Origin of the sequence: Sediminibacillus sp. JSM 1682029 (genome assembly GCF_041366435.1) — a bacterium.
GTDB classification, from domain to species: domain Bacteria; phylum Bacillota; class Bacilli; order Bacillales; family Amphibacillaceae; genus Sediminibacillus; species Sediminibacillus terrae.
The window spans coordinates 115343-230685 of the sequence record NZ_JBEWYY010000001.1 but is presented as its reverse complement, the minus strand read 5'-3'; the positions used below and the strand labels follow the sequence as shown (position 1 = coordinate 230685).

Genomic DNA, 115343 nt, shown 5'->3' with positions numbered 1-115343 from the left:
TCTTCTTCGGTCTGAGCAAAATGGCTTTTTTTAGAATGGGCCTTTCGATAAAGAGAGGGTGGAAGAAAAATCACACCACCCCAATCGACAGAGAACTTTATTATCATTCCCCTTTGTATCTGCAATGACTAACACAGGTTTTCAAAAATCAATCTTCACCATACAAAATGCCTGCCATCAAAACATGTGATCAATGTCCCGGTTTCCTTCAAGAATGGTTGGATTCCTATAATTAGCAATCGATTAAAAATTTTAAAAAAATTGAGTCAAATGGGTGGAAAAATATTTCGTTACCCGATATATTTATATTTACGTGAAAAAATCATCAGGAGGAGGGATAGTCTTGGACACTTTTAAAAAATTGAAAAACTATTATTGGCCATTTAAAAAATTGTTTTTTGCATCCTTGTTTTTTGTCATGCTTGTAACAGCAATAACAGTCATTTACCCGGTGGTTCTGCAATTGACCATCGACAATGTCGTGTTGAAAGGCCAGTACTCGTGGGTGCCGTATTTATCAGTGGGATTTATTCTCATCATGGCCGTGAAAGGAGTCGCAAACTTTTCCCAGCAATACTTGGGGGAATTGTTCGGTGTCAAATCAGTCTATACATTAAGGGACAGTCTATACAAAAAATTGCAAAGGCTTTCGTTCACTTATTATGACAACGCTAGAACAGGGGATTTGATGTCCCGTCTGACAATGGACGTGGAAGGTTTCAAATTTTTCCTTGCTGCTGGCTGTAAAGAATTAATCAAAGTCGTTTTGTTGATGGTTCTAAGTCTGAGTGTCATGTTTTATTATTCCGTACCTTTGGCGCTTGTGACAATGGCCGCCATGCCTTTTTTGGCAGTCGTAGTCTATAAGTTCGACCGGCGTGTCCATCCCTCTTTCCGGAAGATAAGGAAATCGATGGGAAGGCTCAATACACGAATTCAGGAAAATGTCAGCGGAATGAATACGGTAAAGTCGCTTTCAAAAGAAGATTTTGAAATCTACCGTTTTACCGATAAGAATGATAATTACAAAGATAATTATATTGCCACCTCTCATATTTGGGCACGTTACTTTCCGCTCATGGAGTTCATCGGCAATATCTGCATGGTCGCTTTGCTCGCCTACGGTGGTTATTTGGTCATCAGCGGGAATCTAAGCATGGGTGCACTAGTGGCCTTTTTCAGCCTTGTCAATTATATACTGGGACCTTTGATGCAGCTTGGATTCATCGTTAACATGTTCTCCCAGGCGAAGGCATCCGGGGAACGGTTATTGGAAATTCTGGAAGCGGAAGAAGACATCCAGAACACCGAGGATCCTGTAGAAGTTCAACGGTTGCAAGGTCATGTGACTTTCAATAACGTTACGCTTACGTATTCGGAAGATGATGATTCTGCTCTGAAAAATATATCCTTCGACGCACCTCCTGGAACCGTGGTCGGATTAATCGGAGCGACAGGAGCAGGTAAAACGAGTATTACCCAATTGATCACGCGTTTCTATGAACCTGAGGCGGGTGAAGTGTTGGTAGATGGAAGAAAAGTGGAGGAATACGATTTAAAGTCATTACGGCGAAACATCGGATTTGTGTTACAGGAGTCTTTTTTATTTTCCACCTCGATAAAAGAGAACATTGCATACGGTAATCCTAATGCCAGCATGGAAGAGATTGTGGATGCAGCCAAGCGGGCACAGGCACATGATTTTATCATGGAAATGCCTGCCGGTTATGAAACCATGCTTGGTGAAAGAGGAATGGGACTCTCTGGTGGCCAGAAGCAGCGGATTGCGATTGCCAGAGCTATCTTGATTGATCCGAGCATTCTTGTTTTAGATGATGCCACCTCGGCAGTCGACATGGAAACAGAATTTAAAATCCAGAAGGCGTTGAAAGAAGTGATGAAAGATAGGACCACTTTTATCATCGCCCATCGGATTTCTTCTTTGAAACATGCAGACGAGGTATTGGTCTTGGAGGATGGCGAAATCGTCGAAAGAGGCAGACATGAAGAACTGTTGACGAACGGCGGACCGTATCAGCGGATTTACGATATTCAGTATCAGGATAAACAAGAAATCATGAGTGCTGCAAAATAAGGGGGGAGTATTATGGCAAAAACAATAGCTAATCAGCCCAAACGGAGCAGGCACCTTAACCGTTTTTATTACCCGTTGGACCAGGCGGTGGAAAAACCCTTTAATTGGAAACAAATGCTGCGTCTGCTGACATTTGTCAAACCATACACAGGGAAGCTGGTGCCGGGTGCCATCGTTGCCATGCTTATTTCCACACTGATCAGGATGGCTGTGCCTGTTTTGATTGGTAAAGTGGCAATTGACATAGCGATAAAAGATAAGGATGTCGGTTTTCTGACATACCTTGTCATCGGTATTTCGTTATTGTATTTAGTGAGTTATCTTGCGAATACTTTTCGGATAAAATGGGTGAACATACTTGGGCAGAATGTGATTTATGATCTTAGAAGGAACCTTTTTTCCCATGTTCAGCATTTATCCCATAACTTTTTCGATAAACGTTCTGCCGGTTCGATTCTTGTCCGGATTTTGAACGATGTAAATTCTTTACAGGAATTATTCACCAATGGAATCATCAACCTGTTGATGGATGTCGTCATGCTTATCGGTATTGTAGTCATCTTATTTGTGCTTAGTCCTCCGCTTGCATTAGCGGTGATGATTGTACTGCCGATCATGTTCTATATTTCAACAAAGCTGCGTCGAAACATTCGCCGGGCATGGCAGGATGTGCGGATTCAGAAATCAAGGCTGAATTCCCATCTGAATGAAAGCATGCAGGGAATCCGTATCACGCAGTCTTTCTCACAGGAAAAGGAAAACACCGAGTTTTTTGATGGCGTGAACACAGATAACTACGAAAGTGAACGCCTGGCTACCAAAAAAAGTGCATATTTCGGGCCTTTCGTAGAGATGAGTAACGCCATCGGCACAGTTATCCTGATTGCTTATGGATCACATTTATTGTTGCTGGGAGAAGCGAATGGCGGGATTGAAATCGGTACGTTTGTTTCATTCGCTTTTTTCCTCGGTATGTTCTGGGAACCGATTTCGAGGCTGGGGCAGATTTATAATCAGTTGCTTGTTGCAATGGCTTCTTCGGAAAGGATTTTTGAATTCCTCGACGAACAACCGAATGTAGAAGAGAAACCTGATGCGAAGACGATTGAAAAAATGAAAGGGCATATCGAATTTGATAAAGTTCAGTTCTCTTACGACGAAGACAGGATCGCTTTACACGAAATTTCATTGGAAATGAAACCCGGCCAGACCGTGGCACTGGTAGGGCATACTGGATCCGGAAAATCGACGATTGCAAACCTGATCAGCCGATTTTATGATCCTACCAAGGGTGCCGTGAAAATCGACGGAATGGATTTGCGGGATTTAAAGCTTGATAGTCTGCGAAAAAATATCAGTGTCGTGCTCCAGGATACGTTTATTTTTTCAGGTACCATCATGGAGAACATCCGATTTGGAAGACCTGATGCCACAGACGAAGAGGTCTATGATGCAGCAAAAGTCGTCGGTGCGGATGAGTTCATCAGCCGACTGGCCGATGGCTACCAAACGGAGGTCGAAGAAAGAGGGAACATTTTATCAGCAGGTGAGCGACAATTATTGTCTTTTGCTCGGGCATTGTTGGCAGATCCGCGAATACTGATTTTGGATGAGGCAACAGCCAGCATTGATACAGAAACAGAAATGAAGATCCAGCAGGCTTTGCGCAAGCTGTTGAAGGGGCGTACGGCCATCATGATTGCGCACCGTCTCTCCACGATAAGGGAAGCGGACCAGATCATTGTACTGCAACACGGTAAAATCCTGGAAAAAGGCAACCATCAGGAACTGATGCAGCGACGTGGGGAATATTTCGATTTGGTCAAATCACAATTCCAGATGTTGAATGCACTATAAGATAATGTAGTTGAAAAAAGCTTGAACCACAACGCAGAAACCGAACGATATTCGAAATGCTAAGCATTCGAAAGCGTTCGGTTTTTTCTTTCTATAGGACTCTATAAAGTAAGCCATTGAGACATTTTTCTTTTATACAGATTGTTTGATGAATGATTGTCATAGTTTTTTTAGATATCCTCTACTCCGTTGGCTATCTCTTTTATTCACGCATGTAGGCAAGGAAGAAAAATCATGTTAAGGATTGCGCCGCATATATTGGGAGTGGCGATTCCCGAATTGTACAGAAACAGGTGCAATTTTTCCGTTTATCCTTGTTCTGTAAAGGAAAATAAAATGGAATAGGGTGATTTCTTCCAGAAGTTAAGGAGGAAACAGAAAGGGAGGATGCAATATGTTTGCTGACAGTGTAGCGATGAGCAGAGCGTTGACGTCGTTGACGCTAGGCTTTCATATTATATTTGCCACCATCGGGGTGGGCGTACCGCTGATGATTTCGATTGCGGAGTTTATCGGGATAAAAAAGGGAGACGCACATTACATTTTGTTGGCCAGGAGATGGACACGCGGTTTTGTTATTACCGTTGCTATAGGTGTAGTGACTGGTACCGCGATTGGGCTTCAGTTGTCTTTATTATGGCCGAGCTTTATGCAAATTGCCGGTAACGTCATCAGTCTGCCGTTATTCATGGAGACATTTGCTTTCTTCTTCGAAGCCATATTTCTCGGAGCATATTTATATACATGGGACAGGTTTAAAAATCCGATTTATCATTGGATAATATCCATCCCGGTGATCATTGGCTCTACCATGTCTGCGGTTTTCATCACGACGGTCAATGCATTTATGAATGCACCGCAGGGTTTTGAATTGAATGGCCGAACCATTACATCCATTGATCCCATAGCGGCTATATTGAATCCGGCGACACCCGCAAAAGTTTTTCACGTAGTAACATCCGCTTATTTGGCATCTGCCGCTATACTGGCTGCCATCACTGCATTTAACATTTTGAAGAAAAAAACCAACCCGTACTATAAAAAAGCGTTGAAGCTTACGATGACATCGACTTTGATTTTTGCACTCGCTACAGCCATTGCGGGAGATGTATCAGCCAAATACTTAGCAGAACACCAGCCGGAAAAATTAGCCTCATATGAATGGCATTTTGATACGGAAAGAGGTGCAGATTTAATACTGTTTGGCACGTTGAATGAAGATAATCAAGTAGAACATGCCATCCGGCTGCCGAACTTTTTAAGCTTTTTGTCTTTCGGAGATTTCAATAGTGAAGTCACAGGACTGGAAGAATTCGACGAAGAGTTAGTGCCCCCATTATGGATCCACTATTTGTTTGACGGGATGGTGACACTCGGCATGTTTGCTCTGGGAATTGCCATGCTCTATTTGATTTCGCTTAGGATCCGACGCTGGAATGAAGAACACCCGCTGCTTTTATGGCTGATAATTATCAATGGCCCGCTTGCCATGCTCGCGATCGAATTTGGCTGGATTCTTGCTGAGGTGGGACGTCAGCCATGGATTTTGAGAGGGTATATGAAGGTAGCGGAGGCGGCTACGACTTCACCGCATGTAGGTTGGATGTTTTTGCTGTTTTTAGGATTATATATTGTTCTGGGGGTCATGGGGGTCCGAGTATTGAGAAAGCTGTTTAAAAACAATCCGGCTGAATTAGAGCTTGAGCAACGATTTCCACATATTGCGAAAAAGGATGATGGCCAATGAGTTATGAAGTGATAGGAATTATCGTCCTGTGGCTGTTTCTTTATGGTTATTTAATTGTCGCTTCGGTCGATTTTGGTGCTGGTTTTTTTGCATTTTATGCCAAGCTAACCAATAAAGATCATATCATCAATCAATTGATATCCAGGTACCTTTCCCCTGTCTGGGAAGTGACCAACGTTTTCTTTGTTTTTTTCTTCGTCGGCCTTGTCGGTTTTTTTCCCGATACGGCGTATTATTATGGCCAGACCTTGCTGATACCCGGCAGCATTGCCATCGTATTGCTGGCTGTACGAGGCTCATTTTATGCTTTTGAGAACTATGGATCGAAGAAAAGCAACTTCTATATGTTTTTGTATGGAGCCACCGGCCTTTTGATTCCTGCCTCTTTGTCGACGGCAATGACTATTTCGGAAGGCGGGTTCATTCAGGAAACGGAAGACGGAGTAATCTTGCTCACAGGGGAATTGATGACAAGTCCTTACTCTTGGAGTGTCGTGTTTTTAGCGATTGTTTCCGTTCTGTATATCAGTTCTGCATTTCTCAGTTTTTATGCAAATCGAGCCAATGATTGGAAGGCTTTGGAACTTGTCAGAAAATATACATTGTTTTGGAGCTTCCCGACCATCATTGCTTCTTTAACAACCTTCATTGCGCTCAGCCAGCATAATATTGAGCACTACCAAAATATGATTGATTTGTGGTGGATGTTTGGATTGTCGCTCGTTTGTTTTTCTGCGGCTATGTGGTTGATATATCGGGGGATATACTATGGATTGGCATTTATTTGTGTCATGCTTCAATTCTTTTTTGCTTTTTTTGGCTATGGAGCAGGGCACCTTCCATACTTGCTGTACCCATATGTGACCCTTGAGCAGGGTGCTACCCATGAGGCGATGGGGCTTGCCTTGGTCATTGCTTTTATTCTGGGCCTGCTGTTGCTGATTCCTTCGCTCTATATGCTGATGCGCATGTTTTTGTTTGACGCTGATTATGTAAAAGGGAAAAAATAACTTTCCCCTGCCTCTTATTCAGAAAATATGGTAGAATGATGGAAGCATCGATAAGATATGGAGGAAGAGGCATGGGTAGAGAATTTGCAGTCATCGGACTAGGACGTTTTGGAGGCAGTATTTGTCGCGAACTTAGTAAAGAAGGGATGCATGTATTAGCGATTGATTTGGCTGAGGATAAAGTCAATGAATTCAAAAATATTGCATCCCATGCCGTTATTGCTGATACGACAGATGAAAAGGTGTTAAAAGAACTGGGAATCAGGAATTTTGATCATGTTATTGTTGCAATCGGTGACAATATTCAATCCAGTATTTTGACGACCCTGATGCTGAAAGAGTTGGGCATCAATAAAATAACGGTAAAAGCACAAAATGATTATCATGAAAAAGTACTAAACAAGATTGGTGCCGACCATGTTGTCCACCCGGAGAGGGATATGGGGAAAAGAATTGCCCATAGTATGATATCCAACAATATCCTCGATCACTTGGAGCTTTCAGATGAATATAGTATTGCTGAAGTGAAAGCAGGCAGGAAGATGAGCGGGAAAACGTTGATCGATTTAGATATCCGTGCAAATTATGGCTGCAACGTAGTGGCGATCAAACAGGCGAAGAATATTAATGTTTCCCCAATGCCAGATGAAGTGATTGACCATGATGATGTATTGATTGTCATTGGAGCTGACAAAGATATAAGCAGATTCGAAAAACATTTGGTTGTAGATGAGGACTAGCCGGAAACACAACAGGACAGGACAATAGAATTCCAAGTAAAAAAGACGATGATTCGAAGTCAAGGCTATCGAATTCGTCCTTTTTTATTTAGATGCGGTTGTTTTTGTTCCTGTTTTCATTCCGCACTTTTGGAAGGGTCCGTTCCATCCCTTTACTCGTTTGTTTTCTCCATACAAATTGGTTCTCAGTCAAATGTGGTGTGTTTATTCACTCCACCATCTCTTTATCGAAAGGCTCACTCCAAGAAATGGCTATTCTCCTCAGGCCGCAGTGGAAATAAACTCGCATTCCGCGGACGAATGCCCGAACCGCCTCGCGAAGCCCGCCCAATCCCCGATAATTCTATGATAAGATGACGTTGCATTCATATCCCACTCTATTTCCTTTGGTGTCAGCTACTTAGGGTAACAAGGAGAGAGGAAATACGTGTATTTTTTGTCTCTGTACGGATCCGCATCACGACTAGAGTCAACACCACATCAGTATAGAGCCTGCAAAACACAAAACGGAGACGGATTGGCAGTCGTTATAACTGCAATCAGTCTCCGTTTTTTATTATACTTCCATAATGATTGGCAAGACCATAGGCTTCCGCTTCGTTTTCTCGTAAAGGAAAGGCGCGATTGTATCGGTAATCTCATTCTTGATCTCCGACCATTGTGTCGTCCGTCTCTCCATCACTTTGTTCAAATGTGCCGAAACGAGCTTCTGAGCCTCTTTTATAAGATCTTCAGATTCCCTCATGTACACGAAACCACGGGAAATGATGTCAGGACCTGAGGCAATTTTGAATTCTTTCATATTGATACTTACGACTACCATGACCAAGCCTTCTTCTGAAAGAATACGGCGGTCACGAAGGACAATGTTTCCGATATCCCCGATACCGCTGCCGTCCACATAGACAGATCCGGAAGGGATTTTGCCGGCTACTGCAGCATTATCTTTGCCCAGCGCTAGCACATCACCGTTATCCATCACAAAGCAATTACCTGGATCAATATCACATGCGTTGGCCAGCTTTGTATGTTCTTTCAGCATTCGGTATTCACCGTGTATCGCCATAAAATACTTAGGCCTGATAAGGCGAAGCATCAGCATTTGTTCCTGTTGGCTGCCGTGACCCGAAGTGTGAATGTCATTTAATGGTCCGTGGATGACATCCGCACCGGCCCGATATAGCATGTTGATGGTTCTGCTGACGCTTACGGTATTTCCAGGGATTGGAGAGGAAGAAAATACAACCGTATCGCCAGGGATGATTTGTATTTGCCGGTGCGTACCATTGGCAACTCGGGAAAGGGCGGCCATGGGTTCGCCTTGGGATCCTGTGCAAAGAATCGTCACTTCATTTGCCGGAAGTCTGTTAAGCTGATGAGCATCGATAAAGGTATCCTTTGGAGCTTTGATATATCCCAGCTCCTGACCAATATTGATGGATGCTTCCATGCTCCTGCCGAAAACTGCCACTTTGCGGTTGTGCCGCACAGCGGATTCGACTACCTGCTGGAGTCGGTGGATATTAGAAGCAAAGGTTGCGAAAATCAATCTGCCGTTAGTCCTTGCAAAAATGTCGCTGATACTTTCCCCTACTACGCGCTCGGACTTGGTAAAACCAGGTACCTCGCTGTTTGTACTGTCTGATAATAAACAAAGAACACCTTCTTTGCCGATTTCGGCCATTTTCGCCAGGTTGGCTGGTTCTCCTACCGGTGTAAAGTCAAATTTGAAATCCCCGGTATGAACGATGTTTCCTGGTGGTGTTTTGATGACGATTCCATAGGAATCAGGGATGCTATGAGTGGTTCTGAAAAAGGTAACTGATGTTTTCCGAAATTTGATGACATCGTCTTCTTGGAATGTATTTAATTTTGCATTCCGCAAAAGACCATGCTCGTCCAGTTTGTTTTTGATTAATCCAATCGCAAGTTTTCCAGCATAAATTGGGACATTGATTTGCTTCAGCAGATAAGGAATCCCGCCGATATGATCCTCGTGTCCGTGGGTAATGAATACCCCTTTGATTTTATCTTGGTTTTGCACCAGGTAGGTATAGTCGGGAATGACATAATCGATGCCCAGCAATTCATCTTCGGGGAACTTTATACCCGAATCCACGATGATAATTTCATCCTGGAATTGAATTCCATACATGTTTTTGCCGATTTCCCCAAGCCCTCCGAGTGCAAATACGGCTGTCTGATCATTTTTTACAAATTTCATTGACTAAACAGACTCCACTTTAAAATCAGGGGATTGTTTTTCATATTCCAAATGCGTTTCATCAAGTTGCTGGATAAACTCGATATTGATTTTGCGACTGGCCAGTTCTTTTCTAACTTGTCGTTCTGATTCAGCTTCAAAGTATAAGCTTTTCGTGCGCTCCCGCACGGGTATTTCTTCCGGTAACTCCTGGTAAAGTACTTTATATACCATAAAAAAAATCTCTCCTTAACTTGTATTACCAGTTATATCCTTTTTCATAGCATGTTTATTTTCAGTAAAATACAGTAATCAAACGCAGCAGGGTTTTCACTTAACGGCAGTCATTTTCAAATGTACTAGGTACGCCTTTGCGACCGCGACCTAACAGACCTTTCCATTGTTTTTTCAACTTTTCCCTCAAACGTTTTAACATTATTACTTACAGCTCCTTTCCTTATACACAAAGAAAAGCAACAGAAAAACGTTTACCGATCCAATCCCTATTAATTTATAGTATAGTATGAAATGGCAAATATTGAAATAGAAACGCGCCTCTAAATTTATTTTTTTCTGTTTCAGCCGTATTTTCTTGAGTTTTTTGCTGCCTCGTGTGATGATATTTTTTACTGAAAGAGTCAACTTATACTAGCTTGAAGTAGAAATACCTGCTGTATTTTGTTGAAGTCAACGATAAGTGAAGCACCGACGCAATCGGAAACTGTGCAAAAATGGATATAGGGGGAAGGAAAATGGTGGATAAAATTGTGTTTCTCGATATAGATGGAACCATCGTAGACCATGAAAAAAAGATACCAGCCGAAACCAAGCAAGCGGTAAAGCGTTTGAAGGAAAACGGCGCTCATGTTGCAATTGCGACAGGGAGAGCTCCTTTCATGATTGAAGATATCCGTAGAGAATTGAATATAGATTCCTACGTTTGCTTTAACGGTCAATATGTCGTTCTCGAGGGAAAGACTGTATATGAGCATCCTCTGACGGTAGAGCAGTTGTCTGCTCTCACTAAAAAGGCAGAGCAATCCGGTCATCCGATGGTGTTTTTGAACCATGAAGAGATGCGGGCATCCGTTAAGGAGGACCCATTCATTACAGATAGTTTATCCAGTTTGAAGGTTGCTTACCCGGAAGTGGATCCTGACTACTTCTATAAAAAGCAAATTTACCAGGCGTTGTTGTTTTGTGAAGACCAAGAAGAGAAGGTTTATCAGGACCAAGATGATTCTTTTACACTCATCCGATGGCATGATTACTCCTGTGATGTGTTGCCAGGAGGAGGATCAAAGGCCGTCGGGGTGGAAAAGCTTATCGAGGCTAGCGGACTTAGCAGTGCAGATGCCTATGCATTTGGCGACGGTCTTAATGATATCGAAATGATCAAGCATGTAGGCACTGGCGTTGCCATGGGAAATGCTGTACCAGAACTGAAAGCGGTGGCTGACCATATCATCGGGAACGTGGATGAAGCGGGTCTCGCTAAGGGAATGGTCCAAATCGGTTTGTTGTAACGGATACTAGTGCTGTTTATCCTGGTAGAAGGCTGGTCGGAATCGAACTCAAAAGAGGGCAGGGTCACATCCGGTGTACTGGAAAGGAACTTCTGTTACCAGGATGGAAGTTATTCAATGCCGGTTGGGTGTTTCGGTTTCCGCGGAGTCGGATACCGCTAATTTGCTGAAGAAAAGATCTGTGTCTGGCAATAACAATGGCCCAGGCATTCACTTGACAAGCGTAAAAAGAAGCCTGCTTTAGGCTCATTGTACTGAAAATCAAAAAACCGAACGAATTCGATTACTTGGCAATATCGAATATCGTTCGGTTTTGCTTTGACCACATGTTTTTCAAACGCTTATTCTATTGGTTTGGAATTTTCCGGTGCTTCGAACGGATTCACGGGGTTAATGTAATCGTAAAACATGACGCCATTCAAATGGTCGATTTCGTGTTGGAAAACGATGGCGGCATAACCCTTCAGCCGCAGTTTAACCGGGTTTCCCTCCAAGTCAGTTGCCTTTACAGTAATCCTGGCATATCGGGGGACATAACCCGGGACTTCTCGGTCGACAGACAAACACCCTTCCCCTGTGGAAAGGTAAGCTTTTTCAACAGAATGACTGATGATCCGGGGATTGAATAGGCCGTGGCTGTATTGTTTACCATCGAAATCCTCAAAATGGACGGCGATCATTCGTTTTGAAATCCCTATTTGGGGAGCGGCAAGCCCTACACCAGGACGTAAATTATATTGTTCGGCGGTTTCTTCGTCCTGGCTATTTTTTAGGAACTGCAACATTTCCTCAAGTGTCTCTTTTTCCTCTTCTGTTGGCGGCAGAGAAACTTCTTCGGCAGTTTCGGTTAAAATCGGGTTGCCTTCCCGTACAATATCATCCATTGTTATCATATCTTTCACTCCTAGCTGCAAACTATGCTGGTTTTTAGTTTAACACAATCGGAAGATAGCGGGAATCGAAATACTTTTTTATACAACAAGAATGTTTAGAGTTTGTCTTCATAAACTAAAACTAGGAAAATCACGGAAGAGAAAATCGCTTTATAAACCATTGGATTTATTATATGATTAAACACGTAATCGAAACTACATAAAAGTCATTCATCTAGAAGATAGGAGGGGAATCATTGCAAAGGATCCGTATTATCATCCTTTTAGGGATACTTTCGGTGGTGCTTGCTGCCTGCAATAATCAATCCACGGAAGAAAAAATGTACGAGCATCTGGAGGAGGCTGTTTCACTGGAAGAAGGCTTTGCGGAACAACAGCAACCCTTGGTTGAACTCGAACAGCAGGAAAAAGAGCTATATAATGAAATCATTTCCCTGGGCATGGAAGAGTTCGATAAAGTGAAAGATTTGTCTGAGGAGGCTTTAGGGCTGATCGACAAACGGGAAGAGCGACTGGATGCTGAAAAAGAGAGTATAGAATCGGCAAAATCGGAATTCGATGAAATTGAATCATTGGTCGAAGAATTGGAAGATGAAAAAGTTCAATCCACTGCCAAAGAAATGATCAGTGTCATGGATGAAAGGGAGCAGGCATATCAAGGATTGAACGAGGCCTATCACGCAGCCTTGGAGCAGGATCGGAAGTTGTATAAAATGTTACAGCAGGAAGACTTGGAAGAGGATCAACTAAGAGAGCAAATCGATGTCATCAATGAACAGTATGACAAAGTGATTTCTGCCAATGAAACCTTCAATGACAAGACGGAAGCCTATAATCAATTGAAGCAAGATTTTTATGAACAGGCTGAGTTGAATGTCGAATATGAGAATCAATCGGAAAGTGAATCAAATAAACAAAAATCGGAAGGCAATGATTCACAAGACGAACAGGATGAACAGGATAAAGAAAGTACAAAGGATGAATAAGGCCTGGACTTAAAGCTTGTCCACTGAAGCCAAACCGAGCGGATTCTTAATCAAATTCGTTCGGTTTTTGTTTGTCTGTTCTCTGTACAACGTGTTGTTCGATGCTTGGTTCGCATTGCTACGGCAAGATACTGCGGCATTGGCACGGCTTCCACTTCCTTGGAAAGCACCAACCGCTTTCTTGCGGGATTTTCAGCTCGTGCTGTTCCCGCCGGAGTCTTCATATTTTGCCTGCTAAGTTTTCAGGAACTGATTTCCACATGATCAAAACAAGGTGATCCGTATTCGTCTATTGGCTGATAGGTACCTACACAGGACGAAGATGAAAAATCAGCATGGGGGTTCCTTTATTCCTTGGAGCTTGAACAACAGCATAAAAAGGATAAAGAAAAAGTGCTGGTTACCAAGAGGCTTTGCATTTTACACATAACGGAATTAGACTGCACGGAAATTACACCACAACAAAAACGGGTGCAGCGTCAAACAAAAATGCTCCCCTTATCCGGTTCCGCTTGATAGGGAAATCCTAAAAGCCATTGATACAGTAATCTAAAAAACTTGAAACAGCTGTGAATATTAATGGAAGGCTGGAGTCTGGGCCATTATTCCGCCAGGAACAGAGTCTTAGAAAAAAATACAATCTACAAAGGTAAAGTGTTTGACCATCCCATATGAATGAGCTAAAATTAAACCAGAGTGAAAATTGTACCAGTCAATTTAAAGATAAACTATGTAACAGTTTGTTGGTTGCTTTATCAAACGATTAAGTGATTGAAATAAAGGGTATTGTATTTTTATCATAATTGGTACAGATTTTTTTAACTTTGGGGAAGGCTAGACTCATAAAGCAATATTGCCTTTGTGCGTGCTTTCCGATCAAGTTGCCGAAAAGTTGTTTCGGCCCACTCTGTATTACTTACCCCGTTTAATCGGGGACAAATCTAAAGGATAAGAGAAAGGAAGAGGTGAGTCGATTTGAAACGTACTCTTGAAAACATCGAAAACCAATTTGAAACGTTTCGAATTCTGAATGAAGACGGCGAAATCATCAATGAAGATGCCATGCCCGAGCTTTCGGATGATGAATTGAAAGAACTTATGCACAGAATGGTGTATACCCGTATTTTGGATCAACGCTCGATTGCGTTGAATAGACAAGGACGTTTAGGATTCTATGCTCCGACTGCAGGACAGGAAGCTTCTCAATTGGGAACTCATTATGCATTGGAGAAAGAAGACTTTATTCTTCCAGCTTACCGTGATGTGCCTCAGTTGATTTGGCACGGCCTGCCGTTGTATCAAGCATTCTTGTTCTCCCGTGGACATTTCCATGGCAACCAGATGCCTGAAGGCGTGAATGCACTTAGCCCGCAAATCATCATCGGTGCTCAATATACTCAAGCTGCCGGGGTAGCACTTGGTATGAAACGCCGCGGTAAAAAATCTGTTGCAATCACTTACACTGGTGACGGCGGTACTTCTCAAGGCGACTTCTATGAAGGAATCAACTTTGCGGGTGCATATCAGGCTCCGGCAATTTTTGTGGTGCAAAACAACCAGTTTGCAATCTCTGTCCCTGTGGAACAACAAACAGCTGCTACAACGCTGGCACAAAAAGCTGTGGCTGCAGGAATCGAAGGCATCCAGGTAGACGGCATGGACGTATTGGCTGTGTATGCAGCGACGAAAGAAGCGCGTGAACGTGCCATTAACGGAGAAGGCCCTACTTTGATTGAAACATTGACTTACCGTTATGGACCTCATACGATGGCTGGTGACGACCCGACTCGTTACCGTACTGAAAACATGGATAACGAGTGGGAAAAACGCGATCCGCTTGTACGATTCCGCAGCTTCCTTGAAAAGAAAGGCCTATGGTCTGAAGAGGAAGAAAACAAAGTGATCGAGCAAGCAAAAGAGGAAATCAAAGCGGCAATCAAAAAAGCTGACGAGCAGCCAAAACAAAAGGTGACAGACCTTATCAAAAATATGTACGAAGAACTTCCATCACACTTGGAAGAACAGTTGGAAGAATACACAGAAAAGGAGTCGAAGTAAATCATGGCTCAAATGACAATGATCCAAGCAATTACAGATGCCTTGCGCACTGAATTGAAAAATGATGAAAATGTGCTGGTTTACGGGGAAGACGTCGGTAAAAACGGCGGTGTTTTCCGTGCTACTGAAGGGCTGCAAGATGAATTCGGAGAAGATCGCGTATTTGACACACCGCTTGCTGAATCAGGCATCGGCGGTATTTCCATCGGTCTTGCTTTGCAAGGATTCCGTCCAGTACCTGAAATTCAATTCTTTGGCTTCGTTTATGAAGCAATGGATGCCATCAACGGACAAATGGCTCGTATGCGTTACCGTTCCGGTGGTACGAAGGCACAGCCTATAACAATCCGTTCACCATTCGGCGGTGGTGTTCATACACCAGAATTGCACGCTGATTCACTGGAAGGATTGATTGCGCAACAACCGGGCATGAAAGTTGTCATTCCTTCTTCTCCTTACGATGCAAAAGGATTGTTGATTTCATCCATTCGCGATAACGATCCGGTTGTGTTCCTTGAACACATGAAGCTTTATCGTTCTTTCCGGGAGGAAGTTCCGGAAGAAGAATATACAATCGATCTTGGAAAAGCCGAAGTGAAACGCGAAGGTGCGGATGTGACACTCGTTGCTTATGGTGCGATGGTCCATTCTTCATTGAAAGCAGCCGAAGAACTTGAAAAGAACGGCGTAAGTGCGGAAGTTATCGATTTAAGAACCGTAATGCCGATCGATATGGATACAATCTTGGAATCTGTGAAGAAAACAAATCGGGTAGTAGTGGTCCAGGAAGCACAGCGCCAGGCTGGTGTTGCTGCGCATATCATTGCCGAGATTCAAGAGCGGGCGATTCTTCACCTGGAAGCTCCTGTACTGCGGGTAACTGCTCCTGATACGGTATATGCGTTCTCTCAAGCAGAAGAAGTTTGGCTTCCAAACTATAACGATATAATTGAAAGAGTCAACCAAGTAGTTAATTTCTAAAGAGAACCTGAGATAGGAGGCAATATAAATGGCTTTTGAATTCAAGCTTCCGGATATCGGTGAAGGTATCCATGAAGGCGAAATAGTAAAATGGTTCGTAAAAGAAGGCGACCAGGTCAATGAAGATGACGTGCTTTGCGAAGTGCAAAACGACAAGGCCGTTGTTGAAATTCCGTCTCCAGTAGAGGGAACTGTCAAAGATGTGAAAGTAGAAGAAGGAACGGTTGCCGTTGTAGGCGACGTCATCATTACGCTTGACGCAGAAGGTTATGAATCAGAAGACGGTGGAGAAGAAGAAGCTCCTGCAGAGGAAGAAGCTCCTGCGTCCGAAGACAAGACTGCTGCAGATCAAGAACAGCCTGCCGCAAGTGCGGATGACAGTGATGAAGATTCTGATAAACGTGTCATTGCAATGCCTTCTGTACGTAAATATGCTCGTGACAACAACGTGAAAATCTCTAAGGTACAGGGTACAGGTAAGAATGGCCGAGTTACCAAAGAAGATGTAGACAGTTACTTGAACGGAGGACAGCAGCCTGCCGCTGAACAAACAGAACAACAACAGCCGGCTGACGACCAATCTGCTGCTCCTGCTGCTGCTCAAACTGTTCCGGAGGGTGAATTCCCTGAAACCCGCGAGAAAATGAGCGGCATCCGTAAATCTATCGCTAAAGCAATGGTTAATTCGAAAACAAAAGCTCCACACGTTACACTTCATGATGATGTGGATGTTACTGAGCTGGTAGCTCATAGAAAGAAATTCAAAGCTGTTGCTGCTGAACAGGAAATCAAGCTTACGTATCTTCCTTATGTCGTAAAAGCATTGGTTTCTGCTCTGCGAAAGTATCCGATCTTAAATGCATCCATTGATGAGAATACGGATGAAATTGTTCAAAAACATTACTACAATATCGGTATTGCTGCTGATACGGATAAAGGATTGCTCGTACCGGTTGTCAAAAATGCCGATGCTAAATCCATCTTTGCGATTTCTCAAGAAATCAATGAATTGGCAGTCAAAGCAAGAGATGGTAAACTTAGTCCGAATGAAATGAAAGGTGCTTCAAGCACTATTTCCAATATCGGTTCTGCAGGCGGACAATGGTTCACCCCTGTGCTTAACTACCCAGAAGCAGCCATCTTAGGAATTGGACGTATCGCTGAGAAACCTGTCGTACGTGACGGTGAAATTGTAGTGGCTCCAGTACTGAGTCTGTCTCTAAGCTTTGATCACCGTATCGTAGACGGCGCTACAGCCCAAATGGCACTAAATCAAATCAAGCGTCTGTTGAACGATCCACAATTAATTATGATGGAGGCGTAAATTATGGTAGTAGGAGATTTCCCGATCGAATTAGACACACTAGTAGTCGGCGCCGGACCAGGCGGTTATGTAGCCGCGATCCGGGCTGCCCAAACCGGCCAGAAGGTCACTATTGTCGATAAAGGCAATTTGGGCGGTGTTTGCTTAAATGTCGGCTGTATTCCTTCCAAAGCTTTGATTCAAGCAGGGCATCGTGTCGAACAGGCACATGGCGAAGATGAGCTTGGAATTAAAACGGAAAACGTCAGTGTGGACTTTTCAAAAGTTCAAGAATGGAAAGGTTCCGTTGTCAATAAACTGACTAGCGGAGTGGAAGGACTTCTTAAAGCAAACAAAGTGGACATTGTAAAAGGGGAAGTTTACTTTGTCGATAAAAATACAGTAAAAGTAATGGACGAGAAAAATTCTCAAACTTATACGTTTAATAACTGTATAATCGCTACAGGTTCCAGCCCGATCGAACTTCCGACTTTCAAATTCTCCGACCGTGTGCTTGATTCTACCGGAGCACTCAACCTAAATGAAATTCCGGAAAAATTGGTAGTGATCGGCGGAGGTTATGTCGGTACAGAGTTGGGTACTGCTTATGCCAACTTCGGTACGCAAGTGACGATCCTGGAAGGTACGAAAGATATCCTGGGCGGCTTTGAAAAGCAGATGACGTCTCTGGTGAAGCGCCGTCTGAAATCCAAAGGTGTTGAAATTGTCACCAATGCAATGGCCAAAGGGGTAGAAGAAACCGACAAAGGTGTTAAAGTGACCTACGAAGTAAAAGATAATCAAGAGGTTATCGAAGCCGATTACGTACTTGTCACAGTCGGCCGTCGTCCGAACACTGCTGAAATCGGCCTCGAACAAGTCGGCATCGATTTGGACGACAGAGGATTGATTAAGATTGACAAGCAGTGTCGCACAAACGTAGATAACATCTTTGCGATTGGTGATATTGTTGCTGGTCCTCCACTAGCGCATAAGGCGTCTTATGAAGGTAAAGTGGCAGCCGAAGTAATCGGTGGAGAAAAATCAGAAATCGACTATAACGGTATCCCTGCTGTTGTATTTTCTGAGCCTGAACTGGCCACAGTTGGATACGATGAGCAAAGCGCCAAGGATGATGGATATGAAGTGAAAGCATCTAAATTCCCATTTGCTGCAAATGGCCGTGCTTTGTCTCTTAATGAAAGTGATGGATTTGTAAAACTTATCACTAGAAAAGAGGACGGTTTGGTTATTGGAGCTCAAGTTGCCGGACCAAATGCCAGTGATATGATTGCCGAACTTGGCTTGGCTATTGAAGCGGGAATGACAGCGGAAGACCTTGCGCTTACCATTCATGCGCATCCAACGCTTGGTGAAATCACCATGGAAGCAGCAGAAGTTGCTCTTGGTACACCGGTTCATATTGCTAAATAATTTTAAATGTAAAAACCTCCAGAAGTTCTATCTACTTCTGGAGGTTTTTTAGTTTGGCTCCATGCCGAATGTGGTGGTGTGATTTTACTTCCACCCTCTCTTTATTGAAAGGCTCATTCTAAAAAAGGCTATTTTACTCAGACCGCAGAGGAAATAAACTCGCTTTCCGCGGACGAACGCCCGAGCCTCCTCACAAAGCCCGCTGTGGGGTCTCGGCCGCCCGTTTTTCCGCAGGATCCTCGCTTATTTCCTCTGCTACGCTATTTCGCTCTATAGAGCCTTTTAAACCGATTGCTGCCATAAAATTTCTTTTAGAAATCAAAGAAAATCACTTCTTTTTCGTGTACCCTCTGTTGATTCCACGATGAGCGTTCGGTGGTGACGCCTGCGGGAACAGCGCGAGCCGAAGATCCACTTGGTCAAGTGTTTTTCTTGACCAAGTTAGCTGAGGCCGTACCCGCGGCAAGCATCCATCCAAAAGCGATTGGTGAGCATCAACAACAATCTTTAAAATCTCTTCTAGATTAGAAAGGAATTTTTCAGTGGCCTCGAGGGAATGAGTGTGTTTTTTGCACAATGCAGGAATACCCATCACGACAGAAGGCACCACCACATTCAGTATAGAGCCTAAGATTCAGGGACACTCCTCTTTAAATTGAAAGAAAAGCGGCCTGGGGTGGAAATTGCATTCCCCTCAGGCCGCTTAAAATGCTGCTTATCCTAGTATTTCAGTTCTTCAGTGTCCCAACCCTCCTAATGGTGGGTTTAACCAGTCGGTGGTGCGGTAACATGCTCTGAAGCTTTCTCAATTGACTGTTTTCAGCAGCTGCTGTAACACTTCTGATTTTTTTGTATCACCGCTTAAAGTCGAAATTGTCTCTCCATCTTTCACAATAACAAGTGATGGATATTCACCAATTTCTTTCCTTTTCGCTGCTTCTTTTGTCGTTTTTTTACGCTCTATACTATCCAGTTGTTCAGGATAATCTTGTTTTAAGTCCCAAATGGCGGTTAAATATTCGTTTTCTATTTTGGGATTTGAATTGGTTGAATAATAAAAGACCTGATAATCACTCGGTGCGAAGCTTACTTCTTCGATTGGATGCTTCGCATTGCAACTAGTGGAAAACAAAACTAAGCCCACAAAAATCAAGGTAAGCCATCTTTGCTTAGTGATATGCCGCACCTTCCTTTTGTTTGATGTCGTATAGCTACATCATAACAAAAAAAACGCCCAAAACAGCTTTTATAACCTAATTGTTAACAAAATGAAACAGGAGCGCGAATCGTGTAACAAAATGAAATGAAAGCAACAACGGTGTGACGGAGTCAGTTTCAATTTGGACAAAAGGATGCCCGTACCTGCGTGAAGAAATATCCAATAGCATTCGATTTATCTAACAATGGGATGACGGTAAAACAGACTTTCATTCCGGATGCTTCTCGAACTTCCGTCCAAGGACGGAACCGCTTCCTTCAGGGTTGGATGAAATGCAATCAAAACCACCAGTGTGAACTGGTGGTTTGCTCTGCGGCTGAAAGCCTCTGTTACCGGCCTCGGCCTGAAAGGCCCACCGAAAGGGTTTCCCGCCTGCACCACATTCACTCACTAATTCTAAAGAATTTCGTTATTTCTTCCGATTTTTTTCTCCTGTAAATGGATCATGTTCTTCGAACAAGGTTAACTGATCAGCCATATAATCTTCTTTTAGCTGATTTCTTATATATTCTTGGATTTGTTTCTTATTTCTGCCCACTGTATCAACGTAGAAACCTCGACACCAGAATTTCCGATTCCCATATCGATATTTCAAATTAGCGTGTCGATCAAATATCATCAGGCTGCTTTTTCCTTTTAAGTACCCCATAAATTGAGATACACTTAACTTGGGCGGGATACTGACTAACATATGGATATGATCCGGGCAGGCATTTGCTTCATGGATAATTACGCCTTTCCGTTCACATAAATCTCTTATAATTTGACCAATACTCTTTTTATACTTTCCATAAATGACTTGTCTTCTGTATTTGGGAGCAAAGACTACGTGATACTTACAATTCCATGTGGTATGTGCTAAACTGTTCATGTCCTTCACAGGGCATACCTCCTTCTTTGGTGAGATGAAGTGGTCGGGAAACCAACTTTATCCTACCATGAAGTGAGGTTTTTTTATTACCACGCTGTAAGCTCTCCGGAACCCCTGGCATTGCCAGGGGTTTTCTAATTCATTAAAAAAACACCGAACGGGTCGAATCCCGTTCGGTGTTTGCTCTGGCGGAAACCTTTTATCCCAGCCATTGTTATCTGTTTTCTTTCTTAGGCCGGCGTAAGTCCACTGTGGCCGCTTCCTCCCGAAATGATTTGACCAGTGAGAATACGACCAAAATCATAATAATAGCAAATGGAAAAGCAGCAATGATGGAAGCTGTTTGCAACGTTTCCAGCCCCCCTTGCCACAGCAGGATAGCTGCAGCAGCCGACTGGATGATACCCCAAACAAACTTCACGCGGTTTTGTGGATTCAAACCGCCGCCTGTGGTCTGCATTCCTAGTACAAATGTTGCAGAGTCCGCAGATGTGATAAAGAAAGTACTAATCAGCAATACAGCTAAAATCGACATGATCAAGCCGAGAGGATAGGACTCCAATACTGCGAATAAAGCGATTTCTGTTCCCATGTCATTAACGTAATGAATGATGTCCTGTCCACCATAAAATTCAAGATTTATTGCAGACCCTCCGAATACAGAGAACCACAGTGCGCCGAATATAGTAGGCACCAGAAGGACGCCTAATACGAATTCCCTGATAGTCCTTCCTTTTGAAACTCTGGCAATGAAGGTACCGACAAATGGTGCCCATGCAATCCACCATGCCCAGTAGAATATCGTCCAGCCTTGAATCCAAGTGTTGTCCTGATCAAAAGGCGTTAGACGGAAACTCATGTTGACTATGTTGGCAGCATAATTACCAAGAGAAGTGGTGAATAAATCCATGATGAAATTAGTAGGTCCGGCAAATAATAGAAACAGCATTAACAGAATCGCCAATACAATATTCGTGTTACTCAGGTACTTTATTCCTTTGTTAAGCCCTGTCATGGCTGAGAGCAAATAAAGCACGGTCACGATGGCGATTATGACTAACTGTACAGTCATCGTCCGGTCTATACCCGGAAAGATGAAGGCAAGACCGCCACTGATCTGGATAGCCCCGAGACCTAGAGAAGTGGCGACACCGAAGATGGTCGCAAACACTACGATAAAATCGACAAGGGTGCCCCAGCCGCCTTTCACTTTTTCGCCGAATAATGGCTCGAGAATGGAACTTACCAGACCGGGAGCGCCTTTCCTGAATTTGAAATAGGCAAGAGCCAGGGCAATGACAGCATAGATTCCCCAAGGGTGCAGTCCCCAGTGGAAGAAGCTGTAACGCATTGCTGTGCGGGCAGCTTCGGCAGAACCCTCGCTAATATTTCCGTCTGGTGGAGTGTGAAAATGGGAAAGTGGCTCGGCAGCTCCCCAGAAGACTAATCCTATGCCCATTCCGGCACTGAAGAGCATGGCAAACCAGGTTAAGTAATTATACTCTGGGCGATCTTCGGGTTTACCAAGCCGTATGTTTCCGTACTTGGAAAAAATAAGGAAAATGGCAAACACCAGGAATCCAGTAGCTGATAATAAATAGAACCAGCCGAACTTTTCGACGATAAACCCTTGGATGGAACTAGTCACATTATCTAAATTGCCATTAGGCAAGACACTATCCGGAACCAAGCCCCAGACGATAAAAATGATAGCTACAGCAAGGGAAATATAAAAAACTCTGGTAATTTTATTCATTTTTTCTCGTTCCTTTCCTTTATTATTTTTTTAATGAACTCTTTGCTGTTTATAAAACCACAATTATTTATTAAAACATAATTTGTCCATCTTTCAAAATGGTTTGCTGTTTCTTGGTGTCAAGGAATGGTCTTAATATGTCCATCTTTTTGTAGGTGATTCTTTGGTATGGGGGGAAGAGAAGAGAGTCCGCTTCGTCAAAACTCGACAAAAAATCGTGCATAAAATAAGAGTACCCCTGTCAGCTTTGCTTTAAACACCTTTAAAAATCCTTCTTTTTCACTAGAAAATTCTTGTTTGGAGTGGTTCCCAACTTTTAGTCGATTATTTATAATAAAGAGACAGGATATGACAAACAGCAGGAGGTTTAACGGTGAAAAAACGCATATTCATTTGGATGGGAATAATCAGTCTGCTTATTGTTGCCGGCTGCAGTCAATTGTCTACTTCGGCAGGAGATGACAAAGACAAACAACATACGGAAAAAAAAGAAGATGTCGAGGAACAGTCAAAGGAGACAGATGTGCAAGAAAATCAGGCGAAAACCGATACGGATAAAAGCAAGAAATCAGAACAAGCAACGGCACAACATGAAAAGGAATCGGATGACAGGACCGAAAAGCCTCAATATGAACTGACAGATAACTGGTCGATTCAACCTATCGATGATCAAGCTAAAGAAAACGTAGTGCTGTTGACCATTGACGATGCACCAGACAAGCATGCACTTGAAATGGCTAACACGTTGAAAGAATTAGATGCCAAAGCAATATTCTTCGTCAACGGGCACTTTTTGGAGAGAGAAGAACAAAAGCAAATATTAAAGAAAATACATGATATGGGATTTTTAATTGGCAACCATACATACCATCATCAGGCTTTGGTCGATGCGACGAAGGAGGAGCAAAAAAAAGAAATTGTCAGTTTGAATGATTTAATTGAAGAGATCATTGGAGAAAGACCGAAATTTTTCAGGGCGCCTAATGGCCAGAATACTGATTATTCAAAGCAGATCGCCAAAGAGGAAGGGATGCTTCTTATGAATTGGTCTTATGGCTATGACTGGAATGAGGAGTATATGGATGAAGATGCGCTTGCTGATATAATGGTGAATACCGAACTATTGGGTAACGGGTCAAATCTGCTGATGCATGACCGTGAATGGACCGCCAAGGCTCTGGAAGAGATCGTGTCAGGTTTGCGGGGAAAAGGATATGAAATTGTCGATCCAGGATTAATAAAAACCGCGGACGAATAGAGTTTCTGCTCTTTAAAAAACAAGAGCCTGGGACAAAAGCATCGTGACCAAAATGAAAACCGAACGATCATTCGTTCGGTTTTTTTGATGAGCTAAAAGCAAATGCTATGAAAAGTGCAACGTTCCACTCCGGCAAGGTACTTCGCTTTCCGCGGGCACGGCTTCAGCTAACTTGGCAAAGAATATCGCTTTGCCAAGTGGATCTTCAGCTCACGCTCATCCCGCTGGAGTCTGCGTACCTTGCCTCCGTTGAAGGAGAGACCTTCTCTTCAGATGTGTTTTCTGTTGCCCTATTTCTGTTACAGATAGAAAGCTGAGCTGCGTGGAAACCGCTTATTTATGCTATTATCAGATTGTAAAGAATAAAGGAACCCCCATGCTGATGTCACTGTTTAGATACCTATCAGCCAATAGAAGAATACGGTTTATCTTGTCTTGAACATGTGGAAAATCAGAGCACAAAAACATAGCGATTCGAAGCACGTATCAAACAACAGGATAATAAGAAAATATACAAATAAAACCGAACGAATTTGATTGGCATTTGGAATTCGCTCGGTTTTTGCTTTGTTGGTCATATTTTGTCCCGGCCACTTGTATTTAGCGATTACCTGAAGGCTTTATGTTCTTTTATCACACGGATGGAATGTAAGGTTTCGTCTTCAAGTCCTTGAACAGGCAGCCCTGTTTTCAAATTTTCCTGGATATATCGGATGTTTTCTGCGGTAATGATTTCTCCAGGTATGAAAATCGGAATGCCCGGTGGATATACCATGATGGATTCAGCACTGATGCGGCCGGACGCTTCCAGGAACGGAATGACTTCAGTATCAGCATAAAAAGCGTCGCGTGGCGACATGGATAAAAGCGGTATTTCAGGTATTTTAACAGGAACACTTTTCTGAATGGCGTAACCGCTGCGTTCCCATGCCAGTTTATCCAAGGCTTCGACAAGAGCTTCTGTTTCTTTTTTCTTGTCCCCAGGAGTAATGATACAGAGAATGTTATACATATCCGACAATTCCACTTCAATCCGATAATGCTTTCTAAGCCACCCTTCTACATCATATCCGGTAAGACCTAAGTTTTTAACAGAGATGATCAGTTTGGTCGGATCGTAATCAAATGTGGCCTCGCTGCCAAGTATTTCACTGCCCACACAGTAAAGGTTCGGGATCCGATTAATAGCGTCTCTTGTCATGTTTGCCAAATGAATGGTCTCGTCGATGAGTGCTTGTCCATTTACTGCAAGATGCTTTCGGGCAGCGTCAATCGAAGCAAGAAGCAGATAAGAAGTAGACGTGGTGGTGAGCATCGAGAGGATACTCTGGACCCTTTCATGGGAGACCAAGCCTTCTCTAAGGTTAAGTACAGAACTTTGGGTGAGCGATCCTCCCAGTTTATGAACACTCGTGGCGGCCAAGTCTGCGCCTGCATCCATTGCAGACAAGGGAAGGTCGTTGTGAAAATGAATGTGGACGCCGTGTGCTTCATCGACCAAGACTGGTACCTCGAAGGAGTGGGCTATCCCGACAATTCTTTTTAAATCGGCAGCAATACCAAAATAGGTTGGATTGATCACCAACACTCCTTTGGCATCAGGATTGGCGCTTAACGCCTTTTCTACAGCTTCAGGTGTGATGCCGTGGGAAATTCCGAGTTCTTTATCCACTTCCGGATGGATGAAAACTGGAGTGGCACCAGAAAAGATAATGGCAGTCGTTACCGATTTGTGAATATTTCGCGGAACGATAATTTTGTCGCCAGGTCCACAAACGCTTAAAACCATTGTCATAATAGCGCCGCTGGTTCCTTGGACGGAGAAAAAAGTATAATCAGCAGAAAAAGCTTCGGCAGCAAGCTCTTGGGCTTTTTTGATCATTCCTTGTGGGTGATGGAGATCATCAAGTGGTTCTATATTGATCAAATCAATACCGAGAGCATTATCCCCAATGAATGCCCGGAAATCTGGATTCATTCCAACGCCTTTTTTGTGGCCGGGGATGTGGAATTGTATGGGATTCCGGTTCATATGATTCACTAATCCAGTAAATAATGGAGTTTGTTCCTGTGATGTCATAACTCAAAACACACCTCTTTATAACGCTTTATAAATAGCTCTATTTTAATCAAATCTTTCCGCTCACTCCACAGAGTGCGCAGTGTATGAGAAATTATAGCAAAACAATGGAAGAATCGCTACTTTTAGAAAAACGGGGAACGACATGATAGGATAAAGGGAAAGGAGGAGGGATAGCATGAATTGGGATACCCGGGTGACGGAGTTATTGGGAATAGAATATCCAATCATTCAGGGAGGGCTTGCTTATTTAGCTTATGCGGACTTGGCCGCGGCTGTTTCTGAAGCAGGTGGACTAGGACAAATAACGGCCATGAGCCTTGCAGATAAGACTCGTTTGCAGCAGGAAATAAGAAAAGTGAGGAAAAAAACCGGGAGACCGTTTGGTGTCAATTTTTCCATAGGGCAGCAGCGCCGTCCGTTTGAGGGGATGGTACAAACGGCAGTTGATGAAAAGGTGCCCGTTATAACGGTGACAGGAGGAAATCCAGAACCAGTATTGAGGATGACGAAAGGGACAGGGATCAAAACAATGGTGCTCGTAGCAGCCAAACGACAGGCACAAAAAGCGGAGCAATTGGGAGCAGACGCGGTAATGGTTGTCGGCCAGGAAGGTGGCGGACATATCGGAAGGCAAGACACAGGAACATTCGTTTTGATTCCGGAAGTAGTGGAAGCAGTATCCATTCCTGTAATCGCCTCTGGAGGGATAGGAGACGGAAAAGGACTGATGGCGGCCTTGGCTTTAGGTGCAGAAGGGGTGGAAATGGGGACAAGATTTATCGCCACCCAAGAATGTATTCATGCACATCCGGCATATAAAAAAGCGTTATTAGAGGCAGGAGATCGTGATACTGTGGTCATCAAGCGATCGCTTGGCGCTCCCGCAAGAGCACTACGCAATAAATGGACGGAAAAGATATTGGAATTGGAGCAAGAGGCTCCTGGATATGAAGTTTTGCAGCCTTATATAAGTGGTGAAGCGAACAAGCGATTCATATACGAAGGAGAGGACTCAGTCGGATTTGGATGGGGTGGTCAAATTTCGGCAAGAATAAACGATATCCCCAGCGTGAAAAATTTAATCATGAGAATGATCGGCGAGGCGTCCGACATTCGAAGATCATGGAGTGTAGGGAAGGAGAATGATCTGTGAATTACAGTTATCCAATTGAAGAAACATGGACTAAAGAGGAAATCATCGATGTAGTGAATTTTTATTCCTTGGTGGAGCAGGCGTATGAGAGTGGTGTGAAACGGGAAGATTTGATGCTCGCATATACCCGATTTAAACAGATTGTTCCTTCAAAAAGTGAAGAAAAACAGCTTTGTGGAAAGTTCGAAAAAGATTCCGGTTACTCTTGTTACCGAACAATAAAAAGTGCAAAGGAAGCAGCGAATGGAGAAAATATAAAAATGTAAAGTACATAGGCTGGATCGTGGAAATAGGCCATACAGGCTTGCCCCTGATGCCTCTACATAAAATTTGTTGTGGTTTTCGGTCACCCGTCAGATGGAATTTGTCAATTCCTCATGAAAGGTTATTCCGGTCACGGTCTAAACAGCTTTTTTTAAACCACTTAAAAAAACGTTCTCTGTCAAATGTGGTGGTGTGATTTTTCACTCCACCCTCTCTTTATCGAAAGGCTCACTCCAAAAAATAGCTATTTCCCCAATAAACTCGCTTTAGCCTCCTCGCAAAGCCCGCTGTGGGGTCCCGGTCGTCCGTATTTCCGCGGTAGTCTCGCTTAGTTCCTCTGCTGCGCTATCCCTTTCTTTTTTCCGTTGGTGTCGCAACTTTCAGGTAACAAAGAGAGAGGGAATGAGTGTGATTTTTTGCCTTGTTCGATTCCGCATACCGGTAGGGGACACCATCCCATTCAGTATAGAGCCAAAAAACCGGACGGTTTCGAAGTTTAGAATTTCGATACCGTCCGGTTCTTGCTTTCGGTCAAGATAGATTTGTCCCGACCGTTTTTTCACTGTTTATTATACGGGACGAGCAGAATCTCAGATCAGGTCGTCAGTTGTCGCCCCGACTTTCCACAGCAAGCTTATAAAACGGCAACAAGGTGTCACAAGTCCGCTTTACTTCCTTGATGAATTTGTTTCCATCTTTTGCAATGGGACTGTCTGGAGCTATATGTTTACCTACTAGAAACTCTGCCTTTTTCACATCTCTGAATCTGATCAGGTTTTCTTCGCTTAAATCGGAAATGGGCAGTGCCGCCTTTTTTGTATGATCAAGTGAGACGACAAAATCTTCCGGTAGCTGTTTTAAAGCATCATATTCATCCAGGAATGTTTTTGCAATGGTTTGTTTTTCCGGAAGTTCATAAATCAATGCCAGCCATATAAATACATGATCATCAAACAACCCGACCTGAAAATGGGGGTGTTTCTTGTACCCTCTTTTGTTGGCGGCTACCGCCAGCCAGGTATCTGCAGGTGGATTGACAGATCTTCGCGCGTGTTGTGCTATATGTAAGAACATTTCGTTCCCAAGTTGAGCCGATAGGTGTTCTGTCAATTCATCGCCTATCAGTTGAAACTTCGGCTGGATACGTTCTCTGATTGCTTCCATACGGGCATCCAATCCTTCGATATCAAATGTGGCGAAATCTTCTCTCGTAAAACCATTAAAGTCCATGTTACGCTCTTCCTTCCATTCTTTTGCTGTTTTTATTTTACCATAGTAATCAGACAGAACAAACGGAACAGCCTGTGTTTAAAGGGGTGGACAGAGGGGTAATAAAAAATTAACAAAATGATAAAGCTAACTTAGCAGGAAAATAAACGACCATAAACCAAAGGGAAGGGGATAAAATGAAATACGTAATGGAAGCAATTAAAAAACGAGAAGCAGAAGAAAAACTTCCGGCAATCAAATTGGAAATCGATTATGAACTAATTACATTGTACGATGCCATGAAAAGTGAAGATGAGAAAGCAATGGATAATTCCAAACAACGATTGAATGAATTGCGCCGGGAAATGCTTGCATTGTATTAAAAGGAATGAGCTTATGCTCGTTCTTTTTTATGCTTTTTTCAGGGAAGCTGTATTTGAAAGGGTCGGAAATTAATGGGAATAACAGGTGCTGATTGCTTTTCCTTTGCTTCGTTTCCGGTCGGGTAGGCAGCTGCCAAAAGACAGTATGGACGGTTTATTTCTTGGAAGGCAAAACTGCGTGGAAAAGAGAGAATTCTATTGAGTATCTCCGAACCTTTTCTTGTCCGAAGATGGAGAATGGCAGAATACCAGCCTGGAAATCTGACGTATTTTTCTTTAGAATAAAGAAAGATATAGGCCGGATGGGCATTCACCATCATGATGCTGTGTTAGGCAAATACGAAAAAAGGTGTGTTAGGTATGAAACGAGACGATAGACAAAAGCTGTTTGATACAGCGAAACAGTGGGTCATGGAAGCAGGAGAGAATATACGGGCAGCGATAGATGAGCCGTTGAGAATTGACACCAAATCCAACGCAAATGATTTGGTGACACATATGGACCAACAGACGGAGCAGTTTTTCACGGAGAAAATCAGAAGGGAATTCCCTGAACATTCTATACTTAGTGAAGAAGGATATGGAGATGACTTAAATAGTGATAAAGGGGTCATCTGGATTATCGATCCTATTGACGGAACAATGAATTTCGTCCATCAAAAACGGAACTTTGCCATTTCCGTTGGAATTTACCAAGACGGAGTCGGGGAAATTGGATTGATTTACAATGTGATGGATGATGTCCTTTATGCTGCCATGCGAGGCGGGGGGGCATACCGGAACGAAAAAAAACTTCCTCGATTAAAGCAAGAGCTTCCATTGGAGGAAGCGATTCTAATCCTTAACAATTTTTGGACATGTCCGAACCATAAAATAGAAGAAACCAAAATGCAGTCTCTGGTTAAAAAAGTCAGAGGCACAAGATCATATGGTTCTGCTGCATTGGAACTCGCTTATGTAGCCGAAGGAATCGCTGACTGTTACTTGACGATGAAGCTGGCACCATGGGATATTGCCGGTGGTATGGTTTTGGTCAACGAAGTTGGCGGTTTGACGACGAAAGCTGATGGAAGACCGATCAATATACTGGAACAAAACACTCTTTTATCCTGTAATGCTGAAATTCAACAGGAGTTAGTGGGAGAGTATATCAAGCTAAAATAAAATAGGCTCTCTGAAAATGCGGTGGTGGGATTTTCATTTCCACCGCTTGCTTTATCTTTAGATTCAATCCGGGGACATACGATTTCCCTCCAGTCGCAGAGAAAATAAATCCACCTCCTGCGGACGGATGTTCGAGTCTTCTGGTATAAGCCGTTGCGGGGTCTCGCCGCCCGTTTCTCTAAAGAAATAGAGGCGAACTTTTTCCACGACAAGTAAAAATCATCAGCAATTTAGTCTTATGCTGATGATTCCCCTTCATCCTGTCCTATGGAATTGTTCCTCATTGAGTATGGTTGGCATGAGTCAGGAAAACGACTGCCTTCTCCGTTTTCTTGCCAGTCCGAATCCCATCAATAGAAAGCCTGCCAGAATAAACAAAACCATAAGCAAATAGTTCCGGAATCCAATGGCAATACCTGCCGCTACGAAACTTGCTATAACTAGGACTGCCAACAGCAGCATCGGCAACTGAATTTTTTTCATGACTCTCACCCCTAATCTTCTAAAATTAAGTATAACGGAATTTCCTGTAAATGAAAATGGTCTTTTCTAATGCTAGCACAGAGAATGATGTTCTAGTATGATAGATAAGGGAGTGATTCGGAAAGAAGGAGTGAAAAAGGTGGAGGAAACAAATGAAGCAATCGATATAGGCAACAATTTGCCTATTGTCGATTTTCTGTTTAATACGGCGGCAAACGGCGACCTCCTGATTGGTTTTCTTTTGTTGTATTTGACAATTGGCATCCTGCTGGCTGTTAGTTATAAATTGGGTTTTGCAAGAAAATTGCCGCTGCTTAAATCTATAATTGTCTATGTGTTTTTATTTATCGGAGCTTTTATCATTGCGATGCTCGGTCTTAAACTTCCGATGGCAGAGTGTCTGGTCATTATAGCGCTGGTGCTTGGGATTTATCGTTTCCGGCTGGCTCAAGACCGAAAACGGCGGAAGAACCAGACTGAAAGCAATTAAAAAAAAAGGAACGTACCTGCTGCCTGTAGAGCGGTCCGTTCCTTCTTTTTGTATTAAATCAGGCTGTTTTTTTTCTTCTTTTCTTTGTATAACTTGAAATTTCCCGTGGCGTGCCGCTTGTTTGTGTTTTTTTCTACTCTTTCATAGCAACTTTGACAAATATACATATGAATTCGGCGGTTTCTTAACCTTTTCGCCTGCAAGCAGTTGCTGTCTATATTTTCAATGATGTCACATAAGACACATTTTACTCTCATAACATTATCACCTCACGGTAACTCTTTCTATCATTGTAACATAGGTGATGGACAGACTTCTAATCCTTTTTCAAATAAACTGGCTAAACAGAAAGGGGCGGTCCGGAAATACGGGGTTCCTCCTCTGTCCAAAAAGGAAAGACCCCGTATTGAACCTTCACTGATTTAATTGTTGATTGGACTGATCATTCTCGATATCGTCTAATTCCTGTTGATCCTTTTTAGGTATTACTTCTTTATTTTGATCGGGTTCTTCAGGCTGATCATCATTGATGGGTATTTCCGGCATATATCTGCCGACCACTGCTGAAAGCTCGTCGACAAACCCCTGGACAGGATGACCCTGTTGGATTTTGTCAGCCATGTGCCTGATTCGTTCCATCCCGTCGGCGTCTGCGATGACAACTGCTGTTTTTCCGTATGGATCATGATGGAGCGCTTCCGCAACAGAGTATTTAATGGTACTGACACGTGAACGATCCAAATCTTTATCCACATCTATTCCCACTACCGCATAGGGACCGGCAACCACTGAAGATGCATCATTTACGTTCGGGACATCTGCAGCCAGGCTTGCCAAATGATCCGCTATCTCTTGGTTGGTATAGTTTTTTTGCTGGCCATCTCCTGGGTCAGAGTTTTCCACTTGGATGGTCGGATCCTGGTTCTCCTGATCAGGCAAGCTTTCTTCCTGCTGACAGCCAATCAATACGAGACCTAGCGACAAAATACTTGCACATAGGAAAATAAACCGTGAAAACATAAGGGCACTCCTCCTTTTACTCCTATCTTCTCAATTCCTGCACAGTTTATGCATGGTAAGAGAAATGCGAGGTGTATGGGATATCCTGATTGACAACTGGATGGAAAGAGGAGGGGCGGGAAAAAACGAGCGATAACTGGACACCATGTTTTTGTTCCAGCTGCAACTTTGTTGATGGTTTTTCGGAAGGTTGTGAGAAGAGGTGGGAAAAAACATGGCTGACTTGATAAATGAGGGGGGGAGAAACAAAAGAAGGATACAAGTGGAATCCTCAATGGGAAGAAGGAGGTGAGTCATTCAGAGCGATCTGCTGATGCCCACCTGTCTTCCGAGGATTTAGTGCCCGCATCCAGGTTGTTACAGTCAACGTTTATCGATCGAGCAATAAAAAGCAAGTATTCAATATATGCATTGCCTTTCGTTCCGTTTGTTTATTCAATGATTATTTTGGTTACACCTTTAATCGGTTCTTGCCGATTAGAACCATCTGCAAAATAAACATGGACAGGTCCATTGTCTTTAATCGGTTTTCCATTTTCGGCAAACAAGAATAATGAATCTTTTAAAAGGGATAAAGAGATGACTTCTTCCTGGTTGTTTAAAACAAGTCTTGCCTGGTTCGCATCTGATTCTATTTCTGCTGTTTCGAGAAAGTCTTTGATGGGCATGAGATAGGTTCCCTTCAGGATTTGTTCTTTCTCGAACCGATTGATGCTTCTATTCACCGGTGGTTTACTGCTTTGCTGGTTGATTTCACGCTCCCAGCGGGTCGAAGCCTGCTTCAATACTTCCTCTGAATCTTCTTCAGGGTTGTCATTCGAAGCGGTGAATGCACTTTCCATTTCTATTTTTCGGTCATCAAAAATCCACACAGTGGGATCCAATGTGATTTGATAATTTACTTTTCCCGTAAGCTGGACAATCATCTGTACCAGTCCCTTTCTGTCTCTTTTATAGTATTCGTTTACAAGAATAGCAGACTTGATGTTGAATTTCATCTTTTCAGTAAATTGTATCCGTTAGATAAATTAATTCGGCAAAGAGAAGATATTTCTGTTCTTACCTTGCATTTTTTTCGGACAACAGCTAATATAAATAGAAGAGAGTCTGGTAAATGGAGGGGATTTTGTGATACCTGAAGTGGCTGTTAGCAATCGTGATAAAGCCTATGCCCTTCTAGAGGCTGATGCAAATAAAATATTGAAATTGATTAAAGTACAAATGGATAATCTGACGATGCCTCAGTGTCCTTTATATGAAGAGGTTTTAGATACGCAAATGTTTGGCTTGTCGCGTGAAATTGATTTTGCTGTCCGCTTGAACCTGGTCAGCGAGGAAGATGGCAAAGCATTGCTGGAAAATCTCGAAAGACAATTGAACGTGTTGCATGAAGCAGCCCAAAAATCGTAGAGAAGGACGGCCGAATACTGTCCTCATAAGAGGAAAACCTTTGCCAAAACCGGCGGGGTTTTTTTGTTACTTGTACAAAACTATGCAGCTGTACCTATATATAATCATTCTTCCCTGTGATATATTTTATATAACTGTGAAGTTAGTATAAAAGGGTTTTGGTTATCAATACATAGTTAGGAGTCATCACATTGAAACAGAAATGGAAAGATTTAGATTTCACGCTCTTTATAACCCCGTTGCTATTGACTGCATTCGGTATTGTGATGATTTACAGTGCCAGTATGGTAATTGCAGTTGTTAAGAATGAAGTACCCAGCAATTATTTCATGATCCGGCAGCTAATGTGGTTCGGCCTTGGCCTGATTTTTTATTTGTTTTGCAGCATGTTTGCATACCGTCATTACCAAAAGCTCATCAAGCCAATGATTATTGTTATAGTTCTATTGTTGATTGCTGTTCTCCTTTTCGGAAGAGAGACGAACTATGCGAAATCCTGGCTGGATATTGGCCCCTTTGGATTCCAACCGTCTGAACTGGCTAAGTTGGGATTGATCATATACCTGGCGTCGGCTTATTCCAAAAAGCAGCAGTATATCGACGATTTTTTTAAAGCGGTACTGCCGCCCTTAGTCATGACTGGAATTATCCTGGCATTGATCATCAAACAACCGGATATTGGTACAGCCGGAGTGATTCTTTTGATAGCTGCCACAGTCATATTCAGTTCGGGGATAAAATTCCGTCATCTTTTCCTTTTGGGGGGGACAGTCATTGTCATTATTGGATTGGCAGCTACCCAAATGGTTACTCCTGAACGGATTTCACGATTTACTGGCGCCTATCAGCCGTTTGACGATCCTGACCTGAACGGCTTCCATCTCATTCAGTCCTATTTGGCCATTGGTACAGGTGGGATAACGGGACAAGGGCTTGGACAAGGTATCCAAAAGCTCGGCTATCTCCCAGAACCGCACACGGATTTCATCATGGCTGTAATTGCAGAGGAGTTAGGGTTTCTCGGCGTCATCGTTGTTCTTGGGATGCTTGCGGCGATTGTACTTCGTGGGTTATACATCGCGAATCAATGCAGAGACAGTTTTGGCTCTCTGTTGGCAATCGGTATTTCTTCGATGATCGGCATTCAGGCATTTATTAATCTCGGTGCTATTAGCGGGCTATTGCCGATAACCGGAGTGACTTTGCCATTTGTCAGTTATGGAGGCTCCTCTTTGCTGATTCTGTTGATTTCCACAGGAATACTCAACAATATTGCCAAATCTGTCCGGGCAAATGAGCAAAGGATGACCAAAGAAACCATACCAGATGAAAAAGAGTACGAAAAAAACAGAAGAACAGTGAGACAACGCAGGACCTGGTCGCAATCGCAGTAATAAGAATGTACTGGGAGAGAATACAAAACTACTTGAAAAAGCACCCTTTCCAACTCGGGAAAGGGTGCTTTTCTTGGTGTCCGGAAAGGATATTGATAAGTGTCTATGGATATTAAATCGCAGGAACAGCCTCATCCAGCTCAAGCGCTATCCATTCTATACTCCGTTCAACCTTCGAACTTGGCGCTCCGGGAAGAAAGTAAGACAAAATAGCTTAGAACACCAAAGTAAACAGAAATGATTAAAGCGTGAAATAAGGCAGCTGTCAAATTAACCATGCTGAAAATCACTATTGCGCCCAATGCAACTTGGATGATCATCAGGAGGGATGCCGCCGTCCATCCCCAGAGCATTACGCGATTATGTTTATAACGCCGGTAAATCTTGACCAATAAGTATAATGTCCAAATAAATGCCAAGCCTGCGGCCAATCTATGTCCCATTTGAATCCATTGTGTAAAATGAAACTCGAGGGCAAAAGGTGTTCGATTATCGCAAAACGGCCAACTTTTGCATGCCAGGCTGGCATGAGCGTGACGGACCAGTGCTCCTGTATAGACAACGAGCAATATATAAATAAACAACCCGTAAAAGTGGCGGCGGATTCCTTTTTCGATGATCAGGGAACGTGCATCGAACTTCTGATCAATTTCGAAAATAAGCAAGGTAAGTAAAAACACTGCCGCAAAAGAAATCAGCGAAATGCCGAAGTGCATGGCAAGAACGAAATCTGACTGGGACCACAATACAGCAGCAGCACCGATCAAGCCTTGTAGTACTAAAAAGAAAATGGAAACAAATGATAGAAACTTCACTTCTCTGATATGACCGACATATTTCCATGACAGAACCGACAACAGCAGCACAATGATCCCTGCCGCCCCTGAAACAAGTCGATGACTCAGTTCAATAATCAATTCTGCAGAAAGCTCGCCTTCGCAAACAGGCCAGTTTGCTCCACAACCCATTCCAGAACCGGTTTTGGTTACCAGTGCTCCTCCGAGCAGGACGAGTATCATGGTAATCGTGGCAATGATAGATAAACTTTTAAGGAACTTAACCAAGGTTCCACCTCACAATCTTAGTGGAAGAGTATTTTAGGCTGTCAATCAGCCATCCAGATAACACGTCCAAACATACAAGGGTTATACTACCACGTTTGACAGCGATTTTCACTATAAAAAAATCAAAAAAAGCCTTGCATTGTTGATATTTGTTTGCTAGAAATAAATATGAGGATTTGATCGTCTTATTTATCGACACTGTAAGGGTTGATTCGACCGCAGTTTTGGCTCTTTCCTAATTGATTAAAGGCTTTTGTGCCTTTAATTTTATTTTGCCCTTGCGTTCACAAAATTGTCATCTTTTATTCAAGCTAAAAGCCGGTTTTACAGTGTTTAGTTAAATAGATTGAATTTCAAATCCGTGATACAATATGGATATAACCTGCGTAGTTGTTAAAAATAGGTTATACTAACAACGTTGACGATCAACCAATTTTGAAGAGATGAAATCAACTGAACGTTTTCATCCAGGCGTTTGATTGTAAAGGGAGCTGGAAGGAGGGTTGTAGGCTAGAATGAATAAAGTAGAAGCAACTTCTTCTCATGTAATAGGGAAGACAGACAGCGAAGACAAGTCTGCTCTCTGGGCGGATATAATGGCTCTCATTAAAGTAGGTATCATAAATTCCAATTTGATCACTGCTTTTGCCGGATTCTGGCTGGCGCTGTATTTTACTGGAGGCACTCTGTCGGATTATTGGGGCAGGTTGATCCTGATGGTGGCTGGTACGGCTTTATTGATTGCCGGCGGCTGCATACTCAATAATTATTACGATCGAGACATCGATCCAATCATGAAGCGGACGAAAAATCGTCCCACTGTTACCGGAAGCATCCCGCTAAAAGTGATTCTGTGGATGGGGATTTTTGCTTCATTGACAGGGGTTGTGCTCTTGTCGTTCACGACTTGGGAAGCAGCTTTGATAGGTGCTTTTGGATGGTTTGCCTATGTCGTTCTTTATACGATGTGGACGAAAAGAAGGTATACAATCAACACCGCTATCGGCAGTTTGTCAGGTGCAGTACCACCGGTGATCGGGTGGGCGGCAGTTGACCCAAGCCCGCATGCTGCGGCTTTTATTTTGTTTTTGATTATGTTTCTATGGCAGACGCCGCATTTTCTGGCGCTGGCCATTAAAAAATGTAAAGAATATAAAGCGGCGGGCATACCGATGCTTCCGGCCGTGCACGGTTTTGCCATCACGAGAAGACAAATGGTCATCTACGTCGCATGCTTATTGCCGTTGCCTTTTTACTTATTTTCACTGGGAAAGGTATTCTTGATCATTGCCGGACTATTGAATGCAGGCTGGCTGATTATGGGCATAAGCGGATTTTTCATGAAGAATAATAGGAAATGGGCAAACATCATGTTTGTTTATTCTTTGAATTATTTGATGATACTATTTGTAACCATGGTATTAGTAACGCTCCCGGGTGTTGTTAATTAATTTAGAATACGTTTGAAAAGTTCCATGATAATCAGCAGGTTGATACGGCTTGTTCGTGCCTTGGCTTCAAATGTGTTACGGTGGATTTAACAAGCCGTCCTGCTTACATACTGACGGACTTACACCTGTGTATTCTAATTATTTAAATAAAAGGACACAAGAGAAAGAGAGGTATCATTTGAATGAAAGGTTGGATGGGAAAGTTCCGGGCACTCGGTATATTCGGTTTCTTGATGCTTGTATTGTCAGGCTGTGGAAAAGAAAATCTAAGTGCCTTAACACCTAAAGGTTATGGATCCAAAGCTGCCTTGAACCTTATCAATATTTCTTTGGGCGTCATGATATTTGTGTTTATCGTCGTCATGGTGATTTATGCAATCGTCATTGTTCGTTTCAGAAAGAAAAAAGGTCGCGAGGATTACATTCCACCGCAAACAGAGGGGAACAAAGCGTTGGAAGTGATTTGGACCGTTATCCCTATTATTTTACTTGTCATCATTGCGATTCCTACTGTCGCTATTACGTTTGATCTTGCAGACGAAAGCGCTGCAGATGAATCATTGAACGTGAATGTAACTGGTAACCAGTTCTGGTGGCACTTTAATTATGAAGGGGAAGAAATTCAAACAAGCCAGGACTTATATATCCCTACTGGTGAAAAAGTATATTTGAACATGAAAACCAGTGATGTACTTCACTCTTTCTGGGTGCCTGCGCTCTCCGGTAAAATGGATTTGCATCCAGAAAACGAAAATACCATGTATATTCAAGCCGATGAAGAAGGGGTTTACGATGGGAAATGTGCTGAATTTTGTGGTACATCTCATTCGTTGATGGACTTTAAAGTAATTGCTGTAAGTCCTGAAGAGTTCGACCAATGGGTGGAAGATATGCAAAATGTGGATCCGGAAGCACAACCGGAAACAGCTGACGCCCAGGAAGGACAACAATTATTCCAGGACAACAGTTGTATCGGCTGTCATGCGATTGGCGCATCTCCGGCTGCCACCGGTCCTAACCTGACAAACTTCGGTGACCGGACAACTTTGGCTGGCGTGAAAGAACATACCAAAGATAACATTGTTGATTGGATCATGGACCCTGAAAGCATGAAACCAGGAAACAAAATGGCGGATGCCAATTATGATGTCAGCCGTGAGGAAGCAGAAAAAATCGCTGACTATTTACTACAATTACAACCATCGGATATTACTCCTGAAAGTGCAGAGACAAACGAGTAAAAAAGGGATGGAAGAGGTTAAGGGAGGTTTAAAAGCGTGAGTACAGCAGTTGCGCAAAAAAAAGGCTTCGGCGCATTTATCTGGGATTACTTAACCACTGTCGATCATAAAAAGATTGCCCATTTATATTTAGTGGCTGGTGGTTTGTTTTTCCTGGTAGGTGGACTAGAAGCATTATTGATCCGTATTCAGCTAATAAAACCAGATAATGATTTTGTTAGCGCCGGTTTTTATAATGAGTTATTGACTATGCACGGAACGACCATGATTTTTTTGGCTGCAATGCCATTAATATTCGCTATCATGAATGCTGTCGTTCCATTACAAATAGGGGCTAGGGACGTAGCGTTCCCGTTTTTGAATTCGCTGGGTTTTTGGCTGTTCCTGTTTGGCGGTCTTATTCTTAACTGTGGCTGGTTCCTTGGAGGGGCTCCCGATGCAGGATGGACTGCCTATGCACCGTTATCAACGGTATCGCCGGGCCATGGTGTGGATTTCTATGTACTGGGTCTGCAAATATCCGGTGCAGGTACATTGATTGGGGGCATCAACTTCCTCGTCACCATTATCAATATGCGGGCGCCTGGAATGACTTACATGCGTATGCCGCTATTCACTTGGACGGCGCTTGTGACAAGCACACTGATTCTGTTTGCGTTTCCAGCACTGACAGTCGGCTTGTTTCTGTTAATGTTCGATCGTTTGTTCGGATCCGGATTCTTCAATGCCTCGATGGGCGGTAACTCGGTCATTTGGGAGCATTTGTTCTGGATATTCGGACACCCTGAAGTTTATATTCTGATTCTCCCTGCATTCGGGGTATTCAGTGATGTACTATCGACGTTCTCGAAGAAAAGACTGTTCGGTTACACAGCAATGGTATTTGCGACAACATTGATCGGTTTCCTGGGATTCATGGTCTGGGCGCATCACATGTTTGCAACCGGACTTGGACCGGCAGCCAACTCTATTTTTGCAATTGCAACAATGGCTATTGCGGTTCCGACAGGTATCAAAATCTTTAACTGGCTGTTCACCTTGTGGGGTGGTACCATCACCATCAACTCTGCTATGTTATGGGCGTTAGGGTTTATTCCTTCGTTTACGATTGGCGGAACGACAGGTGTTATGTTGGCAGCCGCAGCAGCAGACTATCAGTACCATGATACGTACTTTGTTGTCGCTCACTTCCACTATGTCATTGTCGGAGGGGTAGTGTTCGGCCTGTTCGCCGCCATGCATTACTGGTGGCCGAAAATGTTCGGCAAAGTTCTTAATGAAACATTGGGGCAAATTACATTCTGGACATTCTTTACCGGATTCCATTTGACATTCTTTATTCAGCACTTCCTAGGCTTGATGGGAATGCCTCGTCGTTACTGGACGTTCTTGCCGGGGCAGCATCTAGAAACAGGAAACCTGGTGAGCAGTATCGGCGCGTTTTTGATGGCAATTGGCGCTATTGTATTTGTCATCAATGTCATTTATACGTCGGTAAAGGCACCGAAAGTGAGCGGGGACCCGTGGGACGGCCGGACACTGGAATGGTCGATACCTTCGCCGCCGCCACATTACAACTTTAAACAAACGCCATTGGTGCGTGGACTTGATCCTTTATGGATTGAAAAAATGGAAGGACGGAAGGGCATCACTCCTGCAGAACCGCTGGATGACATCCATATGCCGAATCCATCCATTCTGCCATTTATCATGTCGCTCGGCCTGTTTATCGCAGGATTCGGTTTTATTTATCAGGTCGACAATTTGTCATACCTGTGGTTAGTGATTCTTGGCATGGGTATTACACTTGGTTGTATGTTGACCAGATCGATGAAAGATGATCTTGGACATCACATCCATAAAGAAGATTTAGAAAAAGAGGGGGCTGAACAATAATGAGCGATCAAACATTGAATCCGGAAACAATGCCGGAACAGCCCGAAAGAGCTACATTGGAAGGTAAAAACAAATTTTTAGGATTCTGGTTTTTCCTAGGCGGGGAAACGGTTTTATTCGCAAGTTTGTTTGGTACTTACCTTGCATTGAGAAATTCGACTAATGATGGACCAGGTGCAGAAGAGTTATTCGGTCTGAAATTGGTATTTGTTATGACCATGCTGCTATTGACCAGCTCACTTACTAGTGTATATGCGATGTACCATATGAAAAACAATAGTTTCGGCAAAATGCAATTATGGCTGGGGATCACTGTCCTTCTGGGTCTTGGTTTCCTTGGTTGTGAGCTATATGAGTTTTATCATTACATCCATGGGGAAGGCTTCACACTTCGTTCCTCTGCGTTTGGGTCGGCCTTTTATACACTTGTCGGCTTCCATGGGGGCCACGTGACATTTGGTTTACTATGGATTATAGCCTTGATGGTGCGAAATGCAAAAAGAGGATTGAACTTATACAATGCACCCAAGTTCTATATCGCCAGTTTGTATTGGCACTTTATCGATGTTGTATGGGTATTTATCTTTACGGTTGTATATCTGATGGGGGTGATCTAAGCCATGGCCGAGAACACCAATATTCATGAAAATTACAAACGAAAGAAAAACAAGGAAGAAATGAAACAACAGGTTATCACCTTTGCATTGATGATTGTATTTACACTCATTGCATTCGGCATGGTGATGGCTGATCTGAGCAAGTTGTTTGTCATACCGGTTTTATTGGTACTGGCTGCAGTTCAAGTAGGATTTCAACTTTACTATTTCATGCATATGAGCCATAAGGGACATGAAATGCCAGCCCTGATGATTTATTCCGGAGCATTTGTTGCATTTATGACTGTCTTGACTCTATCTGTATTGATTTGGTGGTAAAACCTATAGGGCCCGGGAGCAAATTCCCGGCCCTTTTTTTGTTGTATAGGAATTTATCCAATTAATTGTCTGTGGAATTATTGGCTGAAACAGCCAAGACCAGCTCCAGCGTCTACCCCTCGAGTCTTAAGCATGTCGGAGGCCCAAAGGAAGTGGGACATGCAGGCGTTGCCACAGGATGTGGCGGCTATAGCCTGCGCTCCTTTAAACAGACGGTTGCACTTTTGTCCGTTTGTTCGTAACGATATGACCAACGTAGTGGATAGAAACTGCGACATCGTTGAATTTGTCTTCCTGACTTCTTCCATTCGTCGAATGGGGTTCGGCGCTGCGGAAATACCCTGCGCTTTCCGCGGGTGGCTGGTGAGCTTCCTCGAGCTGACGCTCTGCGGGATCTCACCGAGGCCTTTCCTCCCGCTGGAGTCTCCGGGTATTCCTCCGCTAGGAACGGCTTCCTGTTTAAATACACGTGTAGAATACTTTTTTTATTCATGGGACTCCACGCACTGTTTTATCAAAAGCCCTAGCTAGGAAAACAAGCAGCGAGACCAAGGACAGGTGAAAAGATGGAACTCTAACTGGCTTTTTATGAAAAGAATACACATTTCCTTTTAAGATGGCTTGTTGCTTCTTAAAGAAAAAGTCTATAGGGGATAGTCAGCATGCCTCTTAGCGCAGGTAGCATACGCAGACTCCAGCAGGAACAGCGCGAGCTGAAGATCCACTTGGTAAAGGGCTTTTCTTTGCCAAGTTAGCTGAAGCCGTGCACGCGGAAAGCGAAGTATGCCACCGAAGCGGTGGGTAACACGCTTTTTGAATAGGCAGTCCAACTTCCCATTACAGTTACTGCGCGGTTTATATCCAATGGGAACTTATCGCTACATTAGACGATGGTTATAGATTTTAAAAAACAGTGTAAACGCGATATAATGTAGGAGTGTACAGGAAAGATGTCAATCTGTTTTTAAATTGTCACAATACACGCTCAATAAGTTTACAGGATGCGTTATAATGGAAGAAGTAATTTTTTAGATGGAGTGAGGTTGCTATGTGGCTGGAATTACAAATTTTTGGTTTTCGTGCATTATGGAGTCCCTATTATTTGCTGTTCGTCATCGCCCTGGGCTTGATATATTATTTGATCACATTCACTTTCAGAGAGAAGTTCACTGATAAGGGTCGGCCAAGTCGAAAACAGCTGATCTATTTTTACACGGGATTAGTAATACTTTACCTTATCAAAGGATCACCAATCGATTTACTGTCCCATATCATGTTTACTTCCCACATGATACAAATGTCGCTGTATTATTTAGTTTTTCCGATTTTGATTATCAAAGGAATTCCAGAATGGATATGGAGAAACGTTTTTTCGGTGCCAGGGTTAAAGCAAGTTTTGAACCTTCTGACAAAACCGTTGATCGCATTGCTGTTGTTCAATGGGTTATTTTCCATGTACCATATGCCGGTTATTTTCGATTTCGCCAAAGCGAATGTAGTAGCTCATGCCGTCATCACGACGGTAATATTGTTAGCGGCGTTTCTGGTATGGTGGCCGATATTTACTCCTATCAAAGAAATGGACAAACTTTCCCCTTTGATGAAAATCGGTTATATATTTGCCAACGGGGTGTTGATTACACCGGCTTGCGGTTTAATCATTTTTTCTGGGCATTCGCTATATGCCACTTATAGTGAAACAAGTGGTTGGATTCAAGCAATGTCGCTTTGCGTTCCTCAATCCGTTTTAAATGGACTGCCTTTGACAGGACCGCAAATGTTTTCTCCGATACCCGTTTTGGAGGATCAGCAGCTAGGCGGGATTTTGATGAAAATCATGCAGGAAATTGTTTATGGGTTCGTCTTAGCGCGGATTTTCTTTGGCTGGTTCAATAAGAGTGTGGACAAAGTTGATCCGTTGCCATCCACTAATACAACTACAGAAGCATAAATCGTTTTCTATTCAGAACAGGGAGAGGTTAAAGTCTTATGCCGATATTGCCAACGATCAGCACGTTTTTTATTGTATTGAGTGCGGTACTTATTGCCATTGGCTGGTATCTTATTGCAAAAAACAGGTTCGCCGCTCATAAACGTACGATGATAGCAGCTGCAATTAGCGCTTTGCTATTTTTTATCATCTATATGTCCCGGACCATTTTTATAGGAAATACCAGCTTCGGCGGTCCTGATGACATCAAGCTATACTACACGGTATTCTTGATTTTTCATATTATCCTTGCAACAGTGGGAGCTGTTTTTGGAATAGTGACACTGACTTTGGCTTTTAAAAGAAAAATCAGGAAACACCGCAAAATAGGACCGGTTACGAGTATTATCTGGTTTTTTACTGCCATAACCGGTGTAGCAGTATATCTGCTTTTGTATATCTTTTTTGATGGCGGAGAAACTACAAGTATGATAAAAGCCATCCTCGGTTTATAAAATTTGTGGTGAATATCTGGAAAGGGGCTGTCCCGATTGTCATAAACATGATGGGGCAGCCCCTCCTTTTATAAAAATATGGAGAAGGATGAATCTGCAGGGTTATTTTGGCGGACAAATTTCATTCATTTCGTTCTTAAAGGCTGCTCTCACGTTTATTTCTTGGAATCCGATGGTATATAGGCTATATAAACATGTACGAAAGGATCGGTTCATGATGGATATAGAAAGTGCGCGGTTGCTAATAGAACCTATAACATTAGAAGAAGGCCAAATGCTTATTAAAAACCCAATGGAGTACTATTATGACAAACATATTCCCTATGATGTCGAATGGCCTCATTATTCATTGAAGGCTTTGCTTCCTTATTACTTGGAAGACTTGGAAAATGGAAAAGTGTCACTTGGCATGGGCCCGTGGATTATTCGCGACAAACGAAAGGGGCGGATTATCGGCGAGGCTGGATTTAGAGCTTTTGACGAACAAAAAAAGACGGCTGAACTCGGTTATAGGATTTTGCGAAAGAAACAAAATCAAGGATATGCGACAGAAGCTGTAAGTTCCCTGTGTCAATGGGCTTTCTATCAGCAAATCAAAAAAATCAGAGCTTGCTGTGACAAAGAGAACCTAGCTTCTCAGCGAGTACTTAAAAAGAATGGCTTCAAAAAGGTTGCCAATGAAAAAGGCATTTTAATATATGAAAAAAGAAGAGCTGTTCAAAAGAAGAGCATTCAAGGAACCAATTCCTTGTAAAAAATCGGCCTATCCAGAGTAAAAGGATAGGCCTTTTCAAATGCTTTTCCGTTAAATTTTAAAGTTCCATTTAATAATTCCGGCTTCTTTCGCTGAATTAAAAGCTATAACCAGTAAAGGTCCCAGGATAAAGCCGATGATTCCTATCAACTGGAGACCGAGGTACATGGCAATCAGTGTGGCTAAAGGGGAAAGTCCAATATGACGTCCCATTACTTTCGGTTCTACGGTCCTTCTGATTGCCAGCAGGATAATCGCCAATACTGCAAGCTGAATGCCCATGACCGTATCACCAGCCAAAAGCATATACAAGGCCCACGGACCAAGTATCACAATCGATCCGATGATCGGGATGAAATCGACCAGCCAAATGATAATAGACATGATTATAGCGACTTCCGGTGTTATATACAGAAGGCCGATTAGCGATACGACAAAAATGATGATGCTTACGAGAAATTGTGCTTTTAAAAATCCGAGGACGACATACGATAAACGAGCATTCATAAACTTGACTTTTTCTGCCGTTTCCTCTGTAAGGTGATTGTAAGACATAGCTTTTAGGCGCGGCAATTCAAGCATGAACAAAAATAATGCGATTAAGTAGACAAGCAGGCTGACGAGGTATTCCGGTACTTTCGCCGCTGCCGAAGCGATTTTGTCAAGTTCGAAATATTGTTTGACTTTTGTGCTCAGTAACTCAATGTTTCGTTTAAAACCATCCTTCACCTCTACTACAAAATCGGAAGGGAGATTTTCGGTGAAACGATCCATATCTGTTTCCCATTCTGTAAACTTGGTATTTAACTGGTTGACATAAGAAGGTGCATTTTCGGCAAAATTGACTACATGAGTAACAGCCCGTGTCACAAAATAAGTACCGACCAGACTAATGACAAGCAGAAAGATAAGAAATATGATCGTTACAGAAAATTTACGGTTCATTTTAAAGCGGTATTGGAGCCATCTGATGGCAGGGTTCAAAAACATGGCGGTTAGAAGAGCCAGAATCAAGGGAACGGATACCGGTAAAATGAAATACCCGGCAATGAGAATAAGTATTGCTGCTATAATTAATATCCATTGGCGTTTTGACAAGTAACGGAACAATTGGTTATGTATCTCCTTTCCAGCACGTGAACTATATGAATGCAGTTGCGACAAGCAGTTTTGTGAAGTAATAATGTATACAAAGAAAACTGCCCCCGGGCAGCATTACTGATTAAGGTTGGTAAGCAAGTGAACAAGAATGCTCTCTAAAGTTAATCATAACATGTTTTTTTGTAAGTTTGTTGAAAAAACAATTAACTTCTTGTGAACAAGAATAAGACTATTCAGCTGGGCTGAAAGGGGAGAAAAAACTGCCGGCAGCCAGCCGGCAGTTTCATCACATTATTTTGCAAAACTGTCCAATTCGTTTTTGGCTTTCGCCAGTAAACTTTTTGTGCGGTCGATGACACTCTCCGGAAAATCTTCTCCTTCGCCATATTCGACTCCATGAGGATAATAATGTTTTCCCAACAGAGGCGTCGAAAGTTTGATGACAGCATCTCCGCGGTCAACTTCTCCCTCGACAGCGTAGCCTTGGATTCTTATGTAATAAGTGATATTTTTCTCGGCAGACCCAATTTTATAATCGTATGTAACCCTTTCATAATCCCACTGACCGGCACGGACAAAAGCGATTTCGTCCATAAGATGGTCCAACGGTTTTAAATCCATGATCATTCCTTCGATTCCTGTTCCTTCTATTCTCATTACTTCCACCTCGCAAAAATTGTATATCTAACTTAATAATAGTATTTATTGCAGGAAGTTGCAATTATTATCGTATCGAGAATTCCAGTTCGACCATCTTTTGATAAAACTTTAATGGAGGTGAAGTTTTGTAATGGAAGTGCGATTTATATAAAAGGTTTAGGGGAAGAATAGCTACAGAGTGGGGAGTACCATTCATAACACAACTAGGAGGTACTGCAATGAAAAAACTTAAAGAGGTTATGACAACCGATCTTTCTGTTTGTTCAGCAGATGATACGTTGACAGAGGCTGCCAAAATCATGACCGACCATAACGTCGGTGCTGTTCCCGTATGCGGGACCGATCGGGAATTACTTGGAATGATTACGGATAGAGACTTGGTTGTACGCGGATTGGCGAAGGAGAAAAGCCCTTCGTCCAAAGTAAGTGATGTAATGAGTGGGAAACTTTACTCTGTAGCTCCTGATGCTTCTGTTCAAGAAGCAAGCAGCTTAATGGCGGAAAAGCAAATTCGTCGTCTGCCGGTTGTTGAAAACGGTAAGCTGGCAGGAATGGTCTCGCTTGGAGATTTGGCCTTGGAGGAAAAATCCAATTTAGCGGCCGGCCATGCTTTGGAGGAAATTTCCGAGCGGCCGGAACTTCACTGACTTTTCACGTATGATGGAACAGACTGTCCCCAGAAAGGAAACGGGGACGGTCTGTTTTAGATTGTACGGTACGAAGTGATAAAAGATGGAGGGGATTCGTTCAACTATCCAAGGAGAAAATGGATTTCCTCAATTTCTTTTCATAAAGTAAGATTTCGATTATTATAATTACTTAACAGGCAAAAAAGGAGTTTAAAGGGCTATGAGAGGAATCGGAAGGTTGATTGTGCTGGTACTGATCGCGGCGGGGGTTTTTTATTTAGTCAAAATAGGGGACTTTAACCCTGATGAAGCGGTACAGAAAGTAGAACAAAAATTAAAGACGAAAGAAACGGAGATGGAAAGCAAAACCACTCCGGATCATTTCACATCGAACATTAACTTAGAGGGTGATTTGTACAGCAGAATCGGGGAGTCAACGGATGCATTGCAGAAAAAGCTGGGAAAACCTGTTCGTAAAGATAAAAGCTCCTATGGATACGACTGGTGGGTCTATACAAACAAAGAAAATCAATATATGCAATTTGGTGTGGAAGATGGACATGTTGTCACTATCTTCGCCACAGGGGATGACTTATCGATCGATCCGGTCAGCATCGGACAAACCTATGAGGAAGCAGCAGCACATTTCGAATTTGCCAAAGAAGTATCTATATCCGAAGGAGTCACTTCCTATAGATTCCAGTTGACAGAAGATGAATTAGCAGTTCGTCCACTCGTAAAACTGGACAAGCAAACTTATATGCAGTTATATTTTGATACATTCACGGAAAAACTATCCTCTGTCAGGGTGGTTACCAAAGATATCTTATTGAAACAGCGACCATATGAAATTTACTACCGCGGTAAGCTGCCAGAGAAACCGGAGTTGACTGATACAGAATGGGAAGAAGTACAAAAAGGAATGGAACAACAAATATTCGATATCACCAATGTCATCAGGAAACGCCACGATAAAGGAGCGCTCAATTGGGATGATCCTATTGCGGAGGTCGCCTTTTCGCACAGTAAGGACATGTCGGACAATAACTATTTCTCCCACTATTCCCAAAACGGAGAAGGGTTGAAGGAGCGGCTTAGCGAACATGACATCTATTATCTGTCAGCTGGTGAGAACATAGCTGCCCAATACACTGACGGACCTGCTGCTGTCGAAGGTTGGCTGAATAGTGAAGGTCATCGTGAGGCTCTGTTGAAGGAGGGTTATACCCACTTAGGTGTCGGTGTCTATCGGTATTATTATACGCAAAATTTCATGCAGAAGCCTTAATATAGAGATAAGGGGAAGCAGCAAAACGATTGTTTTCCAAAGTGAAAAACCGGACGATAATTCGAATTCAAGCAATCGATGTCGTCCGGTATTTCTAGTTTTGTAACAACTGTGCACATATACGTACACAATGCAGGTTGCTTTCTTTCCACACAGAGGATGGATGTAATTCCAGCTGACAGACACTTGTCCTCCATGGGTATTTCACACGTTTTTTCAGCTTTCATATAATGGAGGAAAAGGATATGGGGAGCAGGTGATTGTCAATGAGTGATTTGCATCCTTCTATACGAGAATTTAAGACGTTCGTTAAAAAGCATCCGGGGCTAATAAAGGAAGTCAATCAAAACGGAAAGTCATGGCAGGATTTTTATGAAATGTGGATTCTGCTCGGGGAAGAAGATGAAAAGTGGAAGGAATTCCAACCGGGAAATCTGAAAGGGGCTCAGAAAAAAGGGGAGTCTGAAACAGATGATTCTCAAGGTAAGCAGCAACAGCTTGCTAGTCAGTTTATGCAAATGATCGAGAAGGTAGATTTAAACAAAGTGCAGGGCCATATGCATCAATTAAATGGTGCGATAAACAATATCCAGACATTGATCGGCCAGTTTCAAGAGTTTAAAAAACAATCTCCTGCAAAAAACTCTATGCTGCATCAGACACCTTGGAGTAAAGATTAGGAGGGGTAGCATTGCAGCCAGCCATTTATCAGCAGCTTACGAACCGGCCAGACTTGAAGCATTTTATCAGAATGAATCCTGAATGGTACCGGAAATTGACTCGAAACCCGGAAGAAGTTACCGAACTGGAAAAAGCAGCAAAAGCTTTTTACGGGAAAACAATTCCGCAGCGGATCGAACGGTTGAGTGGACAAATGCAAATGATTTCGATGCTTATCCAGATGGCCGGATCCATGAAGGATTGAAAAAGGCTCTTTTCGCATACATTGTTGCTTATTAATCAGCACATTTGACAGAAACTGCGACATCGTTTGAATTTTTCTTCCTAACTTCTTGCATTCGTTGAGTGGGAGTTCGACGCTGCGGAAATACCCTGCGCTTTCCGCGGGCGGCTGGTGAGCTTCCTCGAGCTGACGCTCTGCGGGATCTCACCGAGGCCTTTCCTCCCGCAGGACAGGTGTTTTCGGTGGGACGAGTAATCGCAGTCCCAAGGAAGGCTGCGGCAGCGATGCATCGCACGAAGAAAATTGTTTTGTATTTTCGAGGAGTCTCCGGGTATTCCTCCGCTAGGAACAGCTTTCTGTTTAAAAAAGCGTGTACTAGGCATTTCATTTTTCCAGGCGCTGTATCAACAAAGACATAGCTAGGAAAACAGACAAAAAGTCCAAGAACAGGAGAAAAGGCGGGAATTACAACTGTCTTTTATGAAAAGAAGTACACATTTCCTGACAAACGTTTTTAAGATGGCTTGTTGGTTCTCAAGGAAAAAGTCTACGTTTCCGTTAATCAGCATGCTCCTTAGCGCAGGGAGCATACGCAGACTCCTGCGGGAACAGCACGAGCTGAAGATCCACTTGGTAAAGCGGTTTTCTTTACCAAGTTAGCTGAAGCCGTGCCCGCGGAAAGCGAAGTATGCTACCGAAGTGTTGGTTAGCACGCTTTTCCTCCCATTACGGCTACTGCGCAGGTACTTTTATGTGCAAGAGCAAAAATTTATAAGAATCCGCCTTGTAACACATTATACGTTTGAGACAAGCCATAATTTGTTGGTCCTTTATCCTTGCAAGTCATATGAATGGTCCATAATCCGGTTCTACATTACTAAAACGACTGATTCCGCTTTTCATTTCAGTCCATTGTTGATATTATATAGGATATGGAGGTGGATACAGTGTTTGCCACTTTAGAGTTAGTAGATATTATAGATAAGTCTGAAGCACTTGGCCAAATGATTCTTCAATCCGATGTCATGGAAAAGTACCATCAGCAAAAAAGACAGCTGGAAGAGGATGATGAAGCACAAAAACTGATTGCTTCCTTCAATCGTATGAAAGAACAGTACGAAGATGTTCAGCGATTCGGAAGGTATCATCCGGATTATAATCAAATTATGAAGGATGTCCGTGCTTCTAAAAGGGAAATGGACATGAACGAAAAAGTTGCTTCGTTTAAAATAGCTGAACGCAATTTACAGCAATTTCTCGATGAAATAAGTGATTTGGTTGCCCATAGCGCCAGCCAGCAGGTGAAAGTTCCCAAGGACGGCGCAGCACTACAGGACAGTGGATGCGGCTGTGGAAGTGGCGGAAGTTGTGGCTGTCAAGCTTCATAATTATAAATGAGTGGCTGGACCTCTTTGCCGAAGGATAGGTCCAGCCTTTCTATTTCAGGGGATATTGCTGGGTGCGAAATATTCTGATAAAATGGACATAAATCAGTAATAAGCGAGGATCCTATATGAGAACAAAAAGACAAGGATTGATTGTTTGGTTCCAACATATGAAAAACATCAAACAAATCAAACGATTCGGTCATTTAATATACGTATCAAAGCAGCGAAAATACGCTGTGGTTTATGTGGACCAACTGGAAGCAGAGGAAACGGTGGATAGACTGAATAAATTGCCGTTCATATCCAAAGTGGATTTTTCATATAAACCTTACGTCAATACCGAATTCGAAAATGCCAAAATGGACAAAGCGAAAGAATACGATTATAAAATGGGTATTTAAAAAACATCCTGGCCGGACTCTCGGCAGGATGTTTTTTTGCGATGATAACAGCTTTGACTTGCGAGCTTACTGTTCAATAAGCAGGATATGGACACCCTGTTGTTAGTGGATTTTCAGCAGACGGTTCATATGAAATATTCCGATCAGATACTGAAAATATAACGATTTTTCATGAAATTCGGCAGATGATTTGACCACTAAGGATTTAATTTCATGCCCCTGTTCGGAAGCTGCCTTTTTGAATAATTCATATCTTTTGCTCAGAGTCGTTTCCGGATCGGGGACGCCTTCCATGCAAATATAAATGGGCTGGAATTCGCCTTGTTTGGAAGGTTGCATGATGAGAGCCGGCGAAGTTACCTTCCTGCCACTTTTTTCTGTCCTGAGGGAAACGAAGTGTGTAATCCTGTCAGTCATGTTTTCCGCTAGTTCACAAAGTTCATATATATCGGCGTAACCCTCTCCAAGTTCAATTAATCGTTGAATCATTTGTTCACCTCTCTTCCCTAATACTTTAGCATGGGAGAAAGCCATTGCAAATACCATCCTATAAGGAGAGGTCATAAAAAAAGCCTGCAGATTAATCTGCAGGCCCTTTTTGTTCTCTGAATAGAAAACAAAAAGGCAAAGGGAGAGGAGAAACCGGAAGAAGAACTTATGGGGAAACGTAAGCCTTCTCCGTGTTCTGAAGCAGCCGTCAGGATAGCCAGCTGCTTCACTACGTTAGTATGGACGGATTGAAAAAATATATACACTCTCACCGAACAATATTTTAAAGTAAGGAATATTTCCGCAGAATCCTGTTTTATGGTAGGATGGAGGTCGAATATAAAGCGAAGAGGTGGACACGGATGAGAGTAATTTCCGGCAAATATAAAGGAAGGCAATTAGATCCAGTGCCAAACCGGCTGACCAGGCCAACCACGGATAAAGTGAAGGAAGCTTTGTTTCAAATTATCGGGCCGTTCTTCCAGGGAGGGAATTGTTTAGATTTGTTTGCTGGTTCGGGCGGACTCGGGATTGAAGCATTGAGCCGGGGAATGGAAAAAGCGGTATTTGTCGATAAGCAGCCAAAAGCTATCCGGACTATTCACGACAACCTTCGCACCCTGGCACTCGAGGACGCTGCGGAAGTATTTCGTACTGATGCTTTCATGGCCATGAAAGCGGCGGGCAGGCGCGGACTTCAATTTGATGTCATCTTTTTGGATCCACCCTACGGTAAGGTTTCCTATGAGAAATTATTGGAAGCTGTAGATACATATCACCTGGCGACGCAAAAAGGCTTGATTGTCTGCGAACATGAAAACAGAGAAAAACTGCCCGATCAATATGCAGGTTTTTCACGAAGGCAGACGGAAGTTTACGGAAGTACTACCAGCATTACTATCTATCAGCGGAAGGAGCAATAGGTATGGAACGACTTGCTATATGTCCGGGAAGCTTTGATCCCGTCACCTATGGACATCTGGATATAATTCAGCGGGGAGCAAAGGTATTTGATAAAATCATCGTGACCGTTTTTAACAATCAATCGAAATCTCCGCTATTCTCTGTAGAAGAAAGAATCGAATTATTAAAGGAAGTTACCCGTGACATAAAAAATGTAGAAGTGGATTCCAGCAGTCAGCTGTTAATGGAATATGCCAAACAGAAGAGAGCTTCGGCGATAATTAGAGGGCTGCGCGCAGTCAGCGACTTCGAGTATGAAATGCAAATAACATCCATGAATCGCAAGTTGAATGATGACATTGAAACGTTTTTTATGATGACGAACAATGAATATTCTTTTTTAAGTTCAAGCATGGTAAAGGAAGTTGCCAAATATCAGGCTAATGTATCTGATTTGGTTCCAAATGCCGTGGAACTTGCCCTCCGGCAAAAATTCAAATAAGTGAAAGTGGCTGTGCCATCGCCGAACAGGCAAAAAGATATGTGACACAGCCTTTCCGATACATTTCACTTTGTCAACGAATTAGCCGTCTAAGCAGGATCAGTGCTCCGCATGCCAGGGACAACAGGGTGATCAACGGTCCGTATTGTTGAAGCGGTTCAAAGGCAAGGAGCCAGTCCTGGCCGTTTGAGGCTGCGAAAACAGGAATGCCGGATCCTGAAGAGGAAGCCAATTGGTCTAGGTACAGAGGCTTGAATAAAAAGATGGCCAGCGTGCTGGCAAAAATACCATGCAGGATTCTGGCAAAGAAATATGGTGTGAAGCGAATGTCACTTTCGGCAAGTATGCTTGCGACTTGCGCCTGAACCGAAAATCCATTGAATGCCAGGATAAAACTCACTACAATGACCGCTGGCAGCATGTTTGGCAAATTCGTACCCGAAATCATTTGGGCACCGAGGGTGATTTCGAACAGTCCTGAAAAAAACGGAAGTGCCAGTTCTCCTGGAATGCCAACCATTGTGAAACCCAGGGAAATACTGGCTGCAAGGATTTTAGAGATGCCGATCAAGAATATCAGTTTATTGAACACGGAAAACATGATGATGAATCCACCTATCATCAATAATGTTTGAATGGATTGGATGACGGCATCACCGAATATTTTCCCGAATGGACGAGAGTCCTGCAGTCTTGTACGGTGAAGTGCCTGCAAAGCATAGAATATGGATACACGTTGTTTTTCTTCTCCCCGCTCTTGCTTGTCACGGCCGTAAAAACGCATGCAGAGCCCGACAAGTGTATTCCCCCCGTAATGGCATACTGCCAGTAAAATCCCCAATTGGGCATCATGAAAAAAACCGACAGAAACGGCTCCAAAGATGAATAAAGGGTTTGAAGCATTCGTAAAGGAGACGAGTCGCTCTGCTTCTGTCTTTGTCAATTGTTCTTCCTGCCGGAGTCGCGTGGTAAGTTTAGCTCCGGATGGATAACCGCTGGCCATCCCCATTGCCCAGACGAAACTTCCGGACCCTGGTACATTGAAAAGTGGACGCATGATGGGTTCACACAGAACACCGATGAAACGGACAACCCCAAACCCGATTAATAGCTCTGCAGTGATAAAGAAAGGAAGCAGAGAAGGAAACACAATTTCCCACCACATGTTCAGTCCCCGTATACTTGCTTCCAGTGTCTGATCTGGAAAAGTAATTAGTGCAGCTGCGAGGAACAAAGCTGTTCCGGCAAACAAAATCGATTTTATTTTAGATTTCAATACCCCGGCCTCCCAGTTGGTGAGCTTACCACATTTCTGTACTTCTATTAGGGGAAATAGTAGAATATGAATAGCTCCTATAGTACAAGCAATCCTTTAACAATATACGCTCATAGTTCTTGGTTTTATGCCATAATATAGGTAAAAACATTCAGGTTAAAGGGGCGTTGCAGGGTGGATCCGTCTATAGGATTGGCGTTGGGTTCTGGAGGGGCGAGAGGATTCGCCCACTTGGGTGTTTTAAAAGCATTGACTGACAAAGGGATTGCGATTGATTGTATAGCAGGAAGCAGTATGGGCGCACTGGTAGGTGCATTGTATGCATCTGGTCAGAGACTGGAAAGCTTGTATCAGCTTGCCCGGACTTTTAAAAGAAAGTACTTTTTGGATTTCACGCTTCCGAATATGGGTTTTTTGCAAGGGGACCGAATCAAGGAATATATCCGTTTGTTTACCTTTGATAAAAATCTGGAACAATTCGATATACCGATCGGTATAACCGCGACAAATTTATTCGATGGAAGTAAAAAAGTGTTTACAAAAGGAAATGCAGCAGATGCTGTCAGGGCGAGTATATCGATACCAGGCATATTCGTTCCGGTAAAAATAAACGGGCAGTTATTTGTTGACGGGGGAGTGGTTGATCGTGTGCCGGTCTCGGTTGCCAAACAGCTGGGAGCGGATGTCGTGATCGGCGTCGATTGTGCTCATTTTACGGTTAATACCGAGGTGGAATCCATTTATGATGTCATTATTCAAAGTATCGATATAATGCAGGATGAGCTGGTCAACGCAACGGGTGCTCAAGCAGATATTCTGTTGAAACCGGACGTATCTGCCTATAGCTCCCGTGCATTCAAAGATATTGAAGCGATAGTCGATGAAGGAGAGCGGGAGACACTGCGCAAAATGCCGGAGATTGTCCGCAGCATCGAAGATTGGAAGGAGAAAAAGGGATGAAATTCAATAAAAAAACTCTGATTCCCGCAATCATTGTAATAATCATTGCGGCTTTTTTGGTTAGCTACCGGTTACCGTATTATATATATAAACCGGGCGGAGCCGATGCATTGAACCCAATTGTAGAAGTAGCCGGCGGGTTCGAAAGTGAAGGCGATATGCATTTGGTGACTATCAGGGGAGGACAAGCAACCCCGTTACAATACTTATGGGCTTCCATACGTCCCCACCAGGATATTGAACCGATTGACGAAGTGTTTCCTGAAGGAATTTCACAGGATGAGTACTTTCAGGCCCAGCTGCAGATGATGGAAAGCTCACAGGAAGCTTCCACGGTTGTTGCTTATCAAGCGGCCGGCAAACAAATAGATATTGAATACGAAGGTGTCTATGTAGTGGCGGTGATTGAAGGGATGCCTGCAGAAGGTAAGCTTAAAGCAGGAGACAAAATTGTTGAAATGGACGGCCGCAGACTTGAATCATCGGAAGAATTGATCGATTATGTATCAAGTAAAAAAGCCGGTGACCAAATAGAAGTCACAGTGGAAAGAGAAGAAGAAACCGTCAAAAAAACGATTGAATTGGAAGAATTTCCAGGACAGGAAAAGATAGGAGTCGGTATTCAATTAGTTACCAACCGCAATGTAGAAGTAGAGCCGGAGCTTAAGTTTGCGAGCGGTAATATTGGCGGCCCGAGTGCTGGTTTGATGTTCAGTTTGGAAATTTACGACCAACTGACGGAAGACGATTTGACGAAAGGCCATCAAATCGCGGGTACAGGAGAAATTAATTATGAAGGGAAAGTAGGCCGTATTGGCGGTATAGACAAAAAAGTAATAGCTGCAGACAAGGAAGGCTGTGAAGTATTTTTCGCTCCAAATGAAGAGGGGGCGGAAGACTCCAATTATAAGGTTGCTGCAAAAACAGCAGAGGAGATTGGAACGGATATGGAGATTGTGCCTGTCGATACGTTTGAGGATGCATTGAACTATCTCGAGGAAATGGATGGCTAAACGGCTGTCACGATTAAAAGAGCCGGAAAAAACATGAAAGTAAAGCAAAAACCGAACGATGTTCGAAATGTAATCATTCGAACCCGTTCGGTTTTTTGATTTAGCCTCTCCAGTTCGTTGCTTATAAAGGAAAGAATGTATCAATGTCAGTAGATGTCCGGCTCCAGCGCCTACCACCTTGAGGTCTCAAGCAAAGCCTTTTTGTGGAAAAGAAATTTCGATGCGATGCTCGCCTTAAGTCTGCGGACGCCCGCACGATGTGTTTCATGCAGGCGTTTCCCCAGGAAGGACGTGGCGAATGCAGCCTGTACTCTTTTAAAGACGTTTGCGCTTTTCTAAAGCGAGTCTACGTTCTGCCATTAGAGTTTTCAAGATGGTACTAAATCGGACTTTTATTCATTGGCTGCTATGTAAGGAGAGACCAATTCCTGTCGGCGCAGCTTACTTCTTGTATCGTTACTGGAGACACTGTAATAGGCGTTTGAAGCTTTTTCATCTATCGCGGCAAGCTGGGTCTTCTGCTTCTTTAACTGAGAAACCAGCGGAACGCCGATTTCTTTTCGTTTATGGTTCAAGTAAGCCCGTCCCGTTTCATTCATTGCCAATATCCGAAGATGCGGGACGTGGTCCGTGTTTAACAAAGGCTGAATCGTTTGTTTTTGATTATTAAGCAACAAGTGAACGAAGATCCGTTGCAATCTTGTCCAAGTGTATCGTTTTGTTTTTAGTGCTCTCATCCACTCGACAAAGCTATCTGCTTTGGCGGCAGTTTCTTTCAACCGATATTCCAAGCCCTCCTCGACACCGTGGATTTGTCGTATTTCTTCAGCCTGCATGGTAAGGATGCGGTATTGAAGGAGATCGAAGTAATCTTGCCAATTATGCCACAAACCGGCTTCCTGCTTGTAGTCCAGCAGGATTTGCCGCACTGGCTCGGGCAGCGTTTTTTTGACTGTTTCCGTAATCGCCTGATGCTGATGCAGCTCGTTTCTTATGCTGGTTGCGCTTGCGATGGAATGGTTGATTTCCGGATCGTGATAATCGTTGTGCACACGTTTGATCGTTAATGCATCCATGGATAAATCATATTCTTTGATTGCTTTCACATAGCTGTAACCAAGGATATTGTTCGGCCGGGACAAGTCGATCGTTCCCGAATGCAATCCGATTGCCTGGTAAGCAGACCTGCTTGCCTCGGGAAAAGAGAGCCCCTCTGTTAACGACCGCTTTAGTTGCTGGTCATATTTCTTCCTGTTTTGGCTGAAACGGTCATACGCCTGGATAAAAGGGTCGATTTCACCATGTTCGCTTCCGAAACAAACAGATTCGACCTTCAATTCCTCCAAAGTAAGCAAAGCTCCTTTTGCAAATAAATCGCTGTTTTGCACAGCGAATACTGCTGGTAACTCGATGACAAGATCGACACCGCACTGAACTGCTGCTTTTGCACGGTGAAACTTGTCGATTATTGCCGGCTCGCCCCGCTGCAAAAAATTACCACTCATAACAGCCACTATGCAGTCGGCTGCGGTTTTTTCCCGCGACTTTTGCAAATGATAGAGATGTCCAAAGTGAAACGGATTGTATTCCACTATCAGTCCACAAGCGTTCATGCGATCCAACTCCCTGTTAATGGTTTGTTTTCATTTTACCAAATCAATTGTCCCTCTGCAGTTTAATTTGGTTGTCAAAGGAGAATATGTTAGTATACTAGAATATGATTTTCTTGCATGTGTTTGATTTGGAATAAAATAAGCTCTGTAAAGAAAAAATATTGACAAATGCCAGAATACCTTTTAAAATATTTTTTGTTGCCTTGAGGTGATATCAATGAAATTTTCTCTTCAAAAGTTGAAGATGGCCGGGACGGAAGGCTATTCATTTGAAGACCATGTAGATATTTCTGAAATAGAAGAAATGAACAATGATATTCGGAAAATTGATCCTGTATTGGTCAAGGGTCGAGCAACCACACAGGGGAACGAAATTACCTTTCATTTTTCGATTGACGGAGAAATGATTCTTCCTTGCGCCAGAACTTTAGTGGATGTTCCTTATCCATTTCACATTGATGCTTTGGAAGTTTTTTCTGCATCACCATATTACCAAGAAGAGGATGAATCAGAAATTCATCCTGTTGATGGAGAAATGCTTGACTTAAACCCTTATATAAAGGAAAATGTTTTATTGGAAGTACCATTCCGTGTATTTTCCGATGATCCGAAGGTGCAGGAAAATGCTCTGACGGAAGGGGAAGGCTGGGAATTGCAAACCGAGGGTAAATCGGAAGAAAAAGTCGACCCGCGTCTGGAAAAACTGCAATCATTGCTGAACAAAAATGATCAAGAAGAAAATCGCTGAAGATAGCTTTTCAGCTTCATCTTTGCCTTATTACGATGAGCGGAAAAATAGTGTTTCTATTTTTTCTTCCAGATAAGGAATGATTTTCGTTACTAGTTGAAGGAGGTGTAAGACATGGCAGTACCAAAAAGAAGAACTTCTAAAAAAGTCAAAAACCAACGCCGTACGCATAAAAAACTGCATGTACCGGGTATGATTGAGTGCTCTAACTGTGGTGAATACACAAAACCGCACCATGTTTGCAAAAATTGCGGACATTATGACGGAAAACAAGTGGTTGAGCAATAATATCATCAATAGGCGCCATTATAAGGGAATCACCTTTTGAACTAGCTATACGGCAGTTTGAAAGGTGATTTTTTTTTGGGTATTAATCGTGAACCATTGTGTGGCAAAAGACCGTCACTTCGAGGCTTTTCTTCAAAGGGGTTTCCGTAATCACGGGCAAAAGTGTTTCTATAGGGGATGCCTTTGAGCATACAGCGTAGGTAGTGGCCTTTTGTCATCAAAGAAAAATAGAACGGACAATTTTATTCTATCATTCCTATCTATTGCATACATTGATAGCAAACCGTATACAGGAGGGATGATATGAACAATACGAGACAGGACGCTTGGAGTCAGGATGAAGATGTCCTGCTTGCCGAGACTGTTCTTCGTTATATTAGGGAAGGGAAGACTCAACTCGAAGCTTTCAAGGAAGTTGCCAATCGTTTATCCAGAACCCCGGCTGCTTGCGGCTTCCGTTGGAATGCATCGGTAAGAAAACAGTATCAGCAGGCCATCCAGCTTGCAAAACAAGAGAGAAAGCAGGCGGATCATTTTCCTGTCTATCAACCGGAATTAAAAAACACTGGCAAGGATTCCGGCTTCGAAGCCGCCATTTCCATGCTGGAAAAGCTCCGGCACAATTATGAATCAGCCAACAAGCAATCAATTGATACAGAAATTCAGCAGCTTAAATCAGAAAATGATCAATTGAAAGAACGACTGAAAAAATATCAGGATGCTTGGAATGAAATTGGTGATATATGGAAAAGGGTGGAAAACCCGGAGGGGAAACGACAGGTTAATTAGAAGTTCAAAGAAGTTTAAAAGAGCCGTCTTCAAGAGTCTGCCACAGGCAGTACTCAATCAGGACGGCTTTATCATTGTGCTTCATGAAACACTTTGCTCGGATACACCTTCAGGAGTCCAAATTAATGGATTTTCTCCCAGGTCTCTTTCCATATTATATTTTGCTTTCTGAAAGCCCATCTTCTCCCAGAAACCATGAGAATTGATTCTGGGGTTCGTTTTAATCGGCAGTTGATATTCTTTTGCGAAATCGACCAGTCGTCTCCCGTATCCTCGTCCCTGGTAATCGGGCAATACTTCCAGCTTCCACAATTCAAGATAATCCTGCGGGGGAGTAAAGTACTGATCATATTTTGCATTTACTTTATACAGGCTCATCCTGGCAACTAAAGCGTTTCCATAATAAATGCCGAAAAAAGGAGATTCGCTGTCATTTTCAATAATGTTGCTTTCTAAATCCTCGAGCATGGAAAGTTCCTGGTTTCCATACTCTTTAAAACGCTTGAACTTTTCGAGCGTCTTGTAATTGACCAAGAGTCTTTCTACCTTGACTTGATGCATTCCCATTTCCCCTTTCCTGCTATTGAACTGGCTGCACCCAATTCCCTTTAAGAAGCTTACCGTTACAGTTGGAAAGCCTTCTTGATATCTTATCGCTTCCACCTTTATTATAGTATAAAAGTTTTCAGAATGAAACGAATTGTATTAATTTACTGGTAAGCGGAAAAGTATTGCAGATATTTTGCGCATTCTCTGCTACAATCCTATTAGTTGGATTTATTGGAGGTAACCAAATGAAAGTCGGATTAATTGGCGGAGGGGCTGTCGGTCTTGTTACTGCTGCCCGTTTGACAAGTGGGGGGCATCAAGTAACGGTATATGTGAGAAGGGAAGAGCAAAAACACGCTATCAATGAGTATGGAATCCTTCTGTTGCCGGATACCAAGAAATTCGAAGTCTCCGCATTGCTGTTAAAAGAGTTGAGAGAAGAAGATGTACTAATGATTGCGGTGAAACAATATCAGCTACCGGAAATCCTCCCCATTCTGCAATCCCATCCACACGTTCCGATGATTTTTTTGCAAAATGGAATGGGGCATCTGGAACTGCTCAAGCCGTTGGAGGATAGTCATTCTGTGTTCCTTGCCGTGGTTGAATATGGCGCTATGAAGCATGACGATCATACCGTCGAACACACCGGAGAAGGGTTATGTAGAATGGCTTCGATTAGTGAACCCTCTTCAACAAGCAGCCGGATTGCAGACAGGCTGGCGACACCCTCCTACCCGATAATTGTGGAAGAGGACTGGCACGATATGTTGGCGCAAAAACTGATAGTAAATGCAGTCATCAATCCGCTAACTGCATTGTTTCGGATTAAGAATGGAGACCTGCTTGAGAATGGGCATCTTTTGTGGCTAGCTGAAAAATTGTGCGGGGAAACGTGCGGAGTACTCGGGTTGAGCAAGGAAGATTCGTGGTTAAGAATTAAGAGGATAGCTTATCAAACAAAGGAGAATCATTCATCCATGTGCAAGGATATAGAAGCTGGTAGAAGGACGGAAATAGATGCGATTTCTGGTTACATACTAAAAAAGGATAAGTGCGGACTTGATTATACGTCTTTTATCTATCACAGCATAAAAGCTTTGGAGATGGACACAGGGGGATGGAAGGATGATTGATTTGATGGTCTGGTTGTTCGCCTTTAGTGTGACGCTTCCTGTGGTCATTTCCTGGCTGTTGTATACCATTGTAAGAAAACTAAGCAACAATCGCTTGAAAGCACTTCATGTTTCGGTTAATTACACAACGCTATTATATATTCTATCAGTAGGAGTCATTTTTTATCATTTATACGGCACAACTTTTTATGGATACATTTTTATCTTTCTCGTTGTGCTCCTCGGCTTTTTTATCGTCATGCAATACAAAGCCAAGGGAGAAGTGCTGTTTCTGATCGCTTGGAGACGGTTTTGGAGGCTTAGCTTCCTTCTCTTCACACTGCTTTACTTTCTGCTAGTCATATACGGTATAACTGCAGGGATTCTTTCCGTGTAAACATAATAAGTGAATTTGCCTATTCTTTTATGTAAAATACGAATAGGCAAATTCAAATAAAGGAGCAGGTAATAGTGCGGATTGATCCAATTGAAATAAATACACAAACAAAACTGATTTCTGGATACAGATCTGGAGACAAAGCGATTCAGGATAAATTCGATTATCGGCCTTTTCATCAGGAAACTTATGTGCAAAGGGCCAAGGATATCAGCGGAAAGCAATACGACCGTGAGGGACTGTCCGCTGTCTTATCTGAGTTAAATGCAAACTGGGGCGGAGTTCAGGCGACAATGCATAATATAGAACGATTGAAAGACGAAAACAGTATGGTTGTTGTCGGCGGACAGCAAGCTGGACTATTGACCGGTCCTCTCTTTACGATACATAAAATCATTTCCATCATTAATTTTTCCAAGGAACAGGAAAGTCGGTTGGGAAGGCCGGTGATACCTGTTTTTTGGATTGCCGGTGAGGATCATGACTTCGAAGAAATCAATCATGTCATGATGCCGCAGGCTGACCGCATGAAAAAAAACAAAGTCGGACAGCGTCCAGAGCAAAAAAGATCCGTCTCCGACCTGGAAATAGATCAAGATCAAGCGGGAAAGTGGCTGGAAAAAGTTTTTTCGCAGCTTCAGGAAACGGACAATACAAGAAGCTTATATTCTTGCTGTCAGGATATACTGAAAAGTTCTGGCACGTATGTGGATTTTTTTTCCAAAATAATTTTGCGTTTGTTTGGAGAAGATGGGCTGGTGTTGGTGGATTCAGGAAGTCCGTCAGTGAGAAAGCTGGAGAGTGACAACTTTCTGGCCATGATAAACAACCAGTCTGAGATCAGCCGGGGTGTATATCAGGCGATTCAAAAAAACAGAAATGAAGGATATCCGGTAGAACTAGATGCCGAGCCGGATAGCGGACACCTTTTTTATCATCTTGAAGGGGAAAGAATTTTACTGTTCAAGGAGGAAGGGGACAGGTGGGCCGGAAAGCAAAATGAATGCAGTTTTACAACAGCGGAGCTTCGTCAAATTGCAATGGAGCACCCTGAAAGGTTAAGCAATAACGTGGTCACTCGTCCATTGATGCAGGAATTGCTATTTCCTACTCTTGCTTTCTTTGGCGGGCCCGGTGAAGTTGGCTATTGGTCGGTGTTGAAACCTGCTTTCCATGCCCTGGATGTCAAGATGCCGCCAGTCCTTCCGCGACTGTCCTTTACATTGGTTGATAAGAACACAGAAAAAGTCGCCCGCAATCTTTCTTTAGCCATCGATAGGGTGGTGGGGAGGGGAGTGCATGCTGAAAAAACAAACTGGATTGCTTCCCAAACCAATCCACCGATAAAGGCGCTGACCGAACAGGTGAAGAAGTCTATAGAGGAAGCGCACCGGCCGTTGCGGAAAGCCGCCGAAGAAATACGGGCAGACTTGAAACATATTGCTGATAAAAACCTGGAGTATTTATACGGAGATATCGATTTTATCGAAGACAGGATCAACAAAACCTTGCAGGATATGCACCGTAAGACATTGGAAGATTATGATTCGGTGAATCTTTGCTTATATCCGGAAGGGGGATTGCAGGAGAGGTCCTGGAATGCCCTGCCTTGGATCAATCATCATGGTAAAGATTTTATCAAACATCTCACGGCATCGCCCTTTGATTATCGTATAGCGCACTATATTGTTTATTTGTAAGCGTGACAGAAACACCTCCACTTTCCACCACTTTATATTTGGATGAACCAGGATAATTTGGAATGACAGAAACGCGCCGCATTTGCGGGGCGTTTTTTTGTGTTGGGTAAAAAGAAGCCGGGTGCATGAGAAATGAAATTGACTTGGCGGTGAAAGGCTTGTAACCAAAGTTTTTTTCAGTGTGGAAAAGCGTTTATTACAGGTCTTTTACTTGTAAATAAGTTTTAATAAAAAATAAGTGGTGAATAGTGGGGGAATGTGGTACGATTAATTTAGAAAGTGGGGGCGGTCTCTATGTTCATGGGGGAGTTTCAACATAATATTGATACAAAAGGCCGGATAATCGTCCCTGCAAAATTCAGGGAAGGGCTTGGGGAAACCTTTGTCCTTACTCGCGGTTTGGATCAATGTTTATTTGCTTATCCTATGGACGAATGGGCGCTTTTGGAAGAAAAGCTGAAAAAGCTGCCGCTCACCAAAAAAGATGCCAGAGCGTTTACCAGGTTTTTCTTTTCTGGTGCCGTGGAATGTGAAGTGGACAAGCAGGGGAGAATAAATATACCAGCACCTTTGCGGAAATACGCCGGGCTGGAAAAAGGTTGCGTGGTTATCGGTGTCTCGAACAGGATTGAATTCTGGTCTGACAGCGAATGGGAAACCTATTTTGAAGCATCTGAAGACTCCTTTGCAGAAATCGCGGAAAACATGATGGATTTTGATATTTGATTTAACAATAGACAAAGCGTTAGCGGGTGATGGTATGTTTGAGCATTTTAGTGTGCTGAAGCAAGAAGCAGTAGAAGGTTTGAATGTAAAACCGAATGGTACGTACATAGATTGTACCCTCGGCGGGGGCGGGCATTCCGAAATGATAGCCAGCAAACTCGGGGCGGATGGGATGCTGATTGCTTTCGATCAGGACGATCGGGCGCTTCAAGCCGCCAAGGAACGACTTGCGCCATATCAAGGGAAAGTGCTATACATACATTCGAATTTTCGGAACTTGAAATTGGAATTAGAAAAAAACGGAGTAGATGAAGTTGACGGGGTGTTGTTTGATTTAGGCGTTTCTTCTCCACAGCTTGACGATGCGGAGAGAGGATTCAGCTATCAACATAATGCAAGTCTGGATATGCGGATGGACCGCTCGCAGGATTTCACCGCTTATCAGGTTATTAATGAATGGCCGTATGAGCAACTCGTCAGAATATTTTTCCGTTATGGAGAAGAGAAATTTTCAAAACAAATAGCGCGAAAAATTGAAGAACGTAGAAAAGAAAGGCCTATCGATACTACATTTGAATTAGTCGATATTATTAAGGAAGCGATCCCTGCCCCGGCCAGAAGAAAGGGCGGGCATCCGGCAAAAAGAATCTTTCAGGCTGTCAGGATAGCGGTGAATGATGAACTCAATGCTTTTGATGAGGCACTCCATCAAGCTGCAGAAATCCTTTCTGTAAATGGGCGGCTATCTGTCATCACTTTTCACTCATTGGAGGACCGGCTCTGCAAGCAGGCTTTCAAGAAGTGGAGCACTACACCGCCACTGCCTAGGAATATTCCGGTGATTCCCGAAGAAAGCAAGCCGCCGTTCAAACAAGTCAATCGTAAACCGATTCTTCCGGAAGATGAAGAACTGGATGCCAACCGGCGATCCCGCTCCGCAAAACTGAGAATATTAGAGAAAGTAAAACCTTGGAACGATGAATTCAGTTATCAAGAAGGGTGGAATAAGAGATGAGCACATCACCATTGAAGAATTGGCAGGGGTCCTGGCAAGAAACAGGCCGGCAAACCTTGCCAGATCAAAAGAAACAGGTCAAAGTAAAAGTCCAGAAGAAAAAATGGATTACAACCGGAGAGAAATTCATTTATACTATATGCAGTGCTGTGCTAGTGGGGGCATTGTATTTTTCCGTCTCATTGAGCAACTCTACTGATGCACTTAATAGAGATGTGCAACAACTGGAGCAGCAAGTGAAAAGCCAGCAGGAACAAAATCAGAATTTGGAGTATAAAGCCAAAGAATTGAGCAACCCGGACCGGATCCTGGAAATCGCCAAGAAAAACGGCTTGAAAATCCAAAATTCGGAAGTGAAGCAGGCAACACAAATATCTGAATAAGTAAGGATGGAGATATGGCGTGCGAAAAAATAAAACGACCCATGTCATGTCATCGGTGTTTATGTTGTTGTTCGTCGTCGTATTCCTTGTTTTATCGGGACGCTTTTTATACATACAAGGAACTGGAGAAGTAGACGGGGTATCCTTGCAGGAGTGGGCCGATGAAAAACGGACAAACTCGTATGTGATTGAAGCGGAGAGAGGCCAAATATTGGATCGCAACGGGATGTCTCTTGCATACGACCGGGCAGTTTACCAGATTTCCGCCATAGTCGATGAAAGCTATTCGGAAGGATTGGAAGAAACGAAACACGTAGAGGATATCGATAAAGCGGCTGAACAGTTGGCACCGCTGCTGAATATGGATGCTGCAAAAATAGCCGATATCATGGAAAAGGGACAGGAACAGGGTAAATTCCAGGTGGAGTTCGGCGTTCACGGAAAAAATATCACCCAGGAAACAAAGGAAAAAATAGAAGAATTGGAGATTCCGGGACTCAACTTCGAAAAAGATTCCATCCGCTATTATCCGAATGGCACTTTTGCTTCCCAGGTGATAGGCATAGCTCAACAGCAAGAGGACAAGCTGATAGGAAGAAACGGGATAGAAGCCGAAATGGATGATGTGCTAAGTGGAAAGAATGGGTCTATTTCCTATAAACGGGACAATTTTAACACAAAACTGCTTGATCCTGACGAAGTGATCAAACAGGCCGATGACGGTGAAGATGTCTACCTGACTCTCGATCAAAAAATCCAGACATTGTTGGAGGATGCGATGAGCCAGGTCGACAAGGAGTACAGCCCTGAAAAAATGACGGCGGTGGTAATGGATCCGAAAACAGGGGAAATACTGGCAATGAGCAATCGGCCCAGTTATAACCCGAATAACCTGGGGAAAGTGAGCAACTGGTATAACGACGTTGTCTCCAATCCCTTCGAACCTGGTTCCACTATGAAAATTTTCACCCTTGCTGCAGCGATAGAAGAAGGGGTTTTCAATCCGGATGAAACCTTTGAATCCGGTTCTTATCAAAATGATCAAATGAACAGTCCGATACATGACTGGCGCAGGAACTGGGGAACCATCACTTATAAAGAGGGGATACAGCGATCCTCCAACGTTGCCGCTGCCAAACTTGTATGGGAAAAGCTGGGACCCGATAAGTTCCTCGATTATTTGAAGGCTTTCCATTTTGATCAGGCAACCGGTATCGATTTACCGAATGAACAACCGGGACATATTCTATATGACTGGCCAATTGAAAAAGTGACAACAGCGTATGGTCAGGGTACGACTGTCACGCCGATACAATTGATGATGGCGGCTTCTGCCATAGCCAATGACGGGAAAATGATGAAGCCTTATGTTATTTCCAAAATTGTCAATTCAGAAACTGGCCAGGTGATGAAAGAGAATGAACCTGAGCAATCGGGGCAGCCGGTTTCGGGTCAGACAGCAAATGAAGTGAAGGACATTTTAGAGACGGTTATCACTTCTGAACATGGTACCGGTCATAATATCTATAACTTAAGTGATTATTCCGTCGCAGGTAAAACCGGTACGGCACAGATTCCGGACTCAGAGACTGGGCGATATATGACGGGAGAGGAGAACTATTTATTCTCATTTCTTGGAATGGCGCCAAAGGAAGATCCCGAATTGATGATGTACGTATCGGTAAAACAACCGGATCTGGCAGAAAATGAATCCGGCTCGGCTCCAGTATCCTATATATTTAAAAATGTAATGGAAAACAGTCTGCATTATTTAAATATTGAGCCGGACCAGGAGAGCGAGCAAAAAGTGGAAACGGTCAGCATGCCGGATATAGACGGCATGTCCGTTAATAAAGCAAAAGAAAAAGTCGAATCAAAAGGTCTGAAGGCCGCAGTTATCGGAAGCGGTGAAAAAGTCGAAGCTTTCAGCAGCCGGCCTGGCGAACAATTACTGACAAATGAAAAAATCTTTATTTTAACCGATAAACCAGAAATGCCGGACATAACCGGATGGTCGATGCGTGATGTGCTCAAATTCGGAGATGTATCGGATATCGAGATAGAAACCATGGGTAACGGTTTTGCGGTTAAGCAAAGCATAAAAAAAGGAACGTCACTGAAAAAAGATGATTACTTAGTGGCTGAATTCTCCCCGCCGCGCCATGAAGAGGATAATAAGGATAAAGAGGAAGAAAACCTACAGGCTTCCGAAGAGAGCGCCGGGGAACAATGAAAACAGCAGTGTTCTATTCGTTTTCACTCATTCATATATTGGATACAAGCATACCTTCGTAAGGAGATGTCCTATGAAACGAGTATCCAATGTTACAATGAGAAAACGTTTAGTCACTGTTTTTCTTTTGGGGATTATAGTTTTTGGAATCATCGATATCCGGCTTGGTTACGTGCAATTTGTCCTTGGTGACTGGCTCACAGGGGAAGCGAAAGAACTCTGGAGCCGGGACATCATTTTTGAACCGGAACGTGGCGATATTTTGGACAAGAATGGCGAGGTGTTGGCAGAAAATGTTTCTGCCCCTACTGTCATGCTGGTTCCTCGCCAAATCAAAGATCCGGAAAACACTGCAGCATCCCTGGCGAAAATCCTTAACATGGACAAGGAAAAGGCTTATCAAGAGGTAACAAAAAATGAAAATATTGTGAGGCTCCATCCGGAAGGGCGGAAAATTTCGGAAGAAAAGGCTGATGCCATCCGGGCATTGGGGCTGGAAGGGGTTTATATAGCGGAAGACTCCAAACGTCACTACCCAAAAGGGTCTTATTTAGCTCATGTGCTTGGTTTTAGTGGAATCGACAACCAGGGGCTCATGGGATTGGAACAGTATTATGATGAACAGTTGAGCGGCGAGAAGGGCAGTCTCTCCTATTTTTCAGATGCCAAAGGACAACGGATGGCAGATTTGGCAGATGTGTACAATCCGCCAGTGGACGGAGATTCCTTGAAACTGTCCATTGATTCAAGGGTGCAGACCATAATGGAGCGTGAGTTGGACCTTGCTGTCTCGAAATATAATCCTGATGGAGCGATTGCGATTGCTGTAGATCCGAAAACGGGCGGGGTCCTTGGAATGTCTTCCAGACCGGACTTCGATCCTGAGCATTACCAGGATTATGATGCAAGTGTATATAATAAAAACCTTCCGATTTGGAGTACGTATGAACCAGGCTCAACCTTCAAAATCATTACGCTTGCAGCGGCATTGGAGGAAGACGCAGTAGACTTATATGAAGAAGAATTCTATGATGATGGATCGATCGAGGTTGGCGGGTCCACTTTGCATTGTTGGAAAAGTGGCGGACATGGCCACCAGACTTTTCTGGAAGTCGTTCAGAATTCTTGCAACCCAGGTTTTGTCACGCTAGGCGAACGGTTGGGGAAAGAGAAGTTGTTCTCCTATATTGATGATTTCGGTTTTGGAAAAAAGACCGGCATCGATTTACAGGGAGAAGGAACGGGGATTTTATTCAAACCGGAGAATATCGGGCCGGTCGAATTGGCGACAACTGCTTTTGGCCAAGGTGTTTCGGTAACGCCGATTCAACAAGTAATGGCTGTGGCTGCTGCTGTAAACGGGGGATATTTATATGAACCATATATTGCAGAAGAATGGCTTGACCCAAAAACAAACAAAGTCGTTGAAAAAACAGAGCCGACCCTTCGAAAGCAAGTGATATCCAACGAAACTTCTAAAGAAATCAGGGAAGCGTTGGAAAGCGTCGTTGCCAAGGGTACTGGAAGAAGCGCTTATGTAGAAGGGTACCGTGTAGGCGGAAAAACGGGAACTGCCCAAAAAGTAGGGGAAGACGGCAAATATATGAGCAATAACCATATTGTTTCCTTCATCGGCTTCGCTCCAGCCGACGACCCGGAGATTGTCGTGTATGTCGCCATCGACAACCCGAAAGATACGGTCCAATTCGGAGGTGTCGTGGCAGCTCCGATAGTCGGGAGGGTTATCGGAGACAGCTTGAGAGCTCTTGGTGTTGAAAAGCGCACAGATGGATTGGAAAAGGAATATCAATGGCCTGATCAACCTTTGGTGGAGGTCCCGGATTTAATTGGATTAACAAAAAGCGAATTGATGGAATACATGGTGAATTTATCCATAGAAACAAACGGCAAGGGCGAGTATATCATTGACCAGGCGCCTGAACCCGGGACCAAATTAGAACAGGGGAAAGAAGTAAGAATATATCTTTCTGAAAAAAAACCGGATGAAAATTAGCAGCCCATCCGGTCAAGAGGAAAAACTTCTGTTATAATAAAGTGATGTTAATGAATGTTACTGAAATCGTTCAATCGTCCAGGGAAGTCTTTCTCTTATGGCGATTGGGCGATTAACAGTGAGCAAAAAAGGGAAATCAGGATGAATGTGCACGGAAATTGACGATGAAATTGGTTATAGAATGTTAGGATGTGTAATGATATGAAACTTACTGAGATTGTCGGTGCTTTGCAGTTTTATCGACAGACGAAAGATATCGAAAACATAACAATAAAAGGCTTGGAGATAGATTCGAGAAACGTCGCACAAGGCGATTTGTTCATTTGCATCGAGGGTTTCACTGTCGATGGCCACCAGTATGCCCACCAGGCTGAGAAGCAAGGCGCTGCAGCACTGATCGCTGAGAAACCGGTGGATGCTTCCATCCCCGTCATTTATGTGAATGATACAACGAAAGCAGTAGCCCTTCTGGCCAACAAATTTTATGATTATCCGACAGAGAAGCTCAACGTAATCGGGATTACCGGAACGAATGGCAAGACATCTGTTACATATTTGCTTGAAGCAATATACAAAGAGCAACAGAAAAAGACCGGTTTAATCGGAACGATACAAATGAAAATGGAAGATGACTGTTTCGATGTCAAGAACACAACCCCGGATTCGCTGTTTTTGCAAAGAAGTTTTCATCAAATGGTGAACAGGAAAATCGACACCGTTTTTATGGAGGTCTCATCCCATGCGCTGGACTTAGGCCGGGTTTATGGCTGTGATTTTGATATCGCCGTTTTTACCAACCTATCTCAAGACCATTTGGATTATCATGCAAGCATGGAAGATTATTTGCATGCCAAAAGCTTGTTGTTTTCCCAATTGGGGAACAGGTATGATCAGAAAAAACCGAAGTTCGCCGTAGTCAATAATGATGACCCCCATTCCGCGTTGCTGGCGAAGAGCACTTCGCAACCTGTTGTCACTTACGGAATCGAGCAGCAGGCAGATATTCAAGCTGTCGATGTCAAGCTTGACGCCAATGGGTCCAGTTTCTTGCTGAAATCATTCGATGAAGAAGTGCACATCACTAGTAAGTTGATGGGGAAATTCAGTATATATAATATGCTTGCGGCAGCTTCTGCCGCTCTTTGTGCCGGGGTTCCGTTACATACGATAAAACGCGCCCTGGAAACCACCACCGGCGTTAGTGGACGATTCGAGCCTGTCAATCTCGGTCAATCGTTCGGAGTGATTGTAGACTACGCACATACACCCGATTCCCTGGAAAATGTGTTGGAAACAATACGCTCATTCGTGAAAGGAAAAGTATATGTCGTGGTTGGTTGCGGAGGAGACAGGGATAAAACGAAACGGCCATTGATGGCTGGTGCAGCTGTGAAATATGCTGATTTGGCTATCTTCACTTCCGATAACCCTCGGACAGAAGAACCGCAGTCTATCTTGAACGATATGGTCGCTGGTATCAAAGGGAATAACTTTCAAGTCATTGAAAATCGCAAGCAGGCAATTGATGAAGCAATACGGATTGCAAAGGAAGATGACATTGTACTGATTGCCGGAAAAGGCCATGAAACCTATCAGCTTGTTAATGGAGAGGTTCATGATTTCGATGATAGACTGGTAGCAGCTAATGCAATCAAGTTTAACAGGAATAAGGAGAATTGAGTCATGTTGTTTACCACCGAATTTTTGGCGGAAGTGTTTGACGATCACAAAGGTGCTGTCCAGGATGGCATCGAAATAAATGAAGTGATCACAGACAGCCGCAGACAAAGCCATAAATCGTTATTCATTCCCCTTGTCGGAGAGTCCTTCGATGGGCATGATTTTTTAAAGGGAGCCTTCGATAACGGGGCAGTTGCAGTTTTATGGGAAAAAGACAGGGAACTTCCTGAATTCCTCCCAGCCGGTTTCCCGGTATTCTATGTGGATGATACATTGGAAGGATTGCAACTGTTGGCACGCGAGTATCGAAAACAAATCAATCCGACCGTTATCGGGATCACCGGCTCTAACGGAAAAACGACCACCAAGGATTTAATTGGAACAGTTACTGCTTCCTACTTTCGCACCCATCGGACAAAGGGCAACCTCAACAACCATATCGGGGTTCCATTGACGATCTTGTCAATGCCTCCACAAACTGAAGTGCTCGTTTTGGAAATGGGGATGAGCGGGTTTGGCGAAATTGAATTGCTCTCCAGAATAGCGCAACCGGATTATGCGGTGATTACGAATATCGGTGAATCGCATATTGAATATTTAGGATCCAGGGAAGGAATAGCACAGGCTAAATCAGAGATTTTAGCTGGATTGAAATCAGACGGTCTTCTATTTATCGACGGAGACGAAGAGCTGCTATCCGCTCTGAAGCAAAGGAAGGACACCGTCGGTTGTGGATTTCATCCTGACAATCAGATAACAGCCGATCATATACGAATGCACACAGATAAGACCACTTTTCGATTTAATGGGCATACCGTATATGAATTAAATATGCTTGGAGAACATAATGTTAAGAATGCATTATTTGCGATAGCTATTGCTGATCGATTAGCAATCCCGGAGCAATATACAAAATCTGCGTTATCGAATCTGGAATTAACCGGAATGCGGTTCGAGTTTGTGAGCGGAAGGAATCACTCCACAATCATAAACGATGCATACAATGCTTCGCCGACCTCGATGAAAGCCTCGATCAATGTCGTTCAGCAATTGTCTGGATATCAAAGGAAAGTTCTCGTTCTAGGGGATATATTTGAACTGGGCGAGCAGGCATCCACTCTCCATCGACAGGTCGCTGAAGCCATTAATCAGGATATCGATGTGCTTTTCACAGTCGGCAGCAATGCACAAGAAATATCAGATGCGAAAAAAAATGAACTTCGGCTTGTAAAGCACTTCGAGGCGCTGGGTGATTTAACAACGGCTCTTCTGCCATTATTGGAGGAAGGAACACTTGTCCTTTTAAAGGCATCCAGGGGCATGAAACTGGAACAGATGCTCGAAGACATCGCCGATCAATAAATGGCTAGAAAAACAAAATGGGCGGGTTTTTGCAATAAAGGAGGAAATAAATGTGAATGAATATGTTTTACTAATGACCATGGCAATATCTTTTCTGATTACCGTCCTGATATCTCCAGTATTTATCCCATTCTTACGTAGATTGAAGTTTGGACAAAGTATTAGAGAAGAAGGTCCCAAATCCCACATGAAAAAGACAGGAACCCCTACAATGGGCGGAATCATGATCCTCGTCAGTGTGGCTATCACGACCCTCGTGATGATCGGTAAATTCAATCCGCACCCATACGGCTTCCAAATTGTATTATTGCTTATCGTTTTACTTGGTTTCGGCTTGCTGGGTTTTCTGGATGATTTTATCAAGGTAGCAATGAAGCGGAATCTTGGGTTGACCTCCAAGCAGAAGATGGCTGGACAAATTGTCATTTCCCTGATATTTTACTTTATTTTGAAAGCGAACGATTTCCCTACCTATATCCAAATCCCTGGTACGAATATTCAATGGGAACTCGGTTGGGCTTATGCAATCCTGATCATTGTCATCCTGGTTGGCTCTTCCAACGCTGTGAATTTAACTGACGGTCTTGACGGTCTGCTGGCAGGAACGGCAGCTATAGCTTTTGGAGCTTTCGGTATTCTTGCATGGTACGGGTTTACACAATTCGAAGTAACCATTTTTTCTTTGGCAGTGGTCGGTGCTTTGTTGGGTTTTCTGGTATTCAATGCGCATCCTGCAAAAGTGTTCATGGGGGATACCGGTTCACTGGCCCTTGGAGGAGCAATTGGAGCGATAGCCATCCTTACAAAGATGGAAATATTGCTGATAGTCATCGGCGGTGTTTTTGTCATCGAAACACTTTCTGTCATTATTCAAGTTATATCATTTAAAACAACAGGCAAACGGGTGTTCAAAATGAGCCCTTTACACCATCATTATGAGTTGATGGGATGGTCTGAATGGCGGGTTGTAACGACATTTTGGCTAGTGGGACTTGTGTTTGCGGCACTCGGGATTTATATCGAGGTGTGGTCGTTTTGAAAACATTGATTAATTTCCCATATGAAAAAATTCTTGTACTCGGGCTTGCGAAAAGCGGGACGGCTGCAGCGAAATTGCTTCATGATAGTGGGAAGGAAGTACGCGTGAATGATTTAAAAGCTGATCAAGACAGTGATCAGGTCCAAGAATTGACCGGTTTAGGAATCGAAGTAGTAACAGGTGGACATCCGCTTTCTGTATTGGATGAAGTAGAGTTGTTAGTAAAAAACCCCGGAATACCATATGAAAATCCAATAGTCAGAGAAGCTGAAAACAGAAAGATTCCGATTATCACGGAAGTGGAGTTGGCAGGGAGACTTGTAAATGATTCTATCATTGGAATCACCGGCTCAAATGGAAAAACAACCACGACAACCCTGATTTATGAAATGCTCAATCAAAGTGGCTGCAAAACCCAACTCGCCGGGAATATCGGCAATGTCTCTTGCGAAGTCGCCCGGCACATGACCGAGGAAGAATGGATGGTTATTGAGTTATCATCATTCCAGTTGCTTGGTATCGATCAATTCAAACCGAAAATTTCGGTCTTACTCAATCTGTTTGAAGCTCATTTGGATTATCATAAGTCATTCGAGAATTATAAACAGGCGAAAGCTGGCATTATGAAAAACCAAACGGAAGATGATTTTATCGTGTTTAATGCGGATGATAGGGAGATTGCAGATATTGCAGCTCGATCTGCTGCAGTGAAAATCCCCTTTTCCAAAACAGAAAGAATGCCGGAGGGCGCCTGGTGTGATGATCAATATTTATATTTTAGACAGGAAAAGGTCATTTCATTGAAGGAGATCGTGCTTGTCGGCAGCCATAACCTGGAAAATATCCTGGCGGCTGTCAGTGCGGCAAAATTGAGCGGGGCTGACAATGATGGAATCAGACAAGTACTGAATACCTTCACTGGGGTAAAACACAGGCTTCAGTTTGTCAGTAATGTAAATGGCCGGTTGTTTTACAATGATTCAAAAGCCACCAATATACTGGCGACCAGCAAAGCGTTGTCGTCATTCAGTCAGCCGACGATTTTGCTGGCAGGCGGACTGGACCGTGGCGGCTCCTTTACGGATTTAATCCCTTCATTGGAAGGAGTCAAGGCGGTCATCGTTTTCGGAGAGACCGCAAAAAAATTGGCTGGAACAGCGAGAGATGCAGGAATCAAGACAATTGAATATGCTAATGACGTAGAAGAGGCTGCCCGAAAAGCTTATCAGCTTTCCGTGGAGGAAGATGTGATTTTGCTATCACCGGCATGTGCAAGCTGGGATCAATACCGCACTTTCGAGGAAAGAGGAGACATGTTTGTAAAAGCTGTGCATACATTAGAGTAGGGGGCTTGTACTACTCACCCCCATTACCGTTAAAGAAAGGGAATTGGGGGTGTTTTTTTGGCTGAAGATCGGGTGAATAATGCAAAAAATTCTCCGGACTATCTGCTTGCGGTAACGATTTTCACTCTCCTCACAATCGGCGTGATCATGGTTTACAGCGCTTCTGCTATCTGGGGAGAATATAAATTTGATGATGGGTATTTTTTTGTGAAACGGCAGCTGCTATTTGCGGGCGCCGGCATTGCGGCAATGCTTGTAGTCATGAACGTACCTTATTCTTCTTGGCAGAAATATGCCAAACCATTGCTTTTCATCTGTTTTATTTTGTTGCTGGCTGTATTGATTCCAGGCGTTGGTTTGGTGAGGGGAGGAGCCAGAAGCTGGATCGGTGTTGGGGCATTCAGCATTCAGCCTTCCGAATTCATGAAACTTGGGTTGATTATATTCTTGTCGACTTATTTGGCAAGCAACCAAAAATACATCACTTCTTTTAAAAAAGGGTTTCTCCCTGCACTATTGCTCATATTCACTGCTTTCGGGCTGATCATGTTACAGCCAGACCTGGGGACAGGCGTTGTCCTGGTCTTGACCTGCTTTGTCATGTTATTTGTGGCAGGAGCGAAAATTTCGCATTTTATAGGTCTTGGAGTCCTGGGAATTGCGGGATTTCTTGGGTTGATTTTGTCAGCTCCTTATCGAATCAACAGGATCACTGCTTTTTTGAATCCATGGGAGGACCCGTTGGGGAATGGCTTTCAAATCATACAATCTTTATACGCAATCGGTCCTGGAGGCTTGATGGGGTTAGGGCTGGGGCAAAGTCTGCAAAAATTCTTCTACCTGCCCGAGCCGCATAACGATTTTATTTTTGCCATTGTCGCAGAAGAGCTCGGTTTTATCGGAGGGACCTTTCTGATCGTGCTTTTTGGTGTGTTTTTATGGCGTGGAATCCGAATTTCCTTATCGGCGCCTGATACATTTGGAAGTTTGCTAGGTTTAGGGATTGTCGGGATGGTTACCTTACAAATCATGATCAATGTCAGTGTGGTAATCGGTTTGATTCCTGTCACAGGCATTACGCTTCCTTTTTTGAGTTATGGAGGTTCCTCGTTAACGTTGACCCTATGTTCCATGGGGATTTTGTTAAATATCAGCCGGTATGCAAAATATTGATTTTTTATCAGGGCAACTTGCAAAGCAAGAGGTCGAATCCTATGTGATTTGGCCTCTTGTTATTTTATGAAAACACCGCTCGGGTCAGTGTTCGCATTTATTCTAACCAGTATTTGGACTACCTGCTAAATCGCCCTGTTTTTTTGGGCAAGCTTTTCAACTTGAATGAAGACCCCGTCGGCATGGGGCTGTGTCTTCCGGTTACGCTTTGCATCGGGATTCCTCGACCCAAGGGAGCGAAGAAGCCGTTTCATGTAGCACCCTGGCTGAAGCGTTCCCTACGGAAAGCGCAGGGTATTTTCGCAGTGCCGAACTCCCACTCAACGAATGTAAAAGAAGTTAGGAAGACAAATTCAAACGATGTCGCAGGGTTTCTATCAACTTCTTTCTTACAACTACAAATCGAATGAGGTGAGATTAAGGGGGTATTGGGGGAAATAGCCTAATTGCGACGAAAGTATCACTTTAAAATATGACGAAGCATAAAGAAAATATGATATAATTTTAGCAGGAACAATCGCAACGGCATCCAGAATGTCGTTTGTTTATGTTTCAGTATTAAATACCTCGTTTTAAATGGTTCCATCAACACATCTTTATTTTAAAAAGGAAGATAAAAATGAGTCAAAAAAAAGTAGTGTCCATTGAAGACCGGATCCCGAAACTGAAACAGGCACGCAAGAAAAAAGCAAACCGCCGATTGATTTTTTATCTTTCTATTTTCTTTGTTTTGATTTCCATCGTAGTCTATTTGCAATCACCCCTAAGTCAAGTCCGCCATGTTGTCGTGGGTGGAAACCAGTACATAGACAGCCAAGAAGTTAAATCGTTGAGTGGGTTGTCGACTAATGACAACTTTTGGAATGTGGACAAACAAGCTGTAAGCAACAAAATACAACAGCATCCGATTATTCGGAAAGCGGAAGTGGAAAGGCGATTTCCGACTACCATCGAAATAAAAATAAAGGAATATAACAGAGTGGGATATGTCATGGAAGACGGGGCCTATTATCCAGTTCTGGAGAACGGGAAAAGTCTCAAACAGGAAAAAATGAAAACAGCGAATGGAGATGCTCCTCTACTGTCTGGTTTCAATAAAGAAACGTACTTGCAGGAAATGACGAAAGAACTCCAGCGTTTGCCATCGAGCATCGTTGGGTTAATTTCGGAAATCAACTGGGAACCTACAGATGAAAATCCTTATAAAATCTCCCTTTATATGAATGACGGCTATGAGGTTGAAGGAACGATTCGCAACTTTTCAGCGAAAATGAAGGCCTATCCTTCGATAGTGGCTCAGTTGGAGCCTGGAAGTGAGGGAGTCATTCACATCGGTGTGGGAGCTTACTTTGAATCCTATCAAAAAGAGGAAGAAGAGGGAGATCAGGCAACAGAAGAAGGTGATCAGGATGAAGCTGAGGGGTAGACATGTCGTTCTGTCATTGGTTTTGCTTGTTTCCGGTTTCTTAGTAGCCATCAGTTACGAACACACCAAACAAGAATCGAAAGTAGTACAAGTCAATGATCAGGAGTGGGAAAAAGATTATTACTACCGGCAGCAGCTGATCAATCTCGAAGAAAAGAACCGAGAATTGAAAAAAGATTTGGAAAGCAAACGAAAAGAAATACAAAATCTTGAGGAAGAATTAGGGGGACAGACCGAAACAATCGATAATTTTGTCGATCGTAAATTGGAATTACAAATGATTACCGGAGAGTTGCCTGTGACCGGAAAAGGTGTCCAGATAACTTTGAGCGACGCCGATTATGTACCTTCAGAAGAAAATGCGAATCAATATATTGTCCATGAACGTCACATTCATCGCGTAGTGAACGAATTACTTAGTGCAGGAGCGGAAGCAGTTTCTATAAATGGCCAACGCGTGTTTAGGGACAGTTATATAAATTGTGTTGGACCGGTTATCTCTGTTGATGGGGTTACCCATCCGGCTCCTTTTTCCATTTCGGCGATCGGAGACCAGGAAGTCATGTACTCGAGCATTAACTTAACCGATGGACTCGTAGATGAATTGGTCAGTGACAATATTGAAGTAGAAATGGAAAAGATGGAAGATATCCAGATGAGTGCCAGAGTCGACCAGGAAAGGGGATAGCAGTGAAAATCAAACAGAAAGTAATCATCTCCCTTGTTTTTGGCCTGATTGGGCTTATGGTAGCTATACAATTTCAAACAAACAGAGAACCCGACGAGCGGGACACTAGAGATCTATGGGAAATTAGGTCCCAGTTGCAGGAAGAACAGAAATTCCAGCAGAATCTGTATCAACAAATCAGAGATGCGGAACAGACGATCGATCAGTATGAAGAAACATCAGAATCCGAAAAGGTTCAGACGCTGAAGGATTCATTGGAAAAATTGAGGAGCAAGGCTGGATTGACGGATTTACAGCAGCCAGGAATCGTCATCGATATTTCTCCCCTTTTCGTTGAAAACGAGAATGGGCAACCATACCCTTCCATTGCTCCGGATCTGCTCAACCGTCTTATCAATGAGCTGAACACATACGGGGCGACAGACATTCAAATAGCGAATGAACGGATTGTCGATATAACACCGGTACGTTCGGTCAATGGAGAGACATATGTCAATAACCATCCATTGCCCTCGGTCCCGCTGAAGATAAAAGTGTTGGCGACCAATCCCGAAAGACTTAAGGACTATATGGAAGTCAGCCAATCAAAGGACGACTTTGCCATAGAAAATCTCGATATGGAATTCACCTATGAAGAAAAGGTCAACTTAACTGGATATCAAGGACCTGTTCAAATTAATTCTATGCAAGTTTTGGAAGAGGCGGGTGAAGAATAAATGTGGCTTCCTATTTTATTTTTAATCATCGGGGTAGGATTGGGGTTGCTTACGGATATCCGCATTCCTGATGTATATGCGGATTATTTATCGATTGCCGTACTTGCTGCTTTTGATACCTTGTTCGGCGGAATAAGAGCCTACTTGGAGGAAAAATTCGATGAAAAAGTTTTTTTGAGCGGTTTCTTTTTCAATGTATTGCTCGCTGCGCTTCTTGCATTCATAGGTGTACAGCTGGGCATTGATTTATACTTGGCTGCCGTTTTTGCATTCGGAGTCCGGTTGTTTCAAAATATCGCAGCAATCAGACGATATGTCATCGATAAAAAGTATATTTCAAAGAAATTGGCCAAGTGGCGGAGAAATTAACAGGAATTCGCTGCAGTTTGTAGAATAGGATAGTAGTTATATGGGTTTATATCCTCGATGGAATGGGAATATAGGCTAAGTTGGCTATCTGTTTGTTTGGCTGCCGCTTTGACAAGCTTATTTTTAAAATTATTGCTGATTTTTATTGCTTACAGTCGCCAGATAGCTTAAAATTTCCATATACTTTACTGTCAAGAAATGTTTTACTTAATAGGAGAGCTTATTTTCTTTGTAAAAAATAAAAATGTTCGATAAGATGTGAACTATTCAAAATGTTTTAGACTGGGAGGTGCCTTTCTTTGAACAACAGTGAAATACTAGTCAGCCTGGATATAGGTACATCGAAAATCAAAGTGATAATAGGGGAAGTGCTTAACGATTCTTTGAATATAATTGGTGTCGGTACAGCAGCTTCCAATGGAATGAAAAAAGGTGCCATCGTCGATATAGATCAAACGGTGCAATCGATTAAAACGGCTGTTGAACAGGCAGAACGAATGGTAGATATGCATATTGACCGGGTCGTCGTCGGCATAAATGGCAACCATATTCAATTGCAGCCATGTCATGGAGTGGTGGCAGTTTCGAGTGAAAACAGGGAAATAGGCAATGAGGATATCGGCAGGGTGATTGACGCGGCACAAGTGATTTCGATCCCTCCGGAGAGGGAGATCATAGATGTAGTACCGAAGCAGTTCATCGTAGATGGGCTGGATGAAATAAATGATCCGCGGGGAATGATAGGAGTCAGGCTGGAAATGGAAGGAACTATCATTACTTGCTCAAGGACTTTATTACATAATATTTTGAAATGTGTTGAAAGAGCCAACCTTGAAGTGCTCGATATTTGTCTGCAGCCATTGGCTGCCGGTTCCATCGCACTATCCAAAGATGAAAAGAATCTGGGAGTGGCATTGATTGATGTAGGAGGCGGAAGTACAACGGTTTCCGTATTTGAAAATGACCACTTAGCAGCCACCAGTGTCATTGCTTTGGGCGGAGACAATATAACCAAGGATTTGTCGATTGGGCTTCGTACTTCATCTGAGGAAGCCGAACAAATCAAACTGGATTATGGACATGCTTTTTTTGATGATGCACGGGAAGAGGAAACGTTCGATACAACCATAATCGGCAGCAATCAAAAACAAACATTTAATCAACTGCAGATTTCTGATATGATTGAAGCTAGATTAGAAGAAATTTATGCTTATGCTGAAAGAGAAATAAGAAAAATGGGTTACAGGGAGTTGGCAGGCGGCTATGTACTTACCGGTGGTACAATCAGCATTCCAGGTGCATTGGAACTTGCCCAGGATGTATACCAATCCAACGTCCGCATTGCTATACCGGATTACATAGGTGTCAGAGAATCACAATTCACCTGTGGCGTAGGTATCTTGAAGTTTGCATACAACAATGCGAAAATACAAGGAAAAGAGATTTCAGCTTCTGTACAGCCAGCTGAACAGGATTTACCTAAACAAACGAAACAGAAACGGGCAGCAAATCAAAAGGATACATCGTCTAACAAGAAAAAAGAATCCGGAATCGCTAATCTGTTTAAATACTTCTTTGATTAAACAAGCGTTCCCTTACAGAATCTATAACTTCGATGAATCTTGTAATCTTGCAAATTAGGAGGAACGAAAATGTTAGAGTTTGATACAAATATGGACCAGCTTGCAACGATTAAAGTAATCGGTGTAGGCGGCGGCGGAAGCAACGCGGTCAATCGTATGATCGAGCATGGAGTTGAAGGTGTAGAATTCATCGCTGTCAACACGGATGCCCAGGCGTTGAATTTGTCAAAAGCAGAAGTGAAGATGCAAATAGGATCAAAATTGACACGTGGACTGGGAGCAGGTGCCAATCCAGAAGTAGGCAGAAAGGCAGCAGAGGAAAGCAAGGAACAGTTAGAAGAAGTCCTTCAAGGCGCTGACATGGTGTTTGTCACTGCTGGTATGGGCGGCGGAACCGGAACGGGAGCAGCCCCTGTTATTGCACAGGTTGCTAAGGAAATCGGTGCCTTGACTGTCGGAGTTGTGACCCGGCCGTTCAGTTTTGAGGGCCGGAGACGTTCTACACAGGCAGTAAGCGGAATAGACGCACTGAAAAGCAACGTCGATACCTTGATTGTGATTCCAAACGACCGTTTATTGGAAATTGTCGACAAGAATACCCCGATGCTTGAAGCATTCCGCGAAGCAGACAATGTCCTTCGCCAAGGTGTTCAAGGGATTTCCGACTTAATTGCCAAGCCGGGCTTGATTAACGTTGACTTTGCCGATGTCAAAACTATCATGTATGACAAAGGTTCTGCATTGATGGGAATCGGTGTGGCAACAGGGGAAAATAGAGCGACTGAGGCAGCGAAAAAGGCCATTTCTTCTCCGCTGCTCGAGACTTCTATTGATGGTGCGCACGGTGTACTCATGAACATTACCGGTGGAGCTAATTTAAGCTTGTATGAAGTACAAGAAGCGGCAGACCTAGTGACTTCAGCTGCCGACCAGGAAGTTAATGTTATTTTCGGCTCGGTGATCAATGAGGATCTTAAAGATGAAATCGTGGTAACAGTTATTGCGACTGGTTTTGATGAATCGCAATTGAAATCCAACCAACCCAAACAACGTCCTGCGGTAAGCAACCAAACACAGACTGCCGGCGGAGAAAAACGTAAAGAAGAACCACGACGTGAAACTCCTGTACAAGGACAGCAGGTAAAACAAGAAGAGGATACTCTCGATATCCCTACATTTTTACGGAATAGAAACCGCAGAAGATAAAGTTCTGCAAAAACCCTTCAAGTTAAATGCTTGAAGGGTTTTTTGTTTATGGAACAAACGATTCTGTACTGAATGTCGCGATGCTCTCTGAGGTCTGGATAAAATGCGTTTTATGAAGAGGCGGCGGGATGAAAAGCATATCCTTGCATCCGTTTGGCAGAGAAAGGAAAACAAATTCTTACTGTTTTATCAAGAAAACATTTTGACAAAATCACTGATAAACTCTGAAAATAAGTTGTTTTAATGGTTCAAGAAATGACAGACTTCTATTTTCCAGTTCGTTATACTTGCTACAAGTCCTGATTGGTAGATTGAAAGGAAGAGTGAACGTGACAATCTATTTAGATGCTGTCTGGCTTTTGAACTTTCTGTTGGATTGGATGATTTTAATCCTAACCCATTATATAGCCAAAAATCCCCGGAACCGGTTACGGCTCGTTATAGGTGCTTTTGTCGCTTCCTTGCTTGTACCACTAACTATTTTTTATCCAGAGTCTTTTTTTACTGCTTGGTGGGGCAAAGGACTTTATTCCCTGTTGATCGTTTGGACAGCGTTTGGATGGCACAATGCCAGGTCTTTTCGAACCAGCCTGGTATGGTTCTACTTCGTTTCCTTTATCCTTGGTGGCAGTTTGATGGCTCTTCACTTTTTGATTGGGCAACAGGTACTGGCATCCTCAAGCGGAATGCTGACTTTCAAAACTGGTTTCGGAGATCAGGTCAGCTGGCTCTTTGTATTGATCGGTTTCCCTTGTGTCTGGTGGTTTACCAAGAACCGTATGGACAAGCACGCATTTGATAAACTGCAAATCGATCATCTCTTTCCTATCACTTTGACATTCCGTGGAAAAAGAGTATCGTCCACCGGTTACATGGATAGTGGAAATTCACTGGTAGACCCGGTGTCGAAGGAGCCGGTCATCATTTGCGAACAGTCCATATTACTTCAATGGTTTAGTGAAGAAGAACTTGCTGCGTTTCGGGATGTGCAGGAAAATCTGCAATTGGAGAAGCTTCCAGAGGTTTGGTCGGACAAATTACGCCTGGTTCCATATCAGGGAGTCGGCGGCAGGAGTACATTCATGCTTGTTTTCAGGCCGGACTTGATTGATACCTATTACCGGGATAAGCAAATTGTCACAAGCAGGATACTTATCGGCATGCAGTTTGGAAGCCTTGCGACAGATGGCAGTTATCACTGTCTCCTGCATCCGGGCATTCTTAAATATTCTACAGCGACATCTGCTTAAATATCGCAAAAAGGAGAGGATACAGATGGGGAAATGGAAGTTGAAACTGCAATTATGGTGGTATAAACTACTTATCAAACTGCGAGTGAAATCCAAAGAAATTTACTATATTGGAGGCAATGAAGCATTGCCTCCTCCACTTAGCAAGGAAGAAGAACACGAGCTATTAAAGCGTCTGCCGGTCGGGGATAAGGCTGCAAGGGCGATGCTGATCGAACGGAACTTACGGCTTGTCGTTTATATTGCAAGGAAGTTTGAAAACACCGGAATCAACATCGAAGATTTGATCAGCATCGGGACCATCGGTTTGATAAAGGCCGTCAACACTTTCAATCCTGAAAAAAAGATAAAACTTGCTACATATGCTTCCCGCTGCATAGAAAATGAAATACTTATGTACTTGCGCCGGAACAATAAATTAAAAACGGAAATTTCCTTTGATGAACCGCTAAATATTGACTGGGATGGCAATGAGCTTTTGTTATCCGATGTCCTTGGAACAGATGAGGATATCACCACCAAAGACTTGGATGCCAACGTAGACAAAAACTTACTTCGAAGCGCCCTGGAACAATTAAATGAACGTGAGAAACAAATCATGGAATTGAGGTTTGGCCTGATAGGCGAAGAAGAAAAAACACAAAAAGATGTGGCCGACATGCTTGGGATATCCCAATCGTATATTTCCCGTCTGGAAAAGAAGATTATCAGCAGGTTGAAGAAAGAATTTAATAAAATGGTCTGAAGCTTTGGGGGGCGTTGAATTAAAACGCTCCCAGCAACTTTTGGGCGTTGGACGGACTGCATAAAAATCCTCTCTGAGGAGATACTGTTCCATGAATAGCATCTCCAACAGGGAGGGTAAGGCACATGACAAGACATAAAGTAGAAATTTGCGGAGTAGACACATCAACATTACCTGTTCTTAAAAATGATGAAATGCGGATTCTTTTCAAGAAAATGCAGGCAGGAGACCTTGCTGCAAGAGAAGAATTGGTAAACGGCAATTTACGGTTGGTCTTAAGCGTCATCCAACGGTTCAATAATCGTGGGGAATATGGAGATGACTTGTTTCAAGTGGGCTGCATCGGCTTGATGAAGTCCATCGATAACTTCGACCTCGGCCAAAATGTGAAATTTTCAACTTACGCAGTACCGATGATAATCGGTGAAATTAGAAGATACTTAAGAGACAATAACCCGATCAGGGTTTCAAGGTCTTTGCGCGATATAGCTTATAAAGCGCTGCAAGTAAGAGAAAAACTGATCAGCAAAACCTCTAAAGAACCAACACCTATGGAGATTGCCGAAGAAATGGGGATTTCACACTCGGAAATTGTTTTTGCGATGGATGCCATCCAGGATCCAGTCTCCTTGTTCGAGCCGATTTATAATGATGGCGGCGATCCAATCTTTGTGATGGATCAATTAAGTGATAATAAAGATAGGGATAGCACCTGGCTGGACAATCTTTCGTTGAAAGAAGGTATGCAACGGCTGAATGAAAGAGAAAAAATGATTCTGAACAAGCGCTTTTTCCAAGGGAAAACACAAATGGAGGTAGCAGAGGAAATCGGCATTTCTCAAGCCCAGGTTTCCCGCCTCGAGAAAGCTGCAATTCAAGAAATGAATAAAGAAATGTTTGAATGAGCATTTCGGCCTTGTTAATTACTAGCTATAACTGACCCAGATATCGAGAAAATCATCAGCAAACAGACAAACTGCTGATGATTTTTTGTTTGAGTTTTTAGCTTGTTTTGTCAGCTAAGGTTTTTGTATCAAGTTGTTCATCTTCTAAATAATATGCTAATACACTGAACAGGAAGGTACCCCCTGGCAAAGGAAATACCTGAAAACCAGACAGGAGTAAAAATTTGGTGTGAACCGCGAGAGCGTTAGCCCGAGGAAGCTAATCACCTCCGGAATGTACAGGGTATTTCCGCTAGACTCAGTAGAAAAGAGGTAAAGATGGTCTGTTTGAATATAAAAGGATGGACAGCTGATAATTTGCGGTTTGGTTTTAACATCTTTGAAAAAGAAGGGGACCAACTTGTCATTTTTTCCGAAAAACATGCCCTTTGTTTGCATATAGTGAATAGAAAAGGCAGGTGTAACCATGATCACGCTTTCAGAACTGCAAATTAAAGATGTGATTGTTGTAGATGATGGCAAAAGGCTCGGAAATATCACCGATCTGGAAATCGATGTAGATCGTGGCAGGATTACGTTTCTTGTAATCGGTTTGAAAGGAAAAATGATGGGGCTTTTCGGAAGGGAAGAAGAAGTAGTAATCCCGTGGGAAAGTATTGTTACGATCGGTTCGGATGTTATCCTTGTCAAAAAGCAGAAAGAACCCACCTTGTACACCGAAAAGAGTGAATAATATCAAACATCAGCAAAAATTCTTGCAAATATGATAAAATGAATGAAAAAATAAGGAGGAGAATCATGAAAGACCCCTTTCAACTATCAGAAGAATCGGTTCTTTCTATCGAGGGCTGGAGTGAACGGGCACCTGGATTGAAAGCAGGATTCACCACAAGGCAAGGCGGGGTAAGCCTCCCTCCTTTCGACACTTTTAATTTAGGGTTACATGTAAACGACGATCAAGATGCCGTGATAGCTAATAGACAAAGATTAGCCGGACACACCGGGTTTCCTTTGGAAGATTGGGTGGTTGCCCAGCAGGTACACGGAACCGAAATAGCAGTCGTTTCTGAACCAGACAAGGGAAAAGGATCTCATTCACAAGCTGATGCCATCTTGAATGTCGATGGTTTAATTACAAATCAAACGGGTATTTTGTGTACAGCTTTCTTTGCTGATTGTGTTCCGCTTTATTTTTTTGATCCTGCATCCCGTTGGATTGGAATCGCACACGCAGGGTGGAGAGGAACAGTCAATGGAATGGCAGAAAAAATGGTTTCCCTATTGCAGAAAAACGGTGTAAAACCGGAAACACTTGTTGCGGCGATAGGTCCATCCATCGGGGTTGGAGCTTATCAAGTGGATGACAAGGTAATCGGGCAGGTGCCGGACGGAATGGAAGAGGCCGTCCTACAGGAAAAAGAAACGGGCACTTTTTTGGATTTACAGCGATTAAATGAATTGTTTTTACGGAAGGCAGGCTTGCCGGCTGAAAATATCAACAGGAGTCAACTTTGTACCTTTGAAGAAAGCCACTTATTTTTTTCTCATCGAAGAGACGAGGGGAAAACAGGTCGGATGCTGGGTTTTATCGGCTGGCAAAATTAGTGGAAAGGAGATATTCTTGTGGACGTAGCAAAGAACCTAGAGCAAATTCAGCAAAATATAAGAGAAGCTTGCCGGAAGGCCGGCCGGAAAGAAGAGGAGATTACACTCATCGGCGTGACGAAATATGTTACAATTGACCGGACAGAGGAAGCATTGGCAGCAGGAGTTCGCGATTTAGGAGAGAACAGGCTGGAAGGTTTTTCGCAAAAATATGAGGCAATCGGTGATAAGGCCGCCTGGCATTTCATTGGATCATTGCAATCCCGTAAAGTAAAGGATATGATTAATAAGATAGACATGCTCCATTCTCTTGACAGGTCCTCCCTGGCAAAAGAAATAAATAAACGGGCCGAGAAATCGATTCCTTGCTTTGTGCAAATCAATACAAGCGGAGAAGAGTCGAAACATGGAATCGGACCAGAGGAAGCGCTGGAATTTGTTGAAGGGCTTGCGAAATATGAAAAAGTCCAAGTTGTCGGTTTGATGACGATGGCGCCATTTGTCGAAGACGAAGCAACTATCAGGCAAACCTTCCGCAGGCTAAAAATGCTTCGCGACGAAATAGCGCAAAAGCATTATCAGCATGCCCCTTGTCAATACCTGTCCATGGGAATGAGCAACGATTATCAGTTGGCCATAGAAGAAGGTGCGACCCATATTAGAATTGGTTCTAAGCTTGTCGGCCAAAAATAGCTCGAGGTGAAAAGAATGAGTTTTAAAAACAAACTAAAAACTTTTTTTACATTGGATGATGAATACGAGTATATCGAGGAAGAAGAAGAATTGGAGGTTCCGGAAGCTGCTTCCCAGCAAAAAGGCCAGGGGCAGAACGTTGTGAGCCTGAAAAGTGTTCAGCCTGCATCAAAGGTAGTTCTTCTGGAACCACGTACATACAGTGAAGCACAAGAAATCGCTGATAACATTGTCAATCGCAGAGCGGTTGTGATCAATTTGCAGCGTGTAGACCATAACCAGGCAAAGCGGATTGTCGATTTTTTGAGCGGCACCGTCTATGCTGTTTCCGGAGATATTCAAAAACTCGGCAGTCACACATTTCTTTGTACGCCGGATAATGTTGATGTCTCTGGCACGATTTCCGACATGTTCGAAGAAGATTTAGACAAAAGGTGGTAGTCACAGTGTATCAACTATATACAATATTATTTTATGCGATTGAGATTTACAGTTTTGCGCTGATTGCCTACATTTTGATGTCCTGGTTCCCCGGGGCAAGGGAGTCCTCGTTTGGAAATTTTCTGGCCAAAATATGCGAACCATATTTGGAGCCGTTCCGAAAAATCATACCGCCGCTTGGCATGATAGACATTTCTCCTATTGTTGCAATCCTGGTGCTTAATTTCGCGACAAGAGGATTGGCGGTATTGTTCGGCTTTGGCGGCTTTTAACCCGCATCATCCAACTAAAGTATACGGCTAGGTGAACAAATGGATATTTATCAACATTTTCGTAAAGAAGAAAAGCCCTTTATCGATCAGGTGCTTTCCTGGCAAGAAGAAGTAGGACGGAGTTATCAGCGGAAATTGACGGATTTTCTAGATCCGCGCGAACAAAAAGTTTTCAGTTCGTTGATTGGCAATAATGACGACTTCCGCTGGCGCTTAAATGGCGGGAGTCTGTCATCAGAAAGAAAAAGAGCAATACTGGCCCCTTATTATGAAGAAATAACGGGGAGTGATTTCGAATTAGCATTGCTTGAGGCTTCTTATCCTGTGAAATTTGTCAGTCTTGGACATCGCGATGTTTTGGGCGCATTTCTTTCCATGGGAATCAAACGTAAAAAACTCGGCGACTTGATAGTACGGGATGGATTTATCCAAATTATAACAGCTGCCGAAATCGCATCGTATGTCCGGATGAATTTGACAAACATTAAAAAAGCAAGCGTCAACTTTGAAGAAGTGTCGTTTGGGCAATTAATGGAAAAAGGCGAGCATTGGCAGGAAAAAAACATGACAGTGGCTTCACTGCGGCTGGATGTGCTGGTCAAAGAGATTTATAATATTTCCCGGCAAACAGCTGTACAATTCATCGAAAAAGGATTGGTGAAAGTCAATTTCCGAGTCGTCGACACTCCGGCTTTTATGCTTGAGCAGGGAGATTTGTTGTCTTTAAGGGGAAAAGGCAGAAGCCATGTAAAGGAAATCCATGGTCTCAGTAAAAAAGAAAAATGGAAAATTACTGCGGAAGTTTTGAAATAGCCAAAAATCATGGAGGATTTCCCCCGGTTTTGTCGAATTTATCTGTTACAGTTTAGTGCACTTTTTTATATTTATTTCATACTAACAGACAGGAGGTGGCCGATGTGCCATTGACACCGCTAGATATTCATAACAAAGAGTTCACCCGGAAGTTCAAAGGATACGATGAAGATGAAGTGAATGAATTCCTGGACCAGGTGATCAAAGATTACGAGACGGTCATTCGGGAGAAAAAGGATTTGAAAGAAAGGTTAGACCAGTTAGATGAGCGGTTGGGCCATTTTACCAATATTGAAGAAACTCTGAATAAATCGATCCTGGTGGCCCAGGAAACTGCCGAAGAAGTGAAAGGAAATGCCACGAAAGAATCCAAACTGATCATCAAAGAAGCGGAAAAAAATGCTGACCGGATTATCAATGAGGCATTGCATAAATCCCGTCGGATCGCAATGGAAGTAGAAGAATTGAAAAAACAGGCAAAAGTTTTCAGAACACGTTTGAAAATGCTGGTAGAAGCCCAGCTTGACATGATTGAAAATGATGATTGGGACGGATTGCTGACCACAGAAGTAGATCCGGAAACAGAATATGAAAAAGAGGCAGTCGAAAATAATTATTAAACCTTGACGTTTTCATGAATTTTACATATAATTCATAAACATAAACGCTACTATTTCTGTAAAATAAATTGATTGATAAATACGAAGACAGGGACAGTACAGGAAGAGAAGTCTGTATTAGCGATCCGGGGACGGTGTAAGCCCGGAGCAGAGCCTTTCTGGAAGATCACCCTTTAGTATCCGCGTTGAAATAGAGTAGGGGCGGACGTCTTGTTCACGTTACGAATTTCAAGTGGGAGGATTTTGAGAAGTCCTTCTAAAAGGGTGGTACCGCGAGTCCTTCTCGTCCCTTCGGGATGAGAAGGGCTTTTTTTATTTTCCTGCCATTCGTGGATTGTCTAGACTATTTGCAGATGGATTTGCACAGCTAACAAGGAGGAAAGAAAATATGGATTATAAGCAAACGCTACTGATGCCACAGACAGCTTTTCCGATGCGGGGAAACCTGCCGAACAAAGAGCCGAAGATGCAAGAAGAATGGGATCAGAAAAAGATGTATGAAAAAGTCCAACAGCGTACGGAAGGAAGACCGCTTTTCGTCTTGCACGATGGGCCGCCTTACGCTAATGGGGATCTGCATATGGGTCACGCTTTGAACAAGATACTGAAAGATTTTATTGTCCGGTACAAATCTATGGCCGGCTTCCATGCGCCTTATGTTCCAGGTTGGGATACCCACGGATTGCCGATAGAACAAGCTCTGGCAAAAAAGAAGGTCAACCGTAAAAAAATGACGGTCGCTGAATTTCGGCAAAAGTGTGCGGAATATGCCTTGAAGCAAGTCGATAACCAGCGGACCCAATTTAAACAGCTGGGAGTACGCGGCGACTGGGAGAATCCTTATATTACGTTAAATAAGGATTATGAGGCTGCTCAAATCAAAGTTTTCGGTGAGATGGCAAGAAAGGGATATATTTATAAAGGCCTTAAGCCGGTGTATTGGTCTCCATCTTCCGAGTCAGCGCTTGCCGAGGCGGAAATTGAATATCAGGATAAACGATCGGCTTCCATTTATGTTGCTTTTGATGTTAAAGATGGAAAAGGTGTACTGGATGGCGATGAAAAATTCATCATTTGGACCACGACTCCGTGGACCATCCCTGCAAACCTGGCGATCAGCCTGCACCCTGATCTGGAGTATGCTGTGGTGAAAGTGGATGATAACAAGTATGTAATCGCCCATGACATGCTGGAGACCGTTACACAGGTGCTTGAATGGAGTGAACCTGAAGTAACCAAGACATTTAAAGGTAGGGATGCAGAACGGATCGTCACGAAGCATCCATTTTATGATCGTGATTCTCTTGTAGTTCTCGGTGAGCACGTTACGACGGAAAGTGGTACAGGATGTGTCCACACAGCACCCGGACATGGGGAAGACGACTTTCATGTAGGCAACAGATATGGCCTGGAAGTGCTTTGTCCCGTTGACGAAAGAGGGAACTTCACCGATGAAGCACCAGGTTTCGAAGGCCAGTTTTATGATTCTGCCAATAAAGAGATCACGCAAAAGCTGGAAGAAGTGGGTGCCTTGCTGAAACTTGAGTTCATTACGCATTCCTATCCTCATGACTGGAGAACCAAAAAACCGACTATTTTTCGAGCGACCAATCAATGGTTTGCATCTATCAAAGATTTTCGTGAAGATATCCTGAATGAAATCCAACGAATCGATTGGTATCCAGGCTGGGGTGAAACTAGGTTGTATAATATGGTCCGTGACAGGGAAGATTGGTGTATTTCACGTCAAAGGGCGTGGGGAGTACCGATTCCGGTGTTTTACGGAGAGGATCGTACACCGATCATCACCGAGGAAACGATTGATCATGTTTCCGAATTGTTCAGTGAGCATGGATCGAACATCTGGTTTGAATGGGAAGCAAAAGACCTGTTGCCGGAAGGATATACGTCCGAGCACAGTCCTAATGGGAAGTTTACAAAGGAAACAGACATCATGGATGTTTGGTTCGATTCCGGTTCTTCCCATGAAGCAGTATTGAAAGGGCGCCCGGAGCTTCAGCGTCCGGCAGACGTTTATCTGGAAGGCTCCGATCAATACCGCGGTTGGTTCAATTCCTCCATTTCCACCGCGGTGGCAGTTACAGGCAAAGCTCCATATGAAGCAATTATCAGCCATGGATTTGCCCTGGACGGCCAAGGCAGAAAAATGAGTAAGTCAGTAGGAAACGTTGTCGTTCCTTCTAAAATCATGAAACAGTATGGTGCGGACATTTTAAGGTTATGGGTTGCTTCTGTCGATTATCAGGCAGATGTAAGAATTTCGGACGAAATCATCAAGCAGACCTCTGAAGGGTATCGCAAGATCCGTAATACGTTCCGGTTTATGCTCGGAAACCTGCAGGACTTTGATCCTTCGAGTGATAAAGTTTCCTATGCAGAGTTGGAGGAAGTCGACCGCTACATGCTGATCCAATTGCAGGAACTGATCGAGAAAGTTCAACACGCTTATGATCATTATGAATTCTCGACTATTTACAACAATATCCATAACTTCTGTTCGATTTCTCTGAGTTCTTTCTATTTGGATTTTGCCAAAGATGTGCTATATATCGAGTCGGCAAACAACCATAGGAGAAGAAGCATCCAGACGGTATACCATCAAATCTTGACAGCATTGGTGAAATTGTTGTCACCGATTATTTCCCATACCGCAGACGAGGTTTGGCAGTATATCCCTGGTACAGAAGCGGAAAGTGTTCAATTGACCGATATGCCGGAGCCAAAACAATTTGATGGCCAGGATGAATTAAAGCGAAAATGGGATCGGTTTATGAATATTCGGGATGATATTCTGAAGGCGTTGGAAGAAGCGCGAGTAGAGAAAGTCATCGGAAAGTCGTTAGAGGCAACGATTCACGTTGTGCCAAATGATTCTCAAACAAAGGATTTGCTCAACAGTATCGAACATCTCCAACAATTACTGATTGTTTCCGGTTTGGAAATCCAGGAAAGCAATAAGGAAGCCAAACAATATGAACATGTTTCTGTTCAGGTTGAAAAGCATCCAGGAGAAAAATGTGAACGATGCTGGGTATCCTCGAATACAGTCGGAGATGATGAACAGCATCCAGAGCTTTGTTCCCGCTGTGCGGAGGTTGTGAAAGAGCATTACGCTGATATCGTTTGATTTGAAACGGCTAGCTTCAAGCAGAAAAAGGCAGCTGATACCCGGCTGCCTTTTTTATATCGTTTTTTTCTTGAGGATTGTTGCTTGATGACACGCGGTTTAGCACGGCTCTAAACTGAATGTGGTGGTGACCCCGAAAAGTTTTAAAACGAGATTCCTTTGGAAGCAAAAACTTGAACGATAAAAACAAAATTTTATGGCAGCAAGCGGTTAAAAGTCTCTATAGAGCGAAATAGCGTAGCAGAGGAACGAAGCGAGACTCCTGCGGAAAAACGGACGACCGAGACCCCACAGCGGGCTTGGCGAGGAGGCTTGGGCGTTCGTCCGCGGAAAGCGAGTTTCGTTCCGCTGCGGCCGCAGGAAAATAGCTGTTTTTTGGAATGAGCCTTTCGATAAAGAAAGGGTGGAGTGAATACCACACCACCACATTTGACAGAGAACCTTTAGCACTAAAACAGGAGCTCCATTTTTACAGGACGTTGATTTGTGGTAAACTTTAGTTTGTAAAAGAAAGCGATAAGAACGGGGGAAGCAGTGTGCAATATTACATACTGGCAGTAATCATTGTCCTGATAGATCAACTTTCAAAATGGTGGATTATCAAGAACATGGAAATAGGCGAGCAGTTTCCTGTTATAGAGAATTTTTTCTATATTACCTCTCATCGAAATACAGGTGCAGCATGGGGCATGTTGGAAGGACAAATGTGGTTCTTCTATATTGTTACGGCTATTGTAGTACTGATCGTAATTTACTATATCAGGAAGTTTGCAAGAACCAGCAAGTGGATGGGATTGGCACTGGGATTAATTCTGGGTGGAGCGGTCGGCAATTTCATTGACCGTTTGTTCCGGAAAGAGGTCGTAGACTTTTTTGATGTTTATTTAGGCAGCTATGACTATCCTATATTCAATGTTGCTGATTCCGCACTTGTTTGCGGAGTGATCATTATTTTAATCATGACCTTTGTTGATGAGAAGAAGAAAGGAAGAACTGCAAAATGACGAATTCCAGTCATACGGTACAAGCCAACCAGACCGGCATGAGAATCGACAAACTCTTGGCTGAGGTCAATGAAGGTGCTTCTAGGTCGCAAGTACAGGAATGGATAAAAGATGGACTTGTCTATGTCGATGGAAGTCTGGTTAAAAGCAATCATAAATGTTTGGAAGGAGAAAAAATCACCTGGGAAGTTCCGGAACCGGAAGAAATGGAAATAAAAGCAGAGGATATTCCTTTGCCCATCGTCTATGAAGATTCGAGTCTTTTAGTGGTAAATAAGCCGAAGGGAATGGTCGTTCATCCTTCTCCAGGTCACTATAATGGAACCATGGTAAATGCACTTCTTTACCATTGCCATGATTTATCCGGAATCAACGGGGTGATCCGGCCGGGGATCGTTCATCGGATCGACAAAGACACGACAGGTCTGTTGGTTGTAGCTAAGAACGACCAGGCTCATTTGTCATTAGCTGAACAATTGAAAGATAAAACCATGTCCAGAAAATATCAGGCTATCGTTCACGGGGATATCCAACATGAATATGGAACGATCGATGCCCCATTGGGAAGAGATCCAAAAGACCGGCAAAAACAAGCAGTAGTACGTGATGGAAGGTCTGCTGTCACACATTTTCAGGTTATCGATCGATTCGGGTCTTACACCCACGTAGAATGTGTTCTCGAAACCGGGCGCACCCATCAGATCAGGGTACACATGAAATACATCGGACATCCCTTGGCGGGCGATCCGAAATACGGACCGAAAAAAACACTGGATGTCGAAGGCCAGGCACTGCATGCCGGATTGTTGGGGTTCACTCATCCGCAAACGGGAGAACGGATGGAGTTCGAAGCTCCGTTGCCGGATGAACTACAAACAATTTTAGCGAAACTTAGAAAATGAGGTTGACAGCAGTCGGTTCTTTTGAAATAATCGTAGATAGAAATTGTAGCAATTAGGAGTTTACGTTGTACGATAATTGAATAGAATCCTTTAAAACAGTCCCGTGAGGCTGGAAAGGAACGGATAGTTGACAAACTGCAATGGTTGAAGTATGTCCAAATCCCTTCTTTCCGCTCGCGAAAGAAGGGATTTTTTATGAATTAAAAGTTTGACTGGGGGTTGCAGCACGATGGAAAAAAAAGCTACAGTCTTGGATGATGCGGCAATAGGCAGGTCGCTGACAAGAATAGCCCATGAAATCTTAGAAAAAAACAAAGGGGTACAGGGCTTGATTCTTGTCGGTATAAAAACGCGTGGTATCCCGCTGGCAAAGCGTCTCCAAAAAAAAATCGCCCAAATTGAGGGTGTCGAAGTACCGATAGGTGAATTGGATATCACGCTTTACCGGGACGATCTTTCCAATGTGGAAGAAAATCAGGAACCGCGTTTGAATGAAACAAAGATTGACGGAGACATTTCCGGGAAAACACTGGTGCTGGTGGATGACGTTCTATATACAGGGAGAACAGTCCGGGCCGCGATGGATGCTATTGTCGATCAAGGAAGACCACAACAAATACAACTAGCAGTGTTGATTGATAGAGGTCATCGGGAGCTACCTATCCGGGCTGATTTCATAGGAAAAAACATTCCGACATCCAAGGAAGAAATCATAGTGGTGGAACTGGATGAAACAGACAGCCATGATGATGTAAGTATCTACGAAAAATAATAAAAGATAATATACGGACCTTTAAATCGAGTCCCGTGAGGCTTGCAAGGTCGCGATTGGATACGTGTGCGTAATTTCGACACGTTTACCTCCTTGCGATCTAGCAAGGAGGTTTTTTTGTTGGAAACAAAGATTAAATCAACAAGGTTACATCAGAGGAGGAAACAAAATGAGCAGCAAACAAATCGTCATGGATGTACAAGACATTCCTAAAATTCATAAATGGCTTACTTTGAGTTTACAGCATTTATTCGCCATGTTCGGTTCAACGATTCTCGTGCCTTTTCTCACGGGATTGTCTCCGGCAATAGCGCTTGTATCCAGTGGAGTGGGAACATTGGCATACCTTGTGATTACCAAAGGAAAAGTACCGGCTTATTTAGGCTCGAGTTTTGCGTTTATTTACCCGCTAACGGTCGTCAGTGAGTCAAGCGGCATCCCCGGTGCCATGGTAGGAAGTTTTTTAGCAGGTCTGGTATATGGTCTGGTTTCACTCCTTATCCGCACTTCTGGATTGAATTGGCTCATGCGGATTTTACCTCCAATCGTTGTAGGACCAGTGATCATCGTCATCGGTTTAAGTCTTGCATCGACAGCGATCGATATGGCGATGTATGTACCGGGACTTGATGAGCAGGTGTACAGCGGGACGCACTTATCTGTGGCATTAGTCACGCTGGCTATCACCATCATCGCCACCATGTTCTTTAAAGGCTTCTTCGGTCTTATTCCGATTTTGACCGGCATCATCGGCGGCTATATCTTTGCTTTGTTTCAAGGAATTGTCGACACAAGCGAAATTGCTGCTGAGTGGGCTTCGTTGACCTCAGCCGGCTCTATCGGAGAGTTTTTCGCTGCTTTATTTCAAAATCCCGGTTTTGTTCTGCCTTTTGTGGATTATTCTCCATTGGAAGTAATCAGCTGGCAAATCGCTTTTGCGATGGTGCCGGTTGCCCTTGTGACGATTACGGAACATACAGGGGATCAAATGGTCCTGTCGAAGGTCGTCGGCAGGAATTTCATCAAGCAGCCAGGCCTGCACCGTTCCATCCTTGGCGATGGGACAGCTACGATCATTGCATCTCTGCTCGGTGGGCCGCCTAACACTACGTATGGTGAAAATATCGGAGTACTGGCAATAACCAGGGTATTTAGTGTGTTCGTCATCGGAGGAGCTGCGTGTCTTGCTGTCTTGTTCGGATTTGTCGGAATCATAACAGCTGTGATAGGTGCAATTCCTTCCGCAGTGATGGGAGGCGTATCGATTTTATTATTCGGTATTATCGCTTCAAGCGGTTTACGTATGCTGGTTGACAATCAAGTGGATTTAGGAGATAAGCGAAATTTGATCATCTCTTCTGTTATTTTAGTAATCGGGATTGGCGGGGCGTTTATTCAAGTGACGGATGACCTGCAAATAGCCGGGATGGCGTTGTCAGCCCTCATCGGTGTTTTGCTGAATCTGGCTCTGCCTGGAAAAGAGAAGGGATATGGAAATGGAAATATGTTCAGTGATACCGAGCCGGAACCTGTTACAGAAGGAGAAGGCAAAGATTGACCTGACAAACAATGGAGGGACTGTATTCTTCTCGCAAGCCGAGAGGGACAGTCCCTCGTTATAAAGGAGGAGGAGATGAAGATGGACCACTTTTTATCGATGAAAGATCTTTCTGAACATGAAATCTTAAGGTTGTTAAAGGAAGCGGAGGCAATTAAAGCAGATGGGCTGAAACCTTTTGAAAAGCAATTGTTTGCCGGGAATTTGTTTTTTGAACCGAGTACCCGGACGAAAATGAGCTTTGCAGTTGCCGAACGAAGGCTTGGTTTGGAAAGTCTGGATTTCACCGGTGAATCTTCGAGTCTTTTAAAAGGGGAAACCATCTATGATACGGCCCGAACTTTTGAAGCCATAGGGGCGTCTTTACTGGTGATCAGGCATCCCGAAGAAAACATGGCTGCGAGGCTGGCCGCTGATTTATCCATCCCGGTCATCAACGCAGGAGATGGAACAGGAGAACATCCAACCCAGTCACTCCTTGACCTTATGACCATCTATCAGGAATTCAATCGGTTTTCAGGTCTACGGATAGCCATAGTCGGCGATATCAAACATAGCAGGGTGGCTAGATCAAATGCTTTGGCTTTAAAAACACTTGGAGCGGAAATCTACTTGTCATGCAAGCCGGAATGGGAAGATCATTCGCTTCCTTATTCTTATGTATCAATCGATGAAGCTGCGGAAATTTGTGATGTGGTCATGTTATTGAGAATTCAGCATGAAAGGCATGGACTGAACAATGGGAGAAACCCGATAAACTATCTTCAGCATTACGGCTTGACGGTAGAAAGGGAACGTACAATGCTGCAGCACGCAATCATTCTTCATCCGGCACCGGTGAACCGGGGTGTCGAAATAGCTGACGAATTAGTTGAGAGTCCGAAATCACGGATTTTCAAACAAATGGAAAATGGTGTATTTGCAAGAATGGCAGTGATTAAGCACCTATTAACAGACAGGGGGATTATCGATGACATTGACATTGATCAACGGGATGCAATTATCAGCAGATAACCAATTGGAACAGTGTGAAGTAATCATGGAGGATGGACATATCCTGGAAATCGCAGGTAAGATCGAGGAGCCGCGGGGTAAGGTGATAGATTGTCAAGGGAGATTGATAACACCCGGATTCATCGACGTGCACGTCCATCTTAGAGAGCCTGGCGGCGAAGCGAAAGAAACCATAGAAACCGGAACCTTGGCAGCAGCCCGTGGCGGTTACACAACGGTATGCGCCATGCCGAACACCAGGCCAGTCCCCGACAACAAGGTAACGTTGAAGCAAATTCAGGAAATGATTGCTGACAGAGCCCATATCAGGGTGTTGCCGTATGCTTCTATTACGGAGCGGCTGCTTGGGGATAAGCTGACCGATATGGAAGCTTTGCAGAGGGCCGGAGCATTTGCTTTCACTGATGACGGTGTCGGTGTGCAGTCGGCAGATCAAATGCTTCATGCAATGCATCAGTCGGCAGCCATTGGAAAAGCAATCGTTGCACATTGCGAGGATAACAGTTTAATACATAAAGGTGTAGTACATGAAGGAATGGTCAGCCAAAACCTGGGTGTCCCAGGAATTCCATCCGTATGTGAATCGGTCCAAATTGCCAGGGATGTCCTTTTAGCAGAGGCTGCGGACTGTCATTACCATGTCTGTCACGTTAGTACCAAAGAGTCCGTCCGGGTTATCCGGGACGCTAAACGGGCGGGGATACAGGTGACAGCAGAAGTGACTCCGCACCATCTGTTACTCAATGAAGGAGATATCCGGACGGATGATGCTAACTACAAGATGAATCCGCCCTTGCGATCCCTTGAAGATCAGCAGGCCCTGCTTGAAGGGTTGCTGGATGGGACGATCGATTTTATTGCAACAGATCATGCACCCCATACGGAAGAAGAAAAAAGCATGGGATTGATGGCCGCGCCTTTTGGCATAGTGGGTTTGGAAACGGCTTTTGCTCTGCTGAACAAGAAACTGGTCGAGCCAGGGGTTTGTAGCTTGAAACAGCTGGTAGACTGGCTGACGATAAAACCGGCAGAAGTATTTGACCTGCCTTATGGAAAAATGGAAATCGGAGGAAAAGCTGATCTTGCTGTGTTAGACATAAGAGAAGAATGGACAATCGATCGTAACGATTTTTCTTCTAAAGGAAAAAACACCCCCTTTGCAGGCTGGGATGTGACCGGCAAGCCGAAGTTGACTATATTTGCTGGGAGAATTGTTTATGAGGAGGATGAAAAGGATGCAAAAACGGCAGCTCGTTCTTGAAGATGGCACTCGCTTTTTGGGAACTGGATTTGGAAGTGATCGGGAAATTAGTGGTGAGGTTGTCTTCAATACAGGTATGACAGGTTACCAAGAAATTTTGTCGGATCCTTCTTATTGTGGGCAAATCGTAACAATGACTTACCCGTTAATCGGTAACTATGGAATCAATCGGGATGATTTTGAAACGATAACCCCTTCCATTCATGGATTGATTGTGAAAGAGGTATGCGACTTACCATCCAATTATCGATCAGAAGAGACGCTGGACCGCTTTTTAAAGGCCAATGACATACCGGGACTGGCCGGGATTGATACAAGAAAACTGACCAGATTGATTCGGAATCATGGAACCATGAAAGGCTTGTTCACATCAGCAGACTGCTCTGTGGAGAGGGCCTTGCAACTTCTTCATCAGGAAATCGGTATCACCAACCATGTAGAACGTGTTTCCACGGTGAAACCATATGTGGTGCCCGGTCGAGGCAGACGCATCGTACTTGTCGATTTCGGAATGAAACACGGAATATTAAGAGAGTTGACCAAACGAAACTGTCACATAACGGTAGTTCCCCATCATTACTCAGCGGAGAAAATCAGAAGGCTTAAACCGGAAGGGGTCATGCTCTCTAATGGACCTGGCGACCCAAAATATGTCCCGGACGCTGTTCGGATGATAGAAGAAATCATCCCTGACATTCCAGTGTTCGGCATTTGTCTCGGTCATCAATTGATTGCCTTAGCGTGCGGCGCGGATACGGAAAAACTCCGTTTCGGACACCGGGGGGCCAATCATCCCGTAAAAGACTTGACAACAGGGAAAACCGTCATGACTTCACAGAATCACGGTTATACCGTGACGAAAGAATCTCTTGCCGGGACAGAGTTAGAATTGACCCAATTAGCATTGAACGACGGAACAGTAGAAGGATTGGCGCATAAACGCTATCCGGCTTTTTCGGTGCAGTATCATCCGGAAAGTTCGCCGGGACCGGAAGATACGTATCAATTATTTGATCGATTTCTTGCCAACATCATCACCCATCAATCGGAAGAAAAAAGGGAGGAAGTATCATGCCGAAGCGTACAGATATAAACAAGATTTTAGTGATCGGTTCAGGACCGATTGTCATCGGGCAGGCAGCAGAGTTCGATTATTCCGGAACACAGGCTTGTCAATCGTTGAAAGAAGAAGGTTACCAAGTGATTTTGGCTAATTCAAATCCGGCGACCATCATGACCGATGATACAGTGGCCGACACAGTATATATGGAGCCATTGACTACCGACTTTTTGATAAAAATCATTCGTAAAGAACAGCCGGATGCTATTTTGCCTACGCTGGGAGGGCAAACCGGCCTCAATATGGCCATGGCATTGGAGCAGACAGGCATTCTTGAGGAGTATGATGTCGAGTTGCTCGGAACGTCCCTTTCGGCGATACGAAAGGCAGAAGACAGGGAAGTGTTCCGCAGCCTGATGCACGAACTCGGTGAGCCTGTACCGGAGAGCCAAATCGTTCATTCTGTCGAAGAGGCTCTGGAGTTCGCAGGAGAAATCGGGTTTCCACTGATTGTTCGACCAGCATACACATTGGGCGGAACAGGAGGAGGCATGTGTTACGACAAAGATGAATTGATGGATATTACCAGAAACGGGTTGGCTTTATCACCTGTAACACAGTGCTTGGTTGAAAAAAACATTTCCGGTTTTAAAGAAATAGAATATGAAGTGATGCGTGATAAACAAGACCAGGCGATTGTCGTATGTAATATGGAGAATGTTGATCCGGTAGGTGTCCATACCGGCGATTCGATTGTGACCGCCCCTTCGCAAACACTCAGTGACCGCGAGTATCAAATGTTGCGCAATGCATCTTTGAAAATAATCCGGGCTTTAGAAATCGAAGGGGGATGTAATGTCCAACTGGCACTGGATCCCTCCAGTTTTCAATACTACATTATTGAAGTGAACCCGCGTGTCAGTCGTTCATCGGCTTTGGCTTCAAAAGCGACAGGGTATCCAATAGCAAAGCTGGCAGCAAAAATTGCACTTGGGCTAACACTTGATGAAATAATCAACCCAATAACCGGAACAACGTATGCATGTTATGAACCAGCGCTTGATTATGTGGTCACTAAATTGCCACGCTTCCCTTTCGATAAATTTGTCAGCGGGAATCGCAGTCTTGGAACCCAAATGAAAGCGACTGGAGAAGTAATGGCAGTCGGCAGGAGTTTCGAAGAATCCTTATTAAAAGGCATTCGTTCCCTTGATATCGGAACCGAAGAACTATGGATGGAGAAATGGACATATAAGACGATGGATGAGTTAATCGAGTGCTTGAAAAAGCCGGATGATGAACGGATTTTTGTGATAGCGGAAGCATTCCGGCGCGGCTGTACGGTAACGGAATTGTTTGAGACGACGAAAATCGATCCGTTCTTTTTGACGAAAATACAGAGATTGATCAAATTGGAAAAAGACGTTTCAGCACACAAAAATGACATGGAACGATTGATGGAAGCGAAAAAAGCAGGATTCTCCGACACTCAAGTTTCCAGACTTTGGGAAACAGATGTTGATTCCATTTATGAAATGCGCAAGCAATCCGGTTTGTTACCGGTATATAAAATGGTCGATACATGTGCTGCGGAATTTGAATCAGAAACCCCTTATTTCTATAGTACCTTCGAAGAAGAAAATGAATCGATTGTGTCTGAACGCCAAAAAGTGCTTGTAATCGGATCAGGACCGATTCGAATCGGTCAAGGAATCGAGTTCGATTATGCGACTGTTCATTCTGTACTTGCTTTAAAACAGGCTGGTTATGAGGCGATCATCATGAACAGCAATCCGGAAACAGTTTCTACCGATTTCAGTGTTTCTGACAAGCTATATTTCGAGCCGCTGACATTGGAGGATGTCATGCATGTGATTGAATTGGAAAAACCAGAAGGGGTTATCGTCCAGTTCGGTGGTCAGACTGCAATCAATCTGGCGGAAGGATTGCAAAGAAGAGGCGTGGCAATCCTGGGAACCAACCTGGAAGCGATTGACACAGCGGAGGACAGGGATAAATTCGAACATCTAATGAATGAACTTGATATTTTGCAGCCACAGGGAAAAAGTGTCCGTCAACTTGATCAGGCGGTCGCAGTCGCTGAACAAATCGGCTATCCAGTTCTTGTCCGTCCTTCTTATGTTATCGGAGGCAGCCAAATGGAGATTGTTTATAACAATGATGAATTAGCTGCTTATCTAAAAAAAAGCAATCATATCAAGCATACCCATCCCATTTTGATCGACAAATATTTGACGGGTATCGAGCTGGAGGTCGATGCTGTCTGTGATGGAGAAAATATTGTTATACCGGGAATGATGGAACACATTGAACGGGCGGGAGTGCACTCCGGTGATTCTATCGCCGTCTATCCTCCACAACGAATCTCGGACAGTGCCAAGCGGGAATGTGTGGAAATTACCATGAAAATCGCGAGAAGACTTAGTGTCAAGGGCCTGATCAATATCCAATTTGTCATACATGAAGACAAGGTCTATGTTTTAGAGGTGAATCCCCGGGCAAGCAGGACCATTCCATTTTTAAGCAAAATAACAGGAGTGCCGATGGCAGCTTTGGCTACAAGGTGTATTTTAGGAGAAAGCCTTGCCGATGCGGGATTTCCGAATGGATTGCTTCCAGAACTGCCACAGGTTTCGGTTAAAGTCCCGGTATTTTCCTTTGCAAAGCTTCGCAGTGTCGATACGATGCTGGGGCCGGAGATGAAATCGACTGGAGAAGCAATCGGAAGGGACAAAACACTGGAAAAAGCTCTTTATAAAGGATTGATTGCTTCCGGACTGTCGATTCCGCAAGAGGGAGCGGTGCTTTTGACCGTTGCCGATAAAGATAAACAGGAAATGATCGAAATCGCCAGGCGGTTTCATATGCTCGGTTTTAGACTTTATGCAACCGAAGGGACCAGTGAATTCACTGCGGAGAAAGGCATTCCTGTCCAAAAAGTCGGCAAAGTAGGAGCTGCCGGTGAAACCGTATTGTCCATTATAGAAGAAGGCAAGGTACAGGTTGTCATCAACACGTTGACTTCTGGCAAACAGCCCCGTTCAGACGGTTTCAGGATCAGAAGGGAAGCGGTAGAACATGGAATTGCTTGTCTGACGAGTCTGGATACTGCTATGGCCATATTGAATGTCATTGATTCCACTACCTTCACGGCAAGTCCAGTGTCTGAAAAAAGGGCGGTATTCACGACATGATACAGACAGAGCTGACCGTATTGGCAAATAACAAGATAGCAGAACAAACAATCGAGATGCAGCTTGGTTTGGCCAGCGATAAGCTGGTGACAGAGGCAGAAAAGTTTATGCCAGGGCAGTTTCTTCACGTAAAAGTGGGAGAAGCAGACACGCCAATGCTAAGAAGGCCGATTTCCATTGCGGATATGGATAGTGACGGCAATATAACCATCATATTCAAAATATCAGGCCGCGGTACAGATATGTTGGGTAAACAATCTGTCGGGAGTCAGATCGACGCTTTGCTGCCATGCGGTACAGGTTATCCAGTTGAAGAATTGAATCTGGATACAGCCTTGCTAATCGGTGGTGGAATAGGCGTCCCGCCCCTGTATTATCTGGGAAAAACGTTGGCATCCCGGGGTACCCGGGTCATTTCCATCCTTGGATTCCAGAAGGAGGACCAGGTATTTTATAAGGAGAAATTTATGAATCTTGGAGAAACCATTATTGTGACAGATGACGGAAGTCTTGGGGAAAAAGGATTTGTCACGGATTATATGTCAAAGCATACCGCAGAGTTTGATTGTTTTTTTTCATGTGGACCGACACCAATGCTTCGTGCGGTAACGGAAAAGCTTTCCGGCAGACGGGGCTATATTTCAGTCGAACAGCGTATGGGGTGCGGAATCGGTGCTTGTTATGCTTGTGTAGTTCCGTCTAAAAGTGAGACAGGTTTCAAAAAAATCTGTAAAGACGGACCAGTATTTGCGGCAAATGAGGTGAATTTATGATCTCTCTGGAAACAAAACTTCCAGGTTTGCATCTAAAGAACCCGGTCATGCCCGCTTCCGGTTGTTTTGGCTTCGGCCGTGAATTCAGTGAACTATTTGATTTGAACCAGCTTGGAGCTGTTGTCATCAAAGCAGCTACTTATGAATCAAGATACGGTAACCAGACACCGCGTGTAGCCGAAACAGCTGCAGGTATGCTTAATGCCATAGGCTTACAAAATCCCGGTGTAGAAGCAATTTGTAAAGAAGAGTTACCGTACCTTTCCCGGTTCGATATACCGGTGATTGCCAATGTAGCCGGAAGTACGATAGAGGAATATGTGGCAGTGGCGAAAATGCTGGACGAAACCGGCCTGATTCAAGCCTTGGAACTTAATATATCCTGCCCCAATGTAAAAGAAGGGGGAATCCAGTTCGGCATGGATCCGGGCCTTGCCGCAGAAGTGACAGCACAGGTGAAAAAGACAGTTGATACGCCGGTTTATGTCAAATTATCCCCAAATACAGCTGATATAGTGCAAATGGCAAAAGCAGTGGAAACCGCCGGAGCGGATGGGTTATCGATGATCAACACCTTGACAGGCATGCAAATCGATTTACCTTCCAGAAAGCCATTGCTGGCCAATCAAACAGGGGGGTTGTCCGGTCCCGCTATCAAACCGATCGCTATCCGGATGGTTTACGAAGTGAGGCAGCATAGCGGACTTCCAATCATCGGCATGGGCGGCATATCCACCGCTGAAGATGTGTTGGAGTTTCTCCTTGCAGGGGCCAGCGCTGTAGCCGTGGGCACTGCGAACATCCATGATCCGTTTGCTTGCATGAAGATAATTGAAAGACTTCCACAAGTTTTGCAAAAGTATGGTTTTCAAAACATGGAGGAAGCAATAGAGGGAGGAAATAGACATGAAGCCGATTTATCTCGCTCTTGATTTTCCAGATTGGCAGGAAACGGAACTTTTCCTACGGAGCAATCGACTGCAAGGGGTACCGGTGAAAGTGGGAATGGAACTTTTTTATCGAGAAGGGCCACAGGTGATTGAAAAACTGAAGGATGACGGTCACTCCATATTTCTGGATTTAAAGTTACATGACATTCCGAATACGGTTTATAAAGCGATGAAGAATTTGGCGAAATTGGGGGTGGATTTGGTGAACATCCACGCCTCGGGAGGAAGCGAAATGATTCGGGCTGCCAAACAGGGATTTCTAGAAGGTAATCCGGGACTAAACAGTAAATTAATCGCGGTGACCGTGTTAACTTCCATGAACGATCGCATGTTGTCAGAAGAGCTGCGGATTCCGGTTGGTGCAGGAGAGGCGACTCTAAACCTGGCGAACTTGGCTAAAGAAAGTGGAGCAGACGGAGTCGTTTGTTCACCGTTGGAGGTTCCTATGATTAAAAGAAGTTGTGGATCTTCCTTTTATACCGTGACTCCAGGCATCCGTTTGAAAAGTGATCATCATCAAGACCAGCAGAGGATCACCAGCCCAGCTGAAGCTAGGCACAACGGGGCAGATGCAATCGTGATAGGACGCAGTATAACAGCATCTTCCGACCCGAAAAGCAAGTACCAGCAAGTTATGAAGGAGTGGAATGATGGAAAGAAAAGATGAAATAGCGAAAGATTTATTAAAAATCGGAGCTGTGAAAATCAGTCCTGATGATCCGTTTACATGGACCTCTGGAATGAAATCGCCAATTTATTGTGACAACCGATTAACGATGTCCTTTCCAGAAGTAAGAAAAAAGCTGACATTGGCCTTTGCCGACATGACAGACCAGATGGATAAAAAATTCGAAGTCATTGCAGGATGTGCTACTGCAGGGATTCCGCATGCCGCCTGGTTATCGGATCATCTAGGTTTGCCGATGGCCTATGTACGTTCAAAGCCAAAAGGTCATGGAAAGGGCAATCAAATCGAAGGCGACATTAAAAAAGGACAACGAGTGATTGTAATAGAAGATTTGATTTCTACAGGAGGATCTGCTTTGAATGCTGTCCAGGCTTTACAAGAGAAAGGTGCAGAAGTGATGGCGGTATTTGCTATCTTTACATATGGACTTGCCGGCACGGCTGAAGCATTTGCTGAACAAGGAATATCGTTATCAACCATTACAGATTTCGAAACGTTGGTAACCATCCTGGAAACAGAAGGAGGGGTATCAGAGAAGGAAAGCAAGCAATTATTTGAATGGCGTGAAGCATTACAGGGATCGGCACATCGTTCTTAAAAGCTGCTTACATAAACTGAGACCCACTGAAAAACTGAAGTTTACAAACGGTCTGTGTGGAATTTGATTTCCATACAGACCGTTTTTCGTCTAACTTTGAGTGGAATGCGCCCTCTATGCTTCAGAAGGTTTACGATATGTTTCCCATTTGCGGTGAAAATCGCCAAGGTACCTTGAATGCTCATGCTTTGGAGACCCGAATATCTATTCGGTCATGCACCCTTCTTGACCAAGTTAGCTGCGGCAAGTGTGCACGGACAAGTAATTCGTAGATTCTATAACAAATGTTGACAGCTATTTTAAATTAATAAGAAATTTTTTCAGTGGTATCCCAGAAGGAGCTTCATCATGGGGAAAGATTGTTTAGTCAGGGCAGACAAGTGGTAAATGAACAAATGAAAAGGAATATAGTCCAACAAAGTCTACTAAAGGAGTGACAAACATGGAATCCCAACAACAAAATGGTAGTAAACTGGTCGTAGGTATGGCTGCCGGAGCCTTGGCAGGAGCGGCCCTTGCAATGCTTAATTCCAACACTCGTTCAAATGTGAAGCAGAATGTGAGTGGTATGAAAGAATCAGTGTCTAGCATGGCTGCCGATGTTAAACAAAATCCTCGGGAAACAAAAGATCAGCTTATGGATAGAGTAAAAGCAGCTACAGATGCACTAAAGGATGCTGCCAACAATGTTCAAGAACTTTATAATAAAGTCAACGGTGAATTTAAAAATGAATTGAAGGACGTGCAGCACGATACTCAAGAAGCCGTATCAACTGCAAAAGACGTAGGCAGCAAAGTGAAGGATGCAAAAGAACAACTGGTAAATGGTTCTTCAGATACAAGCCAATACAATCAGCCTCATTAATTGCTCGACAAGAAAAAGCGCCCGTGGTTCAGACAAGGAACCATGGGCGTTTTGAATGTTGGGGCGAAATGATTCGGCAATTTCCTGACACAAACCAAACAGAAAATGCTCTATTTAATTTTCATCCAGTGAAGCTATGGAAATTTGTTCCACGGTTCCGACTCCGTTTTCGCGAATTTTCACATCCATTTCGACTCTGTCTCCCTGCTGCAGAAAAATGGCAAGCGGTGCTTTACTCGCATTTACGGTGTAAATCGTCGTATCATCTTTCAATAAAAATTGAACGGACTGACCTGATGTAGTGGAAGTAACCAATGATCGGTTCACTTCGCCACTGATTGTTTTTGCTTCAACATCTTCGCTAGCTTCCGGGTTACCGGCCTCTTGTGCCAACTGCATGCGGTACGCTGCAAGGGTTTCCTCGGCTGTTTCCCCGAACACGACGAAGTCAGAATCATTGGCTTTGATATACGCATATTGCTTAAACAGGCCATTTGGATCCAGTACGTTCACGACCCATGTCGGACTGCCATCAATATTGTACAAGATGGGCATGGATCCTTCCCAATTCTTTTCGGGAAATTCCTTGTTTACAATCTGTTTAGCCCCTTTACTATCCATTATTCCGTTATTTTTTTTGCCGTTATAATAGGTCAACTCTGCTGTTTTGGCATTGATTAGTGTATAACCTAATGCTGAGTCGATGTTCTCTTTAGGGGAGGCCATATCTGTAAAATAGTACATTTCCCCTTTATTGTCGAAGATCGGCGTGACGGTATTTTCCGTACCTGATTCATTCGGTATTTTCACATCTTTTTTCCCGAACAAGGAATTCAACCAGCCATGCACATATTTTCCGAAGTAATTGTTCTGTTTACCAGCCATTTCCGAACTGATAGGGCTGTCGATGAATGCGGGTGCTTCGCTTGGATCATAAAGTTGTACATCTCCGGATTCAGGGTCTACCACTGCCACTTTTAACTGATCCATGTCTGGCTTGTTCGTAAGCTTGATCGGTTTATATACAGTTTGGACATACCATGGTTTCCCTTCGTCATCCACTTCGATTTGTGCTTCGCCGCTTTGCACATAGTCTGGATATTCATTATAGATGATCCGTTGCACGTTATGATTAAAAAAGCTTGAATTTGTAAATAGCATTTTACTTTCAACGAATTCAGGCTGGGCGTCGATATTGTCCGCTGGAATGGTGAAAAATCCTTCTGTCTCTTTTCCGCGCAGATACTTCCAAAAGCCGGTGAATTCTACTGGTGCCACATACATGATTTCATTATCGATTTTTTGAACCTGCAGCTTTCCTAAATCATAGAACTGGGTGTTCGGCACAACGCTCATTGCTTTTTGTACTTTGTTGCGGGCGAATTCAGGCGAAACAGTTATAGGCGTGTCATCTTCATTGAAAGGTTCCGCCTCTCCTGCCTCTTGTTTTGCAATCGATTCATATGAGTTGTCAAGCGCTGCCAAGCCAATAAAAAAGCTGACCGGCAGTGCCAGTATAATTAGGATGATTAAAATTCCCGATGCAGATCGGTGAGGCTTCTTGTATGAAAAAGGCATTCCGTTTTTATAATAAAGCAGCGGGATAAGCACCAGACAAACGATGAAATTTTCGACCAAAAGATTAGGTGCTGTCAGTGCCGGCAATGCAAGGTAGTTGAAAAGGCCGCATAGAACAAAGCCTGTAATGAATATAATGATCCAGTTGCGGATCATCGCTGGTGTTGGCTTTCTTCTGATCATAGCCAACACACTGAATAAGAAAAATAAAGGAAAGGATAAAATAGTTGCCAGTAGTATTCCCATCATGTAAATTCTCCTAACTATTGTCTGTTTATGATTGCTGCAGCTTATCTATCTTACGGATGATCTTACGGATGAGAATAAGATTAGGTTTCATTTTTCAAGAAAATAGAATAACAGGCGGCCAGATCATGAAAGTATTTGGGACCCAGCAAAAAGTGGCCGGAACTCGAAAAATCACTCGCATAACCGAACGAAACGGGATAGGAGGTATGAGAAGACCTTCTTTTTGGATGCTTTTTCCTCAATGAAAAAATGAAACAGGATGGATTTTCCTTTGATGAATTCCTTTCATTCATGAACTGCTTCGCCTAGGTCTCCGACAAACTTGAACAACGCCTCGGCGTGGCGTTCTTTTGCCACACAGAGGCTTTGCATAAGAGTGGGGAGGATAAAGGAAACGCTGAGATTTATACTTTCTTATCTTTTAAACAAAAAACGGACGAGTTCGCATGTGTGCCACTGCGAATCATCGTCCGTTTTTGTTTTGGTCTCGAAGTTTTATTCGGACCACCCTCGCTCACTCGGGTTTTTTCTTTAATCTTTCAATCAAGTCAGCTTCAGGAGTCACAAACAAGGTTTTCTGATTGTCATAGGTGACAAACCCGGGCTTTGCTCCGTTTGGTTTTTTGACATGGCGAATCAACGTGTAATCGACTGGGACCGACGACGAATGCTTCGACTTACTGAAGTTTGCTGCCAGTTGGGCCGCTTCATATAATGTTTCCTGACTTGGATGACGATCCCGGATGACCACATGGGAACCAGGTATGTCTTTCGTGTGAAGCCAAATATCATCTCGAGCAGCCACACGGTTGGTCAAGTATTCGTTTTGTTTGTTGTTTTTTCCGACAAGAAGCAGTGTGCCATCGCTTGCGTAGAACTGCTCCGGTTCCGGTTTTGCAGGTTTGTTGGTTTTTTTCTTTCGGGCAGGCTTGGATTTTAAGTAACCTTCTTCCCTTAGCTCCTGCCGTATTTCTTCGATATCTTGTTCTCTTGCCTCTGCGATTTGTTGCAGCAGATCATCAAGGTAGTCTATTTCCTGCTTCGCCTTGGAAATTTCTCCGAGGACTACTTGTCTGGATTTTTTAAGTTTTTGATAAGTCTTAAAAAGACTTTGCGCATTCTCGCTCGGCGTTTTATTTACATTCAATTCGATGGTGATTTTCTTTTGTTCCGGATCATAATAATCGATTACTTCTACTTGTTTATCACCTGGTTTAACCTGATGCATATTGGCAGTCAGCAATTCACCAAGCCGCTGATACTTATCGGCTTGTTCAGCCTTTTTCAGCGTTTGTTCATGTTTTTTGATTTTGCGGATGTTTTTATCCCGTTCATTTTTTAAAAAACGTGAAAGGTCTCCGGATTGTTGCTTTACACGATCTCTTTCTGCTTTTCCGGAATAAAAAATATCCAGCATTTTACTGACTGAGTCACAATGGACAGGTTCACCATCTTTAGACTCCAGCAGTAACACATAGAAATCCTCTTTGTTTTCACGATAAATCACAGGTCGATAATGGTGGTGTATCAGTTTATCCTGTATAGCTGAAAAAACCTGCCTGAAAGCATCGCTTCCACCCAGTCCGGACCGATAGACGATTTCTTTAGCAATCACCGGGGAAAAGCCTGTGAATTGATTCACTATTTGCTGATCCAGCCTGCCGGAGTTAAAGTCCAACTTTCGGACAAACGATTCCGGATCCAGTTCAACTGGGTTGATTTTCCCCTGGTCTGGAGGGAGTTTGTAAAGACTTCCTGGCATGATCGTCCTGTACCGGTTTTGTGCGGGAGGTACGTGCTTGATACTGTCTTGGATGACTTGTTTTTCTTTGTCGATCAGCAATATATTACTGTGTTTTCCCATTACTTCGATGATCAATGTTTTCTCTGTCTCGTCACCGAGTTCATTTTTTCCTCTAAAATGAAACATGACAATTCTTTCATTTTCATATTGAACGATATCTTGTAAAAATCCTCCGGATAAATGCTTTCTTAACAGCATGCAAAACATGGGAGGGGTTTTCGGATTCTCGTACACATCGTCCGTCAAATGAAATCTTGCATAACTAGGATGGGCGGACAGCAGCAATGATTTATTGCTTCCGTTGCTTCTGATCGTGAGAATCAGTTCTGTTTCGGTTGGTTGATAAATTTTAAGTAGCCGCCCTGCTGCCAGTTGATTGTTTAATTCGCGTACAGCAGCCCGAGTGACTATTCCATCAAAAGCCATGGAATCACCTCGTCCGTAATTATAGCATTTTTTTGGACGAGTCTGAATACATATACAACAGACAGACTAGGACATGGAGGAATGTGATGTGAAATGGTACCAATTAAAGGCGGAAGAAACAGCCCGCAAACTAGGAGTCGACCTTGAAAAGGGGCTTTCAAACCAAGAAGTTGAAAGTAGAAGAAGAAAAATGGGAGCAAACGTACTTGAAGATGAAAAACAGACTTCGTTATTGCTGGTTTTTCTGAAACAATTTCAGGATTTCATGGTGTTGGTATTACTAGCCGCAACCCTCATATCCGGTTTGCTAGGAGAATATATTGATGCAATAGCTATCATGATCATCGTGTTGATCAATGGGTTGATCGGATTTTTCCAGGAACAGCGTGCTGAAAAATCACTTGCCAAGCTAAAAGAGCTCTCAGCACCGTTGGCTCATGTGAAAAGAGATGGGGAGTGGGTGAAAGTCCCGTCAAAGGACGTAGTCGTAGGTGATCTGATCAAAATTTCGAGTGGAGATCGTGTGCCGGCGGATGTGCGTCTGACTAAAGCGAGCAGTCTTGAGTTGGAGGAATCGGCATTGACAGGCGAGTCACTCCCTGTAGCTAAAATGGTCGACCCGCTCGGACAGCATCAGTTAGAGCCCCAGGATCAACGTAACATGTTGTTCATGGGAACACTTTCCAGTAGGGGCAGCGGTGAAGGAATAGTGGTCGGAACAGGTATGAATACCGCCATGGGTCAGATTGCCTCTTTATTAGTGAAAACGGAACAAATGGCGACCCCGTTGGAGAAAAAGCTCGCTGAATTGGGGAAATTGCTGATAATCATTGCCTTATTACTGACGCTGTTCGTTGTATTGATTGGAGTCTATCAGGGCCATCCGCTATATCAAATGTTCCTGGCAGGTGTATCTTTGGCAGTTGCAGCGATTCCGGAAGGGCTTCCGGCGATTGTTACGGTGGCATTGTCATTGGGAGTGCAGCGGATGATCAAACGGAAAGCGATCGTCCGGAAGCTTTCGGCTGTAGAAACATTAGGAAGTGCATCGGTCATCTGTTCAGATAAAACGGGTACTATGACGGAAAACCAGATGACGGTAAAAGAAATTTTCACCCCGGGCCACTGGTATCATATTACAGGAGAAGGATATGACACCAATGGGTCTTTCTACGAAAACGACAGGGAAACCCTTCCTGACCAACTCCGTTCAATGTTGCTATATGGTACATTGTGTAATCATGCATCCCTGGTACAGAGGAAAGGTAAATGGGGAGTTGATGGGGATCCGACAGAGGGCGCTATCCTGGTGGCCGGCCGCAAAGCAGGCATTACGGACGAAACGCTTGCTTCCTTCAAAATCATTAAAGAAATTCCGTTCGATTCGGACAGGAAGCGGATGACTGTTCTAGTCGAAGATGAAAAAGGAAACAGGTTTTCCATTACGAAAGGCGCTCCCGATGTTTTAATGGCCCGGACGGCATTTATAGTTGATGGTCAACGCAGGGCAATGAAAGCGGCTGATCAGACGAAAATCGAGCAGGCGGTTGCCGCGATGGCAGGAAAAGCGCTCAGGACAATCGCAATTGGTGTGAAATCAGTTCCTTCCGGTCAGACACCGGATGATTTCAGTCTGGAAAAGGATTTAACTTTACTTGGTGTAACCGGGATGATTGATCCCCCGCGAAGAGAAGTGAGAGGGGCAATAGCGGAGTGTAAACAGGCAGGAATAAAAACGGTGATGATCACTGGCGACCATGCCCTGACAGCCAGAGCGATAGCCCGGGATTTAAAACTCCTTCCTGCCGGTGGACAAGTGCTGGAAGGCAGTCAACTTAGCAACATGACAGAAGAGCAACTGAGCGATGTGATTGACGATGTATATGTGTTTGCCCGGGTGACCCCTGAGCATAAGTTGAAAATTGTGAAAGCATTCCAGAAAAAAGGACATGTCGTGGCGATGACTGGAGACGGAGTAAATGATGCTCCAGCGATAAAAGCGAGCGACATCGGTATCAGTATGGGAAACAGCGGAACAGATGTAGCAAAAGAAGCATCCGCACTCGTTTTGCTGGATGACAATTTCGCCACTATTAAATCTGCCATCAAGGAAGGGCGCAATATTTACGAGAACATCCGGAAATTTATCCGATACTTGCTCGCTTCCAATGTCGGGGAGATACTTGTAATGTTATTTGCGATGTTGTTGGCTTTGCCGTTACCACTCATACCTGTTCAAATTCTTTGGGTAAACCTGGTTACCGATGGCTTGCCTGCAATGGCCCTTGGTCTTGATCAGCCTGAGCAGGATGTCATGCGCAGAAAACCTCGAAGTCCCAGGGAAGGAATTTTTTCAAGAGGACTGGGGTTTAAAATCATCAGCAGGGGGTTGTTGATCGGCTTGGTGACACTGGTTGCCTTCATGACCGCCTATCAAGACAATCCTGATAACCTGCGGTATGCACAGACAATGGCTTTTACTACGCTGGTTATGGCTCAATTGATACATGTGTTTGATTGTCGTTCGGAGCGATCTGTCTTTTCCCGGAATCCATTCCAGAACATTTATTTAGTCGGTGCGGTGATTTCTTCGATGTTGTTATTGCTAGTCGTATTATATTTTGAACCACTGCAGGAAGTGTTCCATACAATGGATCTGTCCTTGAAAGATTGGATCCTGATCCTCGCCTTATCAGCAATACCGACAGTAGTGTTCGGTTTCTCCAAAAAGTAAAAAAACAAGGCCCTGATGTTAAACGAGGTCACTGAAAAACTGAAGGTCTTTGAAAAGTAGAATTTTAAAAAAGCGGTCTGTATGGAATTTAATTTCCATACAGACCGCTTTTTATCTAATTTCAAGTGATTTGTGCCCTCTATTCCTTCATTCGTTTAACGATTCGTTTCACATTAGCTGTGAAAATCGCCATCGCGCCTTGCATGCGCATGCCTTCGAGACCCGAAGATGAGGCCGTGCCCGCGGCAAGCATCCATCGATAAGCGATTCATGAAAATCAACAACAAACTTTAAAATCTCTTCTAGGTTAGAAAGGACTTTTTCAGTGGCCTCGGTTAAACAAGGGTCTTGTTTTCGTTTGTTGTATGGGATTGTCTCTCCTCTCTGTAACATTTTTCGTTTACCTGAACCGCGAAGCAGCTATAGAGGGGGATATATTCAATCGATACACCGGTACAAAATGATTGCTTGTTACGTGCTGCAGGTTGTTTTAAGAGAATTTCAATTGAATGCGAAGGTGTGTGTTTCTCTGTAAAATGATGGTTTGAAGCGCCGGGCTTTGCAAACGAAAAGGGAAACCTTCCTGCAAAAATGTCCTTTGTAAAAATAATTTTTAAGAGGGAAGAACCTGGTTGTATAGGTCAAAAGGGCTTAGTTGATAGGCAGAATCACCAAAGTTTGTTATGATGAACGAGGATTGTACAGATTGTTGGAATATTTCATCCATAGTATAAAGGCGGGATATCGATGGTCCGTAGTATGACAGGGTACGGTAGAGAGGTATGCACCATTGATCGAACGGGAATTACTGTAGAAATAAGAAGTGTCAATCATCGCTTTTTAGATATTTCGCTCAAAATTCCCCAGTCGCTTTTGTTTTTGGAAGGCACCATAAAAAAAGCGGTGAAGGGGTACTTCAGTCGGGGACGCGTCGAAGTGCACATTCATCTGG

At 43.5% G+C, this 115343-nt stretch carries 108 protein-coding genes and 1 other annotated feature (1 of these 109 cut by a window edge); of the genes, 85 read left to right on the top strand and 23 right to left on the bottom strand.

The features are described 5' to 3' along the window. Positions 1 to 343 precede the first annotated feature (343 nt). The 5 genes from ABVF09_RS01125 to ABVF09_RS01105 all read left to right on the top strand — a co-directional run bounded on the left by ABVF09_RS01125 (position 344) and on the right by ABVF09_RS01105 (position 7449). On the top strand, positions 344 to 2095 hold the full coding sequence (locus ABVF09_RS01125; protein ID WP_371068433.1) for an ABC transporter ATP-binding protein: 1752 nt from the start codon (positions 344 to 346) through the stop codon (positions 2093 to 2095). Positions 2096 to 2107: 12 nt separating this feature from the next. Then, on the top strand, positions 2108 to 3952 hold the full coding sequence (locus ABVF09_RS01120) for an ABC transporter ATP-binding protein (protein ID WP_026570513.1): 1845 nt from the start codon (positions 2108 to 2110) through the stop codon (positions 3950 to 3952). Between the two features lie 394 nt (positions 3953 to 4346). Further along, positions 4347 to 5699 (top strand): cytochrome ubiquinol oxidase subunit I, encoded by a 1353-nt coding sequence (locus ABVF09_RS01115; protein WP_026570512.1) that lies wholly within the window; start codon positions 4347 to 4349, stop codon positions 5697 to 5699. Then, positions 5696 to 6709: a cytochrome d ubiquinol oxidase subunit II gene (locus tag ABVF09_RS01110; protein ID WP_153462469.1), complete on the top strand. Its 1014-nt coding sequence runs from the start codon at positions 5696 to 5698 to the stop codon at positions 6707 to 6709. Before ABVF09_RS01115 ends, ABVF09_RS01110 begins: the two co-directional genes overlap by 4 nt. Positions 6710 to 6780: 71 nt before the next feature. Beyond that, on the top strand, positions 6781 to 7449 hold the full coding sequence (locus tag ABVF09_RS01105; protein ID WP_026570510.1) for a potassium channel family protein: 669 nt from the start codon (positions 6781 to 6783) through the stop codon (positions 7447 to 7449). A gap of 556 nt (positions 7450 to 8005) precedes the next feature. On the opposite strand, the gene rnjA is transcribed toward ABVF09_RS01105, so the two are convergent. Further along, a complete protein-coding gene (gene rnjA / locus ABVF09_RS01100; protein WP_026570509.1) occupies positions 8006 to 9673 on the bottom strand; it encodes a ribonuclease J1 in 1668 nt (555 codons plus the stop codon). 3 nt (positions 9674 to 9676) lie between these two features. Continuing rightward, on the bottom strand, positions 9677 to 9886 hold the full coding sequence (locus ABVF09_RS01095; protein ID WP_026570508.1) for a DNA-dependent RNA polymerase subunit epsilon: 210 nt from the start codon (positions 9884 to 9886) through the stop codon (positions 9677 to 9679). 518 nt (positions 9887 to 10404) lie between these two features. On the opposite strand from ABVF09_RS01095, the gene ABVF09_RS01090 reads away from it, so the two are divergent. Continuing rightward, positions 10405 to 11178 carry a Cof-type HAD-IIB family hydrolase gene (locus ABVF09_RS01090; protein WP_371068432.1) on the top strand — a complete coding sequence of 258 codons (774 nt, stop codon included), beginning with the start codon at positions 10405 to 10407 and terminating at the stop codon, positions 11176 to 11178. A gap of 341 nt (positions 11179 to 11519) precedes the next feature. Here the strand turns inward: ABVF09_RS01090 and def are convergent, their stop codons facing one another. Beyond that, positions 11520 to 12071, bottom strand: a complete 552-nt coding sequence (def, locus tag ABVF09_RS01085) for a peptide deformylase (protein WP_026771415.1) — start codon at positions 12069 to 12071, stop codon at positions 11520 to 11522. Positions 12072 to 12307: 236 nt separating this feature from the next. Between def and ABVF09_RS01080 the strand changes: the two genes are divergently transcribed. Continuing rightward, positions 12308 to 13057: a YkyA family protein gene (locus tag ABVF09_RS01080; RefSeq protein WP_371068431.1), complete on the top strand. Its 750-nt coding sequence runs from the start codon at positions 12308 to 12310 to the stop codon at positions 13055 to 13057. A 50-nt stretch (positions 13058 to 13107) separates the two neighbouring features. Here the strand turns inward: ABVF09_RS01080 and ABVF09_RS01075 are convergent, their stop codons facing one another. Then, the gene (locus ABVF09_RS01075; protein WP_371068430.1) at positions 13108 to 13281 is read right to left on the bottom strand and encodes a hypothetical protein; all 174 of its coding nucleotides are present in this window, start codon (positions 13279 to 13281) and stop codon (positions 13108 to 13110) included. Between the two features lie 751 nt (positions 13282 to 14032). Between ABVF09_RS01075 and pdhA the strand changes: the two genes are divergently transcribed. Genes pdhA through lpdA form a run of 4 tightly spaced genes read left to right on the top strand, consistent with a single transcriptional unit; the run spans position 14033 to position 18833 of the window. Then, a complete protein-coding gene (gene pdhA, locus ABVF09_RS01070; protein ID WP_026570505.1) occupies positions 14033 to 15115 on the top strand; it encodes a pyruvate dehydrogenase (acetyl-transferring) E1 component subunit alpha in 1083 nt (360 codons plus the stop codon). Between the two features lie 3 nt (positions 15116 to 15118). After that, positions 15119 to 16096, top strand: coding sequence for an alpha-ketoacid dehydrogenase subunit beta (locus ABVF09_RS01065; RefSeq protein ID WP_026570504.1), 978 nt, complete (start codon positions 15119 to 15121; stop codon positions 16094 to 16096). A 28-nt stretch (positions 16097 to 16124) separates the two neighbouring features. Further along, positions 16125 to 17420, top strand: a complete 1296-nt coding sequence (locus ABVF09_RS01060; protein ID WP_153462477.1) for a dihydrolipoamide acetyltransferase family protein — start codon at positions 16125 to 16127, stop codon at positions 17418 to 17420. Positions 17421 to 17423: 3 nt separating this feature from the next. Then, positions 17424 to 18833 carry a dihydrolipoyl dehydrogenase gene (lpdA, locus tag ABVF09_RS01055; RefSeq protein ID WP_153462479.1) on the top strand — a complete coding sequence of 470 codons (1410 nt, stop codon included), beginning with the start codon at positions 17424 to 17426 and terminating at the stop codon, positions 18831 to 18833. Between the two features lie 190 nt (positions 18834 to 19023). Here lpdA and ABVF09_RS01050 read toward each other — a convergent pair whose 3' ends face one another. From ABVF09_RS01050 to ABVF09_RS01035, 4 genes are all read right to left on the bottom strand, one after another. Further along, positions 19024 to 19155, bottom strand: coding sequence for a hypothetical protein (locus ABVF09_RS01050; protein WP_272914935.1), 132 nt, complete (start codon positions 19153 to 19155; stop codon positions 19024 to 19026). Between the two features lie 483 nt (positions 19156 to 19638). Continuing rightward, positions 19639 to 19986 carry a hypothetical protein gene (locus ABVF09_RS01045; protein WP_026570502.1) on the bottom strand — a complete coding sequence of 116 codons (348 nt, stop codon included), beginning with the start codon at positions 19984 to 19986 and terminating at the stop codon, positions 19639 to 19641. A gap of 475 nt (positions 19987 to 20461) precedes the next feature. Next, positions 20462 to 20923: an IS200/IS605 family transposase gene (gene tnpA, locus ABVF09_RS01040; protein ID WP_153462423.1), complete on the bottom strand. Its 462-nt coding sequence runs from the start codon at positions 20921 to 20923 to the stop codon at positions 20462 to 20464. A 214-nt stretch (positions 20924 to 21137) separates the two neighbouring features. Further along, positions 21138 to 22679 (bottom strand): glycine betaine uptake BCCT transporter, encoded by a 1542-nt coding sequence (locus ABVF09_RS01035; RefSeq protein WP_026570501.1) that lies wholly within the window; start codon positions 22677 to 22679, stop codon positions 21138 to 21140. A gap of 373 nt (positions 22680 to 23052) precedes the next feature. Here ABVF09_RS01035 and ABVF09_RS01030 point away from each other — a divergent pair, with 373 nt between their 5' ends. Continuing rightward, positions 23053 to 23937 (top strand): polysaccharide deacetylase family protein, encoded by an 885-nt coding sequence (locus tag ABVF09_RS01030; protein WP_026570500.1) that lies wholly within the window; start codon positions 23053 to 23055, stop codon positions 23935 to 23937. Between the two features lie 607 nt (positions 23938 to 24544). Here ABVF09_RS01030 and ABVF09_RS01025 read toward each other — a convergent pair. Further along, complete coding sequence (locus tag ABVF09_RS01025) at positions 24545 to 26017, bottom strand: aminotransferase class I/II-fold pyridoxal phosphate-dependent enzyme (protein WP_371068429.1); 1473 nt, start codon at positions 26015 to 26017, stop codon at positions 24545 to 24547. Positions 26018 to 26195: 178 nt separating this feature from the next. Between ABVF09_RS01025 and ABVF09_RS01020 the strand changes: the two genes are divergently transcribed. Continuing rightward, on the top strand, positions 26196 to 27173 hold the full coding sequence (locus ABVF09_RS01020) for an NAD(P)H-dependent flavin oxidoreductase (RefSeq protein ID WP_371068428.1): 978 nt from the start codon (positions 26196 to 26198) through the stop codon (positions 27171 to 27173). After that, entirely contained in the window at positions 27170 to 27439 is a 270-nt protein-coding gene (locus ABVF09_RS01015) for a UPF0223 family protein (protein ID WP_026570497.1), read from the top strand. The genes ABVF09_RS01020 and ABVF09_RS01015 overlap by 4 nt, the downstream gene beginning before the upstream one ends. A gap of 601 nt (positions 27440 to 28040) precedes the next feature. Here ABVF09_RS01015 and ABVF09_RS01010 read toward each other — a convergent pair. Further along, on the bottom strand, positions 28041 to 28667 hold the full coding sequence (locus tag ABVF09_RS01010) for a YktB family protein (protein ID WP_371068427.1): 627 nt from the start codon (positions 28665 to 28667) through the stop codon (positions 28041 to 28043). A 176-nt stretch (positions 28668 to 28843) separates the two neighbouring features. Here ABVF09_RS01010 and ABVF09_RS01005 point away from each other — a divergent pair, with 176 nt between their 5' ends. Continuing rightward, positions 28844 to 29029, top strand: a complete 186-nt coding sequence (locus ABVF09_RS01005; RefSeq protein WP_026771408.1) for a hypothetical protein — start codon at positions 28844 to 28846, stop codon at positions 29027 to 29029. A gap of 360 nt (positions 29030 to 29389) precedes the next feature. Next, positions 29390 to 30193 (top strand): inositol monophosphatase family protein, encoded by an 804-nt coding sequence (locus ABVF09_RS01000; RefSeq protein ID WP_026771407.1) that lies wholly within the window; start codon positions 29390 to 29392, stop codon positions 30191 to 30193. A gap of 303 nt (positions 30194 to 30496) precedes the next feature. Here the strand turns inward: ABVF09_RS01000 and ABVF09_RS00995 are convergent, their stop codons facing one another. Continuing rightward, positions 30497 to 30676, bottom strand: a complete 180-nt coding sequence (locus tag ABVF09_RS00995) for a DUF5325 family protein (protein WP_026570494.1) — start codon at positions 30674 to 30676, stop codon at positions 30497 to 30499. A gap of 139 nt (positions 30677 to 30815) precedes the next feature. Between ABVF09_RS00995 and ABVF09_RS00990 the strand changes: the two genes are divergently transcribed. Further along, positions 30816 to 31166: a YlaH-like family protein gene (locus ABVF09_RS00990; RefSeq protein ID WP_371068426.1), complete on the top strand. Its 351-nt coding sequence runs from the start codon at positions 30816 to 30818 to the stop codon at positions 31164 to 31166. A 53-nt stretch (positions 31167 to 31219) separates the two neighbouring features. Here ABVF09_RS00990 and ABVF09_RS00985 read toward each other — a convergent pair whose 3' ends face one another. The 3 genes from ABVF09_RS00985 to ABVF09_RS00975 all read right to left on the bottom strand — a co-directional run bounded on the left by ABVF09_RS00985 (position 31220) and on the right by ABVF09_RS00975 (position 33112). Further along, positions 31220 to 31423, bottom strand: coding sequence for a YlaI family protein (locus ABVF09_RS00985; RefSeq protein ID WP_371068425.1), 204 nt, complete (start codon positions 31421 to 31423; stop codon positions 31220 to 31222). A 157-nt stretch (positions 31424 to 31580) separates the two neighbouring features. Beyond that, entirely contained in the window at positions 31581 to 32186 is a 606-nt protein-coding gene (locus ABVF09_RS00980; protein WP_026570493.1) for a YhcN/YlaJ family sporulation lipoprotein, read from the bottom strand. Positions 32187 to 32617: 431 nt separating this feature from the next. Further along, a complete protein-coding gene (locus ABVF09_RS00975; protein WP_371068424.1) occupies positions 32618 to 33112 on the bottom strand; it encodes a hypothetical protein in 495 nt (164 codons plus the stop codon). A gap of 202 nt (positions 33113 to 33314) precedes the next feature. Between ABVF09_RS00975 and ABVF09_RS00970 the strand changes: the two genes are divergently transcribed. Together ABVF09_RS00970 and ftsW are read left to right on the top strand one after the other, a co-directional pair. Further along, complete coding sequence (locus ABVF09_RS00970; RefSeq protein ID WP_026570491.1) at positions 33315 to 33596, top strand: Fpa/YlaN family protein; 282 nt, start codon at positions 33315 to 33317, stop codon at positions 33594 to 33596. A gap of 191 nt (positions 33597 to 33787) precedes the next feature. Next, positions 33788 to 34990, top strand: coding sequence for a putative lipid II flippase FtsW (ftsW, locus tag ABVF09_RS00965; RefSeq protein WP_026771405.1), 1203 nt, complete (start codon positions 33788 to 33790; stop codon positions 34988 to 34990). 167 nt (positions 34991 to 35157) lie between these two features. Here ftsW and ABVF09_RS00960 read toward each other — a convergent pair whose 3' ends face one another. After that, positions 35158 to 36054, bottom strand: a complete 897-nt coding sequence (locus ABVF09_RS00960) for a COX15/CtaA family protein (protein WP_026771404.1) — start codon at positions 36052 to 36054, stop codon at positions 35158 to 35160. Between the two features lie 515 nt (positions 36055 to 36569). On the opposite strand from ABVF09_RS00960, the gene cyoE reads away from it, so the two are divergent. From cyoE to ABVF09_RS00920, 8 genes are all read left to right on the top strand, one after another. After that, entirely contained in the window at positions 36570 to 37505 is a 936-nt protein-coding gene (gene cyoE, locus ABVF09_RS00955; protein ID WP_026570488.1) for a heme o synthase, read from the top strand. Positions 37506 to 37687: 182 nt separating this feature from the next. Further along, positions 37688 to 38746, top strand: a complete 1059-nt coding sequence (gene coxB, locus ABVF09_RS00950) for a cytochrome c oxidase subunit II (protein WP_026570487.1) — start codon at positions 37688 to 37690, stop codon at positions 38744 to 38746. Between the two features lie 36 nt (positions 38747 to 38782). Further along, on the top strand, positions 38783 to 40642 hold the full coding sequence (gene ctaD / locus ABVF09_RS00945) for a cytochrome c oxidase subunit I (protein WP_371068423.1): 1860 nt from the start codon (positions 38783 to 38785) through the stop codon (positions 40640 to 40642). Then, positions 40642 to 41259, top strand: coding sequence for a cytochrome (ubi)quinol oxidase subunit III (locus ABVF09_RS00940; RefSeq protein ID WP_037329047.1), 618 nt, complete (start codon positions 40642 to 40644; stop codon positions 41257 to 41259). Before ctaD ends, ABVF09_RS00940 begins: the two co-directional genes overlap by 1 nt. 3 nt (positions 41260 to 41262) lie before the next feature. Further along, a complete protein-coding gene (gene ctaF / locus ABVF09_RS00935) occupies positions 41263 to 41577 on the top strand; it encodes a cytochrome c oxidase subunit IVB (protein WP_026570484.1) in 315 nt (104 codons plus the stop codon). 1048 nt (positions 41578 to 42625) lie between these two features. Further along, positions 42626 to 43528 carry a cytochrome c oxidase assembly factor CtaG gene (gene ctaG / locus ABVF09_RS00930; RefSeq protein WP_371068422.1) on the top strand — a complete coding sequence of 301 codons (903 nt, stop codon included), beginning with the start codon at positions 42626 to 42628 and terminating at the stop codon, positions 43526 to 43528. 38 nt (positions 43529 to 43566) lie between these two features. Next, complete coding sequence (locus ABVF09_RS00925; RefSeq protein WP_026570482.1) at positions 43567 to 44022, top strand: DUF420 domain-containing protein; 456 nt, start codon at positions 43567 to 43569, stop codon at positions 44020 to 44022. Between the two features lie 88 nt (positions 44023 to 44110). Continuing rightward, on the top strand, positions 44111 to 44776 hold the full coding sequence (locus ABVF09_RS00920) for a GNAT family N-acetyltransferase (protein ID WP_051382038.1): 666 nt from the start codon (positions 44111 to 44113) through the stop codon (positions 44774 to 44776). Positions 44777 to 44827: 51 nt separating this feature from the next. Here the strand turns inward: ABVF09_RS00920 and ytvI are convergent, their stop codons facing one another. Next, a complete protein-coding gene (ytvI, locus tag ABVF09_RS00915; protein ID WP_026570481.1) occupies positions 44828 to 45886 on the bottom strand; it encodes a sporulation integral membrane protein YtvI in 1059 nt (352 codons plus the stop codon). 282 nt (positions 45887 to 46168) lie between these two features. After that, on the bottom strand, positions 46169 to 46534 hold the full coding sequence (locus ABVF09_RS00910; RefSeq protein ID WP_026570480.1) for a YugN family protein: 366 nt from the start codon (positions 46532 to 46534) through the stop codon (positions 46169 to 46171). 221 nt (positions 46535 to 46755) lie between these two features. Here ABVF09_RS00910 and ABVF09_RS00905 point away from each other — a divergent pair, with 221 nt between their 5' ends. The 6 genes from ABVF09_RS00905 to ABVF09_RS00880 all read left to right on the top strand — a co-directional run bounded on the left by ABVF09_RS00905 (position 46756) and on the right by ABVF09_RS00880 (position 51147). Continuing rightward, complete coding sequence (locus ABVF09_RS00905) at positions 46756 to 47184, top strand: CBS domain-containing protein (protein WP_026570479.1); 429 nt, start codon at positions 46756 to 46758, stop codon at positions 47182 to 47184. Positions 47185 to 47386: 202 nt separating this feature from the next. Continuing rightward, positions 47387 to 48454 (top strand): CAP domain-containing protein, encoded by a 1068-nt coding sequence (locus ABVF09_RS00900; protein WP_026570478.1) that lies wholly within the window; start codon positions 47387 to 47389, stop codon positions 48452 to 48454. A gap of 266 nt (positions 48455 to 48720) precedes the next feature. Beyond that, positions 48721 to 49134, top strand: coding sequence for a spore coat protein YlbD (ylbD, locus tag ABVF09_RS00895; protein ID WP_051382037.1), 414 nt, complete (start codon positions 48721 to 48723; stop codon positions 49132 to 49134). Between the two features lie 11 nt (positions 49135 to 49145). Then, the gene (locus tag ABVF09_RS00890) at positions 49146 to 49379 is read left to right on the top strand and encodes a YlbE-like family protein (RefSeq protein WP_026570477.1); all 234 of its coding nucleotides are present in this window, start codon (positions 49146 to 49148) and stop codon (positions 49377 to 49379) included. A 926-nt stretch (positions 49380 to 50305) separates the two neighbouring features. Next, positions 50306 to 50746, top strand: coding sequence for a YlbF/YmcA family competence regulator (locus ABVF09_RS00885; protein ID WP_026570476.1), 441 nt, complete (start codon positions 50306 to 50308; stop codon positions 50744 to 50746). Positions 50747 to 50871: 125 nt separating this feature from the next. Further along, a complete protein-coding gene (locus ABVF09_RS00880) occupies positions 50872 to 51147 on the top strand; it encodes a YlbG family protein (RefSeq protein WP_026570475.1) in 276 nt (91 codons plus the stop codon). Positions 51148 to 51249: 102 nt separating this feature from the next. On the opposite strand, the gene ABVF09_RS00875 is transcribed toward ABVF09_RS00880, so the two are convergent. Continuing rightward, positions 51250 to 51636 (bottom strand): DUF7147 family protein, encoded by a 387-nt coding sequence (locus ABVF09_RS00875; RefSeq protein ID WP_026570474.1) that lies wholly within the window; start codon positions 51634 to 51636, stop codon positions 51250 to 51252. A gap of 326 nt (positions 51637 to 51962) precedes the next feature. On the opposite strand from ABVF09_RS00875, the gene rsmD reads away from it, so the two are divergent. Then, the gene (gene rsmD, locus ABVF09_RS00870; protein WP_081704523.1) at positions 51963 to 52559 is read left to right on the top strand and encodes a 16S rRNA (guanine(966)-N(2))-methyltransferase RsmD; all 597 of its coding nucleotides are present in this window, start codon (positions 51963 to 51965) and stop codon (positions 52557 to 52559) included. Positions 52560 to 52561: 2 nt separating this feature from the next. Continuing rightward, positions 52562 to 53041 (top strand): pantetheine-phosphate adenylyltransferase, encoded by a 480-nt coding sequence (gene coaD / locus ABVF09_RS00865; RefSeq protein ID WP_153462490.1) that lies wholly within the window; start codon positions 52562 to 52564, stop codon positions 53039 to 53041. Positions 53042 to 53114: 73 nt separating this feature from the next. On the opposite strand, the gene ylbJ is transcribed toward coaD, so the two are convergent. Then, positions 53115 to 54317: a sporulation integral membrane protein YlbJ gene (gene ylbJ / locus ABVF09_RS00860; RefSeq protein ID WP_153462492.1), complete on the bottom strand. Its 1203-nt coding sequence runs from the start codon at positions 54315 to 54317 to the stop codon at positions 53115 to 53117. Between the two features lie 174 nt (positions 54318 to 54491). Between ylbJ and ABVF09_RS00855 the strand changes: the two genes are divergently transcribed. Beyond that, positions 54492 to 55277, top strand: coding sequence for a patatin-like phospholipase family protein (locus tag ABVF09_RS00855; protein ID WP_026771400.1), 786 nt, complete (start codon positions 54492 to 54494; stop codon positions 55275 to 55277). Beyond that, the gene (locus ABVF09_RS00850; RefSeq protein WP_026570469.1) at positions 55274 to 56290 is read left to right on the top strand and encodes a SepM family pheromone-processing serine protease; all 1017 of its coding nucleotides are present in this window, start codon (positions 55274 to 55276) and stop codon (positions 56288 to 56290) included. The genes ABVF09_RS00855 and ABVF09_RS00850 overlap by 4 nt, the downstream gene beginning before the upstream one ends. A 392-nt stretch (positions 56291 to 56682) precedes the next feature. On the opposite strand, the gene ABVF09_RS00845 is transcribed toward ABVF09_RS00850, so the two are convergent. After that, positions 56683 to 57903, bottom strand: a complete 1221-nt coding sequence (locus ABVF09_RS00845) for a nucleotidyltransferase (RefSeq protein WP_371068421.1) — start codon at positions 57901 to 57903, stop codon at positions 56683 to 56685. Between the two features lie 217 nt (positions 57904 to 58120). Here ABVF09_RS00845 and ABVF09_RS00840 point away from each other — a divergent pair, with 217 nt between their 5' ends. The 3 genes from ABVF09_RS00840 to ABVF09_RS00830 all read left to right on the top strand — a co-directional run bounded on the left by ABVF09_RS00840 (position 58121) and on the right by ABVF09_RS00830 (position 59728). Next, on the top strand, positions 58121 to 58651 hold the full coding sequence (locus tag ABVF09_RS00840; RefSeq protein ID WP_026570467.1) for a YceD family protein: 531 nt from the start codon (positions 58121 to 58123) through the stop codon (positions 58649 to 58651). Between the two features lie 114 nt (positions 58652 to 58765). Continuing rightward, positions 58766 to 58939: a 50S ribosomal protein L32 gene (rpmF, locus tag ABVF09_RS00835; RefSeq protein ID WP_026570466.1), complete on the top strand. Its 174-nt coding sequence runs from the start codon at positions 58766 to 58768 to the stop codon at positions 58937 to 58939. A gap of 303 nt (positions 58940 to 59242) precedes the next feature. Further along, positions 59243 to 59728, top strand: a complete 486-nt coding sequence (locus tag ABVF09_RS00830; protein WP_026771398.1) for an RsfA family transcriptional regulator — start codon at positions 59243 to 59245, stop codon at positions 59726 to 59728. 81 nt (positions 59729 to 59809) lie between these two features. On the opposite strand, the gene ABVF09_RS00825 is transcribed toward ABVF09_RS00830, so the two are convergent. Next, the gene (locus tag ABVF09_RS00825) at positions 59810 to 60289 is read right to left on the bottom strand and encodes an N-acetyltransferase (protein WP_026570464.1); all 480 of its coding nucleotides are present in this window, start codon (positions 60287 to 60289) and stop codon (positions 59810 to 59812) included. A 233-nt stretch (positions 60290 to 60522) separates the two neighbouring features. On the opposite strand from ABVF09_RS00825, the gene ABVF09_RS00820 reads away from it, so the two are divergent. From ABVF09_RS00820 to ABVF09_RS00610, 43 genes are all read left to right on the top strand, one after another. Continuing rightward, the gene (locus ABVF09_RS00820; protein WP_026570463.1) at positions 60523 to 61413 is read left to right on the top strand and encodes a 2-dehydropantoate 2-reductase; all 891 of its coding nucleotides are present in this window, start codon (positions 60523 to 60525) and stop codon (positions 61411 to 61413) included. Next, complete coding sequence (locus tag ABVF09_RS00815; RefSeq protein ID WP_026570462.1) at positions 61406 to 61789, top strand: DUF3397 family protein; 384 nt, start codon at positions 61406 to 61408, stop codon at positions 61787 to 61789. Before ABVF09_RS00820 ends, ABVF09_RS00815 begins: the two co-directional genes overlap by 8 nt. Before the next feature lie 74 nt (positions 61790 to 61863). Beyond that, positions 61864 to 63489: a bacillithiol biosynthesis cysteine-adding enzyme BshC gene (gene bshC, locus ABVF09_RS00810; protein ID WP_371068420.1), complete on the top strand. Its 1626-nt coding sequence runs from the start codon at positions 61864 to 61866 to the stop codon at positions 63487 to 63489. Positions 63490 to 63783: 294 nt separating this feature from the next. Beyond that, positions 63784 to 64215, top strand: coding sequence for a division/cell wall cluster transcriptional repressor MraZ (mraZ, locus tag ABVF09_RS00805; protein ID WP_026570460.1), 432 nt, complete (start codon positions 63784 to 63786; stop codon positions 64213 to 64215). Positions 64216 to 64249: 34 nt separating this feature from the next. Continuing rightward, entirely contained in the window at positions 64250 to 65230 is a 981-nt protein-coding gene (gene rsmH / locus ABVF09_RS00800) for a 16S rRNA (cytosine(1402)-N(4))-methyltransferase RsmH (protein ID WP_371068419.1), read from the top strand. After that, the gene (gene ftsL / locus ABVF09_RS00795; protein ID WP_026570458.1) at positions 65227 to 65613 is read left to right on the top strand and encodes a cell division protein FtsL; all 387 of its coding nucleotides are present in this window, start codon (positions 65227 to 65229) and stop codon (positions 65611 to 65613) included. Before rsmH ends, ftsL begins: the two co-directional genes overlap by 4 nt. A gap of 19 nt (positions 65614 to 65632) precedes the next feature. Next, positions 65633 to 67846, top strand: a complete 2214-nt coding sequence (locus ABVF09_RS00790; RefSeq protein WP_237648613.1) for a penicillin-binding protein — start codon at positions 65633 to 65635, stop codon at positions 67844 to 67846. Between the two features lie 73 nt (positions 67847 to 67919). After that, positions 67920 to 69860 carry a stage V sporulation protein D gene (locus tag ABVF09_RS00785; protein WP_153462500.1) on the top strand — a complete coding sequence of 647 codons (1941 nt, stop codon included), beginning with the start codon at positions 67920 to 67922 and terminating at the stop codon, positions 69858 to 69860. A gap of 201 nt (positions 69861 to 70061) precedes the next feature. Further along, on the top strand, positions 70062 to 71540 hold the full coding sequence (locus ABVF09_RS00780) for a UDP-N-acetylmuramoyl-L-alanyl-D-glutamate--2,6-diaminopimelate ligase (RefSeq protein ID WP_153462502.1): 1479 nt from the start codon (positions 70062 to 70064) through the stop codon (positions 71538 to 71540). Positions 71541 to 71543: 3 nt separating this feature from the next. Beyond that, positions 71544 to 72902 carry a UDP-N-acetylmuramoyl-tripeptide--D-alanyl-D-alanine ligase gene (locus tag ABVF09_RS00775; RefSeq protein ID WP_026570455.1) on the top strand — a complete coding sequence of 453 codons (1359 nt, stop codon included), beginning with the start codon at positions 71544 to 71546 and terminating at the stop codon, positions 72900 to 72902. Between the two features lie 73 nt (positions 72903 to 72975). Beyond that, positions 72976 to 73941 carry a phospho-N-acetylmuramoyl-pentapeptide-transferase gene (gene mraY, locus ABVF09_RS00770; protein ID WP_371068659.1) on the top strand — a complete coding sequence of 322 codons (966 nt, stop codon included), beginning with the start codon at positions 72976 to 72978 and terminating at the stop codon, positions 73939 to 73941. Beyond that, the gene (murD, locus tag ABVF09_RS00765; protein ID WP_026570453.1) at positions 73938 to 75287 is read left to right on the top strand and encodes a UDP-N-acetylmuramoyl-L-alanine--D-glutamate ligase; all 1350 of its coding nucleotides are present in this window, start codon (positions 73938 to 73940) and stop codon (positions 75285 to 75287) included. The genes mraY and murD overlap by 4 nt, the downstream gene beginning before the upstream one ends. A 72-nt stretch (positions 75288 to 75359) precedes the next feature. Then, positions 75360 to 76460: a stage V sporulation protein E gene (spoVE, locus tag ABVF09_RS00760; protein ID WP_026570452.1), complete on the top strand. Its 1101-nt coding sequence runs from the start codon at positions 75360 to 75362 to the stop codon at positions 76458 to 76460. A gap of 619 nt (positions 76461 to 77079) precedes the next feature. Continuing rightward, the gene (locus tag ABVF09_RS00755) at positions 77080 to 77886 is read left to right on the top strand and encodes a cell division protein FtsQ/DivIB (protein WP_153462506.1); all 807 of its coding nucleotides are present in this window, start codon (positions 77080 to 77082) and stop codon (positions 77884 to 77886) included. After that, complete coding sequence (locus tag ABVF09_RS00750; protein ID WP_035426731.1) at positions 77870 to 78574, top strand: DUF881 domain-containing protein; 705 nt, start codon at positions 77870 to 77872, stop codon at positions 78572 to 78574. Before ABVF09_RS00755 ends, ABVF09_RS00750 begins: the two co-directional genes overlap by 17 nt. A 2-nt stretch (positions 78575 to 78576) precedes the next feature. Continuing rightward, positions 78577 to 79290, top strand: coding sequence for a DUF881 domain-containing protein (locus ABVF09_RS00745; protein WP_026570448.1), 714 nt, complete (start codon positions 78577 to 78579; stop codon positions 79288 to 79290). Next, complete coding sequence (locus ABVF09_RS00740; RefSeq protein ID WP_026570447.1) at positions 79291 to 79659, top strand: small basic family protein; 369 nt, start codon at positions 79291 to 79293, stop codon at positions 79657 to 79659. Between the two features lie 299 nt (positions 79660 to 79958). Next, entirely contained in the window at positions 79959 to 81242 is a 1284-nt protein-coding gene (gene ftsA, locus ABVF09_RS00735; protein WP_026570446.1) for a cell division protein FtsA, read from the top strand. A 69-nt stretch (positions 81243 to 81311) separates the two neighbouring features. Beyond that, entirely contained in the window at positions 81312 to 82448 is a 1137-nt protein-coding gene (gene ftsZ, locus ABVF09_RS00730; RefSeq protein WP_026570445.1) for a cell division protein FtsZ, read from the top strand. A gap of 329 nt (positions 82449 to 82777) precedes the next feature. After that, positions 82778 to 83698 (top strand): sigma-E processing peptidase SpoIIGA, encoded by a 921-nt coding sequence (gene spoIIGA / locus ABVF09_RS00725; RefSeq protein ID WP_153462508.1) that lies wholly within the window; start codon positions 82778 to 82780, stop codon positions 83696 to 83698. Between the two features lie 25 nt (positions 83699 to 83723). Continuing rightward, positions 83724 to 84443: an RNA polymerase sporulation sigma factor SigE gene (sigE, locus tag ABVF09_RS00720; protein WP_026570443.1), complete on the top strand. Its 720-nt coding sequence runs from the start codon at positions 83724 to 83726 to the stop codon at positions 84441 to 84443. Between the two features lie 125 nt (positions 84444 to 84568). Continuing rightward, the gene (gene sigG / locus ABVF09_RS00715) at positions 84569 to 85348 is read left to right on the top strand and encodes an RNA polymerase sporulation sigma factor SigG (protein ID WP_026570442.1); all 780 of its coding nucleotides are present in this window, start codon (positions 84569 to 84571) and stop codon (positions 85346 to 85348) included. Positions 85349 to 85814: 466 nt separating this feature from the next. Then, complete coding sequence (locus tag ABVF09_RS00710) at positions 85815 to 86081, top strand: YlmC/YmxH family sporulation protein (protein WP_026570441.1); 267 nt, start codon at positions 85815 to 85817, stop codon at positions 86079 to 86081. Between the two features lie 65 nt (positions 86082 to 86146). Beyond that, a complete protein-coding gene (gene pgeF, locus ABVF09_RS00705; RefSeq protein WP_153462510.1) occupies positions 86147 to 86953 on the top strand; it encodes a peptidoglycan editing factor PgeF in 807 nt (268 codons plus the stop codon). A gap of 18 nt (positions 86954 to 86971) precedes the next feature. Further along, positions 86972 to 87646: a YggS family pyridoxal phosphate-dependent enzyme gene (locus tag ABVF09_RS00700; RefSeq protein ID WP_153462512.1), complete on the top strand. Its 675-nt coding sequence runs from the start codon at positions 86972 to 86974 to the stop codon at positions 87644 to 87646. A gap of 15 nt (positions 87647 to 87661) precedes the next feature. Next, positions 87662 to 88087 (top strand): cell division protein SepF, encoded by a 426-nt coding sequence (locus tag ABVF09_RS00695; protein WP_026570438.1) that lies wholly within the window; start codon positions 87662 to 87664, stop codon positions 88085 to 88087. 5 nt (positions 88088 to 88092) lie between these two features. Continuing rightward, complete coding sequence (locus tag ABVF09_RS00690; RefSeq protein ID WP_035426729.1) at positions 88093 to 88359, top strand: YggT family protein; 267 nt, start codon at positions 88093 to 88095, stop codon at positions 88357 to 88359. Between the two features lie 39 nt (positions 88360 to 88398). Continuing rightward, the gene (locus ABVF09_RS00685) at positions 88399 to 89172 is read left to right on the top strand and encodes a YlmH family RNA-binding protein (RefSeq protein ID WP_371068418.1); all 774 of its coding nucleotides are present in this window, start codon (positions 88399 to 88401) and stop codon (positions 89170 to 89172) included. Positions 89173 to 89276: 104 nt separating this feature from the next. Next, positions 89277 to 89792, top strand: coding sequence for a DivIVA domain-containing protein (locus ABVF09_RS00680; protein ID WP_026570435.1), 516 nt, complete (start codon positions 89277 to 89279; stop codon positions 89790 to 89792). Positions 89793 to 89867: 75 nt separating this feature from the next. Next, positions 89868 to 90086, top strand: a binding site (T-box leader). A 94-nt stretch (positions 90087 to 90180) separates the two neighbouring features. Beyond that, positions 90181 to 92940, top strand: a complete 2760-nt coding sequence (ileS, locus tag ABVF09_RS00675) for an isoleucine--tRNA ligase (RefSeq protein WP_371068417.1) — start codon at positions 90181 to 90183, stop codon at positions 92938 to 92940. A gap of 536 nt (positions 92941 to 93476) precedes the next feature. Continuing rightward, positions 93477 to 93944, top strand: a complete 468-nt coding sequence (gene lspA / locus ABVF09_RS00670) for a signal peptidase II (protein ID WP_026570433.1) — start codon at positions 93477 to 93479, stop codon at positions 93942 to 93944. After that, positions 93941 to 94846, top strand: coding sequence for an RluA family pseudouridine synthase (locus ABVF09_RS00665; protein WP_371068416.1), 906 nt, complete (start codon positions 93941 to 93943; stop codon positions 94844 to 94846). Before lspA ends, ABVF09_RS00665 begins: the two co-directional genes overlap by 4 nt. Before the next feature lie 229 nt (positions 94847 to 95075). Next, entirely contained in the window at positions 95076 to 95618 is a 543-nt protein-coding gene (gene pyrR, locus ABVF09_RS00660; protein ID WP_026570431.1) for a bifunctional pyr operon transcriptional regulator/uracil phosphoribosyltransferase PyrR, read from the top strand. A gap of 169 nt (positions 95619 to 95787) precedes the next feature. Then, positions 95788 to 97176, top strand: a complete 1389-nt coding sequence (locus ABVF09_RS00655; RefSeq protein ID WP_026570430.1) for a solute carrier family 23 protein — start codon at positions 95788 to 95790, stop codon at positions 97174 to 97176. 81 nt (positions 97177 to 97257) lie between these two features. Beyond that, positions 97258 to 98190 carry an aspartate carbamoyltransferase catalytic subunit gene (locus tag ABVF09_RS00650; protein WP_153462516.1) on the top strand — a complete coding sequence of 311 codons (933 nt, stop codon included), beginning with the start codon at positions 97258 to 97260 and terminating at the stop codon, positions 98188 to 98190. Further along, positions 98147 to 99451 (top strand): dihydroorotase, encoded by a 1305-nt coding sequence (locus tag ABVF09_RS00645; protein WP_026570429.1) that lies wholly within the window; start codon positions 98147 to 98149, stop codon positions 99449 to 99451. Before ABVF09_RS00650 ends, ABVF09_RS00645 begins: the two co-directional genes overlap by 44 nt. Next, on the top strand, positions 99426 to 100544 hold the full coding sequence (locus tag ABVF09_RS00640) for a carbamoyl phosphate synthase small subunit (protein ID WP_026570428.1): 1119 nt from the start codon (positions 99426 to 99428) through the stop codon (positions 100542 to 100544). The genes ABVF09_RS00645 and ABVF09_RS00640 overlap by 26 nt, the downstream gene beginning before the upstream one ends. Beyond that, positions 100523 to 103726, top strand: a complete 3204-nt coding sequence (carB, locus tag ABVF09_RS00635) for a carbamoyl-phosphate synthase large subunit (RefSeq protein WP_153462520.1) — start codon at positions 100523 to 100525, stop codon at positions 103724 to 103726. Before ABVF09_RS00640 ends, carB begins: the two co-directional genes overlap by 22 nt. Further along, entirely contained in the window at positions 103723 to 104499 is a 777-nt protein-coding gene (locus ABVF09_RS00630; protein ID WP_026570426.1) for a dihydroorotate dehydrogenase electron transfer subunit, read from the top strand. Before carB ends, ABVF09_RS00630 begins: the two co-directional genes overlap by 4 nt. Further along, positions 104499 to 105431 carry a dihydroorotate dehydrogenase gene (locus tag ABVF09_RS00625; protein WP_272914940.1) on the top strand — a complete coding sequence of 311 codons (933 nt, stop codon included), beginning with the start codon at positions 104499 to 104501 and terminating at the stop codon, positions 105429 to 105431. Before ABVF09_RS00630 ends, ABVF09_RS00625 begins: the two co-directional genes overlap by 1 nt. Further along, a complete protein-coding gene (gene pyrF, locus ABVF09_RS00620) occupies positions 105406 to 106116 on the top strand; it encodes an orotidine-5'-phosphate decarboxylase (RefSeq protein ID WP_026570424.1) in 711 nt (236 codons plus the stop codon). Before ABVF09_RS00625 ends, pyrF begins: the two co-directional genes overlap by 26 nt. Continuing rightward, positions 106100 to 106735: an orotate phosphoribosyltransferase gene (pyrE, locus tag ABVF09_RS00615; protein ID WP_026570423.1), complete on the top strand. Its 636-nt coding sequence runs from the start codon at positions 106100 to 106102 to the stop codon at positions 106733 to 106735. The genes pyrF and pyrE overlap by 17 nt, the downstream gene beginning before the upstream one ends. 442 nt (positions 106736 to 107177) lie before the next feature. Beyond that, positions 107178 to 107600 (top strand): hypothetical protein, encoded by a 423-nt coding sequence (locus tag ABVF09_RS00610; protein WP_051382035.1) that lies wholly within the window; start codon positions 107178 to 107180, stop codon positions 107598 to 107600. A 114-nt stretch (positions 107601 to 107714) separates the two neighbouring features. Here the strand turns inward: ABVF09_RS00610 and ABVF09_RS00605 are convergent, their stop codons facing one another. Next, entirely contained in the window at positions 107715 to 109427 is a 1713-nt protein-coding gene (locus ABVF09_RS00605) for a hypothetical protein (RefSeq protein WP_026771383.1), read from the bottom strand. A gap of 514 nt (positions 109428 to 109941) precedes the next feature. Continuing rightward, positions 109942 to 111657: an Rqc2 family fibronectin-binding protein gene (locus ABVF09_RS00600; RefSeq protein ID WP_371068415.1), complete on the bottom strand. Its 1716-nt coding sequence runs from the start codon at positions 111655 to 111657 to the stop codon at positions 109942 to 109944. Positions 111658 to 111745: 88 nt separating this feature from the next. Between ABVF09_RS00600 and ABVF09_RS00595 the strand changes: the two genes are divergently transcribed. Together ABVF09_RS00595 and ABVF09_RS00590 are read left to right on the top strand one after the other, a co-directional pair. Next, on the top strand, positions 111746 to 114391 hold the full coding sequence (locus tag ABVF09_RS00595) for a calcium-translocating P-type ATPase, SERCA-type (RefSeq protein ID WP_153462528.1): 2646 nt from the start codon (positions 111746 to 111748) through the stop codon (positions 114389 to 114391). Positions 114392 to 115138: 747 nt separating this feature from the next. Continuing rightward, positions 115139 to 115343: the start of a YicC/YloC family endoribonuclease gene (locus ABVF09_RS00590; RefSeq protein ID WP_371068414.1), read on the top strand. Its footprint extends 674 nt past the window's final position; only the first 205 of its 879 coding nucleotides appear in the window; the start codon lies at positions 115139 to 115141; its stop codon lies beyond the right edge, outside the window.

Coding starts and splice junctions, on each gene's coding strand:
- ABVF09_RS01120 (WP_026570513.1), top strand. CDS start 2,108: ATGGCAAAAACAATAGCTAATCAGCCCAAACGGAGCAGGCACCTTAAC.
- ABVF09_RS01115 (WP_026570512.1), top strand. CDS start 4,347: ATGTTTGCTGACAGTGTAGCGATGAGCAGAGCGTTGACGTCGTTGACG.
- ABVF09_RS01110 (WP_153462469.1), top strand. CDS start 5,696: ATGAGTTATGAAGTGATAGGAATTATCGTCCTGTGGCTGTTTCTTTAT.
- ABVF09_RS01105 (WP_026570510.1), top strand. CDS start 6,781: ATGGGTAGAGAATTTGCAGTCATCGGACTAGGACGTTTTGGAGGCAGT.
- rnjA (WP_026570509.1), bottom strand. CDS start 9,673: ATGAAATTTGTAAAAAATGATCAGACAGCCGTATTTGCACTCGGAGGG.
- ABVF09_RS01095 (WP_026570508.1), bottom strand. CDS start 9,886: ATGGTATATAAAGTACTTTACCAGGAGTTACCGGAAGAAATACCCGTG.
- ABVF09_RS01090 (WP_371068432.1), top strand. CDS start 10,405: ATGGTGGATAAAATTGTGTTTCTCGATATAGATGGAACCATCGTAGAC.
- def (WP_026771415.1), bottom strand. CDS start 12,071: ATGATAACAATGGATGATATTGTACGGGAAGGCAACCCGATTTTAACC.
- ABVF09_RS01075 (WP_371068430.1), bottom strand. CDS start 13,281: ATGAAGACTCCGGCGGGAACAGCACGAGCTGAAAATCCCGCAAGAAAG.
- ABVF09_RS01065 (WP_026570504.1), top strand. CDS start 15,119: ATGGCTCAAATGACAATGATCCAAGCAATTACAGATGCCTTGCGCACT.
- ABVF09_RS01060 (WP_153462477.1), top strand. CDS start 16,125: ATGGCTTTTGAATTCAAGCTTCCGGATATCGGTGAAGGTATCCATGAA.
- lpdA (WP_153462479.1), top strand. CDS start 17,424: ATGGTAGTAGGAGATTTCCCGATCGAATTAGACACACTAGTAGTCGGC.
- tnpA (WP_153462423.1), bottom strand. CDS start 20,923: ATGAACAGTTTAGCACATACCACATGGAATTGTAAGTATCACGTAGTC.
- ABVF09_RS01035 (WP_026570501.1), bottom strand. CDS start 22,679: ATGAATAAAATTACCAGAGTTTTTTATATTTCCCTTGCTGTAGCTATC.
- ABVF09_RS01025 (WP_371068429.1), bottom strand. CDS start 26,017: ATGACATCACAGGAACAAACTCCATTATTTACTGGATTAGTGAATCAT.
- ABVF09_RS01020 (WP_371068428.1), top strand. CDS start 26,196: ATGAATTGGGATACCCGGGTGACGGAGTTATTGGGAATAGAATATCCA.
- ABVF09_RS01010 (WP_371068427.1), bottom strand. CDS start 28,667: ATGGACTTTAATGGTTTTACGAGAGAAGATTTCGCCACATTTGATATC.
- ABVF09_RS01005 (WP_026771408.1), top strand. CDS start 28,844: ATGAAATACGTAATGGAAGCAATTAAAAAACGAGAAGCAGAAGAAAAA.
- ABVF09_RS01000 (WP_026771407.1), top strand. CDS start 29,390: ATGAAACGAGACGATAGACAAAAGCTGTTTGATACAGCGAAACAGTGG.
- ABVF09_RS00995 (WP_026570494.1), bottom strand. CDS start 30,676: ATGAAAAAAATTCAGTTGCCGATGCTGCTGTTGGCAGTCCTAGTTATA.
- ABVF09_RS00985 (WP_371068425.1), bottom strand. CDS start 31,423: ATGAGAGTAAAATGTGTCTTATGTGACATCATTGAAAATATAGACAGC.
- ABVF09_RS00980 (WP_026570493.1), bottom strand. CDS start 32,186: ATGTTTTCACGGTTTATTTTCCTATGTGCAAGTATTTTGTCGCTAGGT.
- ABVF09_RS00975 (WP_371068424.1), bottom strand. CDS start 33,112: ATGATTGTCCAGCTTACGGGAAAAGTAAATTATCAAATCACATTGGAT.
- cyoE (WP_026570488.1), top strand. CDS start 36,570: ATGAATAAAGTAGAAGCAACTTCTTCTCATGTAATAGGGAAGACAGAC.
- coxB (WP_026570487.1), top strand. CDS start 37,688: ATGAAAGGTTGGATGGGAAAGTTCCGGGCACTCGGTATATTCGGTTTC.
- ABVF09_RS00940 (WP_037329047.1), top strand. CDS start 40,642: ATGAGCGATCAAACATTGAATCCGGAAACAATGCCGGAACAGCCCGAA.
- ctaF (WP_026570484.1), top strand. CDS start 41,263: ATGGCCGAGAACACCAATATTCATGAAAATTACAAACGAAAGAAAAAC.
- ctaG (WP_371068422.1), top strand. CDS start 42,626: ATGTGGCTGGAATTACAAATTTTTGGTTTTCGTGCATTATGGAGTCCC.
- ABVF09_RS00925 (WP_026570482.1), top strand. CDS start 43,567: ATGCCGATATTGCCAACGATCAGCACGTTTTTTATTGTATTGAGTGCG.
- ABVF09_RS00920 (WP_051382038.1), top strand. CDS start 44,111: ATGAATCTGCAGGGTTATTTTGGCGGACAAATTTCATTCATTTCGTTC.
- ABVF09_RS00910 (WP_026570480.1), bottom strand. CDS start 46,534: ATGAGAATAGAAGGAACAGGAATCGAAGGAATGATCATGGATTTAAAA.
- ABVF09_RS00905 (WP_026570479.1), top strand. CDS start 46,756: ATGAAAAAACTTAAAGAGGTTATGACAACCGATCTTTCTGTTTGTTCA.
- ABVF09_RS00900 (WP_026570478.1), top strand. CDS start 47,387: ATGAGAGGAATCGGAAGGTTGATTGTGCTGGTACTGATCGCGGCGGGG.
- ylbD (WP_051382037.1), top strand. CDS start 48,721: ATGAGTGATTTGCATCCTTCTATACGAGAATTTAAGACGTTCGTTAAA.
- ABVF09_RS00880 (WP_026570475.1), top strand. CDS start 50,872: ATGAGAACAAAAAGACAAGGATTGATTGTTTGGTTCCAACATATGAAA.
- ABVF09_RS00875 (WP_026570474.1), bottom strand. CDS start 51,636: ATGATTCAACGATTAATTGAACTTGGAGAGGGTTACGCCGATATATAT.
- rsmD (WP_081704523.1), top strand. CDS start 51,963: ATGGAGGTCGAATATAAAGCGAAGAGGTGGACACGGATGAGAGTAATT.
- coaD (WP_153462490.1), top strand. CDS start 52,562: ATGGAACGACTTGCTATATGTCCGGGAAGCTTTGATCCCGTCACCTAT.
- ABVF09_RS00850 (WP_026570469.1), top strand. CDS start 55,274: ATGAAATTCAATAAAAAAACTCTGATTCCCGCAATCATTGTAATAATC.
- ABVF09_RS00845 (WP_371068421.1), bottom strand. CDS start 57,903: ATGAACGCTTGTGGACTGATAGTGGAATACAATCCGTTTCACTTTGGA.
- ABVF09_RS00840 (WP_026570467.1), top strand. CDS start 58,121: ATGAAATTTTCTCTTCAAAAGTTGAAGATGGCCGGGACGGAAGGCTAT.
- rpmF (WP_026570466.1), top strand. CDS start 58,766: ATGGCAGTACCAAAAAGAAGAACTTCTAAAAAAGTCAAAAACCAACGC.
- ABVF09_RS00830 (WP_026771398.1), top strand. CDS start 59,243: ATGAACAATACGAGACAGGACGCTTGGAGTCAGGATGAAGATGTCCTG.
- ABVF09_RS00825 (WP_026570464.1), bottom strand. CDS start 60,289: ATGCATCAAGTCAAGGTAGAAAGACTCTTGGTCAATTACAAGACGCTC.
- ABVF09_RS00820 (WP_026570463.1), top strand. CDS start 60,523: ATGAAAGTCGGATTAATTGGCGGAGGGGCTGTCGGTCTTGTTACTGCT.
- ABVF09_RS00815 (WP_026570462.1), top strand. CDS start 61,406: ATGATTGATTTGATGGTCTGGTTGTTCGCCTTTAGTGTGACGCTTCCT.
- mraZ (WP_026570460.1), top strand. CDS start 63,784: ATGTTCATGGGGGAGTTTCAACATAATATTGATACAAAAGGCCGGATA.
- rsmH (WP_371068419.1), top strand. CDS start 64,250: ATGTTTGAGCATTTTAGTGTGCTGAAGCAAGAAGCAGTAGAAGGTTTG.
- ftsL (WP_026570458.1), top strand. CDS start 65,227: ATGAGCACATCACCATTGAAGAATTGGCAGGGGTCCTGGCAAGAAACA.
- ABVF09_RS00785 (WP_153462500.1), top strand. CDS start 67,920: ATGAAACGAGTATCCAATGTTACAATGAGAAAACGTTTAGTCACTGTT.
- ABVF09_RS00780 (WP_153462502.1), top strand. CDS start 70,062: ATGAAACTTACTGAGATTGTCGGTGCTTTGCAGTTTTATCGACAGACG.
- ABVF09_RS00775 (WP_026570455.1), top strand. CDS start 71,544: ATGTTGTTTACCACCGAATTTTTGGCGGAAGTGTTTGACGATCACAAA.
- mraY (WP_371068659.1), top strand. CDS start 72,976: ATGACCATGGCAATATCTTTTCTGATTACCGTCCTGATATCTCCAGTA.
- ABVF09_RS00755 (WP_153462506.1), top strand. CDS start 77,080: ATGAGTCAAAAAAAAGTAGTGTCCATTGAAGACCGGATCCCGAAACTG.
- ABVF09_RS00750 (WP_035426731.1), top strand. CDS start 77,870: ATGAAGCTGAGGGGTAGACATGTCGTTCTGTCATTGGTTTTGCTTGTT.
- ABVF09_RS00740 (WP_026570447.1), top strand. CDS start 79,291: ATGTGGCTTCCTATTTTATTTTTAATCATCGGGGTAGGATTGGGGTTG.
- ftsZ (WP_026570445.1), top strand. CDS start 81,312: ATGTTAGAGTTTGATACAAATATGGACCAGCTTGCAACGATTAAAGTA.
- sigE (WP_026570443.1), top strand. CDS start 83,724: ATGGGGAAATGGAAGTTGAAACTGCAATTATGGTGGTATAAACTACTT.
- sigG (WP_026570442.1), top strand. CDS start 84,569: ATGACAAGACATAAAGTAGAAATTTGCGGAGTAGACACATCAACATTA.
- ABVF09_RS00710 (WP_026570441.1), top strand. CDS start 85,815: ATGATCACGCTTTCAGAACTGCAAATTAAAGATGTGATTGTTGTAGAT.
- pgeF (WP_153462510.1), top strand. CDS start 86,147: ATGAAAGACCCCTTTCAACTATCAGAAGAATCGGTTCTTTCTATCGAG.
- ABVF09_RS00695 (WP_026570438.1), top strand. CDS start 87,662: ATGAGTTTTAAAAACAAACTAAAAACTTTTTTTACATTGGATGATGAA.
- ABVF09_RS00685 (WP_371068418.1), top strand. CDS start 88,399: ATGGATATTTATCAACATTTTCGTAAAGAAGAAAAGCCCTTTATCGAT.
- ileS (WP_371068417.1), top strand. CDS start 90,181: ATGGATTATAAGCAAACGCTACTGATGCCACAGACAGCTTTTCCGATG.
- ABVF09_RS00665 (WP_371068416.1), top strand. CDS start 93,941: ATGACGAATTCCAGTCATACGGTACAAGCCAACCAGACCGGCATGAGA.
- pyrR (WP_026570431.1), top strand. CDS start 95,076: ATGGAAAAAAAAGCTACAGTCTTGGATGATGCGGCAATAGGCAGGTCG.
- ABVF09_RS00655 (WP_026570430.1), top strand. CDS start 95,788: ATGAGCAGCAAACAAATCGTCATGGATGTACAAGACATTCCTAAAATT.
- ABVF09_RS00650 (WP_153462516.1), top strand. CDS start 97,258: ATGGACCACTTTTTATCGATGAAAGATCTTTCTGAACATGAAATCTTA.
- ABVF09_RS00645 (WP_026570429.1), top strand. CDS start 98,147: ATGACATTGACATTGATCAACGGGATGCAATTATCAGCAGATAACCAA.
- ABVF09_RS00640 (WP_026570428.1), top strand. CDS start 99,426: ATGCAAAAACGGCAGCTCGTTCTTGAAGATGGCACTCGCTTTTTGGGA.
- carB (WP_153462520.1), top strand. CDS start 100,523: ATGCCGAAGCGTACAGATATAAACAAGATTTTAGTGATCGGTTCAGGA.
- ABVF09_RS00630 (WP_026570426.1), top strand. CDS start 103,723: ATGATACAGACAGAGCTGACCGTATTGGCAAATAACAAGATAGCAGAA.
- pyrF (WP_026570424.1), top strand. CDS start 105,406: ATGAAGCCGATTTATCTCGCTCTTGATTTTCCAGATTGGCAGGAAACG.
- pyrE (WP_026570423.1), top strand. CDS start 106,100: ATGGAAAGAAAAGATGAAATAGCGAAAGATTTATTAAAAATCGGAGCT.
- ABVF09_RS00610 (WP_051382035.1), top strand. CDS start 107,178: ATGGAATCCCAACAACAAAATGGTAGTAAACTGGTCGTAGGTATGGCT.
- ABVF09_RS00605 (WP_026771383.1), bottom strand. CDS start 109,427: ATGATGGGAATACTACTGGCAACTATTTTATCCTTTCCTTTATTTTTC.
- ABVF09_RS00600 (WP_371068415.1), bottom strand. CDS start 111,657: ATGGCTTTTGATGGAATAGTCACTCGGGCTGCTGTACGCGAATTAAAC.